The organism is Priestia abyssalis, from assembly GCF_002019595.1.
GTDB lineage: Bacteria > Bacillota > Bacilli > Bacillales > Bacillaceae_H > Bacillus_BA > Bacillus_BA abyssalis.
Genome location: NZ_KV917369.1, coordinates 4,645,996 through 4,761,338, shown reverse-complemented (window position 1 = coordinate 4,761,338; position 115,343 = coordinate 4,645,996). Strand labels below are relative to the sequence as shown.

Here is a 115,343-nt window from a genome sequence, read left to right as displayed (position 1 = left end):
TGGACAGTACGACGCTGGAGGATTTAGCGAATCACAGCGATGGAGACGCAGCCTCTTATATGTTTTATATATAAAACCATTCCCGCAGCATACGGGAATGCTCTGTTTAAAGGTGAGAAAGTATAACTTTTTCGATGACGGGTGTCTAGCTCCAGCGCCTAGCTTAGCAAGGGAAAAGACAAAAGCCCTCGTAAGGCAAAGAGCGCCTTCCGGGTCTTTTTCTATTTCCTTGGGCCAACAGGATGTGGGTCATGCCGACCTTAGTCGGTCTTCTTTGACCAAGGCGCTTGCGCTTTTCTTATGGAAGGAGTGTTAAGATTGGAACGAATTTATTTAGATCATGCGGCAACATCTCCGATGCATCCAGCCGTGATCGATAAAATAACAACAGTGATGAAGAATGTGTTCGGAAACCCTTCGAGCATTCATTTTTATGGGCGAGAAAGCAGGCATTATATCGATGAAGCTCGTCAAACGATGGCTTCAAGCATCGGAGCAAAGCCTAATGAAATTATCTTTACAAGCGGCGGCACGGAAGCGGATAATATGGCTTTGACCGGAGTGGCTCTTGCGAATCGGGATAAAGGAAATCATATTATTACGGCCCAAATTGAACATCATGCCGTTCTCCATACGTGCCAGGCATTAGAAAAGCAAGGGTTTCAAGTGACATATTTGCCGGTGGATGAAGCGGGACGGATCAGTGCAAAACAGTTGCAAGAAGCGTTAACAGATGATACGATTCTTGTCTCCATCATGTATGGAAATAATGAAGTAGGAACGATTCAGCCAATCGTTGAAATAGGTGAAGTAGTAAAGGGCCATCAGGCGTTTTTTCATACAGATGCTGTGCAAGCATACGGACTTCTTTCTATAGATGTAAAACAACTGGGAATCGACCTTTTGTCTGTATCTTCTCATAAAATCAATGGACCAAAAGGAATCGGTTTTTTGTATGCGGCTTCGCATGTTCCGCTGTCTCCTCTATTGTTTGGAGGAGAACAGGAGAGAAAAAGAAGAGCAGGTACAGAGAATGTAGCCAGTATTGCAGGCTTTGAAGAAGCGGTAGTGATTTCACAACAAACCCTGGCTGAAAAAGCAGCTCAATACACACAATATAAAGAAAAGATGATTAGCGTTTTTCAAGAAGAAGGGATTGAGTTTTCAGTTAATGGAACGCTTGATTCCTCTCTTCCGCATGTTTTAAACATTGCTTTTCCAGGAACAAATGTGGAATCAATGCTTGTGAATCTTGATTTAGCGGGAATCGCTGTCTCGAGCGGTTCTGCTTGTACAGCAGGTTCGATTGATCCATCCCATGTGTTAGTAGCGATGTTCGGGAAAGATTCAGATCGGTTGATTTCATCGATTCGTTTTAGCTTCGGTCTTGGAACGACAATGGAGCAAGTCGAAAAGGCGGCACATGAAACGGCCCGAATTGTCAAACGACTAGTCAAATAATACGGAGGTGAACAAGTTGACAAAGGCACCAAAAGACACGCGTGTCGTTGTAGGAATGAGCGGCGGGGTCGATTCGTCCGTTGCAGCCTTGCTGTTAAAAGAGCAGGGATATGATGTTATCGGGATTTTTATGAAAAACTGGGATGACACGGATGAAAACGGAGTATGTACCGCGACGGAAGACTATAATGATGTGATTCGTGTATGCAACCAGATCGGCATACCCTATTATGCGGTCAACTTCGAAAAACAATATTGGGACAAGGTATTTACGTACTTTTTAGATGAATATAAAGCAGGACGTACACCGAATCCCGATGTAATGTGCAATAAAGAAATTAAGTTCAAAGCATTTTTGGAGCATGCGATGACCCTTGGAGCGGATTATTTGGCAACAGGGCATTACGCCCGCGTGGAGTACCGGGACGGAGAATACAAAATGCTTCGCGGCTTAGATGAGAATAAAGACCAAACGTATTTCTTAAATCAACTGGGACAAGAGCAATTGTCAAAGGTGATGTTCCCCATTGGAAACATCGATAAGGCAAAGGTGCGTGAGATTGCGAAAGAAGCCGGATTGGCAACAGCTGCGAAAAAGGACAGTACCGGTATTTGTTTTATCGGGGAGCGCAATTTTAAAGAATTCTTAAGCCAATATTTACCGGCGCAGCCCGGACAAATGCAAACGCTGGATGGCGAAGCGAAAGGTAAGCATGACGGCTTAATGTACTATACGATTGGCCAGCGTCACGGGCTTGGCATCGGTGGAAGCGGCGAGCCATGGTTTGCTGTCGGGAAGAATTTGGAGAAGAACATTTTATATGTAGATCAAGGGTTCCATAATGATGTGCTTTATTCAGATTCGATCACTGCCACAAATGTCAGTTGGGTAAGTGACAAGGAGCGTTCGGATTCATTTACATGTACAGCGAAATTCCGTTATCGTCAGGCGGACAATAAAGTAACGGTACAGAAAATGGACGAAAACACGGTGAAGGTTATTTTTGATGAACCAATCCGAGCGATTACTCCTGGACAGGCCGTTGTCTTTTACGATGGTGAAGAGTGCTTAGGCGGCGGAACGATCGATCAAGTTTTTAAAAATGGAAAAGAGTTATGGTATGTATAAAAATAGGGTGCCTCTACAGGCATCCTATTTTTACATCAAACCACACTTTTACTTGGATAAACGGTTAGCGGGATGTATATTTGAGCTTATGCTATACTTATCCTAGAAAAAATAGTAATCAATGGAGTGAATAAAATGGATCATAACCAATTAGGGATTCAATATATGCAAGAAGGAAAGTATGATGAAGCGGCAAAAGCTTTTTCTGCGGCAATCGAAGAAAATCCGAAGGAAGCACTTGGATATGTGAACTTCGGAAATTTATTGGCTGCGGTCGAAGAAAATGAGAAGGCATTAAAGTTTTTTGAACGGGCCGTTGAAATGGATGGACAGGCGGCAACTGCCCATTACGGTGCAGGAAATGTACATTTTAAATTAGAGCAGTTGAATGAAGCAAAACAACACTTTGAGCAGGCGTTACAAAAGGGTCTAAACTCCCCTGACGTATATTTTATGCTTGGTTTATCACTCGTTTATACGAACGAGCTTCGTCTTGCTCTTCCATATTTGCAGCGTGCGGTCGAATTGAATGAAGAGGATGTGGAAGCACGCTTTCAATATGGTTTATGTTTAGCACAGCTTGAGATGCTTGATGAGGCAATAGAGCAGTTTATGCAAGTGATTGAAAGGGAAGAACATGCCGATGCTTATTATAATCTTGGAGTAGCATATGCTTTTAAAGAAAATCAAGACAAGGCGCTGGAAATGTTCCGAAAAGCGGTGGAGGTTCAGCCAGATCATCTTTTGGCGGGTAACGGCATCCGTCTATTGACAGAACAGTAAACTCTTATCTTCTTTTTAGCCGTTATATGGCAGGACTTGACGGAAAGGAGGGAGAAAATGGACGATCAAAAGTTGAAAATTGAACAAGATGAGCGTTCTTACATAAAAGGGACATTAATTGCGACCATTTTTCATAATGAAGATAACTTGTATAATGTATCCCGCATTCGCATTCAGGAGACAGATGTAGTAACAGAAGAAAAGGAAATGGCTGTGACAGGTTATTTTCCGCGGTTGCACGAAGGAGAAGCCTACACTTTTTATGGGGCTTTGAAAGAGCATCAGCGATTTGGGTGGCAGTTTAATGTGGAGCGATTTAAAAAAGAGCTTCCTCAATCGAGACAAGGAGTCATCCAATATTTATCAAGTGATTTATTTCATGGAATCGGAAAGAAAACGGCAGAAAAAATTGTAGACGTTCTTGGAGAAAATGCCATTTATAAAATTTTGCATGATTCGGCTGTCTTAAAGCAAGTGCCGAAGCTCTCAGAAGATAAAGCCGAATCGCTTGTGCAGCAGCTAAGGGAGCATGAAGGGCTGGAAGAAGTGATGGTGCAGCTCTCCGACTATGGATTTGGACCGCAGCTATCGATGAAGATCTTCCAGGCATACAAAAATGAAGCCCTTCAAATTATTCGTGAAAATCCATATCAGCTTGTAGAGGACATACAAGGAATAGGTTTTAATCGCGCGGATGAACTGGGGAAAAATCTGGGCATGTCAAACAATCATCCAGACCGGATGAGAGCGGGCATTTTATATGTGCTGGAACAAGAGTGTATCCAAATCGGCCATATTTATCTTACTCTCGATCAATTATTTGAGCATACAGCGGCTTTATTAAGCCACAGCCGGCATGAGCCTGTCTCGGAAATTGACATTACAAGAGAGCTTGAAAATTTAAAAGCGGATAAAAAAGTCAAAATCGTCGAAGATAAAATTTACATTCCGCCTCTTTATTACGCTGAAAAAGGTGTTGTGAAAGCAATTGATAAGATTTTGGCCCAAACGGAATATGAAAACCAATTCCCAGAGTCGGAGTTTTTGCTGGCACTTGGTCACTTGGAAGAACGATTAGGTGTGCAATATGCCCCGTCTCAAAAAGAAGCCATTCAAACCGCTCTTATGTCCCCTATGATCCTGCTGACAGGCGGACCGGGTACAGGAAAAACGACGGTCATTAAAGGAATCGTCGAATTGTACGCAGATTTGCATGGCTGTTCATTAAATCCAAAAGACTATAAAAAAGATGATCCCTTTCCCGTTTTGCTGGTAGCCCCGACAGGACGTGCGGCAAAACGGATGAGTGAAGCGACAGGCCTTCCTGCTGTGACGATTCATCGCCTGTTGAAATGGAATGGACAAGAAGGATTTGAGCATGATGAAGAAAATCCGATCGAAGGAAAGTTATTGATTGTCGACGAAGTGTCAATGGTGGATATTTGGCTTGCCCATCAATTGTTTAAGTCCTTGCCTTCCAATTTACAAATGATTCTTGTGGGAGACGAAGATCAGCTTCCTTCGGTCGGTCCGGGACAAGTGCTGAAGGATTTACTGAGGTCAAATGCCATTCCGACCGTTCGCCTGACAGATGTCTATCGCCAGGCGGAAGGTTCCTCGATTATCGAGCTTGCCCATTTTATCAAAAAAGGGGAGCTGCCGGATGATTTAGGCAAAGCGAAACCTGATCGATCTTTTATTAAATGCCAGGCTCATCAGATTACCGATGTTGTCCAAAAAGTATGTGCCAGTGCTTTGAAAAAAGGATACAATGCACGGGATATTCAAGTGCTTGCTCCGATGTATAAGGGAAATGCAGGAATTGACAGATTAAATGTCGTCCTTCAAGAGCTGTTCAACCCTAATTCCGGGAAAAGACGGGAGTTGCAATACGGAGACGTGACATATCGTGTCGGTGATAAAGTATTACAGCTTGTCAATCAGCCGGAAAGCAATGTCTTCAACGGAGATATGGGAGAAATCGTGTCCGTCTTTTATGCAAAAGAAAATACGGAAAAACAAGATATGCTCGTCATTTCTTTTGATGGAAACGAAGTGACCTATACGAAACAAGACTTTGGCCAAATTACCCATGCTTACTGCTGCTCCGTTCATAAATCTCAGGGAAGCGAGTTTCCTATCGTCATTTTGCCGGTTGTGAAAAGCTATTATCGAATGCTTAGACGCAATTTAATTTATACGGCTGTCACAAGAAGCAAACAATTTCTTATTTTGTGCGGTGAGGAAGAGGCGCTGCGCTTAAGCGTTAAGAGAGATGATGATGCATTGCGCCAAACGACCTTGATGGATATGCTGGCAGGTCAGCAGGTTGAAGATGAAGTACCGTTTATGAAAGATGCTAATATTGGAATGGAAAACGTTACGCCGTATGACTTTTTATAATTTGTCAAATGCTAAGCATAGTCGTACATGGGTTATGACCCGTCGGATTTCTGCAAAGTTTGGGCAGAACGTATATTTATGGAAAAACGGACAACACTGAGTAAAAAGAAACGAAACGAAGAGGTGTTCGTAAGTGTTGTTAAAATGCCCAAATTGCAGAAGTATTGATGTTGGCAAAATCGGTGTTAATCAGTATTATTGCTGGAGTTGCTTTATTGAACTGACCATTTCTAAAGGTGTCATTCATACACATCAAGTAGAAGAAGACGGGACATTAAGTTCATTGGACGATTTATTTTCAGATGATGAGCGTACCATTAATCTTTAGCAGGGGGATTATCATGAACAGACTTATTTCTTCAATGGTTGCATTTGGAGTCGGTGCTTATGCGTATAAAATGGCAGAAGATAGAGGTATGATGACAAGACGCAATATGAATAAAATGCGTAAGCGCGTCATGAGAAGCTTTTCGTAAAGAAAAATAAAAGAGGGCTTTTAGCCCTCTTTTATTTTTTTGTATAGATTGATGGGAAGGTGCCTAACACTAACCAATAGGAGGCGTTTTGAATGAAACAAGTCTCAGTTATTTGGTTTTATCGTTTAGGAATTATCCTATTGTCTTTTTTATGTGTATACGTCTTTTTTAAGATTCAGTTTCTCTGGGTGCCTGTTTTAAAAGTTATCTTTACGGCTTTGACCCCTTTTATTATTGCAGGATTCATTACGTATTTGCTGCATCCTATTATTGAAAAACTGCATAAAAGCGGTGTACCGAGACCTTTAGCCATTTTCATTATTTATTTATTCTTTTTTGGGGGCGTCGGCTACGGGTTGTATAAAGGTATTCCTCTTTTTATTGAACAGCTCAAAGACTTAAATGAGCATTTGCCTGAATTTACGCAAATGTACCGGGGGTGGGTTGCTGAAGTTCACAATCAAACCTCTTCCCTTCCCAACGGGGTTCATGAGCGGATTGAGTATGGCATTAATAAATTGGAGACAACTTTGGAAACTGGGCTAACGGGCATAATGAGCAGCTTTAAAGGGATCTTAAACTATATTATCCTATTTGTGACCATCCCTTTTATCGTGTTTTACATGCTTAAGGATTTTCGTCTTATTGAGAAATCGGCAGCATTTTTGACCCCTTCCAAATGGCATGAATCGGGAAAGCGTTTTTTGCATGATGTGGATGAGTCGCTTGGAAATTATATTCGCGGACAGTTATTCGTCTGTTTAATTATTGGAACGCTCGCTGCCCTTGCTCTCTGGTTGTTTAAGGTACCTTATCCGCTGTTATTGGGCATTATCATCGGGTTGACAAATGTTATTCCATATTTCGGTCCTATTATAGGAGCGGCTCCTGCAGCTGTTATTGCAGCCACCATTTCTGTTAAGCTTGTGCTGATTGTACTTGTCATTATTTTTGCGCTGCAATTTTTAGAAGGGAATGTTTTGTCGCCTTTAATCGTGGGTAAAACGCTGCATATCCATCCGCTTTTCATCATGCTGTCTCTTTTAATCGGAGGAGAAGTGGGAGGGATTATCGGATTGATTTTGGCGGTTCCCATTTTAGCGGTTTTGAAAGTGACTATTCTTCATTTGCGGGGGCGTTTTGCGGAACATTGACAAAGGGGTTTGAATTTGTCATAATAGCGCCATAAGTATTCGAAAAGCATTACATATATAAAACGAAGAAGGATCGAGTATGTTGCAGCCCATCTAAAAGAGAGGAATGTCCAAGGCTGAAAGGGATTCCAGATGAAGAGTAACAGAAGGCTAATCCAGAGTGCAGGAAAAACCTGCCGTGCAAGCAACGTTAAAGCTGTTGAGGTGATGAGTGTTCTAACAAACACTCATAATCAGGGTGGTACCGCGAGCAAAACTCTCGTCCCTGTCATGGGATGAGGGTTTTTTTGTGCCGTTTTTCACCTTCCTGAAGCGGTATGTGTTGCAGAATCAGCGGGCTTGATCGTTCTTCCTAAAGTGTGTGTTCAAAAAGGAGGACAAAAAGGGCAGAGAAGTTCAAGGAAGCGCCGCTTTGAGCAACGGAGCGTATGGTGTTAGTGTTAATACGTGAGTAGCAGAAAAGCAAGCTGACGCCGAAATTCGACGGTCATTTTTCCCGGACTTTTTGAACAACCTCTAAAATATGGTTAGTTTACTAAGGAGGTTATTTTATTATGAAAAAGCTTACTTCAGCGCAAGTGCGTCAAATGTATTTAGACTTCTTCCAGGAAAAAGGCCACGCAGTGGAGCCGAGTGCTCCGCTGGTGCCGATTGATGACGCATCTTTATTGTGGATTAACAGTGGTGTAGCGACATTAAAAAAATACTTTGATGGCCGCGTCATTCCGGATAATCCACGCATTTGTAATGCACAAAAATCAATTCGTACAAACGATATTGAAAATGTCGGTAAAACGGCACGCCATCATACATTCTTTGAGATGTTAGGCAATTTCTCCATCGGTGACTACTTTAAAGAAGAAGCCATCGAGTGGGCATGGGAATTTTTAACGAGCGAAAAATGGATTGGATTTGATCCGGAACGTCTATCCATCACTGTTCATCCAGAAGATACGGAAGCATATGATATTTGGACTCAAAAAGTTGGAATTCCTGCTGAGCGCATGATACGTTTGGAAGGAAACTTCTGGGATATCGGAGAAGGCCCAAGTGGGCCGAACACGGAAATTTTCTACGATCGCGGCGAAGAATACGGAAACGATCCGAGCGATCCGGAACTTTATCCGGGCGGCGAGAATGAGCGTTATTTAGAAGTATGGAACTTAGTGTTCTCACAATTCAATCATAATCCAGACGGTACGTATACTCCGCTTCCAAAGAAAAACATTGATACAGGAATGGGCTTGGAGCGTATGTGTTCGGTTATCCAAGATGTGCCGACTAACTTTGATACGGATCTTTTTATGCCGATTATCGAAGCGACTCAAACGATTTCAGGTGAAAAATACCGTGTAGATAAAGAGAAGGATGAAGCATTTAAAGTTATTGCTGACCACATTCGTACAGTAACGTTTGCTGTCGGAGATGGAGCTCTTCCTTCAAATGAAGGCCGCGGTTACGTGTTGCGCCGTTTATTGCGCCGTGCGGTTCGCTATGCGAAAAAGCTCAACATCAACCGTCCATTCATGTACGAGCTTGTCCCGGTAGTGGGCGAGATTATGGTCGATTACTATCCGGAAGTAAAAGAAAAAACAGACTTTATCCAAAAAGTCATCAAAAATGAGGAAGAACGATTCCATGAGACACTTCATGAAGGACTTTCCATCTTATCCAGCGTGATCAAGAAAGAAAAAGAAAAGGGAAGCGACACAATTTCCGGTGAAGATGTATTCCGCTTATATGACACATATGGGTTCCCTGTGGAATTGACGGAAGAGTATGCGGAAGAAGAAGCGATGAAAGTGGACCACGAAGGATTCGAGCGTGAAATGAACGCTCAGCGTGAGCGTGCCCGTGCAGCACGCCAAGATGTGGATTCCATGCAGGTCCAAGGCGGTGTCCTAGGTGAAATTAAAACAGAAAGCGCATTTGTTGGTTATGATAAATCACAAGTGGAAACAGTTGTTGATGTGATCGTTCAAGACGGACAGCTTGTAGACGAAGTGAAGGCAGGAGAAGAGGCGCAAATCATTTTACGTGAAACACCTTTCTATGCTGAGAGCGGGGGGCAAATTGCTGACCAAGGTGAAATCACAAGCGGTACAACACGAGTGATTGTAAAAGACGTACAAAAAGCGCCAAACGGCCAAAACCTGCATCATGTTCAAGTAGTGGAAGGCGTGTTGACAAAAGGTGAAACATACACAGCGACAATCCACGAGGAGAAGCGCGGCCATATTATTAAGAACCATACGGCTACACACTTGTTGCATCAGGCGTTAAAAGATGTGCTTGGCACGCACGTTAACCAAGCTGGTTCGCTTGTAAATCCTGAGCGTTTACGTTTTGACTTCTCGCATTTTGGTCAAGTCACCCAAGAAGAGTTAGAGAAGATTGAACAAATCGTCAATGAGAAGATCTGGAAAAGCATCCAGGTTGTCATTGAGAATAAAGCAATCGATGAAGCGAAAGCAATGGGTGCCATGGCGCTGTTCGGAGAGAAGTACGGAGATATTGTTCGCGTTGTTCAAGTTGGGGATTACAGCTTAGAGCTTTGCGGAGGCTGCCACGTTCCAAATACCTCTGTCATCGGATTATTTAAAATTGTTTCTGAATCAGGTATCGGTGCGGGAACTCGCCGTATTGAAGCGGTCACTGGCGAGCATGCTTACAAATTGATGAATGACCAAGTCTCTTTATTAAAAGAAGCGTCAGGAAAAGTAAAAGCAAATCCACGTGATTTGGTTACCCGTATTGAAGGCTTATTGGAAGAAATTCGAGGATTGCAGCGCGAAAATGAATCACTTGCTGCAAAATTGGGCAACATTGAAGCTGGAAACCTTGTTGATAAGGTGCAGCAAGTGGATGGAGTCAATGTACTGGCGAGCAAGGTAAATGCGACAGATATGAATAACTTACGCTCAATGGTTGATGACTTAAAACAAAAGTTTGGTTCTGCTGTCATTGTATTAGCTTCTGCAAATGAAGGCAAAGTGAATATTGTAGCAGGTGTTACGAAAGACTTAATGGATAAAGGGTATCATGCAGGAAAATTGGTTAAAGAAGTGGCCACACGCTGCGGCGGAGGCGGCGGGGGCCGTCCGGACATGGCGCAGGCAGGCGGAAAAGACCCAAGTAAAATCGAAGAATCATTGAGCTTCGTAGAACAATGGGTTAAATCCGTTTAATTCTCTAGGCAATTGGTGTAAAATAGAAATAAGACAAGTCAGCGAGAGTTCGTCCATTGACTATGAGGGTGAGGTGCAAAGCATGAGCTCATTTGATCAAACAATGAAATTCAACTTTCAAGAAGAACCGGCAGATACAAATGTTCATGAAGTGTTATTTACGGTTTATGATGCTCTGCAAGAAAAAGGTTACAATCCAATTAACCAAATCGTCGGTTATTTACTATCAGGTGATCCGGCGTACATTCCGCGTCATAAAGATGCGCGCAACATCATTCGAAAGTTAGAGCGCGATGAACTAATTGAGGAGCTTGTGAAATCTTATTTAAAACAACAGCGAGAGGGTTAATACATGCGCACACTTGGACTAGATGTTGGAACTAAGACAATAGGTGTAGCTGTTAGTGACGGGATGGGCTGGACTGCTCAAGGATTGGAAACGATCCGAGTAGAAGAAGACAAAACAGAACAGGCTATCCCAAGGCTGAAAGAGCTCATTGACACATATGAGGTAGACAAGCTGGTAGTAGGGCTGCCAAAGAACATGAACGGTACCGTTGGGCCGCGGGGGGAAGCTTGTATCGAATTTGCCGAGGATCTAAAACAAGCTCTTGGCTTAGAGGTCATCATGTGGGATGAGCGTCTTTCTACCATGGCAGCGGAACGCGTCCTATTGGAAGCTGACGTCAGCAGAAAAAAACGTAAGAAAGTCATCGACAAAATGGCTGCAGTCATGATTTTACAAGGATATTTGGATAGTAAGCAATAAAAGCGGAGGCGACTGTTCAGCTCGTGAAGGAAATAGGGATTGACCCCGTATACGCTTTTTACCTTATGAGGGCAATCATCATTTCCACAACGAGCTAGGAGCCGCAGCTAGATAGTAAACAATAACAACAAGAATAGTTACTTAATTAAAAAATGAGGTGCTAAACAATGGAACATGGTGAAAAAAATATTACAGTAATCGATGAAAATGGCAACGAGCAATTATGTGAGGTATTATTTACATTTGACTCTGAAGAATTTGGGAAATCTTACGTTCTTTACTATCCGATGAGCAGTGAGCAAGATGATGACGAAGAAATCGAAATCCATGCTTCAAGCTTCACTGCCGGTGAAAACGGTGTAGACGGCGAACTTCAACCGATTGAATCAGAAGAAGAATGGGATTTAATCGAAGAAATGCTCAACACGTTCTTAGACGAAGAAGAAGGCGAATAAAAATACAAAAGGCTTCCTTTTACAAAAGGAAGCCTTTTGTATTTTTACTAGGAAAGAAAAGTTGAAGAGGGTAGATGTAATACTTGTCAAGAGTTAGCAAGAAAAGTGAGTCGACTATTGTTTTTAACAATAGATGTAATTCCATTTTTTGTGTTTGATGAGAGGCCTTGCTTTGCAAGGCCTCTCATCTCGTTGTATGGTCCTCCTGGAAGGAGAGACCATACAACGAGAATTGGTAGGATTTTTTTGTCTAATCGTGACGAAAATGACGAAAGATTGTAGTATAATAAAACGCAGTGAAGGGAGGATGATTGATTTTGTCAAACTCATTATACGTAAATGGTCAATCATCAAGACGAAGGCCTAAAAAATGGTTAATCTTTTTTTTAATTATAAGTTTGCTGACCGCCGGAACCGCAGCGGGTGCTTTTATATATATTAGTTCCGCTTTATCACCCGTAAATTCAAAGAATAAAGATATTGTTGAAGTGATGATTCCAACAGGTTCATCAGTTGGAGCCATTGCCCGCCAGTTGGAGAAAGAAGGAGTCATTCGTGACGAGAGAATTTTTCGCTATTATGTAAAATGGAAAAACGAACAAGGTTTTCAAGCGGGTAATTATGCTTTTTCTCAAGCGATGGAAATGAAAGAGATTATTAAAAGTCTTCAAAGCGGGGAAAGTGCTCAGAAGCCTAAATTTAGGCTTCCTATTCCGGAAGGAAGTCAGCTTTGGCAAATTGCTGAAACGATTGCGGCTAACACGAGTTATACAGAAGAAGCAGTATTGAAGAAAATGTCGGATAGACAGTTTATCAAAACGTTGAGTCAAAAGTATCCCGATTTAATTACGGATGAAGTGCTGGCTCAAAACATCCAATATCCTTTAGAAGGGTATTTTTATCCTGCAACGTATTCGTTTTATACCGAAAAAGTTTCAATAGAAGACATTTTGGATAAAATGGTAGGAAAAACAAATGATGTCATTCAGGTGTATAAACCATTGATGAAAGAGCAAAATGTCACAAGTCATAAATTGCTGACGATGGCTTCTCTTATTGAAGAAGAAGCAACTCAAAAAACGGACCGCGAAAAAATCGCCAGCGTATTTTACAATCGTTTAGAAATTGGCATGCCGCTCCAAACCGATCCCACTGTCCTTTATGCACTTGGAAAGCATAAGGATCGAGTTTATTATAAAGATTTAGAAGTGGACTCTCCATATAACACGTATAAGGTAAAGGGGATACCTCCAGGGCCTATCGCCAATGCAGGAGAAATGTCTATTATTGCCGCGCTGCAGCCTGCTGAGACGGATTACTTGTTTTTCCTGGCAACGTCTACCGGCGAAGTGATTTTTACAAAAACGCTGGAAGAGCATAATCAACAAAAGGCTACTCATATTACGAAAAAAACGAATCCTAGTTCTTAAAGTTCAACTAACCATCAGCATTAGAGCGTTTTAGCTGATGGAAGTTGAGCTTTGCCCCGCTCTAACGGCCGGTAGGGGATAGAGAGGTTCGAGGAGTAAAACCGTCCGTAAGAGCCCGATAAGTTCAACTAACCATCAGCATTAGAGCATTTTAGCTGATGGAAGTTGAGCTTTATGTTAAAATATATCGGGTTTACTCAATCTGATAAAACCGATATAATATAAAGGTTGTATTTTAAACGAAGTGTTCAAATTGAACGTTTGAATAGATAAAATACTTCGCTGATTGGAGGAAGTGTCCTTGCTTTCAAAAGAAGTGGAAACTTATATTGAATCCCTCATTCCGGCCCGTTCGTCTTTGATAGAAGAGATGGAGCAGTATGCAAAGGGTGAGCAAGTTCCGATTATGGAGCTCATTGGCATTGAAACATTGTTGCAGCTTTTACGCATTCAGCAGCCTGCAAATATATTAGAAATCGGTACAGCCATTGGTTATTCTGCCATTCGGATGGCAGACGCCGTTCCTAAGGCCGAAATTGTAACGATTGAACGAGACAAAGAGCGCTATGATAAAGCTCTTTATTTTATTGGGAAAGCTAACAAAGAACAACGCATTCATGTCTTATTCGGCGATGCTTTTGAGGTAACAGAGGCCATTCAAAGCAAAGCTCCGTATGACATGATTTTTATTGATGCTGCGAAAGGGCAATATCAAAAGTTTTTTGAGCTGTTTGAACCGTTTTTAAGCAAGGATGGAATGATTATTTCCGATAACGTGCTTTTTAAAGGGTATGTAGCACAAGCGGAAGAGACGATCGAAACAAAGCGCATCCGAAGTTTGACGGCAAAGATAAAAAAATATAATGATTGGCTGATGAGTCACCCGGATTTTCAAACGATGATTTTGCCAATTGGCGATGGAATTGCCATTACTAAAAGAAGAGGTGAAGAGACATGAAAAAGCCTGAGTTATTAGTTACACCTACATCTGTTGCAGACATTGCACCGCTTGCTGAGGCTGGAGCAGATGCTTTTATGATTGGAGAACAGCGCTACGGCTTGCGCTTGGCAGGTGAGTTTACACGCGAAGAAATAAGCGAAGCTGTAAAAATTGCCCATGAAAAAAACACGAAAGTATATGTGGCAATGAACGCCCTTTTTCATAATGACAAAGTAGACGAATTAGGGGATTATCTTTCGTTTTTGGCAGAGGCAGGTGTCGATGCAGTAGTATTCGGTGATCCTGCTGTGTTGATGGCGGCCCGTGAAGCAGCACCGGAAATGAAGCTTCACTGGAATACAGAGACAACGGCAACCAACTGGTTTACATGTAATTATTGGGGGAGAAAAGGCGCTAAGCGTGCGGTTCTTGCACGAGAATTGAGCATGGATTCCATTATTGAAATGAAAGAGCATGCGGAAGTCGAAATTGAAGTGCAAGTTCATGGTATGACCTGTATGTTCCAATCGAAACGCTCTCTATTAGGAAATTACTTCCTTTATCAAGATAAAGTCATGGAAGTGGAAAATCGCCGCTTGGAAAAAGACATGTTTTTACATGATAAGGAGCGCGGAAACAAATACCCTATTTTCGAGGATGAAAATGGGACGCATATTATGAGCCCGAACGATATTTGCATTATTGATGAATTGACTGAGATGATCGAAGCCGGCGTAGATTCGTTTAAAATTGACGGTGTATTAAAAACGTCTGAGTACATCATCGAGGTGACGAAAAAATATCGTCAAGCAATCGATTTATGTGTTGAGAATCGTGATGAATATGAAGATGTGAAGGATGATTTGTTAGCTGAAATCGAAGAGATTCAGCCTGTAAATCGTCCGTTAGACACAGGTTTCTTCTTTAAAGAAACCGTTTATTAAGAAAATTGAATGCATACAAAGAGTGTATGCATTCAATTTTCTTTTCACATCTTTTAAATGAACAGAGCTTATAGATCGAAGAGATAAATACAAAGATTATTTTTAAATTTAGAGGAGGTCACAATGATGGCTGTGAAAGTTGATACAGTGATTGACGGCAAACGTGTCATTACAAAAAAGCCAGAGCTATTGGCGCCAGCCGGTAATCTTGAGAAATTGAAGGTTGCCGTTCACTACGGTGCGGATGCCGTATTTATTGGCGGACGAGAGTATGGTCTTCGTTCAAATGCTGATAACTTCTCATTGGAGGAGATGGCAGAAGGTGTTCAATTTGCGAACAAGTACGGCGCAAGAATTTATGTAACAACTAATATTTATGCTCACAATGAAAATTTAGACGGGTTAGAGGAGTATTTACAAGGATTGCAAGAGGCGGGAGTGGCCGGAATTATTGTCGCTGACCCTCTTATTATCGAAACATGCCGACGTGTTGCTCCTAAATTAGAAGTGCACTTAAGTACACAGCAGTCCCTTTCAAACTGGAAAGCTGTTGAGTTTTGGAAAGAAGAGGGACTTGAGCGCGTTGTATTGGCACGTGAAACAGGGGCAGAAGAAATTCGTGAGATGAAAGAAAAAGTCGATATTGAGATTGAGGCATTCATTCACGGTGCGATGTGTATTGCTTACTCTGGACGATGTGTGTTGAGCAATCATATGACAGCACGCGATTCCAACCGCGGAGGATGCTGCCAATCATGTCGTTGGGACTATGATTTATATCAGATGGATCAAGGTGAAAACGAAGTGGCTTTATTCAATGAAGAAGATGCTCCGTTTGCCATGAGCCCAAAAGACTTGAACTTAATCCAGTCCATTCCGAAAATGATTGAGTTAGGGATCGACAGCTTAAAAGTTGAAGGGCGCATGAAGTCCATTCACTATGTAGCGACGGTCGTCAGCGTATATCGTAAAGTGATTGATGCTTACTGTGCGGATCCGGAAAACTTCATTATCAAGCAAGAATGGCTTGATGAATTGGATAAGTGTGCGAACCGCGAAACAGCGCCGGCATTTTTTGAAGGTGTTCCTGGGCATAAAGAGCAAATGTTTGGAAATCATAGCAAGAAGACAACATACGATTTTGTCGGTCTTGTACTAGAATATAATGAGGACACACAAATCGTTACATTGCAGCAGCGAAATCATTTCAAACCAGGAGATGAAGTGGAGTTCTTTGGTCCGGAAATCGAAAACTTTACACAAGTAGTAGGGACGATTTGGGACGAAAAAGGCAATGAATTGGATGCAGCGCGTCATCCACTTCAAATTGTAAAATTTAAAGTGGACAAACCTGTCTTCCCATATAATATGATGCGAAAGGGGATTTAACGACAGATGGGGAAGAAGCCGGTCGTAATAGGGATTGCCGGAGGATCGGGTTCCGGTAAGACAAGCGTCACAAAAGCGATTTATGAATGCTTTAAGGGCCATTCAATCATGTTGCTTGAACAAGATTATTACTATAAAGATCAAAGTCACCTTCCGTTTGAGGAACGATTGCAAACAAATTACGATCATCCGTTTGCCTTTGATAATGACTTATTAATTGAACATTTAAATCAATTGCTGCAGTATAAAGGCATTGAAAAACCCGTTTACGATTATACGATTCATACACGCTCAAACGAAGTAATTCACGAGGAACCAAAAGATGTCATCATTTTGGAAGGGATTCTTGTGTTGGAAGATGAACGACTTCGTGATTTAATGGATATTAAGCTATACGTGGATACGGATGCTGACCTTCGTATTATCCGCCGCATGCTTCGTGATATTAAAGAAAGAGGGCGTACACTGGAATCGGTTATTGATCAATATGTGGGAGTTGTTCGTCCGATGCATAATCAATTTATTGAACCAACTAAACGGTATGCAGATATTATCATTCCAGAGGGCGGACAAAACCATGTGGCAATCGACCTAATGGTAACAAAGATTAAAACAATTCTTGAACAAAATGCCATTTTGTAATAACATATCAGAGATGACGGAATTTATTTGAAAAAATTTCAAAAATTATGTTTAACATATTCATATTCTTTTCACATGCAACACAAATTATAAAGAATAAGACATTTACAGTTCAGCTTGATGATCGAAAAACGTCATCAAGCTGATTCAACATATCATACTTTAAGTAAGTGTTCAAAAAGGACGGAGAAGTTCAAGGAAGCGTAGCTTTGAGCAACGGAGCGTATACAGTTAATACGTGAGTAGCGGAAAAGCAAGCTGACGCCGAAATTCGACAGTCATTTTTCCCGGACTTTTTGAACAACCTCTTTAAAAGTGGATATGTATTTCGATTAAGTTTTCTGTCATTCATACATAAAAAAGAATCAGCATGTTAGAGATGTCTTTTAAAATGAGAAGGAGTGTAGGGACATGGCACAAGAAAAAATATTTCCAATGACACAAGCAGGTAAAGAGAAACTCGAACAAGAACTGGAGCACTTAAAATCAGTAAAGCGTAAAGAAGTAGTAGAACGCATCAAAATTGCACGCAGCTTCGGGGACTTATCTGAGAACTCTGAGTATGATTCTGCAAAAGAAGAACAAGCCTTTGTTGAAGGTCGTATTACGACGCTTGAAAATATGATTCGCAATGCTAAAATCATCCAAGAAGATGCTGAAAACTCTACAACAGTATCTTTAGGGAAATCGGTTACATTTGTTGAATTGCCGGACGGAGAAGAAGAAACGTATACAATTGTAGGAAGCGCGGAAGCAGATCCGTTTGAAGGAAAAATCTCAAATGATTCTCCAATCGCGAAAAGCTTAATGGGCAAACAAATCGGAGACGAAGTTGTTGTTCAAACTCCGGGCGGCGAAATGAACGTACGTATCGTCTCAGTGAGCTAATAAAGAAAAGCGGAGGCGCCTGTTCAATCTTGGGAGGCGTTGGAGCTTCTGACAGGGAAACCGCTTTTTGGTTTCATGGTCAGAAGTGAAACGACCGAAAGATTAGGAGCCGCAGCTAGACAGTGAAGAAAAGTGCAGCAAGCTCGTTCATGCTCATAGGGAACTGGAACCTCCGACGAGAAGTCGCTTTTTGACTTCGTGATTTAGAGAATCGTCGACTAAGGTCGGCCACGTCCTGTGACCAACGCCGACGTTTGAACATCCTGTTCTTCAAGTTACCGTAGAGCATAGCTTGCGGAACTAGACAATGAAGAAAAGCAGACTTTCCGCTCTCTTGAATTTTTTTTGAATTTCATGATTTAAAAAGAAGCACCTCGTCGACAATTGTAACGAGGTGTTTTCTTTTTATGAAAAGAGTAAAACGTTTTTATATTTTGCTTGCAGTCATTATTTGTTTAATTTTTTTGCTGATTGGCAGACTTGCGCAAATTCAGCTTATCAGCACAGAATCGTTTTCGAAAGAAAAAGTAAATTTAATTGAGGCAAGTGTCAAACAAAGAACGCAGGAGATGACCATTGATGATGGAAGGGGAAAGTTCATTTCACGAAACGGTTATCCACTTACGTATGAAACAAATAATCGATTGGTCCTTTTTCCATTTTTGCAGAAAATGGAGTGGCCCGCAAAGCGGGTAGCAGACATCATGGATGTTCCTTCGAGCGAGCTGATTAGCAAATTAGGAACAGAAAATAAACCTGTAGTAATAGAAAAAGAACTGACTTCCACACAAATGAAACAAATTAACGATTTAAAATATCCAGGCATTTTTGCCGTGCCTTTGCAGCAAAAAAATTCACTCCCTCTCGCTTATCATCTGATCGGTGTAGTGAGGCAGAATGAGAAATTAATTGAGCAGAAATATGAAGAGTCTTTGAAACAAGGGGAATTGTCTCTCCATACGCCAGTCGGCATTACAGGACTTCAATCATCATTTGACGAATTTTTGCTTCCTGAGCAAGAATCAAAGCTGCTTTATCATGTCGACCGTTTTGGAGGACCTTTGTTTGGAATTGACGTGAAATACACGGGAACAGCCAACCCTTTCTATCCGGTGAATATCGAAACGACCATAGACGAGAAGATTCAAAAGATGGCAGAGGAAATTGCGGGAAGATATGATATGAAAAGGGGAGGCATCGTGTTACTTGATGTCGAAACAAATGAATTGCTTGCTCTTGTAAGCAAGCCCGATATCAACGATAGCAACCCTTACGATCAAAACAAAGGAATCCAGAACCGAATGCTGGCACCTCAAGTGCCCGGCTCTATTTTTAAAACCGTCGTGGCCGCCGCTGGGATTGAAGAGCGTGCTGATATTTATAATCGGCTGTTTAATTGTGACTTAAATATATATAAAGAGGAACTAAAAGACGATTCCAAAATGGGTGCATTAACCTTTGAAGACAGTTTTGCAAGAAGCTGCAACTATACATTCGGAGAACTAGCAAATGAAATTACGGCAAAAGATTCTAATATATTGGAGACATATGCAGCCAAGCTGGGATTAACAGATTTAGCGGGGTGGAGTGGAGATGTATTTCATTTTGATCACTTTCGGCAATTAAAAGAAGAAAAGCGAGGAGTCATCTGGCAAACGGAAAGCTCCCAGAGACATTGGAAAGAAATAAGTCAAACTGCAATAGGACAAAAAGATGTGAGGGTGACTCCTCTTGCGGTAGCCAACATGATGGCGACGATAGCAAGGGGTGGTGAAAGATATACGGTAAAAGCAGTGAATCAAATTCAGTATAAGAATGGTGCCTCCTTGTATCAGTTTAAGCAGCAAAAAGTAAAGGATGAAGCGATTGAACCTTATACGGCAGTGCAGCTTCAAAAGCTTTTACGCCAAGTGGTTACTCATGAAAAGGGAACAGGAAGAAGATTTCAAACATTGCCGTACGAGGTAGCAGGCAAATCCGGAACAGCTGAATTGGGAGATGAAAAGAGCTCGGTGAATAAATGGTTTGCCGGTTATTTTCCTGCCACTAACCCGAAATATGCTCTAGTTGTAGTCGATCTTGCTACAACAAGCTCCAAAGCAGTGACAAACAGCGTGTATTATGACATCGTTCAAGAGCTGTATAAGATGGATCAAGAAAAAAATAGGTAAAATGTATCAAAAAAGTTACATTTATGCGTCAATTGTTTGTCAAGGCTTCATCCAATTCGTTTCTAATGTTAAAATAGAGCATTATAGAACTTGGAGGAAGTTGTATAAATGGAAAATCAACGATTTGAACAACGACATAAAAAAAGACAATCAAAGCTCAATCGTGTTTATAATGTCTTGATTGTTCTAGTAGCAGTACTGATTGTGTTTGTTGGCGGACAAATGATGTTTGGAAGTTCAGAAGAAAAAGAAAATGCTAAAACGGCAACAGCGTCACAGCAAGAAGAGAAAACGGACAAACAAGATAAAAAAGAAGATAGTATGTCTATTTATGAAGAGTCAGAAGATGAGTTAACAAATACAGAAGATGATGAATTAGCTTCGGAAGAAGAAACTGGTGAAGCTGCAAACTTGGAAGAATCAGAGCCAATCGTTGAAGAGAATACGGATCCTTCTTCGGATGCCGTTAGAAGCATTACAGACCCAAGCTGGCAGCCAATCGGCACTCAGCAGTCTGAGCCGCATACTGCCACATATAGTAAAAACTCTGTCGATTGGAATGAAATGCTGCAGGCAGTCAGTTATGCAACTGGTGTAGGCACCGACGATATGACTGTATGGCGTATTGGAAACAATGGAGGACCAAATAAAGCAGTTGCAACGATTTCATCAAAGACAGACAAAAAGAAATACCGTGTTCAGATTGATTGGGTGGAAAATGAAGGATGGAAGCCAGTTGTTGTCGAAGAACTTAAACAGTAGAAGAGGCTCTCTTATAAGCTTTTAATAACTTATCTCTTATTAACAGGAAGTAATACCCCCTTTTCAAAATTTGGAGTAATCCCAGAAGTTTAAGTGGGGGATGAAGGAACTCTCCACGATGGAAGTTTCCTTTATAAAAAGGATTCTTTTTTATGAAAGGCCCCGTCAAGAAATCTTGATTATACTGGATTTCTGTGACGGGGCCTTTATGATTAATTCTTTTTTAATTTAAAATGAACGACAGCCGAATAATATTTGCGACCGTGTTCGTAGTCGATGGACATTTGATGAGAAACATGATGCACTTGAAGTAAAATGGCTTTATTCTGTTCAATTTTTTCGTTTATTTCTTTCTCTAATGTTTGGATGTCGGTTGCTTCAAACACTTCAATTTTGTCTTCTAGAATGTCCAAATGAAATTGCAACTGTCCCACTCCTTTTATGCGAAATACCTTCTTTAGACAGTATACAAGGTTCTGCCCGGGTGAAAAAGGGATTCAGCTTTTGCTAACGATTTTTTCTTGATGAAGCGTATTATTTATGATAATTTAGTGACAATCCACTTTTTAAATCATAGTATATTTATAGGAATTATATGTATTTAAGGAGTGCGCAAATGGGACGTGAATTTTTAGATATCTTTGAGGATTGGGCAGAACAATACGATTCTTCCGTTTATGGGCATAATAAGGAATATAGAGAAGTGTTTGCAAATTATGAAGCCATTCTAGAAGAAACGGCCGGTAAAGCATTTGGCCATGTTATAGAGTTTGGTGTTGGCACAGGGAATTTGACGGTGAAACTTCTTGAAAAAGGATTACAAGTATATGGGATCGAACCTTCAAAACCGATGAGAGATTTGGCGCTTGAGAAATTGGGGAAAAGGGTTTCCATTGAAGACGGGGATTTTTTAACGTTTCCTCTTCCGGTCAAACCCATCGACAGCATTGTAAGTACGTATGCTTTTCATCATTTAACAAATAGAGAAAAAGAAGAAGCTGTTGCAAAGTATGGAAAGTTTCTGCAACCTGGTGGTAAAATAATATTTGCTGATACAATGTTTGAAGATGAAAAGCAATTTTCTGATACAATCGAGCAGGCAAAGCAGCAAGGATTTAATAATTTGGCGGAAGATTTACAACGTGAATATTACACCACTATTCCCGTACTGCGTGACATGTTGGAACGCCATGGGTTTAACGTGTCATTCACTCGTTACAATCATTTCGTCTGGTTATTAAATGCGACGAAACAATAATGAATGGAAAGAAAGAGGGTCCAGCATGAAAGTAGCTATTATCGGTGCTATGGAAGAAGAAGTCACCATTTTACGTGAAAAATTAGACAATCGTAAAGAAACGATTGTTGCAGGTTGTGAATATTCAGAAGGGACAGTAAGCGGTGTTGAGGTCATTTTGTTAAAGTCAGGAATCGGCAAAGTGAATGCGGCGCTCTCAACAGCTATTTTATTGGAGAAGTTCCAGCCTGATTATGTCATTAATACTGGATCTGCAGGAGGTTACAATCCGGCATTGAACGTTGGAGATGTAGTCATTTCGACAGAAGTTCGTCATCATGATGTAGATGTAACGGCTTTTGGTTATGAATACGGTCAAGTACCAGGTATGCCGGCTTCTTTTGAAGCAGCGACGGATTTAATTAATATTGCGGAAGAAAGTGCGAAGGAAATTACCGATGTGCAAGTTGTGAAAGGGCTGATCGTAACAGGAGATTCATTTATGAATGACCCCGTGCGAGTAGAATTCGTTCGCGGTAAATTTACGGACTTACAAGCGGTTGAGATGGAAGCAGCTGCGGTTGCTCAAGTATGTCATCAGTTTGACAAACCATTTGTGATTATCCGTGCCCTATCAGATATTGCCGGAAAAGAGTCGAATGTTTCATTTGAGCAGTTTTTGGAAACAGCGGCAATCAATTCAACGAATCTTGTCCTTCGCATTGTAGAGAAAATCAACAAAGCTTAATTGAAAATCGGTGTAACAAAGAAGAATTTTACCTTTTAAGTTTTAGGCAAAGAACTTTGTCCTTTTCCGGTTCATTGGTGGAGCTGGAAGAGGACATTTTATAAAACAAAAAAACAAAGCCCTTTAGACAAATTTTTTTAGATATAATACCAAGTAAAACAAGTTGTTTACTTGATTATTTGAAATTAGATGGGGTGAAAGCGTGAAGGTTGTCAAAAACATCTATGAATTAATCGGAAAAACACCTGTCGTTGAGCTGACAAAGTTTTCGTTGCCAAAGGGCGTACGTGTATTTGCAAAGCTTGAGTATTTCAACCCTGGAGGGAGTGTCAAGGACAGACTTGGACAAGAATTAATCCGTGAAGCTATAGCTGGAGGACGCCTGGTGCCGGGCGGAACGGTTATTGAACCAACAGCAGGAAACACGGGCATAGGTTTGGCGTTATCTGCCATTCAGTATGGAGTCAACGTAATTTTCTGTGTACCAGAAAAGTTTAGCATGGAAAAGCAAGAGATTATGAAGGCACTGGGGGCACAGATTGTTCATACCCCTACAAGTGAAGGAATAAAGGGTGCAATTGAAAAAGCATATGAGCTTGCAGCGCAGATTCCGAACTCGTACGTGCCGCAGCAATTCGGCAACCCGGCCAATCCGAGGACGTATTATAAAACATTAGGACCGGAGCTTTATGAACAGCTTGATGGGCAAATTGATATCTTTGTGGCAGGAGCGGGAAGCGGAGGTACATTTATGGGAACGTCCAAATATTTGAAGGAAAATATCCAAGGCGTAAAAACGGTCATTGTCGAACCGGAAGGCTCTATTTTAAATGGAGGTGAATCCGGTCCTCATAAGACAGAGGGAATTGGCATGGAATTTTTACCTGGATATATGGATATGGCTTATTTCGACGGCATTCACACCATCCTAGATAAAGATGCCTTTAAAAGAGTAAAAGAACTTGCCGGGAAAGAAGGGATTTTAGCGGGCAGCTCGTCAGGTGCAGCGCTTCACGCAGCATTATTGGAGGCAGAAAAAGCGGAAGGCGGCACAAATATTGTGACTATTTTCCCAGATAGCAGCGATCGTTATTTAAGTAAAAAAATATACGAAGGAGGCATTTAACATGAAAAGAAAAACGAAATTAATTCATGGAGGAATTGCGGGAGATCCGCATACAGGAGCGGTGTCTGTACCAATTTATCAAGTAAGTACGTATAAACAAGAAGGTGTTGGAGGCCATAAAGGGTTTGAATATTCACGTACAGGCAATCCCACGCGTCATGCGCTGGAAGAACTCATTAAGGATATTGAAGGCGGACAGGCAGGGTTTGCCTTCGGCTCAGGTATGGCGGCTATCACAGCAGTCATGATGCTCTTTAACAGCGGAGACCATGTTATTTTGACGGATGATGTATACGGCGGTACGTACCGTGTGATGACGAAGGTGCTAAATCGGTTGGGCATTGCATCTACATTTGTTGATACGAGTGACCTTTCCAATATTGAGAAAGAAATTCGTCCAACGACAAGAGCCATTTACTTGGAGACTCCGACAAATCCGTTATTAAAGATTACGGATATTGAAGGAGCAGCAGCAATTGGCAAAAGACACAACTTACTAACGATTGTGGATAATACATTCAGTACACCATACTGGCAGAATCCGATTGAATCAGGAGCGGACATCGTCGTTCATAGCGCCACTAAATATTTGGGAGGCCACAGTGATGTTGTCGCTGGCCTGATAGTGGTCAATTCAAGTCACTTGGCCGAAGACTTACATTTCGTTCAGAACTCGACAGGAGGCATTTTAGGGCCTCAGGACTCGTGGCTGCTTATGCGTGGAATGAAAACATTAGGGATACGGATGGAAGAGCATGAAGCGAATACACGAGCGATTGTCGAGTTTTTAGTCAACCATCCAGCTGTGCAAAAAGTATATTATCCGGGATTGGAAAATCACCCGAATCATGATATTGCCAAAAAACAGGCAAGCGGTTTTGGAGGGATGGTTTCATTTGATGTAGGCAGTGAGGAAAAAGCAGATCAAGTGTTGAACAGGGTCAAATATTTTACGCTGGCAGAAAGTCTAGGAGCGGTAGAAAGCTTAATTTCCGTTCCGACCAAAATGACTCATGCCTCCATTCCGAAAGAACGTCGTGAGGAACTGGGAATTACTGATGGACTTATTCGAATTTCTGTAGGTCTTGAAGATGTGGAAGATTTAATGGAGGACTTATCGAATGCATTAGCATAATTAACAAAATGATATTCATCCAAAACGGCCTTGGCGCATTTGCGTCAAGGCCGTTTTGGATGAATTTACATGATTCATAGTCTGCTAGCCTATGTTAGAGTATAAGTATTATGTTAAATAAGGGTGAGGATACATGAAGGAAAAATTAATGAAAGACATTCAAACGAAAATCTCTGATTATACCCGTTATATATATATATTGTTGGCGGTCAGCACATTTTTATATTTAGGTACGGTCATTGGGGATGGAGAAAAAACCCCTTCCCAAATGCTGGCCATGTCAGGAACGACTATTGTTTTATTAGGACTTTCTTTTTATTTTGCTTATAAAACTAAAAAGCTTCGCCGACATCTGCAACAGGAAGAACAGTAAAAGAAACCCAAGCAGTGTAGAATTTACTGTCTATTAATACAGGATAAAAGGTTTACAGTGAAGTACATTTTTTCTACTTCAGAATCTTAGTCTTCTAAAAAGAACCGTCATGGAAAATTCAACCATTTTTGATTTTCCTGGCGGTTCTTTTATATACATTCCACTTAATAACTCGAAATATCTTTATTTCATCCAGAGATCTTCACACTCGGTCATCCGGCTAACTTGAACAGGCTCTCAAGGGTTCAATCTATATAGTTTGCTTTTTTCTAAAAAATGGTTTACAAACGGTTTATTTATGGATATAATTACCATTATAATATCTAAATGATTCCATGAAGGAGGTCGAGTGAAATGGCAAGAACATGCGCATATGTATTAAAGCAATTTTATAGCTATCACCATTTTATTACTATTCGACCGCCTATGAAGACATTGTAAACGACTGATTATTCAAAGCACATTCAGCCGCAGGGGAGAATAGTAGATACCTGTGGCTTTTTATGTGAACCGCAGGTATCCCCTGCGGTTTTTTAGTGTGGAGAGAGAATTGTATTTACAGAGTGGTGAATCATTTATATCCCCGTTACAGGAGGTGAGAATATGACATTAAATTTGTTTTTCTTGACGATTACGGTTACACGACGCCCGCTGACACCTGAGGAAATTGAGCATGAACAACGCCTCAAAGAAATTGAAGAAGAAATAATGAATCGTAAGTATGAATTTTATCGCATGTTTTAATGAGCGAGAAAACAATCAATCATAAGAAAGGTGTGAAGGGTATGAAAAACGGAAGAATGGGATTTAAGGTGATGACATGGTTAAAGGTGGAGAAAGATTCCACCTAAATGCAGTAGTTGTTAATTAGGGGGGGATTCAGTTTGATTATGCTTAGAATCATTCTTTTTCCAATCATTATTTGGCCAGGGAAAAGAAAATAACAGGATTGGCTGAAAAGGGGTCCTTTTTCAGCCAATCCTGCTTTAATGGGCAGTAAGATCTCCTGCTTGAAGGCTTGAGAGAATCTAAGTGGGGGAGAAGGGCCCCCACTGATGGAAGTTTCCTTTATTTTGCCTTTTTTTCTTTTTCCGCCCGAAAAAATTCATGGAATATTTTCATTAATGCTCTTTTTTCGATGCGAGATACATAGCTGCGTGAGATTCCTAATTCTTTTGCGATCTCCCGCTGTGTTTTTTCTTTTTGTAAATCCAATCCAAACCGCCCTACGATGACCTCCCGTTCCCTTTCATCCAAAATATCAATGTACTCTTTGATTTTTTCGAGTTCCATATTAAGCTGAATCATATCAATCACGTCGTCTGATTCAGACTTTAGCACGTCAATCAAACTAATTTCGTTTCCTTCTTTATCTTGGCCAATCGGATCATGAAGGGACACATCTTTTTTAGTTTTTTTCAGGGCACGCAAATGCATTAAGATCTCATTTTCAATACATCTTGCTGCATATGTTGCCAATTTCGTACCTTTTCCTTGCGAGTAGCTTTCAATGGCTTTAATTAACCCAATGGTTCCGATGGAGATTAAATCTTCTGGATCTTCACCGGTATTTTCAAACTTTTTGACGATGTGGGCAACTAGCCGTAGATTGTGCTCAATGAGCAAATTTCTCGCTTCCTGATCACCCTGTTCCATTAAAATTAAGTATTTTTTTTCGTCGCTGGCAGAAAGGGGCTGTGGAAAAGCGTTGTTTTTGACATACGAAACTAGGAAAATGAGTTCTTTAACCAAATAGCTCAATCCTGTGATCAATGCGGACATCTTCTCACCTCCGCTTTCTATATCTACATCTATATCCAAACCCTAACCCGTACTTTATTCATATGCCCAATCTTGCTTGACTGTGTCTGTACAATAAAAAAAGACCTGCTTTTGCAGGTCTTGAATGTGCTCAACTCGTTCTAGCGTATCACACTATTATTGTTCAGTAATCTCTTCGTTTGGCACGATTAAAATTTCAACGCGTCGATTTTTTAGCCTGCCTTGTTCCGTAGAATTGCTCGCAATCGGTTTATACTCGCCGTATCCTTTTGCACTAAAAAGTGCGGGATCCAATTTTTGATTTTCCAGTAAGGCTTTCATGAAGTTAACTGCACGCATGACACTTAAATCCCAGTTGGATTCAAAATATTGGTTACGGATAGGGATATTATCTGTATGGCCGCTGATAATGACATTTTTGGGCGTTTCCATGACAAGCAGCTGAGAAATTTCTTTCGCAAGCTGACGATTAGCAGGACGAACTTCGGCCACTCCGGAATCAAATAGTACGTTATCCAAAATAGTAATCAGAAGTCCTTCGTCCGTTAAACTTGTTTTCAATTGTCCTGTTAAATCCCGGCTTTTAATGTATTCATTTACCTTTTGCTGAAGTTCTTGCAGAGATTTTTTTTCGGAATTACTGCTCTCTTCTTTATTGTCCTCCTCCTTACTCAATGAAGGAGATTGCTCAGGGGGAAGGGTACTCGGATACTCCAAAACTCCTGTTCCTCCTTCAAAAGAAGAGTTTAATGTACTGGCAAGTTGTTTAAATTTTACAGCATCAATACTGCTCATGGAAAATAAGACAATGAATAAAGCTAACAGCAGTGTAAGCAAGTCCGCATATGGAATGAGCCATGATTCGTCAACATGTTCTTCGTGATTGTTATGCTGATGCTTTTTTTTCATTGTTTTTTTCACCTTCATTAAAGAATTTTTCGCGTTCATTTACAGGTAAAAAAGAAGCCAGTTTACGCTCAATGACGTTAGGAGCCTGCCCTTCAACAATTGATAAAACCCCTTCAATCATCAAATAACGAACCTTTACTTCATATTTAGATTTTCTTTTTAATTTGTTGGCAAATGGATGCCATAGAACATAGCCGCTGAAAATCCCGAAAAGCGTTGCAACGAAAGCAGCTGAAATGGCATGTCCGAGCGCATCCATATTGCTCATGTCTGACAATGCGGCAATAAGACCGACAACCGCACCTAATACTCCAAGAGTAGGCGCATATGTACCTGCCTGAGTGAAAATGGAAGCCCCAATTTGATGGCGTTCTTCCATAACGGACGTTTCTTCTGTCATCACATCACGGATGAACTCTTGTGTTTGTCCATCGACAGCCAAGTTTAAGCCATTTTTTAAAAATGGATCTTCAATATCACTTATCTTGCTTTCTAAAGCTAATAATCCTTCTCTTCTTGCCACCGTAGCTAAGTCGACGAATAGAGGAATAAGTTCTTCAATTTTAGGGGTTTTGTCTTCTTTAAATACAATTCCGAATAGTTTCGGTACATTTTTAATATCTCTTGCAGGAAAGGCGATGGTTACCGCTCCCGCGGTGCCAATAAAAATGATAAGTAATGCAGGAATATTGAATAAGGCAGAGGGGCTGACCCCTTTTAAGATCATTCCTACAAATACGCCAATAAGAGCTAAAATAATTCCGAATAAAGAAGTTTTATCCATACGAGATCACCTTGAAATACATATTTTTTAAAGATTTTGCTTATAGTGTGTGTTCAAAAAGGAGGATAAAAAGGACCAAGAAGTTCAAGGAAGCGCAGCTTTGAGCAACGGAGCGTATGCTGTTAATACGTGAGTAGCGGAAAAGCAAGCTGACGCCGAAATTCGACGGTCATTTTTCCCGGACTTTTTGAACAACTTCTTATACCATTTTATCGACATATTTTGTTTAATCTTTATGCCTATCCCTATAACTTTTTAAAACTTTATCGAATACAGAGGAGAGAGGTGCATACATAAGAAGTTTTTTATAGCTTTGAACAGATAATAAGATCTTTCAGAAAATAAAAAAGGCCCATACCAGAAGGAGCTGGTAATGAGCCTCATAAGGAAGGCGGGTTAGAGATGATGGAGTATAGTTCCTTTTTTAGCCTCGCTAAGCTAATTCTGTACTGATTTCAGTGTCAATAATGATAACCATAACAGCTGAAATGACAATGCCGAGTACGAAAGAAAATATGTCTCTCACCTCGTATACTATCAATCATCTATCTTTACTGTAGCATATATCCCTTATTGAAAAAGAAATGATTTTTGTCAACATTGTTACCGCCTGATGGTAATTTTGTGAAAGGCTTTCCTGAATTGTCTATCTATCATTGGACAATGGCCTATACCTTTTTTATTTCGTTTACATAGTGTATGAATAGAATAAGAACGCAAAGGGGGAACTTTCATGTATCCATATGGTTATCCACCTTGTGGTTCGTACCCTGTGGGAGGCTGCGGCAGCGGGTACGGCTTCTGGATTGCCGTTATTATCGTATTGTTTGTTTTACTCGTAATATTTGGCGGCTTCTATTGCTATCGAAATTATTTCTGTTAAAATATAAAAAGCTCATGGTAAGCCATGAGCTTTTTATATTTTTTTCAGCCTAAACGTTCCAACCATTAAAATTGCCAGCAAAATGACTAAGAACATAAAAAATTGTTGTGGAAAATAAGGAATCACCAAATAGCTTAAAGTTAGAATACAACCGGCGGCCGTAATAGGCAGCCCTGTGAAATATCCATTATTTTCTGTGATATTGAATCGCGCCAGCCTTAAGGCTCCGCAAGCGATGTACAAAATGGTAAACAATGCTCCAGGTGCTCCATATTCGAACAGTATGCCCTGATAGAGCAGTAAGGCGGGAGCAATACCAAACGATATAATATCACACATAGAATCTAATTGTTTTCCTAATTCTGACTCAATATTTAGCTTTCTCGCTGTCATCCCATCAAAGCGATCAGCTAGTGCGGCTAAGAAAATTAATAAGACACTCAACTTAAGGTTATCTTTTAACACAAAAAGAATTGCGAAAGCCCCTAAACTTAGATTTAATAAAGTTAATGCATTTGCTGCCTGTGCTTTTATTTTTTTGATTGTATGATCTAAGTAATCTAATAAAAACATTCTCTTCACTCCTTTGTAGAGAATGGGATGCACCTATTTTAAAGTGTATTCTTATTGTAGACGGAAAGCCAAAGATAGTAAAGGGCTATTGGATAATTGGAGGGAAACTTTCTTGTTTGAACGTGTATATCGAATTTTTATTGAATTAACGAACCATGCCTTTTTCTCCACGTTGCTGCAAAGATTTTCAACATCTCGTGTAAGTGCATTGCTAATATCATCATATGCTCGTATTTACAATATTAATCAATCAGAAATGACAAATCATCTATCTACTTATAAAACATTGCAGCAATTGTTTATAAGACAGTTGAAAGAGGGAGTTCGTCCCATTGATCCAACGCCAAAAGGAGTTGTGAGTCCGGTAGATGCAGTCATCGAAGAGTACGGCTTTATTGAGCCAACAAAAGAAATTAGAGTAAAAGGAAAAATGTACTCCATTCAGGAGATGGTTCACGATGATGAATTGCTTGAAAAGTACGTAGGAGGACAATTTATGATTTTTTATTTAAGTCCTCGCGATTATCATCGTATTCATAGCCCATTAAGCGGAAAAATCACAAAGACGTGGACTCTTGGAAGTAAATCTTATCCCGTTAATAAGTGGGGGTTAAAGTACGGCAGAGATCCATTGATTAAAAATTATCGGAAATTAACAGAAGTGCAGCACCCTCAGGGTCATTTGTTAATGGTTAAAGTAGGTGCGATGTTTATTAACAGTATTGAAAGAACCCATGATGGCGATACTGTCACGAAAGGTGTGGAGATGGCGTATTTTACGTTTGGCTCTACAGTCGTACTGTTATTTGAAAAAGATACATTTTCGCTCGATCCAAATATTGAAAAAGAGCGGGTGATCCAAGTCGGTCAGCTCATAGGTCTCTTAAAATAAGAAAAAGTATCGCTTAAGATGATAATTTGACTTTCAGCTCTAGGGATCTGCGCTCCATTTCTTTTTCTATCAATTGAATGAATTCGGGACTTAGCTGTAATTCTGTCGCTTTTATATAGGATTCGATAAGGAGCTTGTCTGATAATTTTTGCATAATAATCGCCTTGTAAAAGGCGTTCACCTCCGATATCTTTTTACCATTCAAAAAGGGTGTTCTATTTCTATCGGAAAAATCATAAGATGGATAGTTGGTAACCATAATCTACCATGAAATAAAAAATGGAACAACCGTTCTCTTATCCACAGTTAACAGTGGATAATTTGTGGGTAATTTGTTTATAATTACCATTAAATGTTGGTAGTTAATTGGGAAAATGTGCATAAACTTATCCACAACTTGGAAACACCTTAGGTTTTGTCGAAACATTTGCATAAATTAGCAAAAATCTACGCCTTTTTTGTCAATCAGACATTTTCTGGAGATAGAAACGAAATGAAAGTCGTTTTTAGAAGTTTTTTGTTGGAAAATGAAGAACTAACGTTATAATTGTGTATTGTGTATTTATTATTCAGATGGACCTTATTTTGTTAGTAGAGGTGTGACATACGTGTTAAAACTTTTTTTGCCGAATGAACATGTAAAAAGCATTTTTCATATTACGCCGCAAATGTTAAAAGAAAGAGGAGTTAAAGGGATTATTACAGATCTGGACAATACCTTGGTTGAATGGGATCGGCCCAGTGCTACTCCCCAGCTGATAGAGTGGTTTAAAGAAATGAAGGATCATGGTATCCAGGTTACGATCGTCTCCAATAATATTGAAAAAAGAGTGAAGCTGTTCTCAGATCCTTTAGGCATTCCTTTTATTTTTCAAGCAAGAAAGCCGATGGGAAAAGCATTTCATAAGGCGCTGCGCTTAATGGATGTACAAAACGATGAAATCGTTGTGATTGGAGATCAGCTTTTAACAGATGTCCTTGGAGGAAATCGTTTAGGACTTTACACCATTCTGGTGGTACCTGTTGCCCAAACAGACGGTTTTATTACAAGGTTCAATCGAAAAATGGAACGTAGAATTTTAACGTGGATGAAACGAAAAGGCATGATTAATTGGGAGGAATAAATTCGTGAGTGAACAAGTACTTCAATGTGTAGGGTGTGGAGTCGCTCTTCAAACCGAAAAACCAAACGAGATTGGGTACACTCCCCAATCGGCATTAGAAAAAGAAGTTATTATTTGTCAGCGTTGCTTCCGCTTAAAACATTATAATGAGATTCAAGATGTTTCTTTAACCGATGATGATTTCCTGAAAATATTAAATGGGATTGGAAAATCGGATGCTCTTGTTGTGAAAATTGTCGATATTTTTGATTTTAATGGCAGCTGGCTTCCTGGCTTACACCGTTTTGTGGGAAGTAACAATGTCCTTTTAGTTGGAAATAAAGTGGACTTGCTTCCAAAGTCGGTAAAGCAGAACAAATTAATTAATTGGATGAAAAAAGAGGCAAAAGAACTTGGTCTTAAGCCTGTCGATGTCCACTTAATCAGCGCCGCTAAAGGACAAGGAATAAAAGAACTTGCAGCGGCTATTGAGGCTTATCGTTTTGGCAAAGACGTCTACATCGTAGGATGTACAAATGTAGGGAAATCTACGTTCATCAATACTTTGATTAAAGAGTTCAGCGGAGAAAAGGATGTTGTAACGACTTCCCAATACCCTGGAACAACCCTTGATTTAATCGGTATCCCTCTTGATGATGATGCCGCTTTATATGATACACCGGGGATTATCAATCATCATCAAATGGCTCATTTTGTTGACAAACGTGATTTAAAGATTATCTCTCCTAAAAAAGAAATTAAGCCAAAAGTATATCAATTGAATGAAGAGCAAACTTTATTCTTTGGCGGATTGGCGCGTTTAGATTATGTTAGTGGAGGAAGAAGAGCGCTGACTTGCTATATTTCCAATGATTTAATGATTCATCGTACTAAAATGGAAAAAGCGGATGAACTATATCGAAATCATGCAGGCGAGCTATTACAGCCTCCGAGACAAGAGCAAATGGATGAATTTCCTGAGCTTGTAGCACATGAATTTATGATTAAGCAAGGAAAAACAGACATCGTTTTCTCGGGATTAGGCTGGGTAACAGTGAACGATCCGGGGGCAAAGGTAGTGGCTTATGCACCAAAAGGGGTAGGAGTATTCATTAGAGCCTCTCTTATTTAAAGAGCTTTTCTTAACTATATACGAAAGTGAAAAATGTGGATATTTCAGTAAAAGGGGGAGCAGCTGATGCAAAAGCTGTATGGAGTTATTGGTTATCCGGTTGGGCATTCTATGTCACCTATTATGCATAACGATGCTTTCGAGCGTTTGAATTTGGAAGGATATTATCATGCATTTGAAATTGTGCCTGACAAGTTTCAAACAGCGATAGAAGGATTGAAGGCTTTAGATATTGCGGGATTTAATGTTACCATTCCTTATAAAGTGAAAATCATGGAACATTTGGACGAAATTGATCCTTTAGCGAAAGAGATTGGGGCAGTTAATACTGTAGTCAATGAAAAAGGACGTTTTATTGGGTATAATACAGATGGAGAAGGATATGTGACGTCCTTACTCAGCACACTTAATAAAAGAGATTTGACGGAGTGCACAGTATTAATCATTGGTGCGGGTGGAGCGGCAAGAGCTATTTATTTTACTCTTGCTACATATAAACAGCCGCCTAAGCAAATTGATCTTTGTAATCGAACACCAGCAAAAGCAGAAGAATTAATAGCGGATAATCCTGCGGAGATTGGATCAGCTTCTCTTTCTATTGAAGAAGCAGAAGCGTCACTGGCAAAATACGATATCATTATTAATACAACCTCTGTCGGGATGCACCCATCTACAGATGCGTCTCCTTTGCGACTTGATTACTTGAAAAAAGGGGCTCTCGTTAGTGATATCATTTATAACCCCCTTGAGACGAAGCTATTAAAGGAAGCAAAAAGCAGAGGGGCGATGATTCATAATGGAATCGGGATGTTTGTTATGCAAGGTGCACTGGCTTTTGAAAAATGGACCAATCAACGTCCATATATAGAAGCCATGGAGGAAATCATATTAAAGAAGCTGGAACATAAAAAAGAAGAGTAAGATGGAGGAACATAATGTTAACAGGTAAACAAAAACGTTTTTTACGCTCAAAGGCACATCATTTAACGCCCATCTTCCAAGTGGGAAAAGGCGGCGTCAATGAAAACATGGTAAAGCAAATTGCTGATGTGCTGGAAGCACGCGAATTAATTAAAGTCAGCGTACTGCAAAACTGTGAAGAAGACCGCTATACAGTGGCAGAAGAGTTAAGCTCAGGAACGAAAGCCGAGCTTGTACAGGTAATCGGAAATACGATTGTTCTCTATAAAGAGTCAAAGGAAAATAAACAAATCGTTCTTCCTAACTAATCAGTAAAAATGCTTGTTCAAAAAAGAGGAGAGTGACGAATTCCGACTAAAAAACGCGCATCCTGCGGCGAAAGTCGGATCAGTACTTCTTATACAAGTAAATGTGACCGTCATTTTTCTCAGGCTTTTTGAACAACCTCTAAAAGGAGACGGAGATTGTTGAAAAAAATCGGTATTTTAGGCGGCACGTTTAATCCGCCTCATATGGGGCATTTAATTATGGCAAACGAAGTGAAGGATGCCTTATTGCTGGATGAAGTTTGGTTTATGCCTGCATATGTGCCTCCTCATAAAGAGAACGATGAATCAACAGAGCCGCTTCATCGTTTAAAAATGATGGAAAAGGCTGTAGAAGGGAATTCGGCCTTTCGCGTTCAAGCTATTGAGTTTGAAAGAGGCGGCACATCTTATACATATGAAACGATGATGATTTTACGTGAACAATATCCGGATGCGGTTTTTCATTTTATTATCGGAGGAGACATGATTGAGAGCTTAGCCGAGTGGCATCGAATTGAAGAGCTGTTGCATTTGGTTACTTTTGTGGGAGTAAACCGTCCCGGTTATAATAGCCAATCTCCTTATCCTATTTTACAGATAGAGGCCCCAATGGTCGATTTATCTTCGTCACTTATTCGGGAAAAAATAAAAAATGGGAAGACCATTCGCTATTTAGTCCCTGATGAAGTGAAAATCTATATAGAGGAGAATCATTTATATGGATCGTGAGAGAGCGTTAGCGCTTGTAAAGGAACAGCTGACGGAACATCGGTACATTCATACAATTGGTGTGATGGAAACCTCCATCGAGCTGGCAGAGCGTTACGGAGGGGATGTGAAAAAGGCGGAGCTGGCCGCTATTTTTCATGATTATGCTAAGTTTCGTTCAAAGGAAGAGATGAAACAAATTATTCTTGAGCAAAACATGCCTAAAGATTTGCTGGTTCATAATATGGAATTATGGCATGCACCGGTGGGAGCCTATCTGGTTGAAAAAGAAGCAGGAATAACAGAACGTGATGTATTGGATGCCATTCGTTATCATACATCAGGGCGCCCAAATATGACGCTGCTAGAGAAAATTGTATATGTAGCAGACTATATTGAACCGGGCAGGGTTTTTCCAGGGGCAAAAGAAGTAAGAGAGTTGGCCCGGCAGGATTTGGACAAAGCTTTAATACAATCTTTAAGGAATACCATTATGTTTTTATTGAAGAAAAATCAAATGATTTATCCAGACACGATTTTTACATATAACAGCTTAGTTACAGGAGGTAAATAAATGCAAGAGCGTGATTTATTATCAATGGTGGTTCAAGCGGCAGATGACAAAAGAGCAGATGATATGATTGTTTTAAATATGAAAGGAATCTCGTTAATTGCCGATTATTTTTTAATTTGCCATGGGAATTCGGACAAACAAGTTCAAGCGATCGCTCGTGAAATTAAAGAGCGTGCCAATGAGAACGATATCCATGTGAAACGATTGGAAGGATTTGATGAAGCACGCTGGGTACTCGTTGACCTGGGAGACGTTATTGCACATGTATTCCATAAAGATGAGCGTTCTTACTATAATCTGGAACGATTATGGGGAGATGCACCGGAAGTTGATATTCAAGAAGTGTTAAATTCATGAACTACGGACGGTTTGCCTATGTATATGACCGATTGATGCAAGATGTTCCATATGATCAATGGGTGAAATACATTCAAAAGGAGCTTTCCCGAACAGGGATCCATCAGCCTAAAATACTCGATGTAGCTTGCGGAACAGGGCAAGTGACCATTCGTTTGGCCAACCAAGGTTATGATGTAACAGGAATCGATTTATCCGATGACATGTTGATGATTGCCCAAGAAAAGGCACAGAAAGAAGGCTTTTCTATTCCTTTATTCCAGCAAAACATGACAGAACTTGAATTAGGGGAGTTCTTTGATTGTGTAGGCATTTTTTGTGATTCGTTAAATTATTTACAGTCTGCTGAGGAAGTACAGCAAACTTTTTCGGCAGTTTCGAACCATCTGAAACAAGGCGGGTTATTTTTATTTGACGTTCACTCTCCGTATAAAATGGATAAGGTATTTGCTGAAGAAACGTTTGCTTATGCAGGAGATGATGTCTCGTATATTTGGGATTGCTTCAAAGGGGAACAGGAGCATTCTGTTGAGCATGAATTGACGTTTTTTGTTCGAGATGAAACGGGGCGTTATGAGCGCTTTGAGGAATCTCATCAGCAGCGTACATTCTCTGCTGGAGTGTATGTGGAGTGGCTTTGTGAAGCGGGTTTTGATGATATACAAATAACAGCCGATTTTTCAGATCATCCACCAACAAATACCAGTGAACGTCTCTTCTTTTCAGCTATAAAAAAATAAGATGATGGTTCCAAAGGGAAAAAAGCATCCCTTTGGAACCATCATCATGTTTTTATGATTGATTTGAGATTTAGGAGACAGCTTAAAAATTAAAAATAGTTTAAGTTTGAAGGATAACCATCGATTTCTGTCAAAATAATATATGGTGAGGACTATGCATTGAATTGGCGATGAATCTGTTCAATGTCCTCATGATACTTTGCATGTGTTTGCTGAAACATATGTTCAAATAAAGGACCAATCTCCGCTTCCAACACTTTAATTCCTTCCCCCGTAACGCCGCCTTTTACGGATACCTTTTCTTGTAAAGTCGGTAATGTAAAAATCTCTTTTTCCAGCAATTTTCCCATCCCCATAATCATTTGACCAGCAAGTTCTGTTGCTGTTTCTTTTGAAATGTTTGTTTCCTTTACTGCAGCGGCAACAAATTTTTGCAGGAGAAAGCTAAAGAATGCCGGTCCGCAACTGACGATGTCAGATGCAATCCTTGTAATAGAATGATCGATTATGACAGGATGAGATATAGCCGAGAATAACTCATATAAGGCTTGCTGGTACTTTTTACTGCAACTTTTCCCATAAGTAAAGAGCGAAACACCCGCCAATGCCCTGTTTGTGATGCTCGGTATGATACGAGCAACTTGACAATCAGAGATACTCTCAAGCTGCTCAACAGAAATAGGACTTGTAATGGATACAATACATTGATCAGGCTGTAAGTCATGTTTCAGTTGTATTAAAAGGGGGTGAATATCCAATGGTTTTACACAGAGAAAAATAACGTCTGAGTGTTGAACCACTTCTTTCGCTGTTTTCACCACTTTTATTGAGGGATGCTGGGCTTGGATAGCATCGGCTTTTTTAATAGTACGATTTGTAATCGTTATGTTTTCAGGCTGAATCTTTTTCGATTCAAGCAATGCCTCAATCAATATTTTCCCCATATTTCCTGTTCCAATAAACCCTATGTTCACTGTTTCATCCCCTCCTATATAAAGTGAAACTTCTTTCAGCAGAAGGTCATTCCTAACTGAAAGTAAACTGAACCAACCGGGTATTTTACTGTCCGTTTACTTCTATTTACAGAAGAGGGGGGTTCGGACAGTTCATGCGGGATAAAAACTGCTCTCCTACACGATATGAAATCAGTTGTAACTTTATGAATACGAGTTGCCCCAAAGGAGGATGTATAGTGGCAATATCCAAAAGAACGATTATTTTCATTGGAATCACATTTCTGATTGTTTTTCTGTTATGGCTGTCTATGAACCGTTCTTCATCCGTTGAAAGCGCTGTGTCTATAAATGAATGGGAACAAGAATTTCAAAAAGGGGAGAAAGAACCTTCTGATGAACAGCTGTCGATAAAAACGGAAGCAAAGAATGAAGTTATAGTCGATGTAAAAGGAGAGGTGCAGCAACCAGGCGTATATGAAATGAGACAAGGTGATCGTGTTACAGATGCAATCGCATCAGCTGGAGGGTTCCGTGAAAATGCAGACCAAAATCAAGTAAACTTAGCAGGAAAGCTAAAGGATGAAATGGTCATTTATGTTCCAAAAGAAGGAGAGATTCTATCTTCCGCCACTTTTCCTCTACAACAAGAAGAATCCGCTGATTTAGTAAACATTAATTCTGCCTCAAGTGAAGAATTACAGTCTTTGCCGGGGATTGGTCCGGCTAAAGCCGAAGCCATTATCACTTATCGGGAAGAGCAAGGGGGATTTGAAAAAACGGAAGATTTGATGAATGTATCCGGTATCGGAGAGAAATCGTTTGAAAAGATTCAGGAACAAGTCACTATTCAATAATGCAAAACGAAAAATAAGAATATTGACGATATTTGATGAATGCCGTTACACTAAAGAAAAGCGGAGGCGACTTTTCAAGGAAGGCCGACTAAGGTCGCCACGTCCTGTGGCAACGTCGGCATGACTCACATCCTGTGAGCCTAAGAAAATAGGGATTGATCCATAAGGCGTTTTTTGCCTTATGAGAGCCATCATCTGTTTCCGTGCTGAGCTAGGAGCCGCAGCTAGACAAAAAGAAAAGCAAAGCGAGCCTGCTTAGTCCCATAGGAAATTGGAATTTCTTTAGGAGGGGAAAATGAAGTGACGAGAAAAAGTTGGGATGAATATTTTTTGGAAATTGCAGAAGTAGTGGCAACCCGTTCGACTTGTCAACGGTTACATGTGGGCTGTGTCATTGTAAAAGACAAACACATTGTATCGACTGGCTATAACGGGTCGATACATGGCCATGACCATTGCCATGATATTGGCTGCTTAAAGGATCAGAATGGACGTTGCATTCGTTGTCTTCATGCCGAAGAAAACGCGGTCCTGCATGCTGATAGGCACTTGTTAAAAGGGGCGACGGCATATATTACACATGAATCATGCGAAAAGTGCTCCAAAACGCTGGCCCAATCAGGCATTAAAAAAATCGTCTATCGGAATGCCTATCCAAATGAATGGAATCAATATTTCTTAAAAGATATTGACGTGATTCATCTGCCTAGTAATAAAAAAGAAAAGGTATAACCATCTGTGGGAGAGGGACTCCCACGGATGGAAGCTTTCTTTATGGTTTCTTTAAGAAGAAGTAAAGGTTTAATCACCAATGGAGGTGTTTTACACATGTGAATGATAGAGGGCATGAAGGGGTATTGGGTATATACTGCCGTATCAGTACTGGTATTATTTTTATGTTTAGCTGTAAAGGAGCCGATTTTATGGATGCTTCCTGCTGTTTATTTTGTTTGGATGTATCGTTCTTTTTCTCATCTTATCTTTTATGTTAGCTTTACAGCTACCGCTTTATTATCCTTCCATTACATTATCAATGAACAACAGAATCAAACCTCGCTTTCTCCTTCCACCACTTTTTTTCAAGGTCGCATTTCCACTGTCCCGGATATTAATGGGCAAACTCTTTCTTTTAAGTTCCGACTTTCTAAAGAAACGGTTATTGTAAGATATACTACTGTTTCAAAAGAGAAAAAGAATGAACTTCAGCAGTTAAAAGCAGGTCTCTCTTGTCGGTTGAACGGTGAACTGGTCAAACCGGAAACAGAGAGGAATGCAGGGGTATTTAACTATGAACATTATTTGTATCAGCAACGGATTCATTGGATATTGCAGGCTTCCGATATATCTGTTGAACAATGCCGTGAAGATGTCAGAATAAAGGATGCTTTTTCTCGGTGGAGAGACAAGGGACTCCGTTTTATCGGTGAACATGTCGATCAACCAGCAGCGGGGATGATGCAGGCCCTCATTTACGGCGAGAGAAAATATATAAGCGAAGAGACACTGCAACATTATCAAGAAGGCGGTGTGATTCATTTACTGGCTATATCGGGTTTGCATGTTGGTTTTTTAGCAGGAATGATTTTTTACGTGTTGATTCGATTAGGGGTAACCCGAGAAAGGGCCACTGCATTCTTACTGCTTATTCTTCCGTTTTATGCGATTATAGCCGGGGCTGCCCCGTCTGTAATAAGGGCCGTTATGATGACAGTGTTGGTTTTAATGGTGCTGTTCATGAAAACGGCGATGACGCCTCATGATGCAATCAGCCTTACGTTTCTTCTAATGTTGGCGGCGGATCCGTACTATATATACCATATAGGATTCCAGCTTTCATTTGTCGTAAGCTTTTTCCTTATCATGTCCCATCGTCTTATCGAGAACACCTCTGCGTCTTTTTGGCATCAATTGCTGGCAGCGAGTATTGTTTCCCAGTTAAGCTCTTTACCATTGATTTTATATCACTTTTACCAAATATCGCTCTTAAGCCTCCCTCTAAATTTATTGTTCATTCCCCTTTTTTCTATGGTTATTCTTCCGGCATGTTTATGTATTTTATGTTTGCTCATGATCGTTCCCTTCTTAGGAGAGACGCTTTCCTTTATATTAAATATGCTGCTGGATGTAAGCGATCGTCTAGTTGCTTTTGCCGTAACGTTTCCTTACACTCGATTAATTTTTGGACAGCCTTCTCTTTTGGTTACTATAAGTTTATATATAGGAATGCTCTGGTTGTTTGCGGCATGGGAAAGCAATGGGAAGCACCGTGTATGGGCTGGAAGCTGCCTCGTTCTGTTAATGCTGTTCCAATATTACCAATTTGATATGAGCGCAGAGGGACGTGTGACAGTCATTGATGTGGGACAAGGAGACAGCATTTTAATTGAACTTCCTTATCGAAAAGGTGTGTATTTAGTGGACACGGGTGGCAAGGTGTCGTTTGAAAAAGAACCTTGGCAGGAAAAACGCCATTCATTTGAAGTCGGAAAAGATGTGCTGCTTCCATTTTTTTATGCACGGGGAATTCGCCAAATCGATAAATTGTTTATTACACATGGAGATTACGACCATGCTGGCGCTGCTGAAACCATCTTAAACAATGTAAAGGTTCAAGAACTCGTGATAGGAAAAAAGGATTCGTTAGCTGAATTAGAAAAAAATTTGGTTGAGAAATCCCGATCTCAAGGTATAGACGTGATACTTGCAGAAAAGGGGGATATGTGGAGGGAGGGAAATTTTTCTTTTTACGTATTATCTCCAACAGGAAATGAAAAATCAAAAAATGACCAGTCGCTTGTCCTCTATACAAAGCTTGGAGGACTGACGTGGCTGTTTACAGGTGATTTGGAGCTTAGCGGAGAGGAACAGCTTGTGAAGGATTTCCCGGCTCTGAGAGCAGATATCTTAAAAGTAGGTCATCATGGAAGTAAAACCTCCAGTTCTTCTTTGTTTTTAGATCATATCAAGCCAAAAGCAGCCATCATTTCGGTAGGGAAGCATAATCGTTATCAACATCCTCACTCTTCTGTTATCGAAGAATTTGAGAAAAGGAAGATCCTTCTTTTTCGTACGGATGAGGATGGAGCGGTTTATTTTAGATTTCGTCAAAACAAAGGAACCTTCCATCAGCAAATTCCATAACATATAACAAATATAAAAAGAGGATGAGTCAAAAGGTTGAAAAACACACCTTTTGACTCATCCTCCTGAAAGGTCCTGTCATGGGAATCGAGTGACGAATCCTCTCAGTAAAAAATCATTTCGTGGCCTGTTTAGAACTTATGGGACAGCCACTTTCTGCCTACTGGGAGCAGGCGGATCGATATCATTTTGGATATCAAGATGCGACTAATTGTACGATAGTTGCAATGATAAACATTGTTGCGAAAAATCCGAATGAAACGACAAATCCTACACCTGAGTCGACTGCATCGTTTCGTGTACTTTGGACATTTTTCTCAAACTGATTCACAGCTACCCCTCCTATTTCATTCTTTAGTATAAGGCAAAAATATGAAAAAATCCATATGCAAGAAACCGTTTTCCTTTGCTGACAAGAGTTGTCACAAATAGTTCAAGGTCTGCTGTCCATAATAACTAGAAAGGGACACTCACTGACAAAAAAGTATCCTAGGGCTTCTTTTGGCAGTGTTTATCATAGATCAGGGAATTGCTTTTTCGTTTGCAATTCCCTTTGCTTATGCATCAAAAAGTATGAAACTTTTCACATTCGTGTTCAGTTCCAGGAGCTAAGCGGGACTTCTTATTGTCTAGCTGCGCAAGCTATGCTCTACGGTAACTTGAAGAACAGGATGTTCAAACGTCGACGCTTCCGAAGTGCAGGACGTCGCGTTTGAGGCTGCCAGTTCCCTATGAGCATAAACGAGCTTTCTCCGCTTTTCTTAGAGGACAACTTGTAAAAAGGTCTTAATCTTTGTACGATGGTAAATGAAGAAAAAAGAAGGAATGGGAGAGGCAAACCCTTGGTATTACATAGTTGGAAAAAAGTGAAAAAAGATCAGTTATCACCTATTTATTTACTATACGGAACAAATGCATTTTTAGTAAAAGAAATGAGAAAAAAAATTATTGATGCAGCATTGAATGAAGAAGAGCAAAGTTTCAATTTATCGACTTACGATTTGGAAGAAGTTCCTGTGGAGCAAGGGGTTGAAGATGCAGAAACATTGCCTTTCTTTGGAGAAAGGCGTGTCGTTGTTTTAAATAATGCGGTGTTCTTGACGTCTGAAAAGTCAAAGGAAAAAGTAGTACATAATGTAGAAAAGTTGCAGCAATACATTGAGGAGCCTTCCCCCTTTACAGTGATGATCATCGTTGTGCCTTATTCAAAGCTGGATGAACGAAAGAAAATTACGAAGTTATTGAAAAAGAGCGCAGAATGCATTGAAATGAATGAATTGGGAGAAGAAGACATCCGAACATGGATTGACAATGAGTTAAAAGCATCGTCTGTAACGATGACAGAAGGGGCAAAGCAGCTGTTTTTACAGCTGACTGGTCTTAATTTGACGGTGGTTTTAAATGAATTGCAAAAACTTGTATTATATACAGGGGAAGGGCAAACGATTACGGAAGAAGTCGTTTCGCTGTTGGTGGCAAGATCACTGGAGCAGAATGTATTCTCGCTTGTCGATGCCGTAGTGAAGCAAGACTCTATGAAGGCCATGCACCTGTATCGGGATTTATTGCAAAATAATGAAGAGCCTATTAAGATATTATCGTTATTGGCTACTCAGTTTCGCTTGATTTACCATTCGAAACTCTTGGGAAATCAAGGATATGGTCAACAGCAAATTGCACACTCTTTGAAGGTTCACCCGTTTCGTATTAAGCTTGCTTTACAGCAAAGTAAACTATTTAGCGAAAATCAGTTGCAGACTATTATGAAGGAGCTTGCAGAAGCGGATTACGAAATGAAAATGGGAAAAATGGATAAGTCGCTCATATTGGAACTTTTTTTCATGAGAACTGTAAAGGAAGGCCGGTAATACGGGATAAAAGAAAGTCAGCATAATAAAAAACGCTTCTCCAGATGGAGAAGCGTTTTTTATTATGCTGATAATCCGTTAACTTGTTTAGCTAAACGAGATTTTTGACGAGCAGCAACGTTTTTGTGGATAAGACCTTTACGAGCAGCTTTGTCTAATTTTTCAGAAGCTACTAAGAAAGCAGCTTTTGCGTTCTCGATATCGTTGTTTGCTACTAATGCTTCAACCTTTTTGATTGCAGTACGCATTGTAGATTTAACTTGAGCGTTTTGTGCACGACGAGCGTCGCTAGTTTTTACGCGTTTAATCGCAGATTTAATGTTTGGCATCTATTTCACCTCCCGAAATTGCTAAAAATCGAGATTATGTTAAACTCGACATTTTTTACAGTTAGAACACATGATATTCTATCAAACCAATAAAAAGAATGCAATAGAATATCGAGATGATTTTTTGAAGGATGTCCAAAAAGTCCGGGAAAAACTTGGACTCTTTTTTTGAACATGCATTTTATACAAACATATATGGATAGGATGCATGAACAGGTGATGAATAGGTGAGAATACAAATACCTTTTCAACAGCTGTTGTTTTTCCGTACTTAATCATTGTACGAGGAAAGTGAAAAAATAGCTACTGCAGAAATATTAGTAAATATTTCTATGGGAATAAGAGCGGATTGCAGCACACATTAAGGATAATACATATTAGACTGGGAGGAAGGATTGTGGAACAAAATTTAGATTTAAGTCGATACAGTGTTCGTACAGATTTAGCAGTCGAAGCCCATGAAATGACGATTCAGGAAAATGAGAAGAAAAAGACACAGCAGCGCGCCCATATTGAAGGAGTCATTGTGAAGGAGAGAAATGTACAGGGCATTAAAGTAACCTCTGTGGAGATTACCGAGCAGGGGGCCCAAACGATTAATAAGAAGAAAGGACAATATTTGACTCTTGAAGCCCAGGGAATTCGCCAGCAGGATACGGATATGCAACAAACGATGGAAGAAGTGCTGGCAAAAGAGCTTCACCATTTTATTAAACAACTGGGTATTTCTGACCAAGCAAGCTGTCTTGTGGTCGGTTTAGGGAACTGGAATGTAACACCAGATGCTCTTGGGCCAATGGCCGTTGAGAATTTATTAATCACAAGACATTTATTTGAATTGGATCCTCAAGATGTCCAAGACGGTTTTCGTCCAGTCAGTGCTATCGCTCCGGGTGTCATGGGACTAACAGGAATTGAAACAAGTGACATCATTTTTGGAGTGGTCCAAAAGACAAAACCTGATTTTGTCATTGCAATCGATGCCCTTGCAGCCCGCTCCCTTGAACGGGTAAATGCCACCATCCAAATTTCGGATACAGGTATCCATCCAGGGTCAGGTGTGGGAAACAAGCGCAAAGAAATTAGTTATGAAACTTTAGGAATTCCTGTTATCGCGCTTGGAATACCGACAGTAGTAGACGCAGTTTCCATCACGAGTGATACAATTGATTTCATCTTGAAGCACTTTGGCCGCGAGATGAAAGAACAAGGCAAGCCGTCTAAAGCTCTTGTGCCGTCGAGTATGATATTTGGCGAGAAAAAGACGCTGACAGACGAGGATTTACCAGAAGTTGAGCAGCGTCAAACCTACCTTGGATTAATTGGAACATTGCCGGATGAGGAAAAGCGACGCCTTATTCATGAAGTTCTCTCTCCTTTGGGGCACAATTTAATGGTCACACCAAAAGAAGTGGATATGTTTATTGAGGATATGGCCAATGTGGTAGCAAGCGGGTTGAATGCTGCTTTGCATCATGAAGTCGATCAAGACAACATAGGAGCATACACTCACTAAATAGATTCATTCACATAACCGAAGCGGCAGGTAACCCATGCCGCTTTTGTTTCGTTTTTCATGGGTTCTATTCAACAAGGCTTGTACATATACATGGTACAGAGAAGCTTTGAAAGGGTGAGAACATGAAATTCGGGCGGCCGGGTGAAGTAATTGTCTCAGTAAACGGAGCTATCATCCGTAAATTGATTATTGTATTCGTACTAGGGTTAGTCATGCTATTTGTAATGGTCGGGATGCTCACATCCCTAAAGCCTCAATATCGAATTTCTTCCTCTTCCTTGGGGGAAGTAACGGACGAGTTATCCATTTCTTCATTTGTACATTTATTTTCGTATGAAAATCATTACTTCAAACAGGCGCTCTCACCGGATATTCCTTCGCCGGGATATTTCAATGAGCTATTTCAATTTGCAACACGGGTCAATTTGGATGATCCGAGAAGTCTGCTTGGAAATGAACTTCCAGGCTTTTATCATTTTGACAGTGAAATCATTGTGGCGGAAGAAGGGTTGGATTATACGACCATTCCATATGAATCGGCACCTCCTTTAGAAGTATTGATGGCAGAGAGAGAAGCAAGCATTCAAAATTTAGAGTTGGACAAGCCTGCTGGAGAAAAGGGGCCAGTCCAACCACCAGCTTTATCGACAAATGGTAAAAATGTCGTCTTTATTTATCATAGTCATAGCAGTGAATCATATTTACCCCATTTAAAAGGGGTGACCGATCCTGATGCCGCCTATCACTCGAAAGTTAACGTCACGATGGTCGGGAAAAAGTTGGCGGAGGAACTGACAGAACGAGGAATTGGATCACAAGTAAATGTGGAGGATATGACTCAGAAGTTAAAGCAAAAAGGCTGGAACTTTTCGAAATCTTATGCCGCTTCCCGGGAGGTCGTTCAATCCGCTCTTGCTTCTAATCGTGATTTGCAGTATTTATTTGATCTTCATCGCGATGCAAACCGGAGAGAAGCGACGACGGTTGCTATAAACGGGAAAGACTATGCAAAAATTGCTTTTGTCATCGGAGGGGAAAATGCAGACTACGAACGAAATGAGAAATTGGCGAAAGATCTTCATAGTTTGATCAATAAAAAGTACCCGGGCTTGAGCAGAGGGGTATTTACGAAAAGAGGAAAAGGGACGAACGGTAAGTTCAATCAAGATTTGTCACAAAAGGCAATCTTGTTTGAATTTGGGGGAGTCGATAACTCCTTTGAGGAATTGAACCGGACGGCTGAAGCGGTCGCGGACATCTTTAGCGAATATTATTGGGAAGCGGAAAAAGTAAATGGAACAGTGGAATCTAAACAATAATTGTTTTAACAGGTAATGTTTTCATGAAGAAACGTCCATACTGATTAGTAAGAAGCGTCTCGTTAAAGGAGTACAAGATGGTTAAGTTCATGATGAAAACCTTCATGTTGACGACGATATTATTGTTTGGAGTATTGCTGGGCATGCAGTTGGCAAATGACGGGATGATTAAGATGAAGGGGTATAAGGATCCCGATTTTTCAAGTGCCTTTACGGTTTCCAAAACGAAAGAAGGGGAAGTAGAAGCGTCTGTGCTGGGTTCAAGAGTGAGAACGACAGATTTACAGGAAAAGCAGCAAAAGTTGGAAGAACATAAGGCCTTTAACTTTTTTTCTTCATTTGGAAGAAGGTTTGCAGATATGATTCATTCCGCCATCAACAAGGCAGTTGGCCAATAGCGATGAAGAATGGACATCAGGCTTTAGCACAATCGAAAAGGGCGACGAAAGAGCCAATGTCATTTTCTAATGACATTGGTTGTATGGTAATGATATAATTTACCCTAGTGTATATGCTTGTTGAGTTTTAGTAGGAGTGAAATATGTGATGAATAAAGAATCAAGATTAGAAAGACGATCTAAAATTCGTAACTTCTCGATTATCGCCCATATCGATCATGGAAAATCGACACTGGCAGATCGTATTTTAGAAAAAACGAATGCGTTGACGCAACGTGAAATGAAAGCCCAGCTTTTGGATTCCATGGATTTAGAGCGTGAACGGGGAATTACGATTAAATTAAATGCTGTTCAGCTTAATTATAAAGCGAAGGACGGAAATGATTATATTTTTCATTTAATAGATACACCGGGACACGTCGACTTTACATATGAAGTGTCTCGAAGCCTTGCTGCCTGTGAAGGAGCAATTCTTGTTGTAGATGCAGCACAAGGAATTGAAGCTCAAACATTGGCGAACGTATATTTAGCACTGGATAATGATTTGGAAATTTTACCCGTCATCAATAAAATTGACTTGCCGAGCGCAGACCCGGAGCGTGTGCGGCAAGAAGTGGAAGATGTCATTGGGCTTGACGCATCAGAAGCGGTGCTTGCTTCTGCAAAAGCGGGAATCGGTATTGAAGAGATTCTAGAACAAATCGTTGAAAAAGTACCAGCTCCAAGTGGAGACCCGGAAGGTCCGCTAAAAGCGTTAATCTTTGACTCTTTATATGATGCTTATCGTGGGGTTGTAGCCTACATTCGCGTTGTAGAAGGTACGGTTAAAGTAGGCGATAAAATTAAAATGATGGCTACTGGAAAAGAATTTGAAGTAACGGAAGTCGGTGTATTCACACCAAAGACGACTCTAAGAGATGAATTGACAGTCGGAGATGTAGGATTCTTGACAGCAGCCATTAAAAATGTCGGCGATACACGCGTCGGGGATACCATTACGCATGCAAAAAATGGAGCGGCAGAGCCGCTTCCAGGTTACCGTAAATTGAATCCGATGGTATTCTGCGGCTTATATCCAATCGATACAGCCAAATACAATGATTTACGTGAAGCGTTGGAGAAGCTGGAATTAAATGATTCAGCTTTACAATTTGAACCAGAAACGTCACAAGCCTTAGGTTTTGGATTCCGTTGTGGATTTTTAGGTCTATTGCATATGGAAATCATTCAAGAACGTATTGAACGTGAATTCAATATTGACTTGATTACGACGGCTCCAAGTGTAATTTATGATGTCTTTTTAACGGATGGAGAGAAGATTGCGGTCGATAACCCATCTAATATGCCAGATCCGCAAAAAATTGATCATATTGAAGAACCGTATGTGAAAGCAACGATTATGGTTCCGAACGATTATGTAGGGACCGTCATGGAATTGTGTCAAAAGAAACGCGGAAACTTCATCACAATGCAATATTTGGATGAAAATCGCGTCAGCATTATCTATGAAATTCCTTTATCGGAAATTGTATATGATTTCTTTGATCAGCTAAAATCAAGCACAAAAGGCTATGCTTCTTTTGACTATGAGCTGATTGGATATAAAACATCAAAATTAGTGAAGATGGATATTTTATTGAACGCTGAGCAAGTCGATGCGCTTTCGTTCATTGTCCATCGCGATTCGGCTTATGAACGCGGTAAAGTAATTGTGGAAAAATTGAAAGATCTTATTCCGCGTCAACAATTCGAAGTTCCGATTCAAGCAGCGATCGGCCAAAAAATCGTGGCGCGTTCAACGATTAAGGCAATGCGTAAAAACGTATTGGCAAAATGTTACGGAGGGGACATTTCCCGTAAACGTAAGCTTCTTGAAAAACAAAAAGAAGGTAAGAAACGTATGAAACAGGTCGGATCAGTCGAGGTGCCTCAAGAGGCATTTATGGCGGTTCTAAAAATGGACGACAGCAATAGTAAAAAGTAATCCTAAGGGCGGCTTGAAGGGGGAGATTCTCCTCCTTCAAGCCGCCCTTGTCCATTGATGTTTCGAGTGAAATCCTTCAAGGCAGTAAAAAAACAGTACTTGGGAAATATTCAGGAGTTCTAAGCTTTTCTAAATAAATCGAAAAAAAGGTGTGAGGTAAATGGTACAAGCCGCATATTTGCATATTCCGTTTTGTCATCATATTTGCCATTACTGTGATTTCAATAAGGTATTTTTTGATAATCAGCCTGTTGATGACTATTTAAATGCAATGGAACAAGAAATGAAAAACACGGTTGAAAAACATGGGCAGAATAGATTGAAAAGTATTTTTGTAGGAGGGGGCACTCCGACGGCACTGACGGAATCACAGTTAGATAAGTTTCTGGAAATGACCTGTAACCACCTTTCGTTAGAAGAAAATGGAGAATTTACATTCGAGGCCAATCCAAATGAACTGACAGAGAAAAAACTTCAGCTATTAAAAGAATATGGGGTTAATCGTTTAAGCATTGGAGTACAAACATTCAACGATGAACTCTTAAAGGGTATCGGGCGTGTTCACACGAAGAATGAAGCGGTCAAAACCATCCAGAGAGCAAGAGAAATGGGGTTTCAAAACCTCAGTCTTGACTTGATGTACAGTTTACCAGGACAAACAATGGAAGATTTTTCCGATACCTTACAACAAGCGTTTGAGCTGGATATTGACCATATGTCAGCTTATTCTTTAATCATCGAACCGAAAACAGTTTTTTATAATTTGATGAGAAGAGGGAAATTGAATGTTCCCCCTCAGGAAATAGAAGCAAAAATGTATGATGAATTGATGATGCAAATGGAGAAACACGGTTTCAAACAGTATGAAATCAGCAACTTTGCAAAGGATGGTTTTGAAAGCAGGCATAACTTGACGTATTGGAACAATGAAGAATATTACGGAATTGGAGCGGGAGCTCACGGGTATGTTCAAGGGGTAAGAAGAGCCAATATCGGACCTATCAATAAATACATTGACACCGTCTCACAAAACGGGTTTGCTTACATGGAAGAGCATGAAGTCACGAAAACGGAAATGATGGAAGAAGAGATGTTTTTAGGACTTCGCAAAAAGGAAGGTGTTTCTAAACGGACTTTCAAACAAAAATACAGCGTAGAACTAAAGAATGTGTTTGGTGAACAAGTGCATGAACAAATGGAAAAGGGTTTACTGACAGAAAACGAGGAATGCTTTTATTTAACGCGCCAAGGAAGATTTCTCGGGAATGAAGTATTTCAGGCCTTTATTGGTGTAATCTAATCGTTGACATTGCCAAAGTGATTTGGTAATTTATTAATAGATTTAGCACTCGCGATAGATGAGTGCTAACAGAGGTGATGACATGTGCTTACAGATCGACAATTATTGATTTTACAAGTCGTTGTTGATGATTTTATTCGATCTGCACAACCTGTCGGATCAAGAACCTTATCTAAAAAACAAGAAATCAATTTCAGCTCTGCTACCATTCGAAATGAAATGGCAGACCTGGAAGAATTGGGGTTTATTGAAAAGACACATAGTTCCTCAGGTCGAGTTCCTTCAGAGAAAGGCTATCGTTATTATGTGGATCATTTATTATCACCGCAATTGCTGACTGTTTCTGATACGACTAAAATTAAATCGGTGTTTGCTGAACATATTGTAGAATTGGAAGCCATTGTTCAGAAATCTGCGCAAATTTTGTCGGAAATGACAAACTTAACATCGATTGTATTAGGACCGAGAGTGGTGAATCATAAATTAAAGCAAATCCAGATGATTCCTTTATCATCTGAAACTGCCGTGGCTATTATCGTGACAGATACAGGACATGTAGAAAGCAAAACATTGACGCTGCCTTCTTCTGTTAATCCGTCTGATATTGAAAAAATGGTCACCATTTTAAATGAACGCCTGGCAGGTGTCCCCATCACGGAATTGAAGGATAAGATGTATAAAGAAGTGGCAATGCTGCTTAGAACGCATATTACCAATTATGAGCATCTTTTCTTAATGATGCAAAATGCATTGCAGTTGAAAACCGATGAAAAGGCATTTATCGGTGGAAAAACAAATATGTTGAGCCACCCTGAGTTCCATGATGTAGGAAAAATCCAATCTCTTTTAAGGATGATGGAGCAAGAGAAGCAATTGTATCAGTTATTGCGTGGAAATAAAGTCGGGATTGATGTGAAAATCGGACGGGAAAATGAAGTAAGTGAAATGGAAAATTGCAGCTTAATTACTGCAAGCTATACAATTGGAGATGAGCAGCTTGGAACGGTGGCGATTTTAGGACCGACCCGGATGCCATATTCCCGTATCATTAGTTTGCTTCAGCTTATTTCATCCGATTTATCAAATGCCTTAACAAGGTTGTATCAAAATAAATAGGTGAGGTTATATTGGTTAACGGGCAGAAGTGGATAAATCAATCGCCTCGTTTTATCACTCATAATCTTGTTGCTAATAAAATATAGTCTCATGGCAGCCTTTATATGTTAGGCTGATGGGGCGTTAAACTAATTTAGCTCTAATGAATGGTCATTTATTCCTTGTAAAGGCAGGAATCTTGCTCGTTCATTGGAGCGGAAAAAATGTTTGTATTACTAAAGGGAGGTGAATTCGTTGACAAACGAAAAGCAAACGACAGAAGAACATGTAACAGAAGTACAAAGCGAAGAAATAGAAGTGGAGCATGTGCAAGATCAGCAAGCGGAAGGTGAACAGATGGAAGAGGTTAATCCTTTAGAAAAAGAATTGGCAGAACTGAAAGCCAAGCTTGAGGAAGAAGAAAACCGCTATTTGCGTCTTCAAGCCGACTTCGATAATTTCCGCCGTCGTACTCGTTTAGATGCTGAAGCTGCACAAAAGTATCGTGCGCAAAGCTTAGTAACGGATATATTACCGGCTCTTGATAATTTTGAAAGAGCGTTAAAAGTGGATACAGAAGATGAACAGTTGAAGTCTGTGCTGCAAGGAATGGAAATGGTGTACCGTCAGCTTCTTGAAGCCCTTCAAAAAGAAGGATTAGAAGCGATTGAAGCAGTCGGTCAAGTTTTCGATCCATATCAACATCAAGCGGTCATGCAAGTGGAGGAAGCTTCATTTGAACCGAATACAGTGGTGGAAGAATTCCAAAAAGGCTATAAACTAAAGGACAAAATCATTCGTCCATCTATGGTAAAAGTAAATCAATAATCTTACATAATGACTTTAGGAGGTAAGTTCAGTGAGTAAAATCATTGGTATCGACTTAGGGACAACTAACTCTTGTGTCGCTGTATTAGAAGGCGGCGAACCGAAAGTAATTCCAAATCCGGAAGGAAACCGCACAACTCCATCGGTTGTTGCATTCAAAAATGGTGAGCGTCAAGTTGGGGAAGTGGCAAAACGCCAGGCGATTACGAACCCTAACACCATCATTTCTGTTAAACGCCATATGGGTACAGACCATAAAGTGGAAGCAGAGGGCAAACAATATACGCCTCAAGAAATCTCTGCGATTATTTTACAGCATTTGAAATCTTATGCAGAAGATTATTTAGGAGAGCCTGTAACAAAAGCGGTTATTACCGTACCGGCTTACTTCAATGATGCTGAACGTCAAGCAACAAAAGACGCTGGGAAAATTGCGGGCTTAGAAGTAGAACGTATTATCAATGAGCCGACAGCTGCAGCATTAGCTTACGGTTTAGATAAAACAGAAGAAGACCAAACGATATTAGTATATGACCTTGGGGGAGGTACCTTCGACGTATCTATCCTTGAATTGGGCGACGGCGTATTTGAAGTTCGCGCGACAGCTGGTGACAACCGTCTCGGCGGTGACGATTTTGACCAGGTCATCATCGACTATTTAGTAGCCGAATTCAAAAAAGAAAACGGAATTGATTTGTCTCAAGATAAAATGGCGCTTCAACGTTTAAAAGATGCGGCTGAAAAAGCGAAAAAAGACTTATCAGGTGTAACATCAACACAAATTTCTTTACCGTTCATTACAGCTGGTGCGGCTGGTCCTCTTCACTTGGAGGTCACTTTATCACGTGCTAAATTTGATGAGTTATCAGCTCACTTGGTAGAGCGTACAATGGGACCTGTCCGCCAAGCGCTTCAAGACTCTGGCCTATCGTCAAATGAAATTGATAAAGTTATCTTGGTTGGTGGTTCAACACGTATTCCTGCTGTACAGGAAGCAATCAAGAAAGTAACTGGAAAAGAGCCTCATAAAGGCGTTAACCCCGACGAAGTAGTCGCATTGGGTGCAGCGGTTCAAGGCGGCGTGTTGACAGGTGATATTAAAGATGTTGTCTTGCTTGACGTTACTCCGCTTTCATTAGGGATTGAAACAATGGGCGGTGTATTTACGAAATTAATCGACCGTAACACAACGATCCCGACAAGCAAGTCACAAGTGTTCTCGACAGCTGCTGACAATCAAACAGCTGTAGACATCCATGTACTACAAGGTGAGCGCCCGATGGCTGGCGACAACAAAACATTAGGTCGATTCCAATTGACGGATATCCCGCCGGCGCCACGCGGCATTCCACAAATTGAAGTGACGTTTGATATCGACAAAAACGGTATCGTAAATGTTCGTGCAAAAGATTTAGGCACAAATAAGGAGCAAGCGATCACAATTCAATCATCTTCAGGTCTTTCAGATGAAGAAATTGAAAACATGATTAAACAAGCTGAAGAAAATGCAGAGGCTGATAAAAAGCGTAAAGAAGAAGTTGAACTTCGCAATGAAGCAGATCAATTAGTGTTCACGACTGAAAAGACATTAAAAGACTTAGAAGGTAAAGTGGACGAAGCGGAAGCAGCGAAAGCAAACGAAGCGAAAGATGCGTTGAAAGCTGCGATTGAGAAAAATGATCTAGAAGAAATTCGCGCGAAAAAAGATGCTCTTCAAGAAATCGTTCAACAACTGACAATGAAGCTTTACGAGCAAGCTCAACAAGCGGCTCAAGCAGCACAAGGCGGTCAAGCTGAAGGCCAAGCGAAAAAAGACGACAACGTCGTAGACGCTGAATTCGAAGAAGTAGACGATAAGTAAGAAAAGTGAAGCAAGCTCGTTCACATCCATAGGGCATTGGAGCTCCTGACAAAGAAACGCTTTTTGCTTCTGTAGGAAGGAGTGAAATGACCGTAGGATGTAGCTTGCGTAACTAGACAGAAAGAAAAGCAGAGGCGACTGTTCAATCTTGAGAGACGTTGTGGCTTCTGAACGGGAAACCGCTCTTTGGTTTCATGGACAGAAGTGAAACGACCGAAAGATTATGAGCCGGAGCTGGACAATAAAAGGAACGAAGCCTAAGAACGCGACGTTCTGTTATAACAACGGTGAACTTCAAAAAAGTCAAAGTCAGGCTTGCCTTGGCTTTGACTTTTTTTGATTAGAGTAAAAGGTTGCAGTGAAAATGCCGTTAATGATACAATTACCTTTATGTGAAAGGAAGCGGGAGTGAATATTCATGAGTAAGCGGGATTACTATGAAGTTCTTGGTGTAAGTAAAAGCGCCACAAAAGAAGAGATAAAAAAGGCTTATCGAAAGCTTTCAAAAAAATATCATCCGGATATTAACAAGGAAGCAGATGCGGCCGACAAATTTAAAGAGATTAAAGAAGCATATGAAGTATTGAGTGATGACCAAAAGAAAGCTCATTATGATCAATTTGGTCATACAGATCCAAATCAAGGTTTTGGCGGTTTCGGCGGCGCAGACTTTGGCGGCGGTTTTGGGTTTGAGGATATCTTCAGTTCCATTTTTGGCGGAGGCGGCAGACGACGTGACCCCAATGCTCCGAGACAAGGTGCAGATTTACAGTACACGATGACGTTATCTTTTGAGGAAGCGGTGTTCGGGAAAGAAACGACGATTGACATCCCACGTGAGGAAACATGTGATACATGTCACGGATCAGGAGCGAAACCGGGGTCAAAAGTTGAAACATGTTCACACTGTCAAGGTGCAGGGCAAGTAAGCGTAGAACAAAATACGCCATTTGGCCGAATCGTTAACCGCCGTGCTTGCCATCACTGTAATGGAAAAGGCAAAATTGTCCGTGAAAAATGCGGCACGTGCCATGGAGCGGGCCGCATCAATAAAAATAAAAAAATTAATGTGAAAATTCCTGCAGGTGTAGACGATGGTCAACAGCTGCGTGTCAGCGGTCAAGGGGAGCCGGGATTCAACGGTGGACCTGCAGGTGACTTATATGTGGTATTCCACGTTCGTCCGCATGAGTTTTTTGAACGAGACGGGGACGACATTTATTGCGAAATGCCTCTAACATTTGCACAAGCAGCACTTGGAGATGAAATTGAAGTGCCTACACTGCATGGAAAAGTAAAGCTGAAAATTCCGGCAGGCACACAAACTGGAACGAAATTCCGCCTGAAAGCAAAAGGTGTACCAAATGTAAGAGGGTACGGCCAGGGAGATCAGCACATTATTATTCGTATTATTACACCGACGAAACTATCCGACAAACAAAAACAGCTTTTGCGTGAATTTGCAGAGTTAAGCGGTCAAGATGTCGTGGATGAACAGCATGATTCTTTTTTTGCGAAAGTGAAAAAAGCCTTTAAAGGCGAATAAGAGGGTGTCCCAAACATACAGCTGTAAGTTTGGGGCACCTTTCTGCGGTGAATTGTAATCAACAAGTAATTTCATTGTGTTGGAATGAAATATTTTTTGACGGAAAAAATGGAAAGTAGCATATAATTGTGTGTTTAAAAAAGAGGACAAAAAGGACCGAGAAGTTCAAGGAAGCGCCGCTTTGAGCATTAAGGAAAGCTTCTCACGACTCTTCATTGCACGCCGGAAAAGCGATTTTCTTTTCCAAGGAACGGAACGTATGGTGTTAATACGTGAGTAGCGTCCAATGCAGCTGACGCCGAAATTCGACAGGTATTTTTCCCGGACTTTTTGAACCTCCTCTATAAAGTAAACGGACTGGAGTTGGTAGAGATGAAGTGGTCTGAAATTTGTATTCATACAACGAGTGAAGCAATTGAGCCAATATCAAACATCTTACATGAGGCAGGTGCCAGCGGAGTTGTGATAGAAGATCCGAATGATTTATTGCAAGAAAGAGATACCACTTTCGGAGAAATCTACCAACTCAATTCAGAGGACTACCCGGAAGAAGGGGTTCTCGTAAAAGCTTATTTACCGGTGAATAGTTTTTTAGGAGAAACGGTAGACGGGATTAAAGAAGCGATTAATAACCTTCTTGTATACGACTTTGATCTTGGAGCCAACAAAGTCACCATTAGTGAAGTTCATGAAGAAGAATGGGCTACGGCTTGGAAGAAGTATTATCACCCCGTTAAAATTTCTGAACGGTTTACCATTGTGCCGACTTGGGAAACGTATGAGCCTGTCAATACAGACGAATTAATTATTGAATTGGATCCCGGGATGGCTTTCGGAACAGGAACACACCCTACAACAGTTATGTCCTTACAAGCGCTGGAACGAAACGTTCAAGAGGGAGATAAGGTAATTGATGTTGGCACAGGGTCAGGTGTGTTAAGCATTGGAGCTGCCATGCTGGGAGCGAGAGATGTACAAGCGCTGGATCTAGATGAGGTAGCGGTAGAATCTGCCCGCTTAAACATTGAATTAAACAAAGTGCATGATGTAGTCACTGTGTCCCAAAATAACTTGCTTAACGACATTGAAGGGCCTGTCGATGTAGTTGTTGCTAATATTCTGGCTGAAATTATCGTGCGCTTTGCGGATGATGCAGCCCGTGTGTTGAAGCCTGGAGGAATTTTCATTACATCTGGCATTATTGGAGCCAAAAAAGATGAGGTGAAAGAAGCTCTAGTGAAGGAAGGCTTTACAATCAAGGAAGTAACGGTAATGGAAGATTGGGTAGCCATTACGGCGCAAAAAGGCGAGTAACTATTAAACAATCATCTTTTTAGAGAAGGTGTAAAATATGCAGCGGTATTTTGTGGCAAATGAACAGTTTGCGGATAATAAGGTTTTCATTGACGGAGAAGATGCCCGCCATATCATGCGCGTCATGAGAATGTCAGAAGGGGACAATGTCATCTGCTGTAATGAAAAGGGAAATTCTGCTTTGTGCAAGATAGAAGATATTTCCGGTGACGAAGTAAATTTACGTGTTGTAGAATGGTTAGATGAGGCGAAGGAAATGCCTGTTTCTGTGACCATTGCAAACGGATTGCCTAAAGGAGATAAGTTGGAGCTTGTCATCCAAAAAGGAACAGAGTTGGGTGCGTCTGCGTTCATCCCTTTTATGGCCTCTCGTTCTATCGTAAAATGGGACAGTAAAAAAGGAGATAAGAAGGTTGAGCGTTGGAGCAAGATTGCAAAAGAAGCTGCTGAGCAGTCACATCGCACAAAAGTGCCTCATGTATCAGAGCCTGTTCCGTTAAACAAGCTGCTTCAGATGAGCAGTGAGTATGATTATAAAATAGTTGCATATGAGGAAGAAGCTAAACGCGGTGAGAAATCTCGTCTTGCTTCCCTTTTATCGGATATAAAACAAGGGCAATCTCTTCTTGTGGTCATTGGACCTGAAGGAGGGTTAGCTGAAAAGGAAATTGAGTCGTTTAGAGAAAACGGTTTTGTAATGTGTGGATTCGGTCCGCGCATTTTACGAGCAGAAACGGCACCGTTATATGTGCTTGCGGCTGTTTCCTACCATACTGAATTAATGGGGTGAAACAATGTCATCAGTTGCGTTTCATACGCTTGGATGTAAAGTAAATCATTATGAGACAGAGGCCATTTGGCAGTTATTTAAAGAGAACAGCTACGAACGCGTTGATTTTGAAAAATCAGCGGATGTCTATGTCATCAATACATGTACAGTAACGAATACAGGTGATAAGAAGAGCCGCCAAGTGATTCGTCGTGCAGTACGTAAAAATCCGGATGCAGTGATTTGTGTAACAGGGTGCTATGCTCAAACATCGCCGGCTGAAATTATGGCGATTCCAGGGGTAGACATTGTTGTTGGTACACAGGATCGAGTGAAAATGCTTGAGTATATTGAACAATATAAACAAGAACGTCAACCGATCAATGCTGTTGGAAACATCATGAAAACACGTGTTTATGAAGAGTTGGATGTACCAGCTTTCACAGACCGGACACGTGCATCGTTGAAAATTCAAGAGGGATGTAACAACTTCTGTACATTTTGTATTATTCCATGGGCACGTGGTTTAATGCGCTCCCGTGATCCGAAGGAAGTCATCCGTCAGGCGCAGCAATTAGTGAATGCTGGGTATAAGGAAATCGTATTGACTGGTATTCATACCGGAGGATACGGGGAAGACATGAAGGATTACAATTTGGCTCAGCTTTTAAGAGATCTTGAGGAGCAAGTAATCGGATTGAAGCGTCTTCGTATTTCGTCTATCGAAGCAAGCCAAATTACGGACGAGATTATTGAAGTGCTTGATCAATCGAAAGTGATCGTGCGTCATTTGCATATTCCGATTCAGTCAGGTTCCAATACGGTACTAAAGCGAATGAGGCGTAAATACACGATGGAATTTTTCGCAGATCGTTTAAATCGTTTGAAAGAAGCGCTCCCTGGATTAGCGATTACATCGGACGTCATCGTCGGTTTTCCTGGGGAAACAGAAGAAGAATTTATGGAAACATACAATTTCATTAAAGAACACCGCTTCTCAGAGCTTCACGTATTTCCGTACTCTAAGCGTACGGGAACACCTGCGGCCCGTATGGATGATCAAATTGACGAAGAAGTTAAAAATGAGCGTGTACATCGTTTAATTGAGCTATCAAATCAATTAGCGAAAGAATATGCTTCTCAATTTGAAGGAGAAGTATTAGAAGTCATTCCGGAAGAGCTCTATAAAGAAAATCCAGAGAGCGGATTATATGTTGGTTATACGGATAATTATTTAAAAGTAAAGTTTGAAGCCAAAGAAGATATGGTGGGCAAGCTTGTAAAAGTAAAAATTACACAAGCCGGCTATCCATACAATGAGGGACAATTTGTCCGCGTAATGGATAATTCAATTGTAGAAGAAATAAAGATGAGCTCCTAATATATGAATTCACTTAAATAAATGGATTCATACAAAAGCCCCTTGCCAAATGGCAGGGGCTTTTGTAATGAAATCCTGTAATTATTACATAATAAAAAAGAATGTTCGTTTCAATATTTTGTGGTATGATGTAGAGGTACGTACAACCTCGAGGTACGTACAACTTAGGAGAGTTTGAAAGGAGAAAAGGTTATGACAATGAATGTTGCTAAGATGATTGACCATACAGCTTTAAAAGCGGATACAAAAAAAGAACAAATTGTTGTACTTTGCCAAGAGGCGAAAGAATATGGATTTGCGTCTGTTTGTGTAAATCCTACATGGATAGAACTGGCAGCTGAACTGCTTAACGGTTCAGATGTAAAAGTATGTACCGTTATCGGCTTTCCATTAGGGGCAAACACTCCTGAAACGAAAGCGTTTGAAACAAAAGATGCGATTGAAAAAGGCGCGACGGAAGTAGACATGGTCATTAACATTGGTGCGCTTAAAGATAAAAATGATGAATTAGTAGAACGTGATATCCGGGCTGTAGTCGAAGCGGCAAAAGGAAAAGCGCTTACGAAAGTCATCATTGAAACGTGTTTGTTAACAGAAGAAGAAAAAGTAAGAGCTTGTGAACTGGCTGTGAAGGCTGGAACTGATTATGTAAAAACATCAACTGGTTTTTCAACCGGCGGTGCGACTGTTGAAGATATAGCGTTAATGCGTAAAACAGTCGGTCCTGAAATCGGAGTGAAAGCATCTGGAGGAGTACGTGACGTACAGGGTGCAAAAGATATGATCGAGGCGGGTGCAACCCGAATTGGAGCAAGCTCAGGTGTATCCATCGTCAATGGATTAACTGCTGACAGCGATTACTAAGACTGTGTAATATTAAAAAGGGTTGATTCAGGGCTTTTGCTCTTGAATCAACCCTTTTCTTATCAAAACGAGTGGCGTCCATGTAATTTCATAATAAAGTTGGCCAGTATACCGGTTAAAGGTAAGGCAAGGATGGAACAGACCACATTGAACAGCAGGCTGACATGTGCAAGCTGGACATCTGGGAGGGGAGTTAGTTGACTCACAATTCTTTCGAATGTCTGAATGAAGGGGAAGAAAAAGGCTACACCCAATATATTCAGCCATGTATGGGCGAAAGCGGTCAGCTTTGCTTCCCTGTTGGCTCCGATGCTTGCGAGAAGGGCTGTAATGCATGTGCCGATATTGGCTCCAAATAAAATGGCGATGCCCGCATGCAAGGTCAGGAGATTCTCGTTTAAAAAACTCATGATAATGCCCGTTGTAGCCGTGCTTGATTGAATGATCGCTGTAAGAATCGTTCCTAATCCCAAACCTAAAATTTCATTTGTATTAGTCTGGGTAATAATTTGGCTGACCGTTGTTAAATTAGCCAGCGGCAGGGCGAGTTTTTCAAATCCGTTCATTGATACAAAAATACATCCCAAGCCGAACAACATGCTGCCAAGACAAAAGGGAACGCGGCGTTGGACTAATAATAGGGCGGCGCCCCCTATGAGCATAGGCACTACATATTCATCCAAGCGGAAAGTAATCAATTCGGTTGTAAAAGTAGTACCGATATTTGTTCCAAGGATGATGCCTATGGATTGATGAAAAGTCAGATATCCGGTGGCCACCAATCCTACCGTAATGACCATTACGGCAGAACTGCTTTGAAGAATCATTGTGATAAAGGTTCCGACCATCATGCCCTGCCATGGTGACCGGGTCAGCTTAATTAGCCATTCCTTCATCTTATTGCGTGATAAATTGTATAAGCCCGTCCTTAATATAGTCATGCCAAATAAAAAAATAGCAATATAGACTGAGAAGAACGAAAGAATGTTCAGCATGCAATTCACCTCTTTATCCATTTTTATAGACAAGTTATCGTTCGTATGACAAAGGAATAAAATTAATCGTGAAACAAGGATTTCTTCTTTAAAGGAGTTGACCTTAGGAAGTCAGTACGCTATAATTGCAAAAGACATGTCTTTTCATGTCTTTTAACTTTCAAGCTAGTGGTTTTGTTCGGAGGGAGGGAATTAGAATGTCAAAAACGGTTGTTCGTAAAAACGAATCGCTTGAGGATGCTCTTCGCCGCTTCAAACGTACAGTATCTAAAAGCGGTACTATACAAGAGGCTAGAAAGCGTGAATTCTATGAGAAGCCTAGCGTAAAACGTAAGAAGAAGTCTGAAGCAGCTCGCAAACGCAAATTCTAAAAGAGGGTGTAAGTATGAGTCTTCTTGAGCGTTTAAATGATGATATGAAACAAGCGATGAAAAATAAGGAAAAAGAGAAACTTTCCGTTATTCGCATGGTTAAAGCCTCTTTGCAAAATGAAGCTATCAAACTAGGTAGAGAGCTTACAGAAGAAGACGAGTTAACTATTATTTCTCGTGAGTTAAAGCAACGTAAAGACTCCCTCCACGAATTTGAACAAGCAGGTCGTCAAGATCTTGTTGATAAAATTCAGAATGAGCTAGCAGTTCTAGAAATTTACATGCCTAAGCAGCTCACTGAAGAAGAATTAACAGAAATTGTTAAAGAAGCGATTGCGGAAGTGCAAGCGAGCTCTAAAGCTGATATGGGGAAAGTAATGGCCGTGATTATGCCGAAAGTAAAAGGCAAAGCGGACGGCTCCCTTGTCAATAAGCTTGTTCTTCAGAACTTGTCATAAAAGAAAGCCTTACTATATAGTAAGGCTTTTTTTTATACATAATGAAACTCTTTTTTATTTTAACCGTATATATAGTCAATAAATCCTACTCGTCGCTCAAAGGAAAGGTGGTGTGACAGTGAAAAGGCGAGCGTATATATATGCTGTAATATGTTTCGTTTCTTTTTTTATGTATTCAATGTCCTTTTTTTTCGCCCAAGCTGACAACGGCCGTGTGTACGTTATTCCAGTAGAAGAAACAGTCGAAAAAGGATTGTATGCTTTTTTAAACAGAAGTATTGAAGAGGCGAAAGAGCAAAAGGCAGATTTAATCGTGTTCGATATTAACACCCCTGGAGGAGCTGTTGATGCAGCATCTGAAATAGGAAGAATCATGACTGAAACGGATATTCCTAACGTGGCATTGGTCAATCAAAAAGCGTTGTCAGCAGGAGCTTACATTGCTTTAAACGCAGATGAGATTTATATGACACCGGGATCCACGATTGGCTCTGCAGCGGTCATTGATCAACAAGGGGATGCGGCGGACAAAAAAGCGCAATCCTTTTGGAATGCTGCGATGAAAAGTGCGGCCGAACAAAATGGACGAAATCCGCTGTATGCTTTGGCAATGGCAGATGAAAGCATACATTTGCCAAAATATGATGCTGAAAAAGGTAAGCTTTTGACCTTGACTGCAGATCAGGCGGTAGAAGTTGGATACTCTGAAGGGACTGTCGCTAATCTGAAAGCTCTTTTGAAAAAGGTAAATAAAGAAAATGCCCAAGTGACTTACATGGAGGAAAGCATGGCTGAAAAAGTCGCGCGATTTGTCACTCATCCTGTTGTTATTCCTATTTTGCTCTCCATTGGCAGCCTAGGGCTGGTTTTAGAATTATACACCCCTTCTTTTGGGCTTGCAGGAACGATGGGGATTTCCTCTCTATTATTGTTTTTCTATGGACATACAATAGCAGGGTTAGCCGGAATAGAAGCTGTTGTCTTATTTGTGATAGGCATCATCTTATTGATTTTAGAGTTTTTCCTTGTCGGAGGAATTGCTGGCATTTTAGGGATAGGAGCTGTTATAGCAAGTTTCTTTATGGCTTCGGATAATTATGTGCATATGGCAATTTCCATTTTAATTGCGGTTGTGATATCGCTTGGAGGGGCTGTTGTGATGATGAAATTTTTTAAGAAAAAGCTGGTAGCCTTTCAAAAAGTGATTTTAACGGATTCCATGAATACAGAAGCTGGTTATGTGTCTAATCGAAATAGGATAGAATTAATTGGTAAAGAAGGTGTGACTATCACCCCTTTGCGTCCTTCGGGAACGGTGTTGATTGAAGAAGAGTATGTGGATGTCGTGACGGAAGGAAGCTATTTGTCTAAAGGTGTGAGAGTGAAAGTTGTCAAGGTGGAAGGTTCTAGAATCGTAGTTCGAAAAATAGAAGAATTGTAATAAAAAGGAGGTAACACACATGTTAGTAGGAAATTTATTATTTTTTATCGGAGTAGGTTTAGCAGTTATTCTGTTAGGGGTGTTTTTCACATTCGTTCCTGTTATGCTGTGGATTTCTGCATTAGCAGCGGGCGTGCGCATCAGCATCTTTACGCTGATTGGAATGAGACTGCGTCGTGTTATTCCGTCTCGCGTTGTCAATCCTTTAATCAAGGCGAGTAAAGCGGGCCTGGATGTTAGCATTAATCAATTGGAAAGCCACTATTTGGCAGGAGGAAACGTAGACCGGGTTGTGAATGCATTAATTGCAGCACATCGTGCAAACATCGAATTGAGCTTTGAGCGTTGCGCTGCTATCGACTTAGCTGGTCGTGATGTATTGGAAGCTGTACAAATGAGTGTAAATCCAAAGGTAATTGAAACACCGTTCATCGCCGGCGTAGCGATGGATGGAATTGAAGTGAAGGCAAAAGCGAGAATTACTGTACGCGCCAATATTGAACGTTTAGTCGGGGGAGCAGGCGAAGATACAATTGTTGCCCGTGTAGGTGAAGGGATTGTTAGTACGATTGGTTCTTCTGACAATCATAAAAAAGTACTAGAAAACCCTGATTTGATTTCTCAGACGGTGTTAAACAAGGGGTTGGATTCCGGAACAGCATTTGAAATTTTGTCGATTGATATTGCCGATATTGATATTGGCAAAAATATCGGTGCCGTGCTTCAAATTGACCAGGCGGAAGCGGACAAAAACATTGCCCAAGCGAAGGCGGAAGAGCGCCGTGCGATGGCGGTGGCACAAGAACAAGAAATGCGCGCACGTGTCGAAGAAATGCATGCGAAAGTAGTGGAAGCGGAGGCACAAGTTCCTCTAGCTATGGCGGAAGCGCTGCGTTCGGGAAATATAGGTGTAATGGATTATATGAATTTTAAAAACGTAATGGCGGATACAGATATGCGCAATTCAATCGGTAAAGCTACAAAAGAAGATGAAGAAGATGAAAAATAATCATTATTGAGCCTATAAGAGCTTAATAAGTTCAACAATCACTCAGGGTTGCACAGCATCGCCGGGATGCCGCGGTAAAAATGGCGGGGCGATATCAATTTAGATTTCTTCGATCGCACATATCCTGTGAATCGAAACCCCTTCGTCCGGGTGAAGGACGGCTTTAGTTTAAGGGGGGATTTTTCATGAACCTACTATTTGATTTTTTAATAAGCAATGCCTTTATTTTAGTTATCGTGATCGGTTTTATCTTTAATATTTTTAAAAGATACGGCGAACAATCGAAAACAGATCAAAAAACTAAACGCTCTTTAGAGCCGAAAAGAAGTGAAATTGATATTCGAAAGGAAGTAGAGCGGGCTAAACAGTTTAAAAAACAATCTGCATCCATTCAAGCTAAATTAGAAGAGGCAAAAGCGCTTAGTAAACCTAAGCCTGTGCTTCACGACAGACAAACTTCTGCTCCGCTCCTAACGGTGAAAGCGCAAAGAATAAGAGAAAGTCGCGCTAAAAAAACATTGTCTTTTTCTAAAAAGCAAGTGGTTCAAGGAGTGATTTGGTCTGAAATTTTGAGTCCTCCAAAAGCAAAAAGAAAATAAATTGAAGTGATACAAAGCCCCCTTTTCTCATAAATATGAGATGAAAGGGGGTTCTTTTTATGGCTAAATCATGGAAACAACAGATGAAAAATTGGATTACGAGAAAAATGGAACTACCCGCTGATGTATTGACAGATCTCCCGCGTGTCACAATGGTCGGCCAAATTCATGTGTATATTGAAAATCATAAAGGGTTATTAGCCTTTTCAGATAAAGAAATCCGCATTTTGTTAAAGCAGGGCCAACTGTTAATCAAAGGTCAGGAACTTGTCATTAAGGTGATCATGCCAGAGGAGATTGTGCTCGAAGGAAAAATTGGCCAAGTGCTTTATTTAGAAGAGTAGGTAGAGGAGGAGCACGATGAAGAACCAATGGACAAACTTTATAACCGGTATCGTGACCATCACGATTAAAGGAAAAGGGATTGAGCGTTTTTTGAATCATTGTTTTCGTCAGGAGCTTTTGTTGACGAACATTAAGCGTCTAGATGAAGAATGTGTCAGAGCAACGATTTTATTAAAGGATATTTCTACCATTCGTTCGATTGTTCGTCAAAGTGAGTGCAAAATTTATTTTTCCTATAAACGGGGCTTGCCTTTTTTAACAAAACGAATGTGGAAAAATGGGGGATTCGTAATAGGAATAGGAGCTTTCCTTTTAGTGATCATGCTGTTATCCAACATGATCTGGTCTATTGAAATTAAAGGAGCGAAGCCCCATACAGAGCATCAAATTTTAAAAGAACTGAACAAAATGGGAGTGAAGAAGGGGAAACTCCAGTTCTTTGTAAAAGATCCCGAATCGATTCAGAGGAAATTGACGAATAATATTCACAACCTTACTTGGGTAGGGGTGGAACTAAGAGGCACGTCTTTTCATTTCCAAGTGGTAGAAAAAAATAAGCCTAAACAGCCTAAATCTGTTTCTCCCAGCCATCTCGTAGCTAAAAAGAAAGCGGTCATCGCCAAGTTGTTTGTCGAAAACGGACAACCTTTGGTGAAGGTTAATGATGTTGTGCAGCCAGGTCAGCTTCTGGTGTCTGGAGTCATCGGAAAAGAGGACTATGAACGTGTCGTTGGGGCAAAAGGAGAAATTTATGGGGAAATATGGTACACATCTGTGGTGGAAATTCCGTTAAAAACGAATTTCCGCGTGTTAACTGGAAAGAGCTTTACGAAACACGCTTTGCATATTGGAAATATCAAAATTCCGGTTTGGGGATTTTTCCAAAATGAAAAATATAAAAAAGAAAAAGTAGAAGAGCTGAAAAAACCGCTTTACTTTTTCAAATGGAAACTGCCTTTAGCGTATGAAACAGTGACGGTGAGAGAAGAAGAGATGGTTACAAGGAAGTACAACATTGAACAGGCTGTTCAACAAGGAAAAGAAATTGGCCGAAATGAATTAATTTCGAAATTAGATGCAGATGCTAAGGTTAAAAATGAAAAAGTTTTGCACCAAACTAATGACAATGGTAAAGTAAAGTTAACGATATATTACCAAGTTATAGAAAACATTACAACGACTCAACCAATTATCCAAGGAGATTGAGGAATGGCAGAACAGATTGTTACAACTAACTTGCAACTTGAAAATCATAATGAAGCGATTGCCCTATTTGGTATCCAAGATATCCATCTAAGAAGAATTGAAGAAGAAATGCAGGTATCAATCGTTTCACGAGGTGAAGGAATTACGATTTCCGGCGATTCACGACAAGTGGAGCTTGCAAATGAAATCTTAAAAAAGCTTTTAATTATCATTCGTCGAAACATTTCTATTTCGGAACGAGATGTGTTGTATGCAATAAAAATGGCAAAAAACGGAACGATTGAATTCTTTGCCGATATGTATAACGAAGAAATTGCGAAAAATGTGAAAGGGAAATCCATTCGCATCAAAACGTTAGGTCAAAAACAATACGTATCAGCTATTCGAACAAAGGATTTAATTTTTGGGATTGGTCCTGCCGGAACAGGAAAAACCTATTTAGCAGTGGTGATGGCTGTCAATGCCTTGAAAAATGGAAACATTAAACGAATTATCCTAACGAGGCCGGCGGTCGAAGCAGGAGAAAGTTTAGGGTTTTTGCCGGGAGATTTAAAGGAGAAAGTGGATCCCTATCTTCGGCCTTTATATGATGCCCTTCATGATATTTTAGGAATGGAGCATACACAGCGTTTAATTGAACGGGGAGTCATCGAAATTGCTCCACTGGCATATATGAGGGGGAGAACATTGGATGATGCGTTTGTTATTTTGGATGAAGCCCAAAATACAACACCTGCACAAATGAAAATGTTTTTAACAAGGCTGGGATTCGGGTCTAAAATGGTCATTACGGGAGATATTTCGCAAGTGGACTTGCCTAAAGGGGTTAAGTCGGGCCTCGCCGTTACTCAAGGTATATTAAAGGAGGTCAAGGGAATAGCCTTTGTACATTTAGAACAGTCAGACGTCGTTCGCCATCCATTAGTCGGCCGTATTATTGAAGCGTATGAAAAGCATGAAGCATAAGACCCTGCCTTTCTAGGGTCTATTTTCTTTGAAAGGAGACATACCAGGTGTCAAATTGGAGGTTTATGAAACTGACTGCCGCCCAAATGGATCGCTTTAAATTAGTCCATATTGGTTTATATACACTTCTTGGAATTATTATGTATGCGATGATGTATAGTAATATTAAGCCTGAGGAATTGGATTTGCGCCTGTTTTCTGTTTCGCCTCAGACGGTTTATTCACCCATTGCTGTAGAGGATAAAGAAAGTACGGAAAAAAAACGGAAGGAAGCAGAGGATGCTGTTAAAGATGTCTATACCTTAAAAACGGACTATGCCCAAAACCGGGTCGATTTGGCAGGGTCCATATTTGATTTTATTTTAGAAGTCAATAATGAGATTGCCGAATCTCCCGAACAAGAAACATGGACAGCGGAAGAAAGGTTGAAGAAACAACAAAAAATCCTTAATGAAAAATTACCTTCAAATATAGGAAAAAGCTTATCGGAAGAAACGATAAGCCAATTGCTGCAAGCGAATCGGGAAGAATTGAAAATTGCCAAAGACGCTGTTGTAACCGCAGTCCATAGTGTAATGAAAGACAGGATTACCGTTAGTGATGTAGAAAGCAAAAAGAAACAAGTCCAAAATCAGCTTATTTATACGAACGTAAGCAATGAACTTAAAAAAGCAATGTATGATGTTGCACAGTTTGCCATTATTCCTAACGTAGTCTATGATCCAAATAAAACGGCTGAAAATCGCCAAGAAGCCGGTGAGCGGATTGAACCTGTAAGAATTAAGCAAGGACAAATGATTGTAGAAGAAGGGCAGCTAATTACTACTGATATTTACCGTCAACTGAAACTGGTCGGTCTATTAGATCGTGATCATGCTGTTCAACCGCTTGTCGGATTATTGCTGCTCATTGTTATTATGATTAGTTTCGTCATGCATTATGTTAAAGGTTTAACGGTGAATGCAGATAGATCTCTCTTACTGTATGTGATTGTTTTTACGGTTACGATATTGATTATGAAGATATTGAGCTTGTTTCAAGGTATTGAAATATCTGAAATTGGGTTCCTGGCTCCGGTAGCAGCGGGGGGATTGCTGATTCGTATGCTGCTCAATGAACGGTTGGCTGTTATCTCCAGTATTATGTTATCCATTTGTGGAAGCGTTATTTTTAATGGCGGGGTAACGACTGCTTTTAATGTATACGTGGGCATTTATTTATTGGTAAGCAGCCTGGCCGGGGTATTGTTCTTAAGTCAGCAACATCGCCGATCTAAAATCCTTCAAGCCGGATTGTTTATCTCATTTGTTAATATTATAGTTATTTTATCAATTTTATTAATTAAAAATGGACATTTTGATAGTGTTGAACTTAGTTATTACGGTCTAATGGGAATTGCTTCGGGAGTAATTGCAGCAGTACTCACAATCGGATTGCTGCCATTCTTTGAAGCGGGATTTGGCATTTTATCTACCATGAAATTAATCGAGCTGTCCAATCCCAATCATCCTTTGCTGCGAAAAATCCTTACGGAAACGCCTGGAACCTATCACCATAGCGTGATGGTCGCAAATCTATCCGATTCAGCGTGCGAAGCCATAGGAGCAAACGGATTGTTGGCTAGAGTCGGCGCTTATTATCATGATATAGGAAAGACAAGAAGACCGCAGTATTTTATCGAAAATCAGCTGGGGGGTAAAAATCCCCATGATAAGCTTGCTCCGGAAGTCAGTAAAAACATTATCATCGCTCATGCTACAGAAGGGGCAGATATCTTAAGAAAGCACAAGCTTCCAAAGGAAATTGTTGATATCGCCGAACAGCATCACGGGACAACCTTGTTGAAGTATTTTTATCATAAAGCGTTGGAACAAGCTGATGCCGATGTGGCTGAAAGCGATTATCGTTATCCCGGACCTAAAGCCCAAACAAAGGAGTCGGCCGTAGTCGGGATTGCCGACAGTGTAGAAGCGGCTGTCCGCTCTTTACCGAATCCGACCCCGGAAAAAATTGAGGCGCTCGTCAGGAATATTATTAAAGACCGCTTACAAGATGAACAGTTTAATGAATGTGACATTACGCTTAAAGAATTGGAGCTTGTAGCCACAAATCTTTGTGAGACTCTAAACGGGATATTTCATTCACGAATAGAATATCCGGAATTAAAGAAAGAAAAGGTGAAAGAACATGTTGGTCATTGATTTTATTGATGAAGTAAAGGGCGTAACAGAAGAACAGCAAAAGGAGTTGGAACAGCTTTTGTTGTTGGCAGCCAAAATGGAAAATGTTCCAAGTGGAGCAGAATTGTCCCTTACATTTGTAGATAATGAGCGTATTCAGGAGATTAACCGTGAGTACCGGGATAAAGATAGACCGACAGATGTCATTTCCTTTGCCATGGAAGAAATGGGAGAAGGAGAAATGGAAATTATCGGTGAGAATATGCCTGTAGTTTTAGGAGACATTATTATTTCCATTCCGAAAACATATGAACAAGCAGAAGAATACGGACATTCTTTTATGAGAGAATTAGGCTTTTTAACGGTACACGGTTTCTTGCATTTGCTTGGATATGATCATGAGACTGTTGAAGAAGAAAAAGACATGTTTGACAGGCAAAAGGAAATATTAGAAGCATATGGCCTTAAAAGGTAATCGGATGAACAAGAAGCAACGGCTGCCCAAAAGTTTTTATTATGCGATGGAAGGCATTTTATACGTAGTGAAAAATGAACGGAATATGCAAATCCATACAGTCGTTGCAATTTTGGCGATAATAACGGGCTGTTGGTTTCATATCTCCGTCGCTGATTGGATCATACTAACCATTGTTATAGGCGGGGTCTTTAGCCTGGAATTAATCAATACGGCAATCGAAAAAACAGTAGATTTAATTACGGACAGCCATCATCCCTTAGCGAAAATTGCAAAGGATGCAGCTGCCGGGGCTGTACTCATCTATGCAGTCGTATCAGTTATTGTTGGTGTACTTTTGTTTAGTAAGTATATGTTTTGAAAAGGGTGTCATTATAAGTGAAGAATAATGGTTTTCACTGTTCATCTTTAGTGGGCTGTCTATTAATTATCCGGTTCTAATGAGTTAAATATGGTAGCCCAAAGTTGTTGTTTTCCTTTATTTTTGATAAGATAGATTATTACAAAGTAACTAAATGTTCCGCAACATCCAGGATATGGAAGTGTGAGTATTTTCGGCGGAAATCTTGGGTTGAGCGTATTTCGTTTTATCATCAGTTCACTAATTCTACCTTTGGAAAGGAAGAGTGTAATGGATAAGCAAGCATTGATTCAAGAAGCAATGAAAGCGAGAGAACTTGCTTATGTTCCCTATTCGAAATTTCAAGTCGGGGCTGCGTTGTTAACAAAAGACGGAAAGGTCTATCGGGGCTGCAATATTGAAAATGCCGCTTATAGTATGTGTAATTGTGCAGAGCGAACGGCCTTATTTAAAGCATATTCAGAAGGAGATAAGGAGTATGCTGCCATTGCAGTGGTTGCTGATACAGAAAGACCTGTTCCTCCATGTGGAGCGTGCAGGCAAGTTATTTCAGAGCTTTGTCCAAAAGAAATGAAAGTGATTTTAACGAATTTACATGGCGATATACAAGAGCTGACAGTCGAAGAATTGTTGCCAGGAGCATTTTCAGCGGAGGATTTACATGATTAAAGAAGGATTTAAGTCAGGGTTTGTCTCCATTATTGGAAGACCAAACGTAGGAAAATCAACATTTTTAAACCGCGTCATTGGCCAAAAGATTGCCATCATGAGCGATAAGCCTCAAACGACGAGAAATAAGATCCAAGGAGTATACACAGAGACGGATACGCAAATTGTATTCATTGATACACCTGGAATACATAAACCTAAGCATAAGCTTGGGGATTTTATGATGAAAGTTGCGCAAAACACGTTAAAGGAAGTTGATTTGATTTTATTCATGGTCAATGCCGTCGAAGGGTTAGGCCGTGGAGATGAATTTATCATCGAACGTTTGAAGGGAACAAATACTCCTGTTTTTTTAGTAATTAATAAAATTGATGAAATTCATCCAGATCAGTTGCTGCCTCTTATTGAAACATATCAGAATTTGCATCCTTTTGAACAAATTGTTCCGATTTCAGCTTTACAAGGAAACAATGTAGAAACCTTGCTAAACCAAATTAAAGAAGTATTACCCGAAGGACCGCAATATTATCCGGCTGATCAGGTGACAGATCATCCTGAACGCTTTATTGTAGCAGAATTGATTCGTGAAAAAGCGCTTCATTTAACACGTGAGGAAATTCCCCATTCCATCGCTGTTGTTATTGACTCTATGCAAAGAAGAGAAACAGGCAATACGGTATATGTAGGAGCTACCATCATAGTGGAGCGAGACTCACAAAAAGGGATTATTATCGGAAAACAAGGTAAGATGTTAAAAGAAATCGGTCAAAGAGCACGGGTAGATATTGAAGCGCTCCTTGGTTCAAAGGTGTTTTTAGAGCTATGGGTAAAAGTGCAAAAAGATTGGCGCAATAAAGCTTCACAATTAAGGGATTTTGGATTTAGAGAAGAAGAATATTAACTGACAAAAATTGTGTTACATGATTTTGGGGAAGGAAGGTCATTCTAATCTTAAGGAATTGGACTATGTATCTGATCTCTTTTGATTAGAAAGGTGGGGTTTAAATGTTAGATTTTACCTGGAAGGTATTTAGTAGTACAGGTAACATAGATACGTATCTCCTCTTTAAAGAATTGCAACAGGAGAACGTGGAAATGCCCGACGATAGCCAAGATGAGGAATTAGGGGAATTTAATCTTCCGGTTTCTTAGATGTTCCTTCCAAGATGGTAGGTGACCGGTTTGTTAAACAAATGTGAAGGAATTGTCATCCGCACAAATAATTATGGCGAAGCCAATAAAGTAGTAACGATATACACAAGAGAAGCAGGAAAAATAGGTGTGATGGCAAGAGGTGCCAAAAAGCCTAGCAGCCGGCTTGCTTCTCTTACACAGCCTTTTACGTATGGTCAGTTTTTAGTGCAAAAAGGTTCTGGTATGGGGACTCTTCAACAAGGAGACGTTATTTCATCAATGCGAAGCATACGCGAAGACATATTCATTACCGCGTATGCTTCTTATATTGTAGAATTAACAGATAAAGCGACGGACAACCAAAAGGCCAATCCATTTTTATTTGAACTGCTTTATCAAACGTTATCTTTTATGAACGAAGGTTATGATTTAGATATTTTAACATATATTTATGAACTTAAAATATTGAACGTATTAGGGTTGTTTCCCTATCTTGATCAGTGCAGTGTATGTGGGGCCAAAGACGGAGAATTTGGGTTTTCTATACGTGAAGGCGGATTTATTTGTCATCGCTGCTTCGAAAAAGATCCATATCATTTCAAATTGACACCTAGTGCTGTTAAATTGCTCCGTTTGTTTTATTATATAGATATGAAAAGGCTTGGGACCATATCAGTCAAAGAAGAAACGAAAAAGCAGTTAAAGCAAGTAATCGACAGCTACTATGAAGAATACTCGGGACTTTATTTAAAGTCGAAACGATTTTTAAACCAGATTGATCATTTAAAGGAAACCTTGTCTCCAGAGAGTAAACGTTAAGAAAGAAGGCTCTATGGGAACACGTAACGCTCTGTGGCTGTTTTAAAGTGCCTAGAAAAGATGTGTCCTGAATGAAACGGCACATCCTTCTTTGCGTTCTTTCCCCTGCTGATGGAAGTTTCCTTTATATAAGGTCTATATATTATTCTTTCTATTTCGAATAAAAAGTATATAATATTTATGTAAACAGTATAACACAATCTCAAGGAATTGAAGGTGGTGAGAACAATCGAGCTAAATAAAAGGCAAGAACAAATTCTGCAAATTGTAAAGGATCATGGCCCGATTACAGGAGAGCATATCGCAGATCGCTTAAATTTAACGCGTGCGACATTAAGGCCGGATTTAGCCATTTTAACGATGGCTGGATATTTGGAAGCCAGGCCGAGAGTAGGTTATTTTTACACAGGGAAAACGGGTGCACAATTGCTGACAGATAAAATACGCAAAGTAAAAGTTGGTGAATATCAATCTGTTCCGGTGGTAGTAAATGAAGGAGTTTCTGTCTATGATGCGATTTGTACCATGTTCTTAGAAGACGTTGGAACATTGTTTGTTGTAGATGAACATTCGCTGTTAGTGGGAGTTTTGTCACGAAAAGACTTATTGAGGGCTAGTATCGGAAAACAAGAACTGACGTCCATTCCTGTCAATATTATTATGACACGAATGCCAAATATTACATTTTGCGAAAGAGACGATTATTTGATTGATATTGGAAAAACGTTGATCGATAAACAGATTGATGCCATGCCAGTTGTGAAGAAGACCGACATAGGATACGAAGTGGTTGGCAGAATCACGAAGACTAATATTACGAAATTATTAGTGGCATTAGCGAACGATGAAGTATTGTAATCATATAAGTTAAAATAGTTAATATTGATATTGAAAGGGATGTGTAAGTAATGACCAACCCACTTATTTATGTTGTTTCCGATTCAGTGGGGGAAACGGCTGAACTTGTAGTCAAGGCTGCCACCAGCCAGTTTAATCCTGCGGAAGTGATCATTAAACGAATTCCGTATGTGGAAGATACAGCTACACTTTCAGAAGTAGTATCTATTGCGAAGTTGAATAATGCTCTCATTGGCTTTACCCTTGTAAAACCTGAGATGAGGAATTTTTTACTGGATGAAGCCCGTAAACATAATGTGGAAGTATTTGATATCATTGGTCCTATTATGGATAAGATTCAGAGAGCTTATCAATTGGAACCGAAACATGAGCCAGGCATGGTCCGTAAACTTGATGAGGACTATTTTAAAAAGGTTGAAGCTATTGAGTTTGCTGTTAAATATGATGATGGGCGCGATCCGCGCGGGATTTTGCGTGCGGACATTGTATTAGTGGGAATTTCCCGCACATCGAAAACACCGTTGTCCCAATTTTTGGCTCATAAACGATTGAAAGTGGCGAATGTTCCAATTGTTCCTGAGGTAGAGCCTCCAGAAGAGTTATTTTTAGTACCCCCAGAAAAATGTTTCGGATTGAAAATCAGTCCGGATAAATTAAACCATATACGTAAAGAGCGATTGAAATCGTTAGGCTTAAATGATGAGGCCATTTATGCGAATATTGAGCGGATTAAAGAAGAAATCAAGTATTTCGATAAAGTGGCTGAACGAATTGGGTGTCAGGTCATCGATGTTTCCAACAAAGCGGTAGAAGAGACAGCGAATGTTATTTTAAATTTGCATCATCGTCATCTGTAACAATCATTGGGAACATCTTCTTGTTGATTGTTAGATGGACTTATCCGGGCTCTTACAGGCAGTTATTTCCTGTTTAAGTATTAAAACCGCAACGTCCTGTTTATCGGAGGTGGAGGGCTGCTTGTTAGAGCGGGGAAAAGAAATGACAAGGGTATGTAAGGCAATCACTCAGCTTAATTTATTTGTTCATTTAACAAGTACAATTAAGGTGCAGGAGATTGCTTTTATATATTTTACATAAAATGATTTTTTTGTAGCAAATAATTGAATTTTATATTATAATAAAAAATTGTGATAAAAAAGAATAGTTTTAGGTTTAGACTTTGTCTAGAACGAATAAACTATTTATATAAAAGAAACTTCCATCGGTGGGGGTTTTCCTTCATTTCCCACCGATTGTTAGTTAGGCCCTCACGATGCGGGTCACGCAGGCGTTGCCCCAGGACGCGGCGATGTTACTCTATGTTCCTTTAATCGGGCGCAATTAGTCCCCCACTTAAACTTCCGCGATTACGCCAAGTTTTGAAGTGGAGGTCTTACTGCCCGTTAATGAGGGATAAATAAATGATGAGATGAGACAGGAATAATTTCGACAAACCATCTATATGTAAAATGACAATCCAAAGAAGGAATCTGTGGAGGGATGTAGAATAGAGAGTTATACACACAGAAAATTCAATATTTTTGTCGACGCTGATGCGTGTCCTGTCAAACAAGAAATTTTGGACCTTGCCGATACATATAATGTTCATGTTATTTTTGTTGCCTCATACGCCCATGTTCAACATAAAATAGATGCTGGAGAATGGAAATATGTTGATATGAGCCGAGAGGCTGTCGATTTGTATATCATGAACCATGTGAAGGAGCATGACGTGGTTGTAACACAAGATACAGGTCTGGCAAGTATTCTCGTTAAACAAGGGGTTTATACTTTGTCTCCGCGCGGGAAATATTTTAATAAAGAAGATATGGATACGATTCTCTTTTTTCGTTACGTTTCTGCAAAAGAACGCAGAGCAGGCCATCATTCTAAAGGTCCTAAACCTTTTAGTGAAGAAGAACGGCAACGGTTTATCACAAACATGGATAAGTTATTGTCGAAACTTGCAGGAATTTAGTTTTTAATGAAGAATAATATAATACACGGAGCTGTTAAGGATGGCGGAACGTATACCAGACGAAGTAATAGATCGCATTCGACATTCTATTGACATTGTGGATGTTGTCAGTGATTATGTCCAATTAAAAAAGCAAGGACGAAATTATTTTGGTTTATGTCCTTTTCATGGAGAGAGCACTCCATCATTCTCGGTTGCCCCTGAAAAGCAAATTTATCATTGCTTTGGCTGCGGGGCAGGAGGAAATGCTTTTTCGTTTGTCATGGAAATGGAAGGACTCACTTTTTTAGAAGCTGTTAAGCGACTTGCTGATAAAATTGGTATCCCTATACAACTTCCAACATACCAGCCTCAATCTTCCATTCATAAACCTGCAAACAAGATGATTGAAGCACACGAGCTCTTAAAGAAATTTTACCATCATTTATTAGTAAATACAAAAGAGGGTCAAAAAGCTTTTGATTACTTAATACAGCGTGGCTTTACAGCTGAGATGATTGAAGAGTTTGAAGTTGGCTATGCGCTGGAATCATGGGATTTTGCGATGAAATTCCTAACCAAAAGGGGATTCTCGCCCGATGAAATGGAACAGGCAGGGCTGCTTGTGAAAAGAGATTCAGACGGCGGGTATTTTGATCGCTTTCGAAATCGAATTATGTTTCCTATTTACGATTTGCAAGGAAAAACGATTGCTTTTTCCGGGAGGATTTTAGGTGAGGGACAGCCGAAATATTTAAACAGCCCTGAAACAGTCCTCTTCAATAAAAGCAAAACCATTTATAATTTTCACCGGGCCAAGAAGCACATCAGAAAAAATCAAGAGGCCATTTTATTTGAAGGGTTTGCGGATGTCATTTCCGCTTTTAAAGCTGGCTGTGAAAATGGAATTGCTACAATGGGAACGGCTTTAACAGATGAACAGGCAAAAATCATCAGACGAAATGTCGAATCGGTTATTGTTTGTTATGATTCGGATGAAGCAGGAATTGAGGCAGCTCACAAAGCAACACATACTTTGAATGCAGCAGGCTGTTATGTCAAGGTTGCCACTATGCCTAAAGGATACGATCCCGATGAATATATTCAGCAATTCGGTGCGGAAAAGTTTAGGCAAGAAGTGGTTGAGGCGAGTCTGACGTTGATGTCGTTTAAGATGCAGTATTTAAGGAGAGGAAAAAACCTTCAAAATGAGGCGGAACGGATGCAGTACATCGATGAAGTTCTGAAAGAAATCGGTTCTCTCCCTAAAGCTGTGGAGCGCGATCATTATTTAAGGCAGTTGTCAGAAGAGTTCTCAATTTCATTGGAAGCACTCAAACAGCAATATCAAATTTATAGATTTGAAAAAAAGAAAAAGGATAATGCTCATTGGAATAGAAATAATATAGCTAGACAATCGGCTTCTCAAACGAAGCTGTTACCGGCTTATCAAAACGCAGAGAGAATTCTTCTTTCTTATATGCTAAAAGATCAGCATCTTGCTCTTCGTGTTCAGGATATGATTGGCGGCAGTTTTAACATAGAAGAACATCGGGCTTTAGCTGCGTATTTATATGGTTTTTATGAAGAAGGGCATGAATCCAATATCAGTTTGTTCGTTGAGTATTTGCCTGAAAAAAAATTAGTGCATCTCGTATCTGAGCTGGCGATGATGTCTATTAATGAAGAACTCTCAGAACAGGCACTAAATGATTATGTGCAGCAAGTGTTGAATCATCCAAAATGGTTAACAATAAAAGAAAAAGAAAAAGATAAGCAAGAGGCTGAACGACGTAAAGATTACGTAAAAGCGGCATCCATCGCAATGGAGATTCTTCAATTGAAAAAAGTGTTGAAATAGTATGTATTAACTTTATTATATAGCAATACAATTGCGGAAGGAGGGGGCCAAATGGCTGAAAAATCTGCTCGCTCTAAAGAATTAGACTCTGAATTAACCCTCGATCAAGTGAAAGAACAATTAACAGAAATAGGGAAAAAACGCGGTGTCTTAACATATGAAGAAATTGCAGAGCGCATGTCCGGATTTGAACTGGAATCGGATCAAATGGACGAATATTACGAGTATTTAGGTGAACAAGGAATTGAGGTAATGAATGAATCGGATGTTGATGAGGATGATCCGGATATTCAAGATTTATCAAAAGAGGAAGAGTTTGACCTCAATGACCTTAGTGTTCCTCCAGGAGTAAAAATCAACGATCCTGTTCGCATGTACCTAAAAGAGATTGGACGCGTCGATTTATTATCTGCTGAAGAAGAAATCGAGCTGGCCAAACGTATTGAAAATGGTGATGAGGAAGCGAAACGCCGTCTGGCTGAAGCTAACTTGCGCCTCGTTGTCAGCATTGCAAAACGCTACGTAGGACGCGGTATGCTATTCTTGGACCTGATTCAAGAAGGAAACATGGGATTAATTAAAGCGGTTGAAAAGTTTGATTATCGCAAAGGATATAAATTCAGTACGTACGCTACATGGTGGATTCGACAAGCCATTACCCGGGCTATCGCGGATCAAGCAAGAACGATTCGTATACCCGTTCATATGGTAGAAACAATCAATAAATTGATTCGTGTGCAACGCCAGTTGCTCCAAGATTTGGGCCGTGAACCAATTCCGGAAGAAATCGCAGAAGATATGGACTTAACTCCGGATAAAGTACGTGAAATTTTAAAAATTGCGCAGGAGCCAGTCTCATTAGAAACACCGATTGGTGAAGAAGATGATTCCCACCTAGGTGATTTTATTGAAGATCAAGATGCAACATCTCCTTCTGAACATGCTGCCTATGAATTATTAAAAGAGCAGCTGGAAGACGTACTAGACACATTAACAGATCGTGAAGAAAATGTATTGCGTTTACGTTTTGGACTTGATGATGGGCGCACACGCACTCTCGAAGAGGTAGGAAAAGTATTCGGAGTTACACGTGAGCGTATTCGCCAAATTGAAGCGAAAGCACTTCGCAAACTGCGCCATCCAAGCCGAAGCAAACGCTTAAAAGACTTTTTAGAGTAAAGAATTCATTATTTACATTCAATAGTTTACTTCTTATCATAGAAGTAAACTATTTTTTTTGGAGTGAAACAGATGAATCAAGAAACGAAAAAAAAAGTCATCATAAACGAAATAGAGTGGTGGAAAGAAAGTCATTTGCTGCCTGAACAGTACTGTAATTATTTATTGGCATTATATACAGAAGGAAATGCAGACAGCCAAGAAACGAGTTCATCAAAGCGGCCTAAAAAGCGTTTTCAAGGGTGGCTTTTTAGTATCATTTTGTTATTTTTACCAGTTATGCTTCTTGTCATTTATTTTACTGAATTGTCTTTCGTTTTGCAAATGCTCCTTTATAGTCTTTTTATATTAGTTTGTTTAGGGGCCGTGTTATTTTACATAGAAAAAAATTTTTTTGTGCACGGGTTATTAAGTATGGCCGCAATCTGTTTATTATTTCTGTCATATGAAGCCGTCTCTTTTTATTTCCCCAAAAATTTCTTGATTTTGATGATACTACTTGTCTTTCACTGTGTTTTGTGGATCATCGCAGGATTTCGTTTGAAGATTATTTATTTTAAGATGGCGGGATTCATTGGACTAGTTCTTATCGTTGTTTTTAACCTATTCAGCATTAACGTTTAAGGCTCTTGCAGCCAATGGATGGGACAACGCAATAAAGGCATACGGCGGCTGTTGACGTGAAATTTTAGTCTGCCAACTCATAATAGAAGTACGATCACACCTATTTTTTGCATAAAGAACCTGATGATTTGTTGTAGACAAAGGGAAAATTCTTTATGTTTAAAAGTTTTCTTTATTATAACATGAAATGTTTAAAAAATTTAAAAGTTGTGAAAATTAAGGTGTGTGCTTTATAATTTTGTTGTAAGCGGATTCAAAGAGTGGGGGGATGTATATGAATTTTGACTTAACAACAGAGCAGAAACTCATTCAAAAGACGATTCGGGAGTTTGCTGAAGCGGAAGTGGCACCTGAAGCAGAACAACGCGATAAGGAAAAGCAGTTCCCGTTAAAGGTTTTTCAAAAGCTGGCTGACTTGGGTATTATGGGTTTACCGTTTCCCGAAGAGTACGGCGGGGGTGGGGCTGACACGGTCAGTTTTGCGATTGTTGTAGAAGAACTGAGCCGTGCATGCGGTTCAACCGGAATTACATATTCTGCCCATGTATCCTTAGGGGGAGCACCTCTCCATCTATTTGGTACAGAAGAACAAAAACAAAAATACCTTGTCCCTATATGTACAGGTGAATCTTTCGGGGCATTTGGATTAACAGAACCGAATGCAGGGAGTGATGCCGGTGGAACGCAAACAGAGGCGAAAGAAGATGGGAAAGACTTCATTATTAACGGAAATAAATGTTATATTACGAATGCAAGTTATGCTAAACACTTGGCTTTGACAGCTATTACAGGGCGTAAAGGTGATCAAAAAGAGATCTCTGCAATTATTGTCCCCACTGATGCACCTGGCTTTACTGTTATTGATAATTACGAAAAAATGGGACTCCATGCTTCGAATACAACAGAATTGGTCCTGGAAGATGTAAGGGTCCCTCAAGAAAATCTCCTTGGAGCACGAGGAGAAGGTTTAAAACAATTCCTTGTCACATTAGACGGAGGACGTATTGGGATTGGCGCGATGGCGGTAGGGATTGCTCAAGCTGCTTATGAGCGCGCGTTAAAATATGCACAAGAAAGAAGGCAGTTTGGGAAACCTCTTTCTTCTTTTCAAGCCATCCAATTTAAATTGGCTGATATGGCTATGAAAATTGAATTGGCTCGTACAATGGTTTATAAAGCTGCATGGTTAAAGGATCAGGGACGTCGATTTACAAAAGAAGCGTCTATGTGTAAATTATATGCCTCCGAAATTTGTATGGAATCTGCAAGCCAGGCCGTTCAGATTCATGGAGGATATGGCTATATGAGGGAATATCAAGTGGAGCGTTATATGAGAGATGCTAAGCTCTTAGAAATTGGAGAAGGCACCTCAGAAATTCAGCGTATGGTGATCGCAAGAGAAATCGGATGCTGAGTTTTTATTTATTAGCCTGAGTGATAAAATTGAATATGTGTGTAATGCTATTTTATGTTATAGTTGAATAGGGAAAAGGATTATCGGCTGTAAGATTTTTGGTCATTTAGACATAGATAATCAAGAATGTTTTTCTGAAAGGACCCGCTATCGCAATCCAAGGTTATATGGGATTTCTCATGGCGGGTCCTTTCAGGAGGATGAATCAAATGATATAATTTTTTATATCATTTGATTCATCCTCTTAGTTATTTTTTGTCTATTTAGTGAAAATCATCCAGAACCTCAAGAATAGGGGTTTCGCTCACTATTATTTTGAAGTAAAATAGAGTGTGTTTATACTTTTTTCACTATTCATAATTGATAACGTATACATAAGGAGGTAGACGAAATGAACCGTAACCCGCTTTCACCTTTTTTTCTCATTATGGCAATAGGACTTGTTCTTATGCTTGTTTTATCTGTTAATGGTGTGAACAATGCAAAAGAAATAGCTACAGAGAAAGAGGGCGGTGGAGCTGAACAGGAAACTGCTGCAGCAACGCCGGAAGAACTCTATAAGCAAAGCTGTATCGGCTGTCACGGTGACCAATATCAAGGCGGCGTAGGTCCTGCTCTTAAAGGAGTAGGGGACAAGTTATCAAAAGATGAAATTAAAGAAGTTATTACAAACGGCCGTGGTTCAATGCCGCCAGGGTTAGTCCCAGCTGACAAAGCCGATGAAGTAGCAGAATGGCTTGGTACGTTAAAATAATTTCGAATCTATTACACAGCTTCTTCCAGGGCTTTTTTAAACGGTCTGTATGGAGAGCTTCATGGAAATGATTCACCCCGAAAGGACGCTTGAGCATACTGAATAACGTATGTTCAAGCGTCCTTTTATATGTTGAACTCTTTTAGGAAGGAACAAGGGGGTATGATAAGATAGAGTTTGCTTGCATGTGTCCAATGAACAATTTATGATAAAGTAGAACATCTATCGGTGGAACAAAGTCGATGTGTTCTTTTTCCATCCGCTGACTAACTCAGTGGGTTATGATTATGCAGTAAATAGAGACACGAATACATAATAAAAGGTGAAGATATGAACGAATTACAATTATCAAAACGTTTAGAGGAAGTTGTAAAACTGATCCCATCCAATGCTGCCATTGCTGATATTGGTTCTGATCATGCTTATTTACCATGTTATGCCTACTTAAAAGGATTCATTAAAAGTGCGATTGCCGGTGAAATTACAGACGGACCCTTTCAATCGGCTGTTCAGCAAGTAAGAAAAACGGGACTAGAACAAGTAATTGAGGTGCGTAAAGGGGATGGTCTTGAAGTTATTTCGCCCAACGAAGTAGATTGCATCACCATTGCCGGAATGGGTGGAACATTGATTCGCACCATCTTAGAAGAAGGAAAGAACAAGTTGGAAGGAGTCCAACGCCTTGTGTTGCAGCCAAATATCGGGGCGAAGACATTAAGGGAATGGCTGCTCGAACATTCATGGGAAATTAAAGAAGAGAAAATTTTAGAAGAAGATGGCCGAATTTATGAGATTATTGCGGCTGAACAGGGTGAAGCCTTAAAGCCTTATGGCAAAGAAAAAGAAGCGGGATTATTGCTCGGCCCCATTTTAATGAGGGAGAAAAGCGCAGCTTTTATCAAAAAGTGGACACATGAACAAAAGCATTGGGAAAAAGTAATCACCCAGTTGGATAGCGTTGAGGAGACGCCGGAAAATAAAGCGAGGAAAGAAGAACTTCAACGAGCTATAGCTATTATTAAGGGGGTGCTCTCGAATGAATAAAGTGCCAAATGGGTATGAGGTTATTCAGCTATTTGAATCATTTGCCCCTAAAAGTTTGGCGATGGAAGGGGATAAAATTGGCCTTCAAGTAGGGACATTGAATAAGCCAATCCGAAAAGTAATGATTACATTGGATGTATTGGAAGAGGTGATCGATGAGGCCATTTCCCGCCAAATCGATTTAATCATCGCTCACCATCCGCCTATTTTTCGCCCTCTTAAACAGATTATTACCGATCAGATGCCGGGCCGTTTATTTGAAAAGTGCATTAAACATGATATTGCGGTGTATGCAGCCCATACTAATTTAGATATCGCCATTGGCGGTGTGAATGATTTGTTGGCAGAAGCTTTAGGATTAATAGAAACAGACGTTTTGGTGCCGACGACAAATGTGAAACTGAAAAAACTGGCTGCATTTGTCCCGACAGAACATGCCGAAAGAGTTCGAGAGGCCATTTGTCAGGCTGGAGCGGGGCATATTGGACATTACAGCCATTGCACTTTTAATATTCGAGGAAAAGGAACATTTTTGCCAATGGAAGGAACTAATCCGTTTATTGGTCAACAGGGGAAGCTGGAGCAAGCGGATGAAGTAAGAATTGAAACCATTTTCCCAGAAAATGCAGAACGTAAAATTATTCAAGCTTTAGTAAAAAATCATCCTTATGAAGAGGTAGCTTATGATATTTACCCGTTGGAAAATGAGGGAATGACATATGGGTTGGGGAGAATTGGAAAGCTTGAAAATGAAATGACATTAAGAGAGTTTGCAGAACACGTGAAGGTATCCCTGGATGTAAAAGGGTTAAGAGTGGTAGGAAATCTGGAAGATAAGGTAAAAAAGGTAGCGGTACTAGGCGGAGATGGCAACAAATATATATCCAGTGCAAAGTATAAGGGTGCAGATGTATATGTGACGGGAGACTTATATTTCCATGTTGCACATGACGCGATGATGATGGGATTGAATGTCATTGACCCTGGACATCATGTAGAGAAAGTGATGATAAAAGGCGTGACGGATATTTTGTCAAACATGTGTGAGGAAAGTAAGTTTGCGTGTGAAATCGTCTCGTCTCAAGTTGATACGAATCCATTTACTTTTATGTAAATAACCGTATGGTAATAAAGGGCTTGAAGAGCTGACGATCAAAATAATGGTTTATCCCGCATTAACGGGCAGTAAGACCCCAGCTGATGGAGGTTTCCTAATATTAATTAAATTGAAAGGACCCGTCATGGAATCCCTGTTTTAACTGGATTTTCATGGCGAGTCCTTTTTGCTGTTTTTTCGTAAGCTGTTTCTTTGCTTTTATATGTCTTTATTTAAATACCTATAGTTTTGGCGTTTTTACTTTAGGTAATACTTTTGAGAGAGGAACCGTTCGCTCTTTCTTCCATGTTGATGGATCGTTTGGATTGAATTGCTCTAAAAAGGTGATTACTTCTTTTGTAATAGGGGTCGGCGTTGAAGCTCCGGCCGTCACTGCTACTGTCTTGGCCTCTTTAATCCAATCGATTTCCAGTTCGGAAACATCGCCAATACGATACGCCGTCGTACCTGCAATCTCTTGGGATACTTGGGCAAGGCGATTGGAGTTATTGCTTTTTGGATCACCGACTACAATGGTGACATCTGCTTCTTTCGCTTGCGCTGCTACTGCTTCTTGTCTTACTTGTGTTGCTAGACAAATCTCTTTATGCACTTCGACATGCGGATATTTTTCTTGTACCTTTTTCATAATGTCAACGACGTCCCATTGGCTCATCGTCGTTTGATTAGTCACGATAATATTGTTACTTTTGATATTGAGTGTTTCAACATCTTCCGGTTTTTCCACGAGGTGGACGATTTCTGGTGCAATACCAAGGGCACCTTCCGGCTCTGGATGCCCTTTTTTTCCGATATAAATGATTTCATATCCTTGTGCTTGTTTTTCGCGAATTAAATCATGGGTTTTTGTTACATCAGGACATGTGGCATCGATGGTCACAAGGCCTTTTTCTTTAGCGCGCTTTTTAACTTCCGGCGATACGCCGTGCGCTGTAAAAATGACCGTTCCGCTTTCGATCTGTTCTAAGATTTCAAGGCGATTGGCTCCGTCGAGTGTAATAATTCCTTCTTCTTCAAAAGCATCTGTTACATGTTTGTTATGAACAATCATTCCAAGAATATAGATGGGTCTTGGCAAAGATTTATCTAAAGCGGCATTGCGTGCAATAACCATTGCATCTACAACTCCGTAACAATATCCGCGCGGGGCAATTTTAATCACTTCCATTTTCGAATCCTCCTTCTAATAGGAAACATGACTCTTCCTATTATATAAGAGAGGAAGTGGAATTGTCGAGAAAGGGGGTGAAGCCAAAGGAGAAAGATGCCCCTTTAGCTTCACCCCCTTCTGCAAAGAGGAGGAAATATAATTAATTTTAGTTAAGGGATGTTGCTTTAAATGTAAAGTTTTGGTTTGGATGCTCCTTTTCGAGGGCTTTCAATAAACTCTGCTTCCAGCTCATTGAATGTATCTTCATCGAAGGGGTTCCCATCATTCACTTCCTCACTCGCGGTCTCGATGGCTTCTGTTTCTTCCTCGCTTGTATCATCGCTTTTTAGTGCCTTGTAAATTTTAAACATAGCGGGAATGTTTTTGACCACAGGTCCGTACTGCTGTACCATTGGTCCTACAGATTCAGCCACTTTCAGTATTTTTTGAACGTTTGTCATCATTGAACTAATCGAAGATGGATTTGTGACATTTTGAACGTTACCTAACAATGAACCCATCCGTGAAGCATTTGTCATATTAGGTATGGATTGAGCTCTTCCTCCAAAGAGACGGGAGAGCAGTCCTCCGGAAGAGCGATTCATCATCATAGGTTGTTGTTGAAAAAATGGCTGCATAGGGAAGTTGCGGGAAGGCATAGGGGGAAATGGTCGTCTTGGCAACAAATAAATACACCTCCTTATATAATAGGGATTCATCTATACTATATGCGTACGCCGGAACAAAGGAGATTTGTTTTATCCCGCTTTATCCGAAACGGGAATCTTGTTTCTTTAACTAGGGTATAATGGTCTGTAAAAACCCGATAGATTGATTAATGCAGCATAGAAGAAGGGAATAGACATCGAGAATGAGTAGTAATCAGCTTAAAAATCCATTATAATGATATATTGTGCTTATGTTTAGAGCGGGATAAAGGAAACTTCCATCACTGGGGGTCTTACTGTCCGCTAATTCGGGATAAATAGGAATAAAGGAGAAAAAGATGAATAAAACAAAGTTTGAACGTTTTAATTTTCAACCGTTTATTATAGAAGCCGTTAAAGAACTAGGTTTTTATCAACCGACTGAAATTCAAGAGAGGTTGATTCCCACCCTTTTAAGAGGGGAGAGTGCCATCGGGCAATCTCAAACGGGAACGGGCAAAACGCATGCCTATTTACTGCCGCTTCTTGAAAAAGTGGAACCTGAAAGAGAAGAAGTGCAAGTGGTGATTACGGCACCTACTCGTGAATTGGCTAACCAAATTTATGAGGAAGTGTTAAAAATCACGAAATTTTGCAATCCAGATCAAGAGATTACGGCGAAATGCTTAGTAGGTGGAACAGATAAGCAAAAAGCAATCGACAAATTAAAAAAACAGCCTCATATTGTAGTGGGAACGCCGGGGCGAATTCACGATTTAGCTAAAGAACACGCTTTGTCAATTCACACTGCGACATCTATAGTAGTAGATGAAGCCGATCTTATGTTGGATATGGGATTTCTTGAAGATGTGGACCGGATTGCTGCTGCGATGCCGGAACATCTTCAAATTCTTGTTTTCTCTGCTACAATTCCGGAAAAGCTGAAACCATTTTTAAAGAAATATTTGCAAAATCCTAAATATACGCATGTTGCACCGAAACAAGCGACAGCAGCAAAGATTGAGCACGTACTGGTGCCTCTTCGCCATCGAAATAAAACGACGCTATTACATGATATGTTAATATCTTATAATCCGTATCTTGCCATCGTGTTTACAAATACGAAAAAAATGGCGGATGAGGTAGCTGATGCGCTGACAGCCAAAGGGCTGCGCGTCGGGAGAATCCATGGAGATCTGCCGCCCCGCGAGCGTAAAAAGATGATGAAACAAATTAAAGAATTGGAGTATCAATACGTTGTAGCCACAGATTTGGCCGCAAGGGGCATTGATATTGAAGGAATCAGCCATGTGATTAACTACGAAATCCCTTCAGATCTAGATTTTTATATTCACCGTGTTGGGCGTACCGCTCGTGCTGGATATTCAGGTATTGCAGCGACCATTTACGAACTTAGTGATGAAGATGCTATCGTGAAACTTGAAAAAATGGGCATTGAATTTGTCAACAAGGATCTTAAAGGTGGCAATTGGATTGAAGTTGAAGATCGAAACCACCGTAAAAAACGCCAAAAGAAGACAGATGAAGTGGAAGTTCAAGCACGAAAGTTCATTCAAAAGCCGAAAAAGGTAAAACCAGGGTATAAAAAGAAACATCAAAGCGAAGTTGAGAAATTTGCAAGAAAACAAAGACGTGCAAAGAAAAAATAAAGAGGGTGAATCAAACGGGCTGTTTTTTGCCCGTTTGATTCACCCTCCTGAAAAGGAACCGTTATGAGAAATTCAGTGGAATGAAGAATTTTAATTAATGGTTCCTTTTCGTTTTAAGATAGTTCTGTCTCCTGCTAATGGATTGTCTTAAGATGATCGTTCATTTTTTGAAGAAAGATTGACCAAATGTCGGTCCTTTTGTAAAAAAAGCTTATGAGACCGTATCTTTGGATGAGTAAGATAAGGTGTGTTAAGATAGGCTGTATGAAAGTTGAAAAGGTAGAGGTGTAGTATGTTGAAAATTGGTTCTCATGTATCGATGAGCGGGAAAAAAATGTTACTGGCAGCAAGTGAAGAAGCTGTTTCCTATGGAGCGAATACATTTATGATATATACAGGTGCCCCTCAAAATACAAGACGGAAAAAAATAGAAGATCTCAATATTGAAGCAGGTTTAAAACATATGAAGGAGCATGGGATCGATGAGATTGTCGTTCATGCACCTTATATCATTAATATTGGAAATACGACAAATCCAGCGACTTTTGAGCTCGGTGTCGACTTTTTACGCATGGAAATTGAACGGACGGCAGCCATTGGAGCGAAGCAAATCGTCCTTCATCCTGGTGCACATGTAGGCGCCGGAGCTGAAGCAGGAATTAAACGTATTATTGAAGGGTTAAATGAAGTGCTGGTACCTGAACAAACGGTTCAAATCGCTCTTGAAACTATGGCGGGAAAAGGGTCGGAATGCGGACGAAGCTTTGAAGAAATCGCGATGATCATCGATGGGGTTAAGCATAACGAAAAACTATCTGTATGTTTTGACACATGCCATACTCACGACGCTGGATATGATTTAGTTAATGATTTTGATGGCGTGTTAAACGAGTTTGATAAAATTATCGGTATTGATCGCATAAAAGTCCTCCATATTAACGATAGTAAAAATGAACGCGGGGCAAGAAAAGACCGTCATGAAAATATCGGATTCGGCCATATTGGATTCGATGCACTTAACTATATTGTCCATCATCCATCCTTAGTACAGGTACCTAAAATTTTGGAGACTCCTTATGTCGGGGAGGACAAAAATAAGAAGAAACCTCCATATAAATTGGAAATTGAGATGCTTCTTTCCAAGACGTTTGACCCGGTACTCCAACAAAAATTAATGGAAGGTTAACTGCACGGAGAGCATCCTCCTTGAAGTTAACCTCCGTGTATTCTTTGGAAATTGTTTAATTAAAAGGCCGGGAAATGCCTTTTGCTAACCTATTTCATTAAATCTTGAAGTAACTGTTGTACTTTTTTTGCAGTTTGGGCATTTGTAATGCGAGCAATCTTTTTAATTAAATCGTGACGTTCACTTGTATCATAAATATTAACGGGCTTTTCTTTAATAATGGAAATGAGCTGTTGTGCTTGTTCGTCCGTTAAGGAGATTTTATATTCCTTGCTGTATTTTAGTAATTCTTTCACCGTTAAATGGTTGATTTTATGATTGACGATTTGTTGAAAAATTTTCATGCTTCTCCCTCCTTATGTTGTTTGTCTCCCGCTCTAGCGGATAGTGAATACCGGTGATGGAAGTTCCTTTATAATGTATGGGATGAACAGGGAAGGGGTGCTGCAGCAGAATGAGAAAGTGAGCTAAGAGCTGGGAAAGGGTTCGCGATTTTGGAAATGAGCGGTTCTTTATTCCTGACAGCATTTGTAGAATTCATTCCCCATTTTAGATTGTATTGTTCCGGACTTGGTTTCTTTCATTCATTTTGCCGCAATCGTCATGATTTTGAACGTTGTAGTAAAACACCGATCTTTTTTAAGACGGTGTTTTACTGTTTACAAACCATATTTTGATGATGTATACTACAATAATGATTAAATCGTAATGATTCTTAAAAAAAGTTTGGTGATAAATGATGAAACAAGAACAAAATGTCATTGAGATTCAAGATCTCTTTTTTCAATATGACCGGCAAACGGTGTTAGAAGATATTAGTTTAACGGTGCCTAAAGGGGCTTTTCTTGGGTTGGTGGGACCAAACGGCTCAGGGAAATCAACTCTCATCAAGTGTGTGTTAGGGCTGCAAAGACCGCAACGCGGCACAATTCGTTTATTTGGCCATGACATTCAAAAGTTTAAAGAATGGAACAAAATTGGTTTTGTTTCCCAGAAGGCCAATAGTTTCAACACAGGATTTCCGGCTACTGTATTTGAAGTTGTATCAACCGGGTTAACTTCAAAGTTAGGGCTGTTTCGCTTTATGAAAGCGGAACATAAAGAAAAGGTCATGAAGGCGCTTGAAGCAGTAGGAATGGATGAATTTGCCCGCCGTAACATTGGAGAGCTCTCAGGCGGTCAGCAGCAGCGTGTATTCATCGCCCGTGCGTTGGTCAGTGAGCCTGAGCTATTGATTTTGGATGAGCCTACAGTTGGAGTAGATGCGCAAAACGTCCAAAATTTTTATACATTATTAGAAACGCTAAATAAAGAACATGGGATTACACTGTTATTGGTAACGCACGATACCGGAACGATTACAGAAAAGGTAACGCATGTGGCTTGTTTGAATAAACATCTGCATTTCCATGGAGAAACAGAAGAATTTAATCATTTGTGCGAACATGATTTGTCCATATTTTACGGACATCATGTGCATGTATTGACACATGACCATCAACATGGGGGTCAACGTGTATGATCGAGAGTATTTTTCAGTTTGAGTTTTTGCAAAATGCCTTTTTAACAGGAATTTTAATTGGATTTCTTGCCCCGCTTTTAGGTGTATTCATTGTGGTTCGTCGTTTATCTCTCATTGCCGATGCATTAAGCCATGTAACTTTAGCCGGCATTTCAGCAAGCTTATTGCTCGAGAAGAAATTTGGACTGTTTGCAGGCTTGAATCCATTATATCTAGGAATGGCGTTTTCTGTGATGGGATCGCTCTTTATCGAAAAGCTGCGTGGGGTTTATAAGCATTATCAAGAGTTGGCCGTCCCGATTATCTTATCAGGAGGAATCGGGATTAGCGTTATTTTTATTTCATTGGCAGACGGCTTCAATACAGATTTATTCAACTATTTATTTGGAAGCGTGAGTGCGGTCAGCAGGTCAGATTTATGGACCATTACATTTATCGCAATTATGGTTGTGACTCTTGTGGTTTTATTTTATAAGGAATTGTTCATTTTATCTTTTGACGAAGAGCATGCGGCTGCTTCGGGTGTAAAAGCAAGATGGGTTCACTTCTTATTCATTGTGATGGTTGCATTAGTCATCGCGGCTTCCATGAGGATTGTCGGGATTTTACTGGTTTCCGCCTTGATGACCTTGCCTGTAGCGGCCAGCATTCGGTTAGCAACTGGTTTTAAACAAACGATTTTCTTATCTATTTTATTTGGTGAAATCTCAGTTGTTGGAGGATTGTTTTTATCTTATTACTTGGATTTGGCGCCAGGTGGAATTATCGTCGTCATTGCAGTGTTAATCCTAATAGGGTCAATTCTCCTCAATAAAGGACGGAGTGGGAATAAGAAATGAATATTAGCCAGGCGATTGAGTTGTTAAAACAAGAGGGGTATAAGCATACAGGAAAACGTGAAGAAATGCTCAGTCTCTTTTCAAAATCCAACAAATATTTAACGGCAAAAGATGTACTGGAGCATATGAAGAAGGATTACCCAGGATTGAGTTTTGATACTATATATCGTAATTTATCGTTGTTTGTAGAATTGGAAATTTTTGAGATGACGGAACTGTCGGGAGAAAAGCATTTTCGTTTTACATGTGCTACATCCCATCACCATCATCATTTTATTTGTTTAGATTGTGGTAAAACAAAAGAAATTGAGACGTGTCCAATGGAACATTTATCGGAAGACCTCAAAGACTTTGATGTGACAGGCCATAAATTTGAAATATACGGAAAGTGTGTAGAATGCCAATAAAAAAGCGGGGAAACCCGCTTTTTTATGTTCTTTTTTAGAAGATTGTAGCTTTTGGTTTTAGGACCTTGTCGCGTTGAAGCGTGACAAGGTCCTAAAGCCGCAATGTTTACGAAAACAGTCTTTTTTATTGCTGCTGCTGATTAAACCAATGATCGACCCACTGTTTTGCTTCTATCCAGTCATAGACGCGAATGACATTTTGGGGAACTGGAAGACGATTATAAGGTGTATCAAACAAGATAACGGGAATATGACATTCTTCACTTATATCACAGGCATTATCATGCTTATCTTCAAAAAATACATCGATACCATGTTTTTTGGCCGTTTCGATTTTATCATGCGAGCCCACTAAGTCAATATGATGAAAATGAACATCATTGGATGTAAACCAACTTTGGGTGACATCCAATAAATGCTTATGACGTGCGCTAATATAAATGAGCTCGTGAGTCTGTTTCCATTCATTTAATACTTGTTGAGCGTTAGGTGCAAGTGGAGCACTCGCATAAATAGTCGCCTCGTGTTCGGTAAACCATTGTGCCAGCTCTTGTTCAGTCACCTTTACGGCTGGAACAAGATCGTATTCTTTAATATCATCCAATGTTAAATTAAGCCCGAATGATTTGTTAAGATAAGGAATAAACGTAGTGGGGCATGTCACTGTTCCATCAATATCAATACCGAATTTTCTTTGCAATGTTCACAACTCCTTCTTACCATGGTGCTATATGTAGTGTACCACAAGAATGGTGGATGGCTGATAAAGAAAACATTAACAACTATAATTGTTTCGCTTTTTCAGATACTATAAATGCTCCTTATCAAGTAAAACTTAGCTCGGCGGGGCCCCTCGGCGAGTATTTGTTGAACTTACCGGGTTCTGACGAAAAATGAGTTCTCAGCATTGAGTTGAAGATATTGTTATTCGTTGAATCAGGATAAAGAAAGCGAGGGATAAGCATTGGACAAAGACTACCATAAAACAGAACATGAAGAAGCATATGAGTCGAATTTTATGGAAGAAACAGCCGCTGAAGTAGCTGTTCCAGTTACTGCAAGAGGGAACTATGCAGAGAGAAATCACCTGGAAGCCCAGAGGGAAGAAGGGAATGAAGGAAGAGGATACGGGCGTTTAGCCTTAATTTTATCCATTCTGTCTCTATTTTTCCTTCCGGTATTACTAGGAGCTGCTGGGGTTATTTTAGGCTTTATCGCACGCAGAAGAGGAGCAAATTCAACAGGGGCATGGGCAATCGGAATCGGGATTGTATCCATTGTTATCGGAACGTTTATTTTACCTTTCTTTTAATAAAATATGGGAGATGGGCAAGAAAGCCCATCTCCCATATTTTATTATAAGCAACCGAGAATCCAGATTCTCGGCTGCTTATAGAAAGACCTTTGTAGCGGATATCTAAAAATGGAAGGTTTAAAGACCTAGAGAGAAGGTTAAGAAAGCTAACGCTAAAAGCTCAAGGCGGATTGTTATTAGTAAAGAGCGGACATGGAGAGGATCTCCTATGTCCGCTTTTTGTATAAATAAGGTTATGTTTGTTGCTCAAGTGCTTGTTTAGCGTGATATTCTTCAGCAATTTTGTCGATTTCTTTTTTCAGCTCTTCAACCATTGTTTCTTCCGGAATTTTACGTACAATTTCCCCTTTGCGGAATAATAAACCTTCACCGCGTGCTCCTGCAATTCCAATATCCGCTTCACGAGCTTCTCCTGGGCCGTTTACCGCACAACCAAGCACGGCCACTTTAATAGGTGCTTTAATGCTCGAGATATATTCTTCCACTTCATTAGCGATACTGATCAAGTCGATTTCAATACGCCCGCATGTAGGGCAGGAAATGAGGGTAGCCGCATTTGAAGATAGTCCAAACACTTTTAACAGTTCTCTGGCTACTTTGACTTCTTCAACCGGATCGGCACTTAAGGAAATACGCAATGTGTTACCAATTCCTTTAGATAAGATAGCACCGAGTCCAGCTGCACTTTTGATCGTTCCGGCAAACAGCGTACCCGATTCCGTAATACCAAGGTGGAGCGGGTAATCAAATGCTTTTGCTGCCTTTTCATAAGCTTCAATAGCCAAGTTGACATCCGATGCTTTCATGGAAACGATAATGTCATGGAAATCGAGGTCTTCTAAAATTTTAATATGATGAAGCGCACTTTCCACCATGCCATCGGCAGTAGGGTAACCGTATTTTTCTAAGATGCGTTTTTCCAGCGATCCAGCATTTACTCCGATACGGATAGGGATGCCACGCTCTTTAGCAGCATTCACCACTGCCTCCACTTTTTCGCGGCGTCCGATATTTCCTGGATTAATGCGGATTTTATCAATACCGCCTTCAATCGCTTTTAAAGCCAGCTTATAGTCAAAATGAATGTCTGCCACAAGCGGGATGTTGATGCGCTTTTTGATTTCTGCAATGGCATTGGCAGCTCGTTCGTCTGGTACAGCTACCCGTACGATTTGGCAGCCGGCTTCTTCCAAGCGTTTAATTTCTGCAACGGTCGCTTCGACATCATGCGTTTTCGTTGTTGTCATACTTTGAATGACTAATTCATTATTGCCGCCAATCGTTAAATTTCCCACTTTAACAGGGCGGGTTTTTGTACGATGTATGATTTCACTCACGTGGTAATCTCTCCTTTAAATAAGATCCAACTAATGTGGAAAATGCTTATTCATAAATAGAATAACGCTTTAACGAGAAAATAACTAGTAGAAAAAAATGAATGCTTTCCTATTGTACCAATGATGGCAAATTTTTGACAAGGGATAAGATGAGTTGATTGGACGGTTACGTTTTTTTGTAAACGGGAAATTTGTACTCTTTTCCAATCTTAATATTTTCTGGCGATATTCCATTATTCAATGCTTTAAAATCTGTTATGACCTTGTCTATTGACACTGGAATAGAATTGTGTGTCAGCTGTTCGATAATGGATAAAACGGTATCCCCCGCTTTTACTTTGACTTTTATATATGGAGCGGTTGTTTTGGCCTTACCGGGAGAAGGGCTCTCTGTTGTTTGTGTGCTTACCGGGACCGCTTTGACGGGAATAAGAGTTCCGTATCGAATGTCATATTGAATAATGTAGATTAAAAAGATGATGCCCATGAGAAAACCTAATTTTTTCATCGCTTCCTCCTGAAAATGGATTAATAATTGTATGCTCTTTATCAATGCATTCAAAAACAGCAAAACTCCATTAAAGAACAACAGAACTTTACTAATATGTATGCTTGTCCATAAGAAATATGAAAAAGAGGAGAAGGGAAGAATCATGAAGGAAAAATATATTGTGATCACGTTAGGGTTATTGCCATTTATTATGGTTCTTGGGAATTCCATGCTTATTCCTATTTTGCCCGCCATTCAAAATGAACTTCGTTTGACGGAATTTCAGACCGGTCTTGTGTTAAGCAGCTTTTCTATTCCAGCGGCTCTTTTTATTCCTCTTATCGGAGTATTGTCAGATTGGTATGGGAGAAAAAGGTTTATTATCGTATCGATGCTTTTATTAATAACAGGAAGCTTAATGGCTATAGCAAGCGGCTATGTACTCAGTGATCGAAGCAGCTTTTATTTGTTGCTGGCAGGGAGGATAATACAAGGGATGGGGGCAGCCGGGACGACCCCGTTAGCTATGGCGCTTGCCGGAGACCTGTTTCAGCAAGAAAAAAGAAGTAAAGTGCTCGGAATTATTGAAGTGTATAATGGGGCCGGAAAGGTAGTCGCGCCAATCATCGGGGCGACAGCGGCTCTTTTTGCCTGGTACAGCGCGTTTTATGTATACCCGTTTGTAGCTTTGTTCATTTTATATGGAGTGCTTCGCTATGTAGGGAAAGACCGTACTGCTGAAGATACAATTTCTATGGGAGGTTATCTTCAAAAAACGTGGAAGGTATTGAAAAGAGAAGGGACTTGGCTGTTTCCTTTATTTTTTACAGGTGGATTGGGGCTGTTTTTACTATTTGGGACATTATATTATCTTTCCTTTTTAATCGAGGAGACATATCATATTGATGGTTTTTTCAAAGGAACAGCCTTTGCTTTTCCGCTCGGTGCTATGACCATTACATCATATTGGACAGGAAAGAGAATTAAAAACGAACGTCAAATAATGAATAAGCTGCTGGCGATAGGAGTTATGTTTGTCCTGCTATCTTTCGCCTCGCTGATTTTTCTGCAAACATTGGCTGCCTTGATGTTTTTAACGACTATCGGCTTTGGAGGGCTGGGATTTGTGCTGCCATGCGCGAACATGATGATTACATCAGCGGTGGCGGACGAAGAAAGAGGATTTGTGGTGTCTTTGTATAGTGCCGTTCGCTTTATTGGAGTGGCTTTGGGGCCCATCATATTTGGTAAATGGATGGGAGATGCGAAAGAGATGTTTTATTACTGTTTTATGTTGACATTGTTAGCATTCGGCTGGTTATTTATAAAAGGTAATAGGTTGAAAGTTGTGAATCCAAGCGCCAATGAAGGATGAAAAAGACAAAAATAGAGCTTTTTAACCAAAAATTATGGATTTTTTTACATGTCCTTTACAATTCTCTGTCATACTTTAGATGTGTATGGGAAAAGGGAGGATGACGATGAAGCTGCAACCATTAATTAACATAAAGAAAAAAGCAGATTTCTTCAAGACAAGAATCATAAAGAAAAAAATTCGCAGTGAACAAGGGGTTCAACGGGAATCTCGGTTAAGCTTGCGGGCAAGGCTGCTTCTAAGTATTTTGGCAGTTTTAGTGGCATCGGTAGGATGTTTGAGTTTTGTATCTTATGATAAGTCCAGAGATACGACCATTACAATTATCGAAAATCGACTTGAGCGCGAAGCTTTCACCATGTATGAAATCGCTCAAAGTCTTATGTATACGTTTATTGGCGATGAAGAAGGGTTTTTAAAGAAGTTCAATTCTACTGTTAAATCGCAGGATGCCCAATTAACACAAGATGGGCTATCCGGCCATTTCTTTTTGCTCCAACAAAAAACAGTCAAACCTTTTACGGTTAGTAAGGGAAGTCCGTTAATATTTCCTGAAGATGTATTGGAAGCGGTTCGACAAAAAGAACACGGTACCCTCCACTTTGAATTTAAGAGGGAAGATTATACCCTTGCCTTTAAACAGATACCAGAGCTGAAGGGTATTTATTTGCTGGCAGTGCCTACGGCTGATTATTTAGGAGCGATTAATGAACTGGGAACATTCATGCTTATTGCCTCTGTTTTGAGTATCATTATAACCTCTATAGTCATTATCATCTTAGTTAGAAGTTTAACAAAGCCGCTCATTACGATGAGAAATGTAATGCGGAAAGTAAGGGAAGGCAATTTAAACGAACAAATGAATATTAAAACATCCATTCCTGAAATTTTTTCGCTTGTTAAAAGTTTCAATCAAATGGTTGAACAGATGAAAATGATGATTGAACAAATTAATGAAACGACAAACGCGTTAAATGAAACAGGAGCCGATTTGAAATCGGCATCTGAAAGTGCGTTGTACTTTAATAAGGAACTGACAGAATCGATTTTTATGGTTAAACAAGGTGCAGAGCAAACGGCTTCAAGTTCAGAAAACAGTATACATATGTTTCAAGATATGAAAGGGAAAATTCATCATATCATTCACGATATGGATTTTATTACACATAAAGCAGAAGAAATGAACCATCAGGCTTATCAAGGTGAACAAGATATTTCACGCATGATTACATCAATGAACCGATTCGAAAAAGAGTTTACTGATATGACCCATACGATTAATGAGGTGAAAGAACACTCCTTATCCATTGCGAAAATTGTCAGCTTAATTCAAGGATTTGCAGAACAAACGAAACTATTGGCTTTAAATGCTGCAATTGAGGCAGCGAGGGCTGGTGAGGCAGGGAAAGGCTTTGCGGTTGTAGCGAGTGAGGTACGGAAGTTGGCGGATCAGTCTACAGGCGCAACAGAAGAAATCACCGAATTAATTCAATCGATGGAGGAGATTTCATCAAAAGCTTCAAAAGAATTTCACGAGATGTTACAGAAAAGTAAATCAAATGTGGATATTTCGCTGGATTCGAAAAGAACGTTTGATCAATTGATGAAAGAAATCGGAAATGTAAATGGAGCACTTGAAGAAATGAAGGGAGAATTTAATTTATTGTTTGAGACGTTGCCGAAAATGGAGCAATCAGCTGAAAGTTTTACGTCTGTGTCTCAAGAGACGTTAGCAAGTGCAGAGCAAATGCTTTCTGCTTCTAAAGAACAAGTAGAACATACAAACAATACTCATGAAATTGGTATGCAGTTAACCGAACTTGCCTCTTCCCTGACGTCAATTACACGCAAGTTTATTGTTCTTGCCAAAAAACCATCACAGCCTTAAGGTTGTGATGGTTTTTTACGAGCAGGGATATGTTTAATGGTTAAAAAGAACATAAAGCCGGTAACAGTCCAATGCAACAAGAGTTGTCCTGGTACTTGGATAGACATGGCTTTTGTTATGGTAAATAAAATGGTTGTCAAGGTTCCGCTATAAGCCGCAAGTGTCCAAATGGGCTTATAGGTAATATTTCGATGAAGGACTTGCTTGAAAACAATTCCTATGTAAGCAAAAAGGGTAATTCCAATAAATTTGCTTCCGACGGCTAAAATATATAAGCCGATAATCATCAAAAATACAATCACGATTAGTCCGCTGTTTAGCGAATCTAAATATGAAACGATCGTATCCTTAGATAAATCGAGTCCTTGGAACAAAGAATAGGAAAAGGAGTGCGGTTCATGGTTAACCGTCATCACAAACTCATTTTGCAATAAACTGACAGCATAGGGGTAGTCAGCGGTCATGCTAGTTGTGATTTTTCCTGAAGGATCAAAAATAAAGACTGCGCCCTCATCGGATTGAATGATCGGTTCAGTTTTGCTAGCTTGAAGCATTCCGTCTGAAATGGTGAACGCCGGAATTTTATCTGCGAGCATGTCCCGGGTGATGTCTGCGTTTTTGATGATACCGTAGCCAAGAAAAAGAGATGTTGGAAGAATTGAAATGAATGTTAAGACAAATACATACATGATTGTTTTTCCGATTCCCTGAAACCGGAATAAAGACATTTTTTTAGGTGAATATAAACTTAATATTAACTGTTTAAATACATTCACTTCCTCACCTCCTTCACACAATATTCATTGTAGCGGCCACTAAAAATGAATACAAGAACATTTCAACAATGTGGATTCTCAAGTTATGTAAATCTAATGTTAAGAAATTGTAAAGAAATCAACAAAAAGCTTTACACAAAATTTATTTTTCGTTAATAATGGGATGGGACCTTGTAGAGATGTGTCGAAAAAAGTAAGAGGGGTTGAGCTTTTCGTGGAGTTAGATATTCAAAAAATGATTTTTGAATTCATTGGAGGACTTGGGATTTTCCTATTTGGGATCAAGTTCATGGGTGACGGCTTACAAAAGTCGGCAGGAGATAAACTGCGTGACATTTTAGATAAGTTTACGACCAATCCATTTATGGGAGTCTTAGCGGGGATTGTCGTTACCGTCCTTATTCAAAGTAGTTCAGGAACGACCGTTATTACGGTCGGATTAGTAAGTGCAGGCTTCATGACTTTAAGACAAGCAATCGGTGTCATCATGGGAGCCAATATTGGTACGACTGTAACAGCATTTATTATCGGGATTAAACTTTCCGATTACGCCCTTCCTGTTTTAGCGGTCGGTGCATTTATGCTATTTTTCTTTAAAAACAAGCGTATTCAAAACTTTGGGCAGATTTTCTTTGGTTTTGGTGCACTTTTCTTCGGTCTTGAATTAATGGGAGACGGCATGAAGCCGCTTCGCTCCCTTCAAGCTTTTCATGACTTAACGGTGAGTATGAGTGACAATCCAATTTTAGGTGTTGTCATCGGTACATTGTTTACAGTCATCGTTCAAAGCTCAAGTGCGACAATTGGTATCCTCCAAGAGCTGTTTGGACAAGGGGCCATAGATATTTATGCAGCCTTGCCAGTGTTGTTTGGGGATAACATCGGAACGACGATTACAGCCGTATTGGCGTCCATCGGGGCATCCATTGCAGCAAGACGTGCGGCCTTGACGCATGTTATGTTCAACTTAATTGGAACGACAATTTTTCTTATCATTTTACCGTTTTTTACGAAGTTTATGATTTACTTGCAAGGAGCAATGAACTTAAATCCGGAAATGACCATTGCCTTTGCGCACGGTATTTTTAATACAACAAATACAATCATTCAATTCCCAATGATTGGATTATTAGCGTTGGCTGTAACAAAGATCATTCCTGGGGAAGATACGTTTGTAGAAACGAAGCCAAAGCATCTTGACCCGATTTTTATTGAACAATCACCTTCCATTGCATTAGGACAAGCAAAGGAAGAAGTGCTTCGCATGGGACAGTTTGCAGTGGTCGGTCTTCAAGAAGCAGGAGAATATTTAAAAACAAAGCAGCCGAAACATGCCGAAACCGCGCTTCAGTTTGAAGATGCCATCAATAATTTAGACCGCAAGATTACAGACTATCTAGTATTGCTTGCTTCAAGTTCGATGTCGGTTCCAGAAAGTGAAGAACACTCTATGTTACTGGACACGATTCGAGATATTGAACGAATCGGAGATCATTTCGAAAATATCGTCGAGCTTGTCGATTACAACATTTCCAATAAAGTCAAAATGACGAGCGATGCGTTGGAAGACTTAAGAATAATGTGCGAATTAACTGTATCCACGGTTAAAGAAGCCATGACATCCCTTGAAAATAACGACCGTTCGTTAGCCGAAAAAGTGGTCCGTAAAGAAGAACAAATCGACAGCATGGAACGTACTCTTCGTAAGCAGCACATCATGCGTATAAATGAAGGATTATGTACAGGTTCTGCCGGGATTGTTTTTGTAGACATTATCAGCAACCTTGAACGTATTGGTGACCATGCCGTCAACATTGCAGAAGCAGTGCTTGGTGAAGGCAAACACCAAACAAAATAAATAATGAACTAACAATCAGTTCGGGGGCTCCTCTCTGACTGATTGAAGGTCTACTTTATTCTTTTCAACAGAAAGACTATAATAAAGAACGAGGGCTTTCAAGCCCTCGTTCTTTATTTTTATTTTCCCTGTAAGCATTCAATCAAGAATATATAAAAGGGAGGTATGTATTCATGACCGTTATTTATTGGAGCATTATTACAGTTTTATTCATTGTAGCATTTGTTGGCCTTGTTTATCCGATTATCCCAAGCGTCCTATTTATTGCAGCCGGCTTTCTTTTATATGGTGTATTCTTTAGCTTTGAACCGTTTGGTTTCCTATTCTGGTCCGTTCAAATCGTGTTGATTATCGCTTTATTTGCGGCAGACTATTTAGCTAATCTGGTCGGAGTCAAAAAGTTTGGCGGTTCAAAAGCCGGCATATGGGGCAGCACAATTGGCTTGCTTGTCGGTCCTTTTATCATACCTGTCGCTGGAATTATTATAGGGCCATTTATTGGGGCTGTTCTTGCCGAGTTCATTTTCCAAAAAAGATCGATTTCAGAAGCTGCCCGCATCGGGTTTGGTTCGCTCGTCGGCTTTTTTAGCGGAGCCGTTACAAAAGGAGTCATTCAAGTAATTATGATCGTGTATTTTCTCGTTGTTGTATTTTAAAAAAGGGTTTGACAAGTTTCGGGAAACATGATAAATTTTTAATGTCGTTAAAGTTATTTAACGTTCCACAGTAGCTCAGTGGTAGAGCAATCGGCTGTTAACCGATCGGTCGTAGGTTCGAGTCCTACCTGTGGAGCCATTTGGCGGTGTAGCTCAGCTGGCTAGAGCGTACGGTTCATACCCGTGAGGTCGGGGGTTCGATCCCCTCCGCCGCTATTTATATTATTCCACAGTAGCTCAGTGGTAGAGCAATCGGCTGTTAACCGATTGGTCGTAGGTTCGAATCCTACCTGTGGAGCCATTTGGACCCTTAGCTCAGCTGGTTAGAGCAGACGGCTCATAACCGTCCGGTCGCAGGTTCGAGTCCTGCAGGGTCCACCAGTGAAGAAAAGCGGAACAAGCTCGTTTAATATGGAGGAATACCCAAGTCCGGCTGAAGGGATCGGTCTTGAAAACCGACAGGGGTGTAACAGCCCGCGGGGGTTCGAATCCCTCTTCCTCCGCCATACATAATGAATGTTAAGTCTCCTATATGATGGGGGACTTTTTTGTGTTTGGAAAATAATTGTTGTGAATATGGTGAGAATCCCCACATATCAATATAAAAATAATCTCATTTAATGTTAAGAAATTGTAAAGATTTTATAAAATTATTGTAAATTCGACAAAAGGTGCTAAAATATGACCGTTGGCTTTTGTTATTTTAAAAAATTTGGGGGTTTCCATTTATGATTTTTTCACCGAAAAAAGATGCATTCTTCGAAATGCTTTCAAAGATTTCAGCAAATTTAAAGGAATCATCGCAATTTTTCATGGATTACAAAATTAACAACGCAAGTGATTTAAAAGAATTTTCGGGTGTGATGAAGGAATATGAAACAAAAGGCGATACATACATTCATGAATTAATTGTCGCTTTGAATAAAACATTCATTACGCCGATTGAACGTGAAGATATTTTACAGCTTGCAATGAAAATGGATGATGTACTCGATGGGTTGGAACAATGGGTGGCTCGTTTAGAGATGTATTCGATTACGGATGTGGATGAGTACATGACAAAGTTTTTTGCACATATTCATCAAAGTTCAATTGAAATTGCAAAAGCCATTGATTTATTGGCAAGTAAAAGGCTGCTGGATATTCGTCCGCACGCAATTCAAATTAAGGACTTTGAATCAAGATGCGATGAATTGTTAAGAGCATCCATTAAAAATTTATTCGTAGTTGAAAAAGATCCAATTAAAATCATTCAAGTAAAAGAGCTGTATGAAATGTTGGAAGGAATTGCAGATAGCTGTGAAGACGTAGCCAACACTCTTGAAACCATCATCATGCGTAACGCGTAAGGAGTAGCTGGCTATGGATACAGTATTAATTTTAACCATTTTAGTTGTCGTGTTTGCTTTGGCATTTGATTTTATCAACGGATTCCATGATACGGCAAATGCGATTGCTACATCCGTTTCGACAAAGGCTCTAACACCGCGCAAAGCAATCATACTGGCGGCATCTATGAATTTCATCGGAGCTTTAACCTTTACCGGCGTAGCCAAAACCATTACAAAAGACATTGTCGACCCATTTGCGTTAGAAAACGGTTCTGTCGTTATCTTAGCTGCGCTGATCGCGGCGATTGCCTGGAACTTGATCACTTGGTATTACGGAATTCCAAGCAGTTCATCCCATGCGTTGATAGGTTCAATTGCGGGATCAGCCATTTCAGCAGCAGGTGTAGGTATTTTAAATTATCAGGGCTTCATGAAGATTTTGCAGTCATTGGTTCTTTCTCCGTTTTTAGCTCTGGCGGTCGGATTTATTGTGATGAGTATTTTTGGCTTCGTTTTTAAAAACTTTAACTTATCTAAAACGAATAAAGGATTTCGGACCATGCAAATTGCTACTGCTGCCTTGCAGTCTTATACCCATGGCACGAACGATGCTCAAAAAGCGATGGGAATTATTACGATGGCTCTTATTGCGGGCGGGTTTCAAACATCGACAGATATCCCAATGTGGGTACGTATTTCAGCGGCATTGGCTATGGGGATAGGTACATCTGTAGGGGGCTGGAAGATTATTAAAACGGTAGGCGGAAAAATTATGAAGATCCGTCCTGTCAATGGGGCTGCTGCCGACCTTTCTTCGGCTATGGTTATCTTTGGAGCGACGATGCTTCATCTTCCCGTCAGTACAACACACGTTATTTCTTCCGCCATTATGGGGGTAGGTTCAGCTCAGCGTGTAAAAGGGGTTAAATGGGGAGTCGCTCAGCGTATTGTAATGACATGGATTATTACGCTTCCTATTTCAGCTCTCATCGCAGGGATTGCATATCAAGTTTTAAATCTTTTCTTCTAATCGATATGATTTATTAAGAACGGAAGGCTCTGCTTATTAGAAATAGTCTTTCGTTCTTTTTTATTAAGTTAGAAGAGTAAAAAGACTAATAAAGGGTAAAGATAAACAATGTTGTAAATTTCACTATGTTATTGAGCATAATGATTGAAACAAAAGGGTAAATTTGCTAATCTAACGATAAAGGACAATTTATCGTCCGCTTTTACATATTGAAAGGGAGGAATTTTTTATGGCATACGAATTACCGCAATTACCTTACGCTTACGACGCTCTTGAGCCGCACATTGACAAAGAAACAATGAACATCCACCACACGAAACATCACAACACATATGTAACAAACTTAAATGCAGCAGTAGAAGGAAAAGCTGATTTAGCTGGTAAAAGTGTTGAAGAACTAATTGCCAACTTAGACGCTCTTCCTGAAGACATTCGCACAGCAGTTCGCAATAATGGAGGCGGCCACGCAAACCATTCTTTATTCTGGACGCTTCTTTCTCCAAATGGCGGCGGTGAGCCAACAGGAGAATTAGCTGATGCAATCAGCAGCAAATTCGGAAGCTACGATAAATTTAAAGAAGAATTCGCTAAAGCAGCAGCAACTCGATTCGGTTCAGGTTGGGCTTGGTTAGTTGTGAATAATGGCGAATTAGAAGTAACAAGCACTCCAAATCAAGACAGCCCTGTAATGGAAGGCAAAACGCCAATCCTAGGCTTGGATGTTTGGGAGCACGCTTACTACTTAAACTATCAAAACCGTCGTCCTGACTATGTTTCTGCATTCTGGAATGTGGTAAACTGGGACGAAGTATCAAAATTATACGCCGCTGCAAAATAATTTTAAATTTTAAAAGCCGGGGAAATTTTCTCTGGCTTTTTGTTTTTTAATATTAGAATGAAAATTTCGGGTTTCTTTGTCGCGTCTCGTTAAAAGATTCAGCCATTTCAGTCAATTCGCTCCTGCCTTTTTGTCTGGAGTTCAGAAGTATGGAGCATCGTGTCTTAGTTTACCAATACCTTAAAGAGGAATCTTAGGGAGTAAGGGGAGAACAGCGTGGATGATCAGATGCGAGCGTTTCTTTTTTTGCTAAGCGCCTCCTTATGTTAGAACTGCCCCATAAGTCTCTGCCGTATCACCAAAACTGATTTTTCGTGAGAATGGCCTAAAGGAGTCGTTCTTTTACCCTTTTGGGTCATTCTCAAAATTTAGAATAACTCCCTTTAAATTTGACACACTATTTCATAAGAAAGGGAGTTTTTGTATGGCTTTTATGAAAAAAATAGTTGGTGATGTAGAAGTAAACAAAGAGTTGATTTTGCTTTTGTTAATTGGAGGATTGTATGCCCTGGCAATAGCGATGTCCAATACTTTCGTCAATATCTATCTATGGAAACAATCAGGGGAATTTATAGATATTGCCTTGTATAATTTAGCCATTGTCATATTGCAGCCTTTAACATTTATTTTGGCAGGGAAACTGGCCAAAAAAATTGACAGGGTCATTGTGCTAAGGCTTGGGGTTTCCTTTTTAGCTGCCTTTTACATAACAGTCCTTTATATTGGTACGGATGCTTCTCAATTTTTATTGCTGTTGGGGGGACTGTTAGGAGTAGGATATGGTTTTTATTGGCTTGGATTCAATGTCCTAACTTTTGAAATTACAGAACCTGAAACGCGTGATTTCTTTAACGGGTTTTTAGGAATCCTAAACTCTCTGGCAGGAATGATCGGCCCCATCGCAGCAGGATTTATCATTTCCACTTTTTATCGGTTTGTCGGCTATAAAATCGTTTTTACCATTTCGCTTGCATTGTTTTCAAGTGCAGTTCTGTTAAGCTTGTTTTTAAAAAGAAGAGCAGCAGAAGGGCAGTACTTATTTAAACAAGTATTGGCGGAAAGGAAAAGGAATAAAAATTGGAATCTTGTTTTAAATGCCCACTTTTTTCAGGGATTACGTGAAGGAACGTTTATTTTCGTTATATCGGTTCTTGTATTCATCACAACCGACAGCGAACTCGCCTTAGGAACGTTCGGGCTGGTTAATTCTGCCGTGGCATTTATTTGCTACTATGCCGTATCTCGCTTTATAAAAAAACATCAAAGATTAAAGTCGATTTTAATTGGGGGCTTGCTGCTTTATTTTTCTGTGACACTTATCATATTTGATTTGTCATATGTAAAACTAATTATGTATGCTATGACCATTGCTGTTGCTTACCCGCTCCTTCTTGTACCGTATATGTCTATTACGTATGATGTGATTGGGCAAGTGAAGGATATAAAAGAAACAAGGGTCGAGTATATTGTGGTCAGAGAGTTGTTCCTCAATGCGGGGAGAATCTTATCTGTTCTTCTATTTATTGGAGCAGTTAGTTTTTTTGACGAAAAACAAAGTGTTCCTGTTTTGCTGGCCCTTATTGGTTCTGGACATACTTTCATTTACTGGTTTGTAAAACATGTTAAAATCGAAACGAAAAGCCGTACAGAATCTGCCAGCGAACCCGTCACGCAGCCCATGCTAAATGAAGGAGACGGTGAATCACCTGCATAGAACGCCCTTTGATGAATGAAATTCAATGCCTATAATGTGGGATAAACATTTTTTACTATAGAAATTTTGTGCGATTTCTTTTAAAATAAGAATGAATAAGAAATAGACACCTTATTGCTGGGTGTCTATTTCTTATTCCATATTTGCTTATTATTAAATTACACATATACAAAGGTGTGTCTCGATGAAAAAGAAGAGAAAGAAAAAAACACATGTACCTCTTAGGTTGAACCTTGTATTTTTTATTGTCTTTATTTTATTTTCAACGTTAATTTTACGATTAGGTCTTGTGCAAATTGTTTATGGAGAAAATTATCAAAGGCAAGTGGCCGAAACTGAAAATGTGACAGTCAATGCTCCTGTACCACGCGGGAAAATCTATGACCGTTACAATCGGGTTGTCGTCGATAATACTCCTTTAAATGCGATTACGTATACGCGTTTTCAAGGGACCACACAAGAAGAGAGGCTGGAAGTAGCCCGTCAGCTTGCAAAACTTATCGACAAAGACACGGAAAAAGTGACAGAACGAGATATGAAGGACTACTGGATGCTGACACATCCAGAAGAAGCGAAGAAAAAGATCCGTAAGGACGAGTTGGAAAAATTAAAAAATGAAGAACTTACAGATAAAGACCTTTATAATCTTCAGCTTAATCGTATTACAGAAGGGGATTTAAGTGAGATTTCCGAGGCAGAAAAAGAAGTGCTCGCCATTAAACGAGAAATGGATGGCGGATATGCCCTCACTCCCCAAAATATTAAAAGTGAAAATGAAATAGTAACTGCAAAGGAATATGCTATCGTCAGCGAAAATCTTAAAGATTTACCGGGAGTGGATACAACAACATATTGGGATCGGAATTATGTTTATGAAGATACTCTAAAGTCCATGCTTGGAAACATCTCTTCCTCTAATGAAGGTTTGCCGCGCGAGCAGCTTGACTATTTCTTGGCAAGAGATTACAGCCGCAATGACCGGGTCGGAAAGAGTTATATCGAAGCTCAATATGAAGATATTTTAAGCGGCGAAAAAGCAAAAGTGAAGAATGTAACAGATAAATCCGGCAATTTATTAGAAACGGAAGTTGTATCTGAAGGACAGCAAGGAAGAGACCTTGTCCTAACCATTGATATGGCTTTGCAAACTGAAGTGGAAAAAATCCTTACAGATGAATTATTAGCGACAAAACGAAAAGCTGGTTCTGCATTGTTAGACCGAGGTTTTATCGTAATGATGGACCCGCGTACGGGAGAAATTTTAACGATGGCCGGTAAACAATATACGGTGAATGATGAAGGAAAAGTAGAAATTAAAGACTTTGCGTTAGGTAATATGACCACATCTTACACGATGGGGTCTGTCGTAAAAGGGGCGACCATTTTAGCCGGCCTTGATTCGGGTGCTATTAATACTGGAACGATCTTTCATGATTCTCCGTTAAAATTTGCCGGAACGCTAAAAGAGAAAAAATCATGGAAGCCTATGGGCAGCATTGGTATCCAAACAGCTTTAAAACAATCATCTAACGTCTATATGTTCAAAACAGTTATGAGCCTGGCAGGGCTCCAGTACTATCGTAATATGACGCTCGGCGGCATCCAACCGGAGCATTTTGAAACGATGCGTTCTTATTACAGCCAATTCGGCCTGGGAGTTAAAACCGGCATTGATCTTCCAAATGAAATGGCAGGCTTTAAGGGAACGGAGTATACACCGGGCTTGCTTTTAGACTTATCCATTGGCCAGTATGATACGTATACACCTTTGCAGCTTGTCCAATATGTATCAACAATTGCTAACGGCGGTTATCGCATGAAACCTCAAATTGTAAAAGAAATACGCGACCCTGCTGTTAGTGAAGAAGATGAACCAAATGTTCTCTATTCTTTTGAGCCGACCATTTTAAATCGAATTACAATGAAGGATGAATATATAAAAGTTGTTCAGGAAGGTTTCCGTCAAGTAACGCAGTCTCCAGGAGGAACGGGTTACTTCTATTTCGGCAGTGCGCCTTATAAGCCTGCGGGTAAATCGGGTACAGCTGAAGCCTTTTATGATGGACCAAAACGCAAAAAAGGAGAGAAGCTTATTCCAACGATCAACGCTACGTTTGTAGGCTATGCACCTTATGATAACCCTGAGGTAGCGTTCGCTGTCGTGACCCCATGGGATGACAGCGATGGCCATCCTATGAGTAAGTCTGTTGGAAGAAAAGCACTGGATGCCTATTTTGAGCTTAAAAAGCAAGAGATGGCACAAGAGCAAGCAGACAACGAAGAGAACAACCATGATGAAGAAACACAAAGTAATGAAGAAAACGAAAATCAATAAAAAGATTTTAAACCGTCTTTCCCCTATTTTGCGGGAAAGGCGGTTTTTTATTTTGGCTCTTTTTTAAACAGATTTACTCCAAAGACATATCCCGTAAGCTTTTAACCAAAAGAAGATTGAATAAAGCCATCATCTGCCTTATTGAAAAATAAAGATGGTGCATACTAAAGAAGGAAGATATGTAAAAAGGGTAGTTTATTTGTTCACAAAATGTTCAATAAGAGAAAAATTATACATTCTTTTTTCTTATTTACAAAACCTTTACATATCATTAAAACTTCGTTAATAGTTTAGAGTTATTCTATTACACGTAGGACAAAACAACGATATGTCGTAGGAGGAATTAAGGAATGAAAAGCTTTAAGTTTTTAGCACTATCAATCATGGTCGGTTCATTATTAGCTTTCGCAACTGCATGTGGACAATCAGAAGGCACAAACGGAGCTAACGAAGGAACTAATGAACAACAAAATGCTGGTGAAGAAAACAAACAGCTTGAAGGCGATATCGCAATGGATGGTTCTTCAACTGTATTCCCAATTATGGAAGCAGCTTCTGAAGAATATATGGGTACACAACCTGGTGTGAAAGTATCTGTAGGTCAATCAGGTACTGGCGGTGGTTTTGAGAAGTTTACAAAAGGCGAAACTGACTTCTCAAATGCGTCTCGACCAATTAAAGATGAAGAGAAGCAAGCGGCAGCAGATGGCGGTGTTGAATTCCAAGAGTTCCAATTAGCATATGACGGTTTATCAATAGTAGTAAATAAAGAAAACGACTGGGTAGACCATTTAACAGTTGATGAATTAAAGAAAATGTGGGTTGAAGACGGCAAAACTAAAAAATGGTCTGATATCCGTGAAGGATGGCCAGAAGAAGAAATCAAATTCTTCTCTCCAGGTCATGACTCAGGTACTTACGATTATTTCGATGAAGTAATTTTAGATGAACAACCAATTGCAGAGTCTGCACAGCTTTCTGAAGATGACAACGTATTAGTACAAGGTGTATCTGGCGATAAAAACGCTATCGGTTACTTCGGTTATGCATATTATGCTGAAAATAAAGATAAATTAAAAGTAGTTCCAGTTGATGGCGGCAACGGTCCTGTTGAGCCGAATAATGAGACAATTGAATCTGGTGAATATGCACCATTATCTCGTCCGTTATTCACTTATGTAAATACAGCTGCTCTTAAAGAAAAAGAGCAAGTGCGTGATTTCATGAAATTCGTTCTTGAGGAAGGCGGTCCTTTAGCTGAAGAAGTTGGTTATGTAAGTCTTCCACAAGAAAAATATGATGAGCAATTAAAAGCACTTGAAGGCATTAAGTAATTTCTAAATTAAAAAGATGAGAAGCTACTGGCTCAGCTTCTCATCTTTCCATGCAATGGAAAGGGGTTTGTGACATTGGCTGTCATGAAAAACGAGATGAAACAAAGTTCTGTTCGTCAAATGATTATAGAGAAAAAGAAAAAGAATGGTTCAACAATGATGATTGAAAAAGCAGTGCCGGCCATCCTGCTCCTGACGGCTGTTATTTCTGTTTTAACAACAGTGGGTATTTTATTTACATTAATTTTTGAAACAGTGACATTTTTCTCGCGTGTACCGTTTTTAGACTTTGTTACAGGTACTAAATGGCTCCCATTTATTGAAGCGAAAGGAAATTATGGTGTACTGCCGCTTATTACAGGAACATTATTAATCGCTGGAATTGCAATGATTGTAGCAGTACCAATTGGTTTGGCCACAGCCATTTTCTTGAGTGAATATGCTTCGGATCGTACAAGAAGAATTGTTAAGCCGATTTTAGAAGTACTGGCGGGTGTTCCGACAATTGTATATGGCTTTTTCGCCTTAACATTCGTGACGCCGCTTCTTCAAAAAATCATTCCTGACTTATCCATTTTTAATGCATTAAGTCCGGGGATTGTAGTAGGGATCATGATTATTCCGATGATTGCTTCTTTATCGGAAGATGCAATGAGCTCTGTTCCTAATTCAATGAGAGAAGGAGCTTTAGCGCTAGGTTCGACAAAATTTGAGGTTGCCATAAAAGTTGTGCTTCCTGCTGCTTTATCAGGAATTATCGCTTCATTTGTTTTAGGTATTTCACGTGCTATCGGTGAAACGATGATTGTAACAGTGGCGGGCGGTTCATCTCCTGTGATGTCCTTTGATGTAACGCAGTCGATTCAAACGATGACTGCATATATCGTACAGGTTACGACAGGTGATGCAGGGTACGGAACAACGATTTATTACAGTATTTATGCTGTAGGGATGACCTTGTTTGTCTTTACTTTATTGATGAATTTATTGGCGCAATATATCTCTCGCCGCTTTAGGGAGGAGTATTAATATGTATATCGATCGTGAACTCGTACAAAAGAAAATGGGAAGTCGTCTTGTATCGAATACGATTTTTAAGTTCATCTTCTTTTGTGCTACTCTTTTTGGATTAGCAGTATTAGCTATACTTTTATATCGGATATTGACTCAAGGGTTAGGCTGGCTGGATGCAGATTTCCTGCAAAACTTTGCTTCACGCAGACCGGAAGAGGCGGGCGTTAAAGCGGCTCTTATCGGCTCGCTTTGGTTGATGGCTGTTGTAGCTCCTGTTTCTCTCTTTTTAGGAGTTGGAGCAGCACTCTATTTGGAGGAATATGCAAAGAAAAATCGTTTCAATGATTTTATTAAGCTCAACATCGCTAATTTAGCAGGAGTTCCATCTATCGTATTCGGTCTGTTAGGTTTAACGATATTTGTCCGTCAATTAGCTTTAGGGAGAAGCGTATTAGCGGCAGGTTTAACGATGAGCTTGCTTATTCTGCCGGTCATTGTCGTATCGGCCCAGGAAGCGATTCGTGCCGTTCCGAAAGAATTACGCGAAGCCTCTTATGGAATGGGAGCAACAAAATGGCAAACGATTAAAAATGTGGTATTGCCAGCTGCCATTCCGGGAATTTTAACAGGAAGCATTTTGGCGCTATCTCGTGCAGTAGGAGAAACAGCTCCGCTTGTTGTTGTCGGAATTCCAACGTTTATCGCTTATTTGCCTACAAGCTTGCTTGATCAATTTACGGTATTGCCAATGCAAATTTATAACTGGACGAGTCGACCTCAAGAGGAATTCCAACATGTGGCGGCTGCCGGTATTATGGTTCTGTTAGTTTTCTTAATTTTAATGAATTCGATCGCCGTTTTCATTCGCAATAAGTTTCAAAAACGTTACTAAGCTAATAATGGCACAATCCTAATGGATATTGGATGAAGGAGGAACCAATTTTATGCAAGCTGAAAAAGTTGTAAGAGAGAAAAATAACCAAGAGGTTAGTAAGCATAAAGAGCTCGTATACGAAACAAAAGGATTAAACTTATGGTATGGAGAAACACACGCATTAAAGAATATTGACCTAAATATTCTTGAAAACGAAGTAACGGCCATTATCGGGCCTTCCGGATGCGGTAAGTCAACGTATATTAAAACATTGAACCGTATGGTTGAATTGAGCCCAATCGTGCGTACGTCAGGTGAAATCAACTATCGCGGCCGAAACATTTTTGATAATTCTTATCAGGTAGAAGAGTTGCGTACACAAGTGGGGATGGTATTCCAAAAGCCGAACCCATTCCCCAAATCCATTTATGACAATATTGCGTACGGACCAAGAATTCATGGAATTCGCAATAAGAAAATTTTAGATGAAATTGTTGAAAAAAGCTTACGCGGCGCAGCAATCTGGGATGAAGTAAAAGATCGTCTAAATCAAAATGCATACGGGTTATCAGGCGGTCAGCAACAACGCCTGTGCATTGCACGCTGTCTAGCTATTGAGCCGGACGTCATTCTAATGGATGAACCGACATCGGCGCTTGACCCAATTTCTACATTAAAAGTGGAAGAGTTAGTCCAAGAATTAAAACAAAACTTCAGTATTATCATTGTGACACATAATATGCAGCAGGCTGCTCGTATTTCTGATAAAACAGCTTTCTTTTTGAGTGGTGAAGTAGTAGAGTTTGCTGAAACAGACAAAATCTTCTCTAACCCATCTGATAAGAGAACAGAAGATTATATTACAGGTCGTTTCGGCTAATAATTGACATGTCAATACTTCTAGATAGGAGATGGGTTTCATGGTAGTACGTGAACGATTTCATGGCGATTTAAAAGCATTGAGAGAAAAGTTGGTTGAAATAGGCAGTTTGACGGAAAAGTCCATCAACAAATCTTTTCAAGCTTTAACGGAAAAGGATGTTGAGGCAGCGTTGGCTGTAATCGATGAGGACTACAAAGTCGATCGTTTAGAAGAAGAAATCAATGATTTGGCTATTTTATTAATTGCTAAACAACAGCCTGTAGCCGTTGATTTAAGAAGAGTAATTGTAGCGATAAAAATTGCTTCGGATATCGAACGGATGGCGGATTTTGCGGTGAATATTGCTAAATCCACGATTCGTATTGGAAAAGAGCCGCTAATCAAACCGCTTGAACATATTACACAAATGCATAAATTGGCAACAGAGATGTTGTCTCTTTCGTTAAAATCTTACTATGAAGAAGATATTATACTTGCCAAAAAGGTTGCAGAAATGGATGATCAAGTGGATTCTCTTTATGGTGAAACGATTATTGAACTGCTAAATTTAGCAAAAGAAAAGCAAGAAGCACTTCCTCAAATTACACAGTTATTATTTATCACTCGTTATTTGGAGCGATTTGCGGATCACGCTACAAACATTGCTGAGAGTGTTTTCTATCTGGTAAAAGGTAAACGATACGATCTAAATGAGTAATAAAAATGTGAGGATGGCCCAAAAGGTATAGAAAAGCATACTTTTTGAGCCACCCTCCTAAAAGGACCCGTCATGAAAATCCAGTAAAATCAAGGATTTCGTGACGGGTCCTTTCAGTAAAAAATAATACTTATGATCTTTTTAGGACTAGTGGGACAACCACATATTGTTATTTTATTCCTGAACGACTTGTTTCGTTACAATGTTAGTAATTTCGGTAAAGGACATGTTTGGCGTAATTTGATAGGTACCTACTCGGAGCTTGTTCGTTAATTGTGCATTCTCCAAATATTGTTGAAATTCGGATGCGCTTTTAACGATGCCTTGCTGTTCGAGTAAATTCGCTACATCTACAGCTCTTGTCCCCTCTTGAATTTGGATAGTAGTGATTTTAGGTGAAGAAGGTTCAGGTGTTTGCTGCTGCTTCTTTTCTTTCGTTTTATCGATTAATTTCATGTACTCGTGTTTGGAAATTGCCATGTACTCTTTTTCTTTTAAATATTCCTGGACACTTTCTTCGGTGAGGGAAGGCTCTGAAGGAAGAGCTTTCTGTTGCTGCTCGTCGTATGTGTATACCCTCCATAAGATAACTGTAGCAATAAATATGCCTATGGAAAAAGAACGTAAAGATGAAGAGCCTCTCATCACGAACGCCCTCCCCAATGTTGTTGCTGGATAATAAGGCGAACTTCTTCTAGGGGTAAAGAGGTGTGTTTGGCAATTTCTTGAATCGAATATCCTTCTTTGTGAAAGTGAATGATTTGGGTATGCATAGGCAATGCGTTATCGAGAACAATTGGCCGGACAGGCATACTTTCTCGCAGTGGAGACTGAAAGCTGTCAATCATCAATTCTTCTTGGAGTACCTTTATTTGTTTTTTTAATTGATATGTTTCTTGCATCATAGATAAAGATAATTGTTCGACTTGCTTTTCCAGAGCCTCAATTTTAGAATGCTTAAAAAAAGATAACAAGTAAACAATGATGGCGCTAACGATTAAGATCACAATAACGTAATTAAACATGCAGGATGTCACCTCAAAAATGATAATTTGCTAAAGTTATCATACCATGGAATGATGCATATAATGGCAGCTAAATAATGCTGCAGCGGCAATTTATTAAAGTGAATTCCCATAAATGATTATTTAAGTCACATACTCTTGTTTATAACATTTACGTAAATCGACAAATTGCGTTTATTGTGACAGCAGACGCTTAATGTTAAGATTAAGAAAAGAGAATGACTCAAAAGGTATAAAAAGCATACCTTTTGAGTCATTCTCCTTAAAAGTCCGATATGTCAACTAACCATCGGTGGGGGATGAAGGAAACCCACCGATGGAAGTTTCCTTTATACGAGAGCACAGAAAAGTGTAAACAGGATAAAAAGCTATGGTAATGTTTAAGAAGGATTATTATGAAGACAAGCAAAAAGTCAGTAATACAGGTGAGTTATTTTGAGTATGGAACATTTAGATATTGATGTATGCAAAATGTTGTGTTTGAATGATTCTACTTTATCTGTTCATTGGAATATTTCTACTTTAACTAAACAGTTATTTGAGGAATGTTTTTTGTATGAATGGAAGGAAGAAGATCTGTGTTTAATTGTTTATGATATTACAAATGTGATCTTTAATGGACATAATTCGAATAAGTGGAAGCAATATTCCATTCAGTCAGAAAAGAAACATGCCTTTTTGAAGCTCCCGGGGAATAAAACATATGTCGTGGATATTGCTG

Annotated in this window: 118 protein-coding genes, 5 tRNA genes and 1 other annotated feature (2 of these 124 only partly in view); of the genes, 104 read left to right on the top strand and 19 right to left on the bottom strand. The window is 40.0% G+C overall.

Going from position 1 to position 115,343, the window contains the following annotated elements:
* The 20 genes from cymR to BK575_RS22725 all read left to right on the top strand — a co-directional run.
* On the top strand, nt 1-74 hold the final stretch of the coding sequence (gene cymR, locus BK575_RS22820) for a cysteine metabolism transcriptional regulator CymR (RefSeq protein WP_028395006.1). It extends 343 nt beyond the left edge of the window; only the last 74 of its 417 coding nucleotides appear in the window; its start codon lies off the left edge, out of view; the stop codon is at nt 72-74.
* 244 nt (nt 75-318) lie between these two features.
* Entirely contained in the window at nt 319-1,461 is a 1,143-nt protein-coding gene (locus BK575_RS22815) for a cysteine desulfurase family protein (protein ID WP_078413871.1), read from the top strand.
* A gap of 16 nt (nt 1,462-1,477) precedes the next feature.
* On the top strand, nt 1,478-2,590 hold the full coding sequence (gene mnmA, locus BK575_RS22810) for a tRNA 2-thiouridine(34) synthase MnmA (protein ID WP_078413870.1): 1,113 nt from the start codon (nt 1,478-1,480) through the stop codon (nt 2,588-2,590).
* A gap of 135 nt (nt 2,591-2,725) precedes the next feature.
* On the top strand, nt 2,726-3,373 hold the full coding sequence (locus tag BK575_RS22805; RefSeq protein ID WP_078413869.1) for a tetratricopeptide repeat protein: 648 nt from the start codon (nt 2,726-2,728) through the stop codon (nt 3,371-3,373).
* 57 nt (nt 3,374-3,430) lie between these two features.
* Nucleotides 3,431-5,776 carry an SF1B family DNA helicase RecD2 gene (gene recD2, locus BK575_RS22800; protein ID WP_078413868.1) on the top strand — a complete coding sequence of 782 codons (2,346 nt, stop codon included), beginning with the start codon at nt 3,431-3,433 and terminating at the stop codon, nt 5,774-5,776.
* Nucleotides 5,777-5,912: 136 nt separating this feature from the next.
* Nucleotides 5,913-6,104, top strand: a complete 192-nt coding sequence (locus BK575_RS22795) for a hypothetical protein (protein ID WP_078414926.1) — start codon at nt 5,913-5,915, stop codon at nt 6,102-6,104.
* A 13-nt stretch (nt 6,105-6,117) separates the two neighbouring features.
* Nucleotides 6,118-6,252, top strand: coding sequence for a YrzQ family protein (locus tag BK575_RS22790; RefSeq protein ID WP_078413867.1), 135 nt, complete (start codon nt 6,118-6,120; stop codon nt 6,250-6,252).
* A 92-nt stretch (nt 6,253-6,344) separates the two neighbouring features.
* Nucleotides 6,345-7,406, top strand: a complete 1,062-nt coding sequence (locus BK575_RS22785) for an AI-2E family transporter (RefSeq protein WP_078413866.1) — start codon at nt 6,345-6,347, stop codon at nt 7,404-7,406.
* Between the two features lie 56 nt (nt 7,407-7,462).
* Nucleotides 7,463-7,676, top strand: a binding site (T-box leader).
* A gap of 284 nt (nt 7,677-7,960) precedes the next feature.
* Nucleotides 7,961-10,594, top strand: a complete 2,634-nt coding sequence (alaS, locus tag BK575_RS22780; protein ID WP_078413865.1) for an alanine--tRNA ligase — start codon at nt 7,961-7,963, stop codon at nt 10,592-10,594.
* Nucleotides 10,595-10,676: 82 nt separating this feature from the next.
* Complete coding sequence (locus BK575_RS22775; protein WP_028394998.1) at nt 10,677-10,943, top strand: IreB family regulatory phosphoprotein; 267 nt, start codon at nt 10,677-10,679, stop codon at nt 10,941-10,943.
* A 3-nt stretch (nt 10,944-10,946) separates the two neighbouring features.
* The gene (ruvX, locus tag BK575_RS22770) at nt 10,947-11,363 is read left to right on the top strand and encodes a Holliday junction resolvase RuvX (RefSeq protein WP_078413864.1); all 417 of its coding nucleotides are present in this window, start codon (nt 10,947-10,949) and stop codon (nt 11,361-11,363) included.
* Between the two features lie 167 nt (nt 11,364-11,530).
* Nucleotides 11,531-11,818, top strand: a complete 288-nt coding sequence (locus BK575_RS22765) for a DUF1292 domain-containing protein (RefSeq protein WP_078413863.1) — start codon at nt 11,531-11,533, stop codon at nt 11,816-11,818.
* 317 nt (nt 11,819-12,135) lie between these two features.
* Complete coding sequence (gene mltG, locus BK575_RS22760) at nt 12,136-13,248, top strand: endolytic transglycosylase MltG (RefSeq protein ID WP_078413862.1); 1,113 nt, start codon at nt 12,136-12,138, stop codon at nt 13,246-13,248.
* A 301-nt stretch (nt 13,249-13,549) separates the two neighbouring features.
* Entirely contained in the window at nt 13,550-14,206 is a 657-nt protein-coding gene (locus tag BK575_RS22755) for an O-methyltransferase (RefSeq protein WP_078413861.1), read from the top strand.
* Nucleotides 14,203-15,132, top strand: coding sequence for a peptidase U32 family protein (locus tag BK575_RS22750; RefSeq protein WP_078413860.1), 930 nt, complete (start codon nt 14,203-14,205; stop codon nt 15,130-15,132). Before BK575_RS22755 ends, BK575_RS22750 begins: the two co-directional genes overlap by 4 nt.
* A gap of 123 nt (nt 15,133-15,255) precedes the next feature.
* Nucleotides 15,256-16,521: a peptidase U32 family protein gene (locus BK575_RS22745; protein ID WP_078413859.1), complete on the top strand. Its 1,266-nt coding sequence runs from the start codon at nt 15,256-15,258 to the stop codon at nt 16,519-16,521.
* A gap of 6 nt (nt 16,522-16,527) precedes the next feature.
* Nucleotides 16,528-17,163, top strand: a complete 636-nt coding sequence (gene udk, locus BK575_RS22740) for a uridine kinase (protein ID WP_078413858.1) — start codon at nt 16,528-16,530, stop codon at nt 17,161-17,163.
* A 411-nt stretch (nt 17,164-17,574) separates the two neighbouring features.
* Nucleotides 17,575-18,051, top strand: coding sequence for a transcription elongation factor GreA (gene greA / locus BK575_RS22735; protein ID WP_078413857.1), 477 nt, complete (start codon nt 17,575-17,577; stop codon nt 18,049-18,051).
* Nucleotides 18,052-18,458: 407 nt separating this feature from the next.
* Nucleotides 18,459-20,222, top strand: a complete 1,764-nt coding sequence (locus BK575_RS22730; protein ID WP_078413856.1) for a peptidoglycan D,D-transpeptidase FtsI family protein — start codon at nt 18,459-18,461, stop codon at nt 20,220-20,222.
* 108 nt (nt 20,223-20,330) lie between these two features.
* Complete coding sequence (locus BK575_RS22725) at nt 20,331-20,984, top strand: YrrS family protein (RefSeq protein WP_078413855.1); 654 nt, start codon at nt 20,331-20,333, stop codon at nt 20,982-20,984.
* A gap of 212 nt (nt 20,985-21,196) precedes the next feature.
* Here the strand turns inward: BK575_RS22725 and BK575_RS22720 are convergent, their stop codons facing one another.
* Nucleotides 21,197-21,409, bottom strand: coding sequence for a DUF2536 family protein (locus BK575_RS22720; protein ID WP_028394986.1), 213 nt, complete (start codon nt 21,407-21,409; stop codon nt 21,197-21,199).
* A gap of 191 nt (nt 21,410-21,600) precedes the next feature.
* Here BK575_RS22720 and BK575_RS22715 point away from each other — a divergent pair, with 191 nt between their 5' ends.
* The 6 genes from BK575_RS22715 to BK575_RS22690 all read left to right on the top strand — a co-directional run bounded on the left by BK575_RS22715 (nt 21,601) and on the right by BK575_RS22690 (nt 26,347).
* A complete protein-coding gene (locus BK575_RS22715; RefSeq protein WP_078413854.1) occupies nt 21,601-22,242 on the top strand; it encodes a class I SAM-dependent methyltransferase in 642 nt (213 codons plus the stop codon).
* Between the two features lie 25 nt (nt 22,243-22,267).
* Nucleotides 22,268-22,969, top strand: a complete 702-nt coding sequence (gene mtnN / locus BK575_RS22710; protein WP_078413853.1) for a 5'-methylthioadenosine/S-adenosylhomocysteine nucleosidase — start codon at nt 22,268-22,270, stop codon at nt 22,967-22,969.
* A gap of 202 nt (nt 22,970-23,171) precedes the next feature.
* Complete coding sequence (locus tag BK575_RS22705; protein ID WP_078413852.1) at nt 23,172-24,095, top strand: PLP-dependent cysteine synthase family protein; 924 nt, start codon at nt 23,172-23,174, stop codon at nt 24,093-24,095.
* A gap of 1 nt (nt 24,096) precedes the next feature.
* On the top strand, nt 24,097-25,230 hold the full coding sequence (locus tag BK575_RS22700; RefSeq protein WP_078413851.1) for a bifunctional cystathionine gamma-lyase/homocysteine desulfhydrase: 1,134 nt from the start codon (nt 24,097-24,099) through the stop codon (nt 25,228-25,230).
* Nucleotides 25,231-25,363: 133 nt separating this feature from the next.
* Nucleotides 25,364-25,603: a YrhC family protein gene (locus tag BK575_RS22695; RefSeq protein WP_235867433.1), complete on the top strand. Its 240-nt coding sequence runs from the start codon at nt 25,364-25,366 to the stop codon at nt 25,601-25,603.
* A 603-nt stretch (nt 25,604-26,206) separates the two neighbouring features.
* Entirely contained in the window at nt 26,207-26,347 is a 141-nt protein-coding gene (locus tag BK575_RS22690; protein WP_078413850.1) for a YrzI family small protein, read from the top strand.
* 324 nt (nt 26,348-26,671) lie between these two features.
* Here the strand turns inward: BK575_RS22690 and sigK are convergent, their stop codons facing one another.
* The 3 genes from sigK to motA all read right to left on the bottom strand — a co-directional run bounded on the left by sigK (nt 26,672) and on the right by motA (nt 29,078).
* Nucleotides 26,672-27,385 carry an RNA polymerase sporulation sigma factor SigK gene (sigK, locus tag BK575_RS22685; RefSeq protein WP_078413849.1) on the bottom strand — a complete coding sequence of 238 codons (714 nt, stop codon included), beginning with the start codon at nt 27,383-27,385 and terminating at the stop codon, nt 26,672-26,674.
* Between the two features lie 156 nt (nt 27,386-27,541).
* Entirely contained in the window at nt 27,542-28,294 is a 753-nt protein-coding gene (motB, locus tag BK575_RS22680; RefSeq protein WP_078413848.1) for a flagellar motor protein MotB, read from the bottom strand.
* Nucleotides 28,272-29,078, bottom strand: a complete 807-nt coding sequence (gene motA, locus BK575_RS22675; protein ID WP_078413847.1) for a flagellar motor stator protein MotA — start codon at nt 29,076-29,078, stop codon at nt 28,272-28,274. Before motA ends, motB begins: the two co-directional genes overlap by 23 nt.
* 733 nt (nt 29,079-29,811) lie before the next feature.
* On the opposite strand from motA, the gene BK575_RS28790 reads away from it, so the two are divergent.
* Complete coding sequence (locus BK575_RS28790) at nt 29,812-29,961, top strand: hypothetical protein (RefSeq protein ID WP_169907951.1); 150 nt, start codon at nt 29,812-29,814, stop codon at nt 29,959-29,961.
* Nucleotides 29,962-29,994: 33 nt separating this feature from the next.
* Here BK575_RS28790 and pssA read toward each other — a convergent pair whose 3' ends face one another.
* Nucleotides 29,995-30,534, bottom strand: coding sequence for a CDP-diacylglycerol--serine O-phosphatidyltransferase (gene pssA, locus BK575_RS22670; protein WP_078413846.1), 540 nt, complete (start codon nt 30,532-30,534; stop codon nt 29,995-29,997).
* A 112-nt stretch (nt 30,535-30,646) separates the two neighbouring features.
* On the opposite strand from pssA, the gene BK575_RS22665 reads away from it, so the two are divergent.
* The gene (locus BK575_RS22665) at nt 30,647-31,426 is read left to right on the top strand and encodes a phosphatidylserine decarboxylase (RefSeq protein WP_078413845.1); all 780 of its coding nucleotides are present in this window, start codon (nt 30,647-30,649) and stop codon (nt 31,424-31,426) included.
* 13 nt (nt 31,427-31,439) lie between these two features.
* Here BK575_RS22665 and sda read toward each other — a convergent pair whose 3' ends face one another.
* Nucleotides 31,440-31,580, bottom strand: a complete 141-nt coding sequence (gene sda / locus BK575_RS22660) for a sporulation histidine kinase inhibitor Sda (protein ID WP_078414924.1) — start codon at nt 31,578-31,580, stop codon at nt 31,440-31,442.
* Nucleotides 31,581-32,034: 454 nt separating this feature from the next.
* Between sda and BK575_RS22655 the strand changes: the two genes are divergently transcribed.
* The 8 genes from BK575_RS22655 (at nt 32,035) to BK575_RS22620 (ending at nt 37,269) form a co-directional block, all read left to right on the top strand.
* Nucleotides 32,035-32,550: a YqeG family HAD IIIA-type phosphatase gene (locus BK575_RS22655; protein WP_078413844.1), complete on the top strand. Its 516-nt coding sequence runs from the start codon at nt 32,035-32,037 to the stop codon at nt 32,548-32,550.
* Between the two features lie 4 nt (nt 32,551-32,554).
* On the top strand, nt 32,555-33,661 hold the full coding sequence (gene yqeH / locus BK575_RS22650; RefSeq protein WP_078413843.1) for a ribosome biogenesis GTPase YqeH: 1,107 nt from the start codon (nt 32,555-32,557) through the stop codon (nt 33,659-33,661).
* 66 nt (nt 33,662-33,727) lie between these two features.
* On the top strand, nt 33,728-34,582 hold the full coding sequence (aroE, locus tag BK575_RS22645) for a shikimate dehydrogenase (RefSeq protein WP_078413842.1): 855 nt from the start codon (nt 33,728-33,730) through the stop codon (nt 34,580-34,582).
* Between the two features lie 14 nt (nt 34,583-34,596).
* Entirely contained in the window at nt 34,597-34,890 is a 294-nt protein-coding gene (gene yhbY, locus BK575_RS22640) for a ribosome assembly RNA-binding protein YhbY (protein ID WP_078413841.1), read from the top strand.
* A 159-nt stretch (nt 34,891-35,049) separates the two neighbouring features.
* Nucleotides 35,050-35,619: a nicotinate-nucleotide adenylyltransferase gene (locus tag BK575_RS22635; RefSeq protein ID WP_078414923.1), complete on the top strand. Its 570-nt coding sequence runs from the start codon at nt 35,050-35,052 to the stop codon at nt 35,617-35,619.
* Nucleotides 35,609-36,172 (top strand): bis(5'-nucleosyl)-tetraphosphatase (symmetrical) YqeK, encoded by a 564-nt coding sequence (gene yqeK, locus BK575_RS22630; protein ID WP_078413840.1) that lies wholly within the window; start codon nt 35,609-35,611, stop codon nt 36,170-36,172. Before BK575_RS22635 ends, yqeK begins: the two co-directional genes overlap by 11 nt.
* Nucleotides 36,173-36,529, top strand: a complete 357-nt coding sequence (gene rsfS / locus BK575_RS22625; protein ID WP_078413839.1) for a ribosome silencing factor — start codon at nt 36,173-36,175, stop codon at nt 36,527-36,529. It begins immediately after the preceding gene.
* Nucleotides 36,526-37,269, top strand: a complete 744-nt coding sequence (locus BK575_RS22620; RefSeq protein WP_078413838.1) for a class I SAM-dependent DNA methyltransferase — start codon at nt 36,526-36,528, stop codon at nt 37,267-37,269. The genes rsfS and BK575_RS22620 overlap by 4 nt, the downstream gene beginning before the upstream one ends.
* A gap of 152 nt (nt 37,270-37,421) precedes the next feature.
* Here BK575_RS22620 and comER read toward each other — a convergent pair whose 3' ends face one another.
* Nucleotides 37,422-38,243: a late competence protein ComER gene (gene comER / locus BK575_RS22615; protein WP_078413837.1), complete on the bottom strand. Its 822-nt coding sequence runs from the start codon at nt 38,241-38,243 to the stop codon at nt 37,422-37,424.
* Nucleotides 38,244-38,461: 218 nt separating this feature from the next.
* Between comER and BK575_RS22610 the strand changes: the two genes are divergently transcribed.
* From BK575_RS22610 to BK575_RS22600, 3 genes are all read left to right on the top strand, one after another.
* On the top strand, nt 38,462-39,079 hold the full coding sequence (locus BK575_RS22610; RefSeq protein WP_235867432.1) for a helix-hairpin-helix domain-containing protein: 618 nt from the start codon (nt 38,462-38,464) through the stop codon (nt 39,077-39,079).
* Nucleotides 39,080-39,379: 300 nt separating this feature from the next.
* On the top strand, nt 39,380-39,811 hold the full coding sequence (locus tag BK575_RS22605; RefSeq protein WP_078413836.1) for a deoxycytidylate deaminase: 432 nt from the start codon (nt 39,380-39,382) through the stop codon (nt 39,809-39,811).
* A 102-nt stretch (nt 39,812-39,913) separates the two neighbouring features.
* Nucleotides 39,914-42,220, top strand: coding sequence for a DNA internalization-related competence protein ComEC/Rec2 (locus BK575_RS22600; RefSeq protein ID WP_078413835.1), 2,307 nt, complete (start codon nt 39,914-39,916; stop codon nt 42,218-42,220).
* 196 nt (nt 42,221-42,416) lie between these two features.
* On the opposite strand, the gene BK575_RS22595 is transcribed toward BK575_RS22600, so the two are convergent.
* A complete protein-coding gene (locus BK575_RS22595) occupies nt 42,417-42,551 on the bottom strand; it encodes a YqzM family protein (protein ID WP_028394961.1) in 135 nt (44 codons plus the stop codon).
* Between the two features lie 511 nt (nt 42,552-43,062).
* Between BK575_RS22595 and holA the strand changes: the two genes are divergently transcribed.
* Nucleotides 43,063-44,088 carry a DNA polymerase III subunit delta gene (gene holA, locus BK575_RS22590; RefSeq protein WP_078413834.1) on the top strand — a complete coding sequence of 342 codons (1,026 nt, stop codon included), beginning with the start codon at nt 43,063-43,065 and terminating at the stop codon, nt 44,086-44,088.
* 62 nt (nt 44,089-44,150) lie between these two features.
* Here holA and rpsT read toward each other — a convergent pair whose 3' ends face one another.
* A complete protein-coding gene (gene rpsT / locus BK575_RS22585; protein ID WP_078413833.1) occupies nt 44,151-44,417 on the bottom strand; it encodes a 30S ribosomal protein S20 in 267 nt (88 codons plus the stop codon).
* 397 nt (nt 44,418-44,814) lie between these two features.
* Here rpsT and gpr point away from each other — a divergent pair, with 397 nt between their 5' ends.
* From gpr to deoC, 13 genes are all read left to right on the top strand, one after another.
* Nucleotides 44,815-45,933: a GPR endopeptidase gene (gene gpr, locus BK575_RS22580; protein ID WP_078413832.1), complete on the top strand. Its 1,119-nt coding sequence runs from the start codon at nt 44,815-44,817 to the stop codon at nt 45,931-45,933.
* A gap of 125 nt (nt 45,934-46,058) precedes the next feature.
* Nucleotides 46,059-47,255 (top strand): stage II sporulation protein P, encoded by a 1,197-nt coding sequence (gene spoIIP / locus BK575_RS22575; RefSeq protein WP_078413831.1) that lies wholly within the window; start codon nt 46,059-46,061, stop codon nt 47,253-47,255.
* 77 nt (nt 47,256-47,332) lie between these two features.
* Nucleotides 47,333-47,653 (top strand): YqxA family protein, encoded by a 321-nt coding sequence (locus BK575_RS22570; RefSeq protein WP_078413830.1) that lies wholly within the window; start codon nt 47,333-47,335, stop codon nt 47,651-47,653.
* A 145-nt stretch (nt 47,654-47,798) separates the two neighbouring features.
* Complete coding sequence (gene lepA, locus BK575_RS22565; protein ID WP_139368092.1) at nt 47,799-49,637, top strand: translation elongation factor 4; 1,839 nt, start codon at nt 47,799-47,801, stop codon at nt 49,635-49,637.
* A 160-nt stretch (nt 49,638-49,797) separates the two neighbouring features.
* Nucleotides 49,798-50,937 (top strand): radical SAM family heme chaperone HemW, encoded by a 1,140-nt coding sequence (gene hemW / locus BK575_RS22560; RefSeq protein ID WP_078413828.1) that lies wholly within the window; start codon nt 49,798-49,800, stop codon nt 50,935-50,937.
* 84 nt (nt 50,938-51,021) lie between these two features.
* The gene (gene hrcA, locus BK575_RS22555; protein ID WP_078413827.1) at nt 51,022-52,053 is read left to right on the top strand and encodes a heat-inducible transcriptional repressor HrcA; all 1,032 of its coding nucleotides are present in this window, start codon (nt 51,022-51,024) and stop codon (nt 52,051-52,053) included.
* Between the two features lie 234 nt (nt 52,054-52,287).
* Nucleotides 52,288-52,860, top strand: coding sequence for a nucleotide exchange factor GrpE (gene grpE, locus BK575_RS22550; RefSeq protein ID WP_078413826.1), 573 nt, complete (start codon nt 52,288-52,290; stop codon nt 52,858-52,860).
* A 31-nt stretch (nt 52,861-52,891) separates the two neighbouring features.
* Nucleotides 52,892-54,721, top strand: coding sequence for a molecular chaperone DnaK (gene dnaK, locus BK575_RS22545; protein ID WP_078413825.1), 1,830 nt, complete (start codon nt 52,892-52,894; stop codon nt 54,719-54,721).
* A gap of 418 nt (nt 54,722-55,139) precedes the next feature.
* Nucleotides 55,140-56,267: a molecular chaperone DnaJ gene (gene dnaJ, locus BK575_RS22540; protein WP_078413824.1), complete on the top strand. Its 1,128-nt coding sequence runs from the start codon at nt 55,140-55,142 to the stop codon at nt 56,265-56,267.
* A gap of 372 nt (nt 56,268-56,639) precedes the next feature.
* Complete coding sequence (gene prmA, locus BK575_RS22535; protein WP_078413823.1) at nt 56,640-57,581, top strand: 50S ribosomal protein L11 methyltransferase; 942 nt, start codon at nt 56,640-56,642, stop codon at nt 57,579-57,581.
* Between the two features lie 37 nt (nt 57,582-57,618).
* The gene (locus BK575_RS22530; RefSeq protein WP_078413822.1) at nt 57,619-58,371 is read left to right on the top strand and encodes a 16S rRNA (uracil(1498)-N(3))-methyltransferase; all 753 of its coding nucleotides are present in this window, start codon (nt 57,619-57,621) and stop codon (nt 58,369-58,371) included.
* A 4-nt stretch (nt 58,372-58,375) separates the two neighbouring features.
* Nucleotides 58,376-59,731 carry a tRNA (N(6)-L-threonylcarbamoyladenosine(37)-C(2))-methylthiotransferase MtaB gene (mtaB, locus tag BK575_RS22525; protein ID WP_078413821.1) on the top strand — a complete coding sequence of 452 codons (1,356 nt, stop codon included), beginning with the start codon at nt 58,376-58,378 and terminating at the stop codon, nt 59,729-59,731.
* Nucleotides 59,732-59,929: 198 nt separating this feature from the next.
* The gene (deoC, locus tag BK575_RS22520; protein WP_169908038.1) at nt 59,930-60,595 is read left to right on the top strand and encodes a deoxyribose-phosphate aldolase; all 666 of its coding nucleotides are present in this window, start codon (nt 59,930-59,932) and stop codon (nt 60,593-60,595) included.
* Between the two features lie 62 nt (nt 60,596-60,657).
* On the opposite strand, the gene BK575_RS22515 is transcribed toward deoC, so the two are convergent.
* Nucleotides 60,658-61,590, bottom strand: a complete 933-nt coding sequence (locus BK575_RS22515) for a Na/Pi symporter (protein WP_078413819.1) — start codon at nt 61,588-61,590, stop codon at nt 60,658-60,660.
* Nucleotides 61,591-61,787: 197 nt separating this feature from the next.
* Here BK575_RS22515 and rpsU point away from each other — a divergent pair, with 197 nt between their 5' ends.
* The 25 genes from rpsU (at nt 61,788) to BK575_RS22390 (ending at nt 84,428) form a co-directional block, all read left to right on the top strand.
* Nucleotides 61,788-61,961: a 30S ribosomal protein S21 gene (gene rpsU, locus BK575_RS22510; protein ID WP_015595024.1), complete on the top strand. Its 174-nt coding sequence runs from the start codon at nt 61,788-61,790 to the stop codon at nt 61,959-61,961.
* A 14-nt stretch (nt 61,962-61,975) separates the two neighbouring features.
* Nucleotides 61,976-62,419, top strand: coding sequence for a GatB/YqeY domain-containing protein (locus BK575_RS22505; protein ID WP_078413818.1), 444 nt, complete (start codon nt 61,976-61,978; stop codon nt 62,417-62,419).
* A 112-nt stretch (nt 62,420-62,531) separates the two neighbouring features.
* A complete protein-coding gene (locus tag BK575_RS22500; RefSeq protein ID WP_407984361.1) occupies nt 62,532-63,860 on the top strand; it encodes an NfeD family protein in 1,329 nt (442 codons plus the stop codon).
* A gap of 19 nt (nt 63,861-63,879) precedes the next feature.
* A complete protein-coding gene (gene floA, locus BK575_RS22495) occupies nt 63,880-64,869 on the top strand; it encodes a flotillin-like protein FloA (RefSeq protein WP_078413817.1) in 990 nt (329 codons plus the stop codon).
* Between the two features lie 185 nt (nt 64,870-65,054).
* On the top strand, nt 65,055-65,468 hold the full coding sequence (locus tag BK575_RS22490) for a hypothetical protein (protein ID WP_078413816.1): 414 nt from the start codon (nt 65,055-65,057) through the stop codon (nt 65,466-65,468).
* A 59-nt stretch (nt 65,469-65,527) separates the two neighbouring features.
* A complete protein-coding gene (gene yqfC, locus BK575_RS22485) occupies nt 65,528-65,812 on the top strand; it encodes a sporulation protein YqfC (protein ID WP_028394940.1) in 285 nt (94 codons plus the stop codon).
* A gap of 16 nt (nt 65,813-65,828) precedes the next feature.
* A complete protein-coding gene (gene yqfD, locus BK575_RS22480) occupies nt 65,829-67,019 on the top strand; it encodes a sporulation protein YqfD (RefSeq protein WP_078413815.1) in 1,191 nt (396 codons plus the stop codon).
* A 3-nt stretch (nt 67,020-67,022) separates the two neighbouring features.
* The gene (locus tag BK575_RS22475) at nt 67,023-67,985 is read left to right on the top strand and encodes a PhoH family protein (RefSeq protein ID WP_078413814.1); all 963 of its coding nucleotides are present in this window, start codon (nt 67,023-67,025) and stop codon (nt 67,983-67,985) included.
* An 86-nt stretch (nt 67,986-68,071) separates the two neighbouring features.
* On the top strand, nt 68,072-70,186 hold the full coding sequence (locus tag BK575_RS22470) for an HD family phosphohydrolase (RefSeq protein ID WP_407984389.1): 2,115 nt from the start codon (nt 68,072-68,074) through the stop codon (nt 70,184-70,186).
* The gene (gene ybeY, locus BK575_RS22465) at nt 70,173-70,640 is read left to right on the top strand and encodes an rRNA maturation RNase YbeY (protein ID WP_078413813.1); all 468 of its coding nucleotides are present in this window, start codon (nt 70,173-70,175) and stop codon (nt 70,638-70,640) included. The genes BK575_RS22470 and ybeY overlap by 14 nt, the downstream gene beginning before the upstream one ends.
* Before the next feature lie 4 nt (nt 70,641-70,644).
* Nucleotides 70,645-71,001 (top strand): diacylglycerol kinase family protein, encoded by a 357-nt coding sequence (locus BK575_RS22460; protein ID WP_235867431.1) that lies wholly within the window; start codon nt 70,645-70,647, stop codon nt 70,999-71,001.
* Nucleotides 71,002-71,271: 270 nt separating this feature from the next.
* The gene (locus BK575_RS22455) at nt 71,272-71,670 is read left to right on the top strand and encodes a cytidine deaminase (RefSeq protein WP_078413811.1); all 399 of its coding nucleotides are present in this window, start codon (nt 71,272-71,274) and stop codon (nt 71,668-71,670) included.
* Nucleotides 71,663-72,571, top strand: coding sequence for a GTPase Era (gene era, locus BK575_RS22450; RefSeq protein WP_078413810.1), 909 nt, complete (start codon nt 71,663-71,665; stop codon nt 72,569-72,571). The genes BK575_RS22455 and era overlap by 8 nt, the downstream gene beginning before the upstream one ends.
* Before the next feature lie 104 nt (nt 72,572-72,675).
* Entirely contained in the window at nt 72,676-72,822 is a 147-nt protein-coding gene (locus tag BK575_RS22445; protein WP_078413809.1) for a YqzL family protein, read from the top strand.
* A gap of 30 nt (nt 72,823-72,852) precedes the next feature.
* Entirely contained in the window at nt 72,853-73,623 is a 771-nt protein-coding gene (gene recO, locus BK575_RS22440) for a DNA repair protein RecO (protein ID WP_078413808.1), read from the top strand.
* Between the two features lie 216 nt (nt 73,624-73,839).
* On the top strand, nt 73,840-74,481 hold the full coding sequence (locus tag BK575_RS22435) for a helix-turn-helix transcriptional regulator (protein ID WP_078413807.1): 642 nt from the start codon (nt 73,840-73,842) through the stop codon (nt 74,479-74,481).
* A 50-nt stretch (nt 74,482-74,531) separates the two neighbouring features.
* The gene (locus tag BK575_RS22430; protein ID WP_078413806.1) at nt 74,532-75,338 is read left to right on the top strand and encodes a pyruvate, water dikinase regulatory protein; all 807 of its coding nucleotides are present in this window, start codon (nt 74,532-74,534) and stop codon (nt 75,336-75,338) included.
* 635 nt (nt 75,339-75,973) lie between these two features.
* A complete protein-coding gene (locus BK575_RS22425) occupies nt 75,974-76,459 on the top strand; it encodes a YaiI/YqxD family protein (protein ID WP_078413805.1) in 486 nt (161 codons plus the stop codon).
* Between the two features lie 40 nt (nt 76,460-76,499).
* Nucleotides 76,500-78,299 carry a DNA primase gene (gene dnaG, locus BK575_RS22420; RefSeq protein ID WP_078413804.1) on the top strand — a complete coding sequence of 600 codons (1,800 nt, stop codon included), beginning with the start codon at nt 76,500-76,502 and terminating at the stop codon, nt 78,297-78,299.
* 51 nt (nt 78,300-78,350) lie between these two features.
* Nucleotides 78,351-79,478, top strand: coding sequence for an RNA polymerase sigma factor RpoD (gene rpoD / locus BK575_RS22415; RefSeq protein WP_028394927.1), 1,128 nt, complete (start codon nt 78,351-78,353; stop codon nt 79,476-79,478).
* A 72-nt stretch (nt 79,479-79,550) separates the two neighbouring features.
* Nucleotides 79,551-80,102, top strand: a complete 552-nt coding sequence (locus tag BK575_RS22410; RefSeq protein WP_078413803.1) for a hypothetical protein — start codon at nt 79,551-79,553, stop codon at nt 80,100-80,102.
* Nucleotides 80,103-80,376: 274 nt separating this feature from the next.
* Entirely contained in the window at nt 80,377-81,516 is a 1,140-nt protein-coding gene (locus tag BK575_RS22405; RefSeq protein ID WP_078413802.1) for an acyl-CoA dehydrogenase family protein, read from the top strand.
* A 391-nt stretch (nt 81,517-81,907) separates the two neighbouring features.
* A complete protein-coding gene (gene cccA / locus BK575_RS22400) occupies nt 81,908-82,270 on the top strand; it encodes a cytochrome c550 (protein ID WP_078413801.1) in 363 nt (120 codons plus the stop codon).
* A gap of 330 nt (nt 82,271-82,600) precedes the next feature.
* Nucleotides 82,601-83,314, top strand: a complete 714-nt coding sequence (locus BK575_RS22395; RefSeq protein WP_078413800.1) for a tRNA (adenine(22)-N(1))-methyltransferase — start codon at nt 82,601-82,603, stop codon at nt 83,312-83,314.
* Nucleotides 83,307-84,428: a Nif3-like dinuclear metal center hexameric protein gene (locus BK575_RS22390; RefSeq protein ID WP_078413799.1), complete on the top strand. Its 1,122-nt coding sequence runs from the start codon at nt 83,307-83,309 to the stop codon at nt 84,426-84,428. The genes BK575_RS22395 and BK575_RS22390 overlap by 8 nt, the downstream gene beginning before the upstream one ends.
* 223 nt (nt 84,429-84,651) lie before the next feature.
* Here BK575_RS22390 and BK575_RS22385 read toward each other — a convergent pair whose 3' ends face one another.
* Together BK575_RS22385 and vrrA are read right to left on the bottom strand one after the other, a co-directional pair.
* Nucleotides 84,652-85,599 carry a 4-hydroxy-3-methylbut-2-enyl diphosphate reductase gene (locus BK575_RS22385; RefSeq protein WP_078413798.1) on the bottom strand — a complete coding sequence of 316 codons (948 nt, stop codon included), beginning with the start codon at nt 85,597-85,599 and terminating at the stop codon, nt 84,652-84,654.
* A gap of 167 nt (nt 85,600-85,766) precedes the next feature.
* Nucleotides 85,767-86,267, bottom strand: a complete 501-nt coding sequence (vrrA, locus tag BK575_RS22380; RefSeq protein ID WP_169907947.1) for a VrrA/YqfQ family protein — start codon at nt 86,265-86,267, stop codon at nt 85,767-85,769.
* Between the two features lie 320 nt (nt 86,268-86,587).
* On the opposite strand from vrrA, the gene BK575_RS22375 reads away from it, so the two are divergent.
* Both BK575_RS22375 and BK575_RS22370 read left to right on the top strand, forming a co-directional pair.
* Complete coding sequence (locus tag BK575_RS22375; RefSeq protein ID WP_078413796.1) at nt 86,588-87,898, top strand: DEAD/DEAH box helicase; 1,311 nt, start codon at nt 86,588-86,590, stop codon at nt 87,896-87,898.
* A 292-nt stretch (nt 87,899-88,190) separates the two neighbouring features.
* Nucleotides 88,191-89,084: a deoxyribonuclease IV gene (locus tag BK575_RS22370; protein WP_078413795.1), complete on the top strand. Its 894-nt coding sequence runs from the start codon at nt 88,191-88,193 to the stop codon at nt 89,082-89,084.
* 89 nt (nt 89,085-89,173) lie between these two features.
* Here the strand turns inward: BK575_RS22370 and BK575_RS22365 are convergent, their stop codons facing one another.
* Nucleotides 89,174-89,428 (bottom strand): DUF2624 domain-containing protein, encoded by a 255-nt coding sequence (locus BK575_RS22365; RefSeq protein ID WP_078413794.1) that lies wholly within the window; start codon nt 89,426-89,428, stop codon nt 89,174-89,176.
* A gap of 395 nt (nt 89,429-89,823) precedes the next feature.
* Here BK575_RS22365 and BK575_RS22360 point away from each other — a divergent pair, with 395 nt between their 5' ends.
* Genes BK575_RS22360 through BK575_RS22350 form a run of 3 tightly spaced genes read left to right on the top strand, consistent with a single transcriptional unit; the run spans nt 89,824 to nt 91,852 of the window.
* A complete protein-coding gene (locus tag BK575_RS22360; RefSeq protein WP_078413793.1) occupies nt 89,824-90,606 on the top strand; it encodes a metal ABC transporter ATP-binding protein in 783 nt (260 codons plus the stop codon).
* The gene (locus BK575_RS22355; protein WP_078413792.1) at nt 90,603-91,445 is read left to right on the top strand and encodes a metal ABC transporter permease; all 843 of its coding nucleotides are present in this window, start codon (nt 90,603-90,605) and stop codon (nt 91,443-91,445) included. Before BK575_RS22360 ends, BK575_RS22355 begins: the two co-directional genes overlap by 4 nt.
* On the top strand, nt 91,442-91,852 hold the full coding sequence (locus tag BK575_RS22350) for a Fur family transcriptional regulator (protein WP_078413791.1): 411 nt from the start codon (nt 91,442-91,444) through the stop codon (nt 91,850-91,852). Before BK575_RS22355 ends, BK575_RS22350 begins: the two co-directional genes overlap by 4 nt.
* Nucleotides 91,853-91,976: 124 nt before the next feature.
* On the opposite strand, the gene BK575_RS22345 is transcribed toward BK575_RS22350, so the two are convergent.
* Entirely contained in the window at nt 91,977-92,552 is a 576-nt protein-coding gene (locus tag BK575_RS22345) for a hypothetical protein (RefSeq protein ID WP_078413790.1), read from the bottom strand.
* A 264-nt stretch (nt 92,553-92,816) separates the two neighbouring features.
* Between BK575_RS22345 and BK575_RS22340 the strand changes: the two genes are divergently transcribed.
* Nucleotides 92,817-93,164, top strand: a complete 348-nt coding sequence (locus BK575_RS22340) for a DUF4190 domain-containing protein (protein ID WP_407984360.1) — start codon at nt 92,817-92,819, stop codon at nt 93,162-93,164.
* Between the two features lie 236 nt (nt 93,165-93,400).
* On the opposite strand, the gene ispG is transcribed toward BK575_RS22340, so the two are convergent.
* Entirely contained in the window at nt 93,401-94,495 is a 1,095-nt protein-coding gene (gene ispG, locus BK575_RS22335; RefSeq protein WP_204524916.1) for a flavodoxin-dependent (E)-4-hydroxy-3-methylbut-2-enyl-diphosphate synthase, read from the bottom strand.
* Between the two features lie 175 nt (nt 94,496-94,670).
* On the bottom strand, nt 94,671-95,012 hold the full coding sequence (locus BK575_RS22330) for a hypothetical protein (RefSeq protein ID WP_078413788.1): 342 nt from the start codon (nt 95,010-95,012) through the stop codon (nt 94,671-94,673).
* Nucleotides 95,013-95,157: 145 nt separating this feature from the next.
* Here BK575_RS22330 and BK575_RS22325 point away from each other — a divergent pair, with 145 nt between their 5' ends.
* Both BK575_RS22325 and BK575_RS22320 read left to right on the top strand, forming a co-directional pair.
* Nucleotides 95,158-96,369, top strand: coding sequence for an MFS transporter (locus BK575_RS22325; RefSeq protein WP_078413787.1), 1,212 nt, complete (start codon nt 95,158-95,160; stop codon nt 96,367-96,369).
* Between the two features lie 106 nt (nt 96,370-96,475).
* Nucleotides 96,476-98,257, top strand: coding sequence for a methyl-accepting chemotaxis protein (locus BK575_RS22320; protein ID WP_169907945.1), 1,782 nt, complete (start codon nt 96,476-96,478; stop codon nt 98,255-98,257).
* Here the strand turns inward: BK575_RS22320 and BK575_RS22315 are convergent.
* On the bottom strand, nt 98,254-99,033 hold the full coding sequence (locus BK575_RS22315) for a DUF1189 domain-containing protein (RefSeq protein WP_078413785.1): 780 nt from the start codon (nt 99,031-99,033) through the stop codon (nt 98,254-98,256). The genes BK575_RS22320 and BK575_RS22315 overlap by 4 nt on opposite strands.
* A 214-nt stretch (nt 99,034-99,247) precedes the next feature.
* On the opposite strand from BK575_RS22315, the gene BK575_RS22310 reads away from it, so the two are divergent.
* From BK575_RS22310 to phoU, 17 genes are all read left to right on the top strand, one after another.
* Nucleotides 99,248-100,891 (top strand): Na/Pi cotransporter family protein, encoded by a 1,644-nt coding sequence (locus BK575_RS22310; RefSeq protein ID WP_204524879.1) that lies wholly within the window; start codon nt 99,248-99,250, stop codon nt 100,889-100,891.
* 173 nt (nt 100,892-101,064) lie between these two features.
* Nucleotides 101,065-101,547, top strand: a complete 483-nt coding sequence (locus BK575_RS22305) for a DUF456 domain-containing protein (protein WP_078413783.1) — start codon at nt 101,065-101,067, stop codon at nt 101,545-101,547.
* Nucleotides 101,548-101,611: 64 nt separating this feature from the next.
* A tRNA-Asn gene (locus BK575_RS22300) sits at nt 101,612-101,686 on the top strand.
* A 3-nt stretch (nt 101,687-101,689) separates the two neighbouring features.
* Nucleotides 101,690-101,763, top strand: a tRNA-Met gene (locus tag BK575_RS22295).
* A gap of 10 nt (nt 101,764-101,773) precedes the next feature.
* Nucleotides 101,774-101,848: transfer RNA gene (locus tag BK575_RS22290), tRNA-Asn, on the top strand.
* A gap of 3 nt (nt 101,849-101,851) precedes the next feature.
* Nucleotides 101,852-101,928, top strand: a tRNA-Ile gene (locus BK575_RS22285).
* 32 nt (nt 101,929-101,960) lie between these two features.
* A tRNA-Ser gene (locus tag BK575_RS22280) sits at nt 101,961-102,053 on the top strand.
* A gap of 222 nt (nt 102,054-102,275) precedes the next feature.
* The gene (locus BK575_RS22275) at nt 102,276-102,896 is read left to right on the top strand and encodes a DUF47 domain-containing protein (RefSeq protein ID WP_078413782.1); all 621 of its coding nucleotides are present in this window, start codon (nt 102,276-102,278) and stop codon (nt 102,894-102,896) included.
* Between the two features lie 13 nt (nt 102,897-102,909).
* Nucleotides 102,910-103,908 (top strand): inorganic phosphate transporter, encoded by a 999-nt coding sequence (locus tag BK575_RS22270; RefSeq protein WP_078413781.1) that lies wholly within the window; start codon nt 102,910-102,912, stop codon nt 103,906-103,908.
* A gap of 229 nt (nt 103,909-104,137) precedes the next feature.
* Nucleotides 104,138-104,746 carry a superoxide dismutase SodA gene (gene sodA / locus BK575_RS22265; RefSeq protein ID WP_028394902.1) on the top strand — a complete coding sequence of 203 codons (609 nt, stop codon included), beginning with the start codon at nt 104,138-104,140 and terminating at the stop codon, nt 104,744-104,746.
* A gap of 424 nt (nt 104,747-105,170) precedes the next feature.
* On the top strand, nt 105,171-106,460 hold the full coding sequence (locus BK575_RS22260) for an MFS transporter (RefSeq protein ID WP_078413780.1): 1,290 nt from the start codon (nt 105,171-105,173) through the stop codon (nt 106,458-106,460).
* 184 nt (nt 106,461-106,644) lie between these two features.
* On the top strand, nt 106,645-108,795 hold the full coding sequence (locus tag BK575_RS22255) for a peptidoglycan D,D-transpeptidase FtsI family protein (RefSeq protein WP_078413779.1): 2,151 nt from the start codon (nt 106,645-106,647) through the stop codon (nt 108,793-108,795).
* A 350-nt stretch (nt 108,796-109,145) separates the two neighbouring features.
* Nucleotides 109,146-110,129: a PstS family phosphate ABC transporter substrate-binding protein gene (locus BK575_RS22250; protein ID WP_078413778.1), complete on the top strand. Its 984-nt coding sequence runs from the start codon at nt 109,146-109,148 to the stop codon at nt 110,127-110,129.
* 84 nt (nt 110,130-110,213) lie between these two features.
* On the top strand, nt 110,214-111,158 hold the full coding sequence (pstC, locus tag BK575_RS22245) for a phosphate ABC transporter permease subunit PstC (RefSeq protein WP_078414918.1): 945 nt from the start codon (nt 110,214-110,216) through the stop codon (nt 111,156-111,158).
* Nucleotide 111,159: 1 nt separating this feature from the next.
* Nucleotides 111,160-112,035 carry a phosphate ABC transporter permease PstA gene (pstA, locus tag BK575_RS22240; RefSeq protein WP_078413777.1) on the top strand — a complete coding sequence of 292 codons (876 nt, stop codon included), beginning with the start codon at nt 111,160-111,162 and terminating at the stop codon, nt 112,033-112,035.
* A gap of 52 nt (nt 112,036-112,087) precedes the next feature.
* The gene (pstB, locus tag BK575_RS22235; protein ID WP_078413776.1) at nt 112,088-112,897 is read left to right on the top strand and encodes a phosphate ABC transporter ATP-binding protein PstB; all 810 of its coding nucleotides are present in this window, start codon (nt 112,088-112,090) and stop codon (nt 112,895-112,897) included.
* A 40-nt stretch (nt 112,898-112,937) separates the two neighbouring features.
* Nucleotides 112,938-113,597 carry a phosphate signaling complex protein PhoU gene (gene phoU / locus BK575_RS22230; protein WP_078413775.1) on the top strand — a complete coding sequence of 220 codons (660 nt, stop codon included), beginning with the start codon at nt 112,938-112,940 and terminating at the stop codon, nt 113,595-113,597.
* A 174-nt stretch (nt 113,598-113,771) separates the two neighbouring features.
* Here phoU and BK575_RS22225 read toward each other — a convergent pair whose 3' ends face one another.
* Nucleotides 113,772-114,242, bottom strand: a complete 471-nt coding sequence (locus tag BK575_RS22225) for an endolytic transglycosylase MltG (RefSeq protein WP_078413774.1) — start codon at nt 114,240-114,242, stop codon at nt 113,772-113,774.
* On the bottom strand, nt 114,242-114,622 hold the full coding sequence (locus BK575_RS22220; RefSeq protein WP_078413773.1) for a hypothetical protein: 381 nt from the start codon (nt 114,620-114,622) through the stop codon (nt 114,242-114,244). Before BK575_RS22220 ends, BK575_RS22225 begins: the two co-directional genes overlap by 1 nt.
* 441 nt (nt 114,623-115,063) lie before the next feature.
* On the opposite strand from BK575_RS22220, the gene BK575_RS22215 reads away from it, so the two are divergent.
* A protein-coding gene (locus tag BK575_RS22215; protein WP_078413772.1) for a DUF4912 domain-containing protein crosses the window boundary here: on the top strand, nt 115,064-115,343 show its 5' portion. It continues 185 nt past the right edge of the window; only the first 280 of its 465 coding nucleotides appear in the window; its start codon is at nt 115,064-115,066; its stop codon lies off the right edge, out of view.

Excerpts from the sequence above, each read along its gene's own strand:
- BK575_RS22805 (WP_078413869.1), top strand. The coding sequence starts at position 2,726 with ATGGATCATAACCAATTAGGGATTCAATATATGCAAGAAGGAAAGTAT.
- recD2 (WP_078413868.1), top strand. The coding sequence starts at position 3,431 with ATGGACGATCAAAAGTTGAAAATTGAACAAGATGAGCGTTCTTACATA.
- BK575_RS22790 (WP_078413867.1), top strand. The coding sequence starts at position 6,118 with ATGAACAGACTTATTTCTTCAATGGTTGCATTTGGAGTCGGTGCTTAT.
- BK575_RS22785 (WP_078413866.1), top strand. The coding sequence starts at position 6,345 with ATGAAACAAGTCTCAGTTATTTGGTTTTATCGTTTAGGAATTATCCTA.
- alaS (WP_078413865.1), top strand. The coding sequence starts at position 7,961 with ATGAAAAAGCTTACTTCAGCGCAAGTGCGTCAAATGTATTTAGACTTC.
- BK575_RS22775 (WP_028394998.1), top strand. The coding sequence starts at position 10,677 with ATGAGCTCATTTGATCAAACAATGAAATTCAACTTTCAAGAAGAACCG.
- ruvX (WP_078413864.1), top strand. The coding sequence starts at position 10,947 with ATGCGCACACTTGGACTAGATGTTGGAACTAAGACAATAGGTGTAGCT.
- BK575_RS22765 (WP_078413863.1), top strand. The coding sequence starts at position 11,531 with ATGGAACATGGTGAAAAAAATATTACAGTAATCGATGAAAATGGCAAC.
- BK575_RS22750 (WP_078413860.1), top strand. The coding sequence starts at position 14,203 with ATGAAAAAGCCTGAGTTATTAGTTACACCTACATCTGTTGCAGACATT.
- BK575_RS22745 (WP_078413859.1), top strand. The coding sequence starts at position 15,256 with ATGATGGCTGTGAAAGTTGATACAGTGATTGACGGCAAACGTGTCATT.
- udk (WP_078413858.1), top strand. The coding sequence starts at position 16,528 with ATGGGGAAGAAGCCGGTCGTAATAGGGATTGCCGGAGGATCGGGTTCC.
- greA (WP_078413857.1), top strand. The coding sequence starts at position 17,575 with ATGGCACAAGAAAAAATATTTCCAATGACACAAGCAGGTAAAGAGAAA.
- BK575_RS22730 (WP_078413856.1), top strand. The coding sequence starts at position 18,459 with ATGAAAAGAGTAAAACGTTTTTATATTTTGCTTGCAGTCATTATTTGT.
- BK575_RS22725 (WP_078413855.1), top strand. The coding sequence starts at position 20,331 with ATGGAAAATCAACGATTTGAACAACGACATAAAAAAAGACAATCAAAG.
- BK575_RS22715 (WP_078413854.1), top strand. The coding sequence starts at position 21,601 with ATGGGACGTGAATTTTTAGATATCTTTGAGGATTGGGCAGAACAATAC.
- mtnN (WP_078413853.1), top strand. The coding sequence starts at position 22,268 with ATGAAAGTAGCTATTATCGGTGCTATGGAAGAAGAAGTCACCATTTTA.
- BK575_RS22700 (WP_078413851.1), top strand. The coding sequence starts at position 24,097 with ATGAAAAGAAAAACGAAATTAATTCATGGAGGAATTGCGGGAGATCCG.
- BK575_RS22695 (WP_235867433.1), top strand. The coding sequence starts at position 25,364 with ATGAAGGAAAAATTAATGAAAGACATTCAAACGAAAATCTCTGATTAT.
- BK575_RS22690 (WP_078413850.1), top strand. The coding sequence starts at position 26,207 with ATGACATTAAATTTGTTTTTCTTGACGATTACGGTTACACGACGCCCG.
- sigK (WP_078413849.1), bottom strand. The coding sequence starts at position 27,385 with ATGTCCGCATTGATCACAGGATTGAGCTATTTGGTTAAAGAACTCATT.
- motB (WP_078413848.1), bottom strand. The coding sequence starts at position 28,294 with ATGAAAAAAAAGCATCAGCATAACAATCACGAAGAACATGTTGACGAA.
- motA (WP_078413847.1), bottom strand. The coding sequence starts at position 29,078 with ATGGATAAAACTTCTTTATTCGGAATTATTTTAGCTCTTATTGGCGTA.
- BK575_RS28790 (WP_169907951.1), top strand. The coding sequence starts at position 29,812 with ATGTATCCATATGGTTATCCACCTTGTGGTTCGTACCCTGTGGGAGGC.
- pssA (WP_078413846.1), bottom strand. The coding sequence starts at position 30,534 with ATGTTTTTATTAGATTACTTAGATCATACAATCAAAAAAATAAAAGCA.
- sda (WP_078414924.1), bottom strand. The coding sequence starts at position 31,580 with ATGCAAAAATTATCAGACAAGCTCCTTATCGAATCCTATATAAAAGCG.
- aroE (WP_078413842.1), top strand. The coding sequence starts at position 33,728 with ATGCAAAAGCTGTATGGAGTTATTGGTTATCCGGTTGGGCATTCTATG.
- yhbY (WP_078413841.1), top strand. The coding sequence starts at position 34,597 with ATGTTAACAGGTAAACAAAAACGTTTTTTACGCTCAAAGGCACATCAT.
- yqeK (WP_078413840.1), top strand. The coding sequence starts at position 35,609 with ATGGATCGTGAGAGAGCGTTAGCGCTTGTAAAGGAACAGCTGACGGAA.
- rsfS (WP_078413839.1), top strand. The coding sequence starts at position 36,173 with ATGCAAGAGCGTGATTTATTATCAATGGTGGTTCAAGCGGCAGATGAC.
- BK575_RS22620 (WP_078413838.1), top strand. The coding sequence starts at position 36,526 with ATGAACTACGGACGGTTTGCCTATGTATATGACCGATTGATGCAAGAT.
- BK575_RS22600 (WP_078413835.1), top strand. The coding sequence starts at position 39,914 with ATGATAGAGGGCATGAAGGGGTATTGGGTATATACTGCCGTATCAGTA.
- rpsT (WP_078413833.1), bottom strand. The coding sequence starts at position 44,417 with ATGCCAAACATTAAATCTGCGATTAAACGCGTAAAAACTAGCGACGCT.
- spoIIP (WP_078413831.1), top strand. The coding sequence starts at position 46,059 with ATGAAATTCGGGCGGCCGGGTGAAGTAATTGTCTCAGTAAACGGAGCT.
- BK575_RS22570 (WP_078413830.1), top strand. The coding sequence starts at position 47,333 with ATGGTTAAGTTCATGATGAAAACCTTCATGTTGACGACGATATTATTG.
- hemW (WP_078413828.1), top strand. The coding sequence starts at position 49,798 with ATGGTACAAGCCGCATATTTGCATATTCCGTTTTGTCATCATATTTGC.
- dnaJ (WP_078413824.1), top strand. The coding sequence starts at position 55,140 with ATGAGTAAGCGGGATTACTATGAAGTTCTTGGTGTAAGTAAAAGCGCC.
- prmA (WP_078413823.1), top strand. The coding sequence starts at position 56,640 with ATGAAGTGGTCTGAAATTTGTATTCATACAACGAGTGAAGCAATTGAG.
- BK575_RS22530 (WP_078413822.1), top strand. The coding sequence starts at position 57,619 with ATGCAGCGGTATTTTGTGGCAAATGAACAGTTTGCGGATAATAAGGTT.
- mtaB (WP_078413821.1), top strand. The coding sequence starts at position 58,376 with ATGTCATCAGTTGCGTTTCATACGCTTGGATGTAAAGTAAATCATTAT.
- deoC (WP_169908038.1), top strand. The coding sequence starts at position 59,930 with ATGAATGTTGCTAAGATGATTGACCATACAGCTTTAAAAGCGGATACA.
- BK575_RS22515 (WP_078413819.1), bottom strand. The coding sequence starts at position 61,590 with ATGCTGAACATTCTTTCGTTCTTCTCAGTCTATATTGCTATTTTTTTA.
- rpsU (WP_015595024.1), top strand. The coding sequence starts at position 61,788 with ATGTCAAAAACGGTTGTTCGTAAAAACGAATCGCTTGAGGATGCTCTT.
- BK575_RS22505 (WP_078413818.1), top strand. The coding sequence starts at position 61,976 with ATGAGTCTTCTTGAGCGTTTAAATGATGATATGAAACAAGCGATGAAA.
- floA (WP_078413817.1), top strand. The coding sequence starts at position 63,880 with ATGTTAGTAGGAAATTTATTATTTTTTATCGGAGTAGGTTTAGCAGTT.
- BK575_RS22490 (WP_078413816.1), top strand. The coding sequence starts at position 65,055 with ATGAACCTACTATTTGATTTTTTAATAAGCAATGCCTTTATTTTAGTT.
- yqfC (WP_028394940.1), top strand. The coding sequence starts at position 65,528 with ATGGCTAAATCATGGAAACAACAGATGAAAAATTGGATTACGAGAAAA.
- yqfD (WP_078413815.1), top strand. The coding sequence starts at position 65,829 with ATGAAGAACCAATGGACAAACTTTATAACCGGTATCGTGACCATCACG.
- BK575_RS22475 (WP_078413814.1), top strand. The coding sequence starts at position 67,023 with ATGGCAGAACAGATTGTTACAACTAACTTGCAACTTGAAAATCATAAT.
- BK575_RS22470 (WP_407984389.1), top strand. The coding sequence starts at position 68,072 with ATGGATCGCTTTAAATTAGTCCATATTGGTTTATATACACTTCTTGGA.
- ybeY (WP_078413813.1), top strand. The coding sequence starts at position 70,173 with ATGTTGGTCATTGATTTTATTGATGAAGTAAAGGGCGTAACAGAAGAA.
- BK575_RS22460 (WP_235867431.1), top strand. The coding sequence starts at position 70,645 with ATGAACAAGAAGCAACGGCTGCCCAAAAGTTTTTATTATGCGATGGAA.
- BK575_RS22455 (WP_078413811.1), top strand. The coding sequence starts at position 71,272 with ATGGATAAGCAAGCATTGATTCAAGAAGCAATGAAAGCGAGAGAACTT.
- era (WP_078413810.1), top strand. The coding sequence starts at position 71,663 with ATGATTAAAGAAGGATTTAAGTCAGGGTTTGTCTCCATTATTGGAAGA.
- BK575_RS22445 (WP_078413809.1), top strand. The coding sequence starts at position 72,676 with ATGTTAGATTTTACCTGGAAGGTATTTAGTAGTACAGGTAACATAGAT.
- BK575_RS22430 (WP_078413806.1), top strand. The coding sequence starts at position 74,532 with ATGACCAACCCACTTATTTATGTTGTTTCCGATTCAGTGGGGGAAACG.
- dnaG (WP_078413804.1), top strand. The coding sequence starts at position 76,500 with ATGGCGGAACGTATACCAGACGAAGTAATAGATCGCATTCGACATTCT.
- rpoD (WP_028394927.1), top strand. The coding sequence starts at position 78,351 with ATGGCTGAAAAATCTGCTCGCTCTAAAGAATTAGACTCTGAATTAACC.
- BK575_RS22410 (WP_078413803.1), top strand. The coding sequence starts at position 79,551 with ATGAATCAAGAAACGAAAAAAAAAGTCATCATAAACGAAATAGAGTGG.
- BK575_RS22405 (WP_078413802.1), top strand. The coding sequence starts at position 80,377 with ATGAATTTTGACTTAACAACAGAGCAGAAACTCATTCAAAAGACGATT.
- cccA (WP_078413801.1), top strand. The coding sequence starts at position 81,908 with ATGAACCGTAACCCGCTTTCACCTTTTTTTCTCATTATGGCAATAGGA.
- BK575_RS22395 (WP_078413800.1), top strand. The coding sequence starts at position 82,601 with ATGAACGAATTACAATTATCAAAACGTTTAGAGGAAGTTGTAAAACTG.
- BK575_RS22390 (WP_078413799.1), top strand. The coding sequence starts at position 83,307 with ATGAATAAAGTGCCAAATGGGTATGAGGTTATTCAGCTATTTGAATCA.
- BK575_RS22385 (WP_078413798.1), bottom strand. The coding sequence starts at position 85,599 with ATGGAAGTGATTAAAATTGCCCCGCGCGGATATTGTTACGGAGTTGTA.
- BK575_RS22375 (WP_078413796.1), top strand. The coding sequence starts at position 86,588 with ATGAATAAAACAAAGTTTGAACGTTTTAATTTTCAACCGTTTATTATA.
- BK575_RS22370 (WP_078413795.1), top strand. The coding sequence starts at position 88,191 with ATGTTGAAAATTGGTTCTCATGTATCGATGAGCGGGAAAAAAATGTTA.
- BK575_RS22365 (WP_078413794.1), bottom strand. The coding sequence starts at position 89,428 with ATGAAAATTTTTCAACAAATCGTCAATCATAAAATCAACCATTTAACG.
- BK575_RS22360 (WP_078413793.1), top strand. The coding sequence starts at position 89,824 with ATGAAACAAGAACAAAATGTCATTGAGATTCAAGATCTCTTTTTTCAA.
- BK575_RS22355 (WP_078413792.1), top strand. The coding sequence starts at position 90,603 with ATGATCGAGAGTATTTTTCAGTTTGAGTTTTTGCAAAATGCCTTTTTA.
- BK575_RS22350 (WP_078413791.1), top strand. The coding sequence starts at position 91,442 with ATGAATATTAGCCAGGCGATTGAGTTGTTAAAACAAGAGGGGTATAAG.
- BK575_RS22330 (WP_078413788.1), bottom strand. The coding sequence starts at position 95,012 with ATGAAAAAATTAGGTTTTCTCATGGGCATCATCTTTTTAATCTACATT.
- BK575_RS22325 (WP_078413787.1), top strand. The coding sequence starts at position 95,158 with ATGAAGGAAAAATATATTGTGATCACGTTAGGGTTATTGCCATTTATT.
- BK575_RS22320 (WP_169907945.1), top strand. The coding sequence starts at position 96,476 with ATGAAGCTGCAACCATTAATTAACATAAAGAAAAAAGCAGATTTCTTC.
- BK575_RS22305 (WP_078413783.1), top strand. The coding sequence starts at position 101,065 with ATGACCGTTATTTATTGGAGCATTATTACAGTTTTATTCATTGTAGCA.
- BK575_RS22275 (WP_078413782.1), top strand. The coding sequence starts at position 102,276 with ATGATTTTTTCACCGAAAAAAGATGCATTCTTCGAAATGCTTTCAAAG.
- BK575_RS22270 (WP_078413781.1), top strand. The coding sequence starts at position 102,910 with ATGGATACAGTATTAATTTTAACCATTTTAGTTGTCGTGTTTGCTTTG.
- sodA (WP_028394902.1), top strand. The coding sequence starts at position 104,138 with ATGGCATACGAATTACCGCAATTACCTTACGCTTACGACGCTCTTGAG.
- BK575_RS22260 (WP_078413780.1), top strand. The coding sequence starts at position 105,171 with ATGGCTTTTATGAAAAAAATAGTTGGTGATGTAGAAGTAAACAAAGAG.
- BK575_RS22255 (WP_078413779.1), top strand. The coding sequence starts at position 106,645 with ATGAAAAAGAAGAGAAAGAAAAAAACACATGTACCTCTTAGGTTGAAC.
- BK575_RS22250 (WP_078413778.1), top strand. The coding sequence starts at position 109,146 with ATGAAAAGCTTTAAGTTTTTAGCACTATCAATCATGGTCGGTTCATTA.
- pstC (WP_078414918.1), top strand. The coding sequence starts at position 110,214 with ATGAAAAACGAGATGAAACAAAGTTCTGTTCGTCAAATGATTATAGAG.
- pstA (WP_078413777.1), top strand. The coding sequence starts at position 111,160 with ATGTATATCGATCGTGAACTCGTACAAAAGAAAATGGGAAGTCGTCTT.
- pstB (WP_078413776.1), top strand. The coding sequence starts at position 112,088 with ATGCAAGCTGAAAAAGTTGTAAGAGAGAAAAATAACCAAGAGGTTAGT.
- phoU (WP_078413775.1), top strand. The coding sequence starts at position 112,938 with ATGGTAGTACGTGAACGATTTCATGGCGATTTAAAAGCATTGAGAGAA.
- BK575_RS22225 (WP_078413774.1), bottom strand. The coding sequence starts at position 114,242 with ATGAGAGGCTCTTCATCTTTACGTTCTTTTTCCATAGGCATATTTATT.
- BK575_RS22220 (WP_078413773.1), bottom strand. The coding sequence starts at position 114,622 with ATGTTTAATTACGTTATTGTGATCTTAATCGTTAGCGCCATCATTGTT.